General features: G+C 37.2%; 74 protein-coding genes and 3 pseudogenes. 57 read left to right on the top strand and 20 right to left on the bottom strand.

The window, feature by feature from the left end:
- The 32 genes and pseudogenes from ACFIJR_RS07380 to alaS form a co-directional block, all read left to right on the top strand.
- Positions 1–65: pseudogene (locus ACFIJR_RS07380) on the top strand (elongation factor Tu); the annotation flags it as partial.
- A gap of 61 nt (positions 66–126) precedes the next feature.
- Entirely contained in the window at positions 127–435 is a 309-nt protein-coding gene (rpsJ, locus tag ACFIJR_RS07375) for a 30S ribosomal protein S10 (RefSeq protein WP_005773267.1), read from the top strand.
- A 27-nt stretch (positions 436–462) separates the two neighbouring features.
- Positions 463–1,200 carry a 50S ribosomal protein L3 gene (gene rplC, locus ACFIJR_RS07370; RefSeq protein WP_015856587.1) on the top strand — a complete coding sequence of 246 codons (738 nt, stop codon included), beginning with the start codon at positions 463–465 and terminating at the stop codon, positions 1,198–1,200.
- Positions 1,201–1,202: 2 nt separating this feature from the next.
- Positions 1,203–1,823, top strand: a complete 621-nt coding sequence (gene rplD / locus ACFIJR_RS07365) for a 50S ribosomal protein L4 (protein ID WP_015856586.1) — start codon at positions 1,203–1,205, stop codon at positions 1,821–1,823.
- The gene (locus ACFIJR_RS07360; protein WP_375653897.1) at positions 1,820–2,113 is read left to right on the top strand and encodes a 50S ribosomal protein L23; all 294 of its coding nucleotides are present in this window, start codon (positions 1,820–1,822) and stop codon (positions 2,111–2,113) included. The genes rplD and ACFIJR_RS07360 overlap by 4 nt, the downstream gene beginning before the upstream one ends.
- 21 nt (positions 2,114–2,134) lie before the next feature.
- On the top strand, positions 2,135–2,968 hold the full coding sequence (gene rplB / locus ACFIJR_RS07355; protein ID WP_273788259.1) for a 50S ribosomal protein L2: 834 nt from the start codon (positions 2,135–2,137) through the stop codon (positions 2,966–2,968).
- A 15-nt stretch (positions 2,969–2,983) separates the two neighbouring features.
- Positions 2,984–3,262 (top strand): 30S ribosomal protein S19, encoded by a 279-nt coding sequence (rpsS, locus tag ACFIJR_RS07350; RefSeq protein WP_004855734.1) that lies wholly within the window; start codon positions 2,984–2,986, stop codon positions 3,260–3,262.
- Positions 3,263–3,264: 2 nt separating this feature from the next.
- Positions 3,265–3,654, top strand: coding sequence for a 50S ribosomal protein L22 (gene rplV / locus ACFIJR_RS07345; protein ID WP_208439680.1), 390 nt, complete (start codon positions 3,265–3,267; stop codon positions 3,652–3,654).
- On the top strand, positions 3,654–4,364 hold the full coding sequence (gene rpsC, locus ACFIJR_RS07340) for a 30S ribosomal protein S3 (protein ID WP_015856582.1): 711 nt from the start codon (positions 3,654–3,656) through the stop codon (positions 4,362–4,364). The genes rplV and rpsC overlap by 1 nt, the downstream gene beginning before the upstream one ends.
- Before the next feature lie 36 nt (positions 4,365–4,400).
- Positions 4,401–4,814 carry a 50S ribosomal protein L16 gene (gene rplP, locus ACFIJR_RS07335; RefSeq protein ID WP_015856581.1) on the top strand — a complete coding sequence of 138 codons (414 nt, stop codon included), beginning with the start codon at positions 4,401–4,403 and terminating at the stop codon, positions 4,812–4,814.
- A gap of 12 nt (positions 4,815–4,826) precedes the next feature.
- Positions 4,827–5,027, top strand: coding sequence for a 50S ribosomal protein L29 (gene rpmC, locus ACFIJR_RS07330; RefSeq protein WP_273788260.1), 201 nt, complete (start codon positions 4,827–4,829; stop codon positions 5,025–5,027).
- Between the two features lie 11 nt (positions 5,028–5,038).
- On the top strand, positions 5,039–5,278 hold the full coding sequence (gene rpsQ / locus ACFIJR_RS07325) for a 30S ribosomal protein S17 (protein ID WP_012231991.1): 240 nt from the start codon (positions 5,039–5,041) through the stop codon (positions 5,276–5,278).
- Positions 5,279–5,422: 144 nt separating this feature from the next.
- Positions 5,423–5,791: a 50S ribosomal protein L14 gene (gene rplN / locus ACFIJR_RS07320; protein WP_004855715.1), complete on the top strand. Its 369-nt coding sequence runs from the start codon at positions 5,423–5,425 to the stop codon at positions 5,789–5,791.
- Positions 5,792–5,803: 12 nt separating this feature from the next.
- Complete coding sequence (gene rplX / locus ACFIJR_RS07315; RefSeq protein WP_015856579.1) at positions 5,804–6,118, top strand: 50S ribosomal protein L24; 315 nt, start codon at positions 5,804–5,806, stop codon at positions 6,116–6,118.
- A complete protein-coding gene (gene rplE / locus ACFIJR_RS07310; protein ID WP_015856578.1) occupies positions 6,111–6,668 on the top strand; it encodes a 50S ribosomal protein L5 in 558 nt (185 codons plus the stop codon). Before rplX ends, rplE begins: the two co-directional genes overlap by 8 nt.
- A 24-nt stretch (positions 6,669–6,692) precedes the next feature.
- Entirely contained in the window at positions 6,693–6,998 is a 306-nt protein-coding gene (gene rpsN / locus ACFIJR_RS07305) for a 30S ribosomal protein S14 (RefSeq protein ID WP_005773283.1), read from the top strand.
- A gap of 14 nt (positions 6,999–7,012) precedes the next feature.
- Positions 7,013–7,411: a 30S ribosomal protein S8 gene (gene rpsH, locus ACFIJR_RS07300; RefSeq protein ID WP_375626998.1), complete on the top strand. Its 399-nt coding sequence runs from the start codon at positions 7,013–7,015 to the stop codon at positions 7,409–7,411.
- A 39-nt stretch (positions 7,412–7,450) separates the two neighbouring features.
- Positions 7,451–7,984 carry a 50S ribosomal protein L6 gene (gene rplF / locus ACFIJR_RS07295; RefSeq protein ID WP_015856576.1) on the top strand — a complete coding sequence of 178 codons (534 nt, stop codon included), beginning with the start codon at positions 7,451–7,453 and terminating at the stop codon, positions 7,982–7,984.
- 12 nt (positions 7,985–7,996) lie between these two features.
- Positions 7,997–8,359 (top strand): 50S ribosomal protein L18, encoded by a 363-nt coding sequence (gene rplR, locus ACFIJR_RS07290; protein WP_015856575.1) that lies wholly within the window; start codon positions 7,997–7,999, stop codon positions 8,357–8,359.
- A 111-nt stretch (positions 8,360–8,470) separates the two neighbouring features.
- Positions 8,471–9,019, top strand: coding sequence for a 30S ribosomal protein S5 (gene rpsE, locus ACFIJR_RS07285; RefSeq protein ID WP_015856574.1), 549 nt, complete (start codon positions 8,471–8,473; stop codon positions 9,017–9,019).
- Positions 9,020–9,050: 31 nt separating this feature from the next.
- A complete protein-coding gene (gene rpmD / locus ACFIJR_RS07280; protein ID WP_015856573.1) occupies positions 9,051–9,257 on the top strand; it encodes a 50S ribosomal protein L30 in 207 nt (68 codons plus the stop codon).
- 20 nt (positions 9,258–9,277) lie between these two features.
- On the top strand, positions 9,278–9,745 hold the full coding sequence (gene rplO / locus ACFIJR_RS07275; protein WP_015856572.1) for a 50S ribosomal protein L15: 468 nt from the start codon (positions 9,278–9,280) through the stop codon (positions 9,743–9,745).
- Between the two features lie 161 nt (positions 9,746–9,906).
- Positions 9,907–11,253 carry a preprotein translocase subunit SecY gene (gene secY, locus ACFIJR_RS07270; RefSeq protein ID WP_375653896.1) on the top strand — a complete coding sequence of 449 codons (1,347 nt, stop codon included), beginning with the start codon at positions 9,907–9,909 and terminating at the stop codon, positions 11,251–11,253.
- The gene (locus ACFIJR_RS07265) at positions 11,250–11,828 is read left to right on the top strand and encodes an adenylate kinase (protein ID WP_015856570.1); all 579 of its coding nucleotides are present in this window, start codon (positions 11,250–11,252) and stop codon (positions 11,826–11,828) included. The genes secY and ACFIJR_RS07265 overlap by 4 nt, the downstream gene beginning before the upstream one ends.
- A gap of 179 nt (positions 11,829–12,007) precedes the next feature.
- Positions 12,008–12,376: a 30S ribosomal protein S13 gene (gene rpsM, locus ACFIJR_RS07260; protein ID WP_026500557.1), complete on the top strand. Its 369-nt coding sequence runs from the start codon at positions 12,008–12,010 to the stop codon at positions 12,374–12,376.
- 114 nt (positions 12,377–12,490) lie between these two features.
- Entirely contained in the window at positions 12,491–12,880 is a 390-nt protein-coding gene (gene rpsK, locus ACFIJR_RS07255; protein ID WP_007347762.1) for a 30S ribosomal protein S11, read from the top strand.
- Positions 12,881–12,974: 94 nt separating this feature from the next.
- Entirely contained in the window at positions 12,975–13,988 is a 1,014-nt protein-coding gene (locus ACFIJR_RS07250) for a DNA-directed RNA polymerase subunit alpha (protein WP_375626041.1), read from the top strand.
- 24 nt (positions 13,989–14,012) lie between these two features.
- Positions 14,013–14,441 carry a 50S ribosomal protein L17 gene (gene rplQ, locus ACFIJR_RS07245; protein WP_273791421.1) on the top strand — a complete coding sequence of 143 codons (429 nt, stop codon included), beginning with the start codon at positions 14,013–14,015 and terminating at the stop codon, positions 14,439–14,441.
- Positions 14,442–14,709: 268 nt separating this feature from the next.
- Positions 14,710–16,104: a DegQ family serine endoprotease gene (locus ACFIJR_RS07240; RefSeq protein ID WP_375648467.1), complete on the top strand. Its 1,395-nt coding sequence runs from the start codon at positions 14,710–14,712 to the stop codon at positions 16,102–16,104.
- Positions 16,105–16,112: 8 nt separating this feature from the next.
- A complete protein-coding gene (locus ACFIJR_RS07235) occupies positions 16,113–17,432 on the top strand; it encodes a replication-associated recombination protein A (RefSeq protein WP_375626988.1) in 1,320 nt (439 codons plus the stop codon).
- Positions 17,433–18,426: 994 nt separating this feature from the next.
- Positions 18,427–19,470 carry a recombinase RecA gene (gene recA, locus ACFIJR_RS07230; protein ID WP_015856564.1) on the top strand — a complete coding sequence of 348 codons (1,044 nt, stop codon included), beginning with the start codon at positions 18,427–18,429 and terminating at the stop codon, positions 19,468–19,470.
- A 209-nt stretch (positions 19,471–19,679) separates the two neighbouring features.
- Positions 19,680–22,346, top strand: a complete 2,667-nt coding sequence (gene alaS / locus ACFIJR_RS07225) for an alanine--tRNA ligase (protein ID WP_375653895.1) — start codon at positions 19,680–19,682, stop codon at positions 22,344–22,346.
- 1,234 nt (positions 22,347–23,580) lie between these two features.
- On the opposite strand, the gene ACFIJR_RS07220 is transcribed toward alaS, so the two are convergent.
- Positions 23,581–25,362 (bottom strand): glucan ABC transporter ATP-binding protein/ permease, encoded by a 1,782-nt coding sequence (locus ACFIJR_RS07220; RefSeq protein WP_375653893.1) that lies wholly within the window; start codon positions 25,360–25,362, stop codon positions 23,581–23,583.
- A 237-nt stretch (positions 25,363–25,599) separates the two neighbouring features.
- Here ACFIJR_RS07220 and ACFIJR_RS07215 point away from each other — a divergent pair, with 237 nt between their 5' ends.
- The 6 genes from ACFIJR_RS07215 to ACFIJR_RS07190 all read left to right on the top strand — a co-directional run bounded on the left by ACFIJR_RS07215 (position 25,600) and on the right by ACFIJR_RS07190 (position 31,928).
- Positions 25,600–26,583 carry an RluA family pseudouridine synthase gene (locus ACFIJR_RS07215; protein ID WP_375626030.1) on the top strand — a complete coding sequence of 328 codons (984 nt, stop codon included), beginning with the start codon at positions 25,600–25,602 and terminating at the stop codon, positions 26,581–26,583.
- A 796-nt stretch (positions 26,584–27,379) separates the two neighbouring features.
- Positions 27,380–28,399: an ATP-binding cassette domain-containing protein gene (locus ACFIJR_RS07210; RefSeq protein ID WP_375626979.1), complete on the top strand. Its 1,020-nt coding sequence runs from the start codon at positions 27,380–27,382 to the stop codon at positions 28,397–28,399.
- Between the two features lie 13 nt (positions 28,400–28,412).
- Positions 28,413–29,198, top strand: a complete 786-nt coding sequence (locus tag ACFIJR_RS07205) for an ABC-2 family transporter protein (RefSeq protein ID WP_375653892.1) — start codon at positions 28,413–28,415, stop codon at positions 29,196–29,198.
- Entirely contained in the window at positions 29,182–29,970 is a 789-nt protein-coding gene (locus ACFIJR_RS07200; RefSeq protein ID WP_375651826.1) for an ABC-2 family transporter protein, read from the top strand. The genes ACFIJR_RS07205 and ACFIJR_RS07200 overlap by 17 nt, the downstream gene beginning before the upstream one ends.
- Before the next feature lie 707 nt (positions 29,971–30,677).
- Positions 30,678–31,037: a hypothetical protein gene (locus ACFIJR_RS07195; protein WP_375626025.1), complete on the top strand. Its 360-nt coding sequence runs from the start codon at positions 30,678–30,680 to the stop codon at positions 31,035–31,037.
- Between the two features lie 525 nt (positions 31,038–31,562).
- The gene (locus ACFIJR_RS07190) at positions 31,563–31,928 is read left to right on the top strand and encodes a response regulator (protein ID WP_375626023.1); all 366 of its coding nucleotides are present in this window, start codon (positions 31,563–31,565) and stop codon (positions 31,926–31,928) included.
- 232 nt (positions 31,929–32,160) lie between these two features.
- On the opposite strand, the gene rpsI is transcribed toward ACFIJR_RS07190, so the two are convergent.
- Both rpsI and rplM read right to left on the bottom strand, forming a co-directional pair.
- Positions 32,161–32,646: a 30S ribosomal protein S9 gene (rpsI, locus tag ACFIJR_RS07185; RefSeq protein WP_015856545.1), complete on the bottom strand. Its 486-nt coding sequence runs from the start codon at positions 32,644–32,646 to the stop codon at positions 32,161–32,163.
- A gap of 2 nt (positions 32,647–32,648) precedes the next feature.
- Positions 32,649–33,113, bottom strand: a complete 465-nt coding sequence (gene rplM, locus ACFIJR_RS07180) for a 50S ribosomal protein L13 (RefSeq protein WP_015856544.1) — start codon at positions 33,111–33,113, stop codon at positions 32,649–32,651.
- 296 nt (positions 33,114–33,409) lie between these two features.
- Between rplM and recJ the strand changes: the two genes are divergently transcribed.
- Positions 33,410–35,194 carry a single-stranded-DNA-specific exonuclease RecJ gene (gene recJ / locus ACFIJR_RS07175; RefSeq protein ID WP_375626021.1) on the top strand — a complete coding sequence of 595 codons (1,785 nt, stop codon included), beginning with the start codon at positions 33,410–33,412 and terminating at the stop codon, positions 35,192–35,194.
- A 17-nt stretch (positions 35,195–35,211) separates the two neighbouring features.
- Here recJ and parE read toward each other — a convergent pair whose 3' ends face one another.
- The 4 genes from parE to ACFIJR_RS07155 all read right to left on the bottom strand — a co-directional run bounded on the left by parE (position 35,212) and on the right by ACFIJR_RS07155 (position 39,697).
- Complete coding sequence (gene parE, locus ACFIJR_RS07170) at positions 35,212–37,278, bottom strand: DNA topoisomerase IV subunit B (protein ID WP_375653890.1); 2,067 nt, start codon at positions 37,276–37,278, stop codon at positions 35,212–35,214.
- An 81-nt stretch (positions 37,279–37,359) separates the two neighbouring features.
- Positions 37,360–38,097, bottom strand: coding sequence for a lipoyl(octanoyl) transferase LipB (gene lipB / locus ACFIJR_RS07165; RefSeq protein ID WP_375626017.1), 738 nt, complete (start codon positions 38,095–38,097; stop codon positions 37,360–37,362).
- A 122-nt stretch (positions 38,098–38,219) separates the two neighbouring features.
- Complete coding sequence (locus tag ACFIJR_RS07160; protein WP_375626015.1) at positions 38,220–39,071, bottom strand: TPM domain-containing protein; 852 nt, start codon at positions 39,069–39,071, stop codon at positions 38,220–38,222.
- Positions 39,071–39,697, bottom strand: coding sequence for a LemA family protein (locus ACFIJR_RS07155; protein WP_015856539.1), 627 nt, complete (start codon positions 39,695–39,697; stop codon positions 39,071–39,073). Before ACFIJR_RS07155 ends, ACFIJR_RS07160 begins: the two co-directional genes overlap by 1 nt.
- Positions 39,698–39,949: 252 nt before the next feature.
- Here ACFIJR_RS07155 and ACFIJR_RS07150 point away from each other — a divergent pair, with 252 nt between their 5' ends.
- The 9 genes and pseudogenes from ACFIJR_RS07150 (at position 39,950) to ACFIJR_RS07110 (ending at position 53,298) form a co-directional block, all read left to right on the top strand.
- Positions 39,950–40,759: a class I SAM-dependent methyltransferase gene (locus ACFIJR_RS07150; RefSeq protein ID WP_375626968.1), complete on the top strand. Its 810-nt coding sequence runs from the start codon at positions 39,950–39,952 to the stop codon at positions 40,757–40,759.
- Between the two features lie 1,330 nt (positions 40,760–42,089).
- Positions 42,090–43,628, top strand: a complete 1,539-nt coding sequence (gene hutH / locus ACFIJR_RS07145; RefSeq protein WP_375653889.1) for a histidine ammonia-lyase — start codon at positions 42,090–42,092, stop codon at positions 43,626–43,628.
- Positions 43,629–44,029: 401 nt separating this feature from the next.
- Entirely contained in the window at positions 44,030–44,305 is a 276-nt protein-coding gene (locus tag ACFIJR_RS07140; protein ID WP_375653888.1) for a hypothetical protein, read from the top strand.
- A 532-nt stretch (positions 44,306–44,837) separates the two neighbouring features.
- Entirely contained in the window at positions 44,838–46,214 is a 1,377-nt protein-coding gene (locus tag ACFIJR_RS07135; RefSeq protein WP_375626962.1) for an amino acid permease, read from the top strand.
- A gap of 805 nt (positions 46,215–47,019) precedes the next feature.
- Positions 47,020–47,145 carry a hypothetical protein gene (locus tag ACFIJR_RS07130; protein ID WP_375649313.1) on the top strand — a complete coding sequence of 42 codons (126 nt, stop codon included), beginning with the start codon at positions 47,020–47,022 and terminating at the stop codon, positions 47,143–47,145.
- Positions 47,146–47,315: 170 nt separating this feature from the next.
- Positions 47,316–47,507 carry a hypothetical protein gene (locus ACFIJR_RS07125; RefSeq protein ID WP_375653886.1) on the top strand — a complete coding sequence of 64 codons (192 nt, stop codon included), beginning with the start codon at positions 47,316–47,318 and terminating at the stop codon, positions 47,505–47,507.
- Between the two features lie 405 nt (positions 47,508–47,912).
- Positions 47,913–48,314 (top strand): annotated as a pseudogene (locus ACFIJR_RS07120) (hypothetical protein).
- Positions 48,315–48,675: 361 nt separating this feature from the next.
- Positions 48,676–49,077, top strand: a complete 402-nt coding sequence (locus ACFIJR_RS07115; protein ID WP_375626003.1) for a hypothetical protein — start codon at positions 48,676–48,678, stop codon at positions 49,075–49,077.
- A gap of 1,467 nt (positions 49,078–50,544) precedes the next feature.
- A complete protein-coding gene (locus ACFIJR_RS07110) occupies positions 50,545–53,298 on the top strand; it encodes an autotransporter outer membrane beta-barrel domain-containing protein (protein WP_375653885.1) in 2,754 nt (917 codons plus the stop codon).
- A gap of 968 nt (positions 53,299–54,266) precedes the next feature.
- Here ACFIJR_RS07110 and ACFIJR_RS07105 read toward each other — a convergent pair.
- From ACFIJR_RS07105 to ACFIJR_RS07085, 5 genes are all read right to left on the bottom strand, one after another.
- Positions 54,267–55,532 (bottom strand): acetyl-CoA carboxylase biotin carboxylase subunit family protein, encoded by a 1,266-nt coding sequence (locus ACFIJR_RS07105; RefSeq protein ID WP_375626953.1) that lies wholly within the window; start codon positions 55,530–55,532, stop codon positions 54,267–54,269.
- A gap of 236 nt (positions 55,533–55,768) precedes the next feature.
- Positions 55,769–56,392, bottom strand: coding sequence for a DMT family transporter (locus tag ACFIJR_RS07100; RefSeq protein WP_375648346.1), 624 nt, complete (start codon positions 56,390–56,392; stop codon positions 55,769–55,771).
- An 80-nt stretch (positions 56,393–56,472) separates the two neighbouring features.
- A complete protein-coding gene (locus ACFIJR_RS07095) occupies positions 56,473–56,943 on the bottom strand; it encodes a hypothetical protein (protein ID WP_375653884.1) in 471 nt (156 codons plus the stop codon).
- 178 nt (positions 56,944–57,121) lie between these two features.
- Positions 57,122–57,679 carry a DUF6421 family protein gene (locus ACFIJR_RS07090; RefSeq protein ID WP_375653882.1) on the bottom strand — a complete coding sequence of 186 codons (558 nt, stop codon included), beginning with the start codon at positions 57,677–57,679 and terminating at the stop codon, positions 57,122–57,124.
- Positions 57,666–58,124, bottom strand: a complete 459-nt coding sequence (locus ACFIJR_RS07085) for a hypothetical protein (protein ID WP_375648340.1) — start codon at positions 58,122–58,124, stop codon at positions 57,666–57,668. The genes ACFIJR_RS07090 and ACFIJR_RS07085 overlap by 14 nt, the downstream gene beginning before the upstream one ends.
- 642 nt (positions 58,125–58,766) lie before the next feature.
- Between ACFIJR_RS07085 and ACFIJR_RS07080 the strand changes: the two genes are divergently transcribed.
- Positions 58,767–59,555, top strand: a complete 789-nt coding sequence (locus ACFIJR_RS07080; protein ID WP_375653881.1) for an ATP12 family chaperone protein — start codon at positions 58,767–58,769, stop codon at positions 59,553–59,555.
- A 34-nt stretch (positions 59,556–59,589) separates the two neighbouring features.
- Here ACFIJR_RS07080 and ACFIJR_RS07075 read toward each other — a convergent pair whose 3' ends face one another.
- The 3 genes from ACFIJR_RS07075 to ACFIJR_RS07065 all read right to left on the bottom strand — a co-directional run bounded on the left by ACFIJR_RS07075 (position 59,590) and on the right by ACFIJR_RS07065 (position 62,098).
- Positions 59,590–60,135 carry a hypothetical protein gene (locus tag ACFIJR_RS07075; RefSeq protein WP_375653880.1) on the bottom strand — a complete coding sequence of 182 codons (546 nt, stop codon included), beginning with the start codon at positions 60,133–60,135 and terminating at the stop codon, positions 59,590–59,592.
- Positions 60,136–60,290: 155 nt separating this feature from the next.
- Positions 60,291–61,700 carry a type I glutamate--ammonia ligase gene (glnA, locus tag ACFIJR_RS07070; RefSeq protein WP_015856529.1) on the bottom strand — a complete coding sequence of 470 codons (1,410 nt, stop codon included), beginning with the start codon at positions 61,698–61,700 and terminating at the stop codon, positions 60,291–60,293.
- 59 nt (positions 61,701–61,759) lie between these two features.
- Positions 61,760–62,098, bottom strand: a complete 339-nt coding sequence (locus ACFIJR_RS07065; RefSeq protein WP_273754282.1) for a P-II family nitrogen regulator — start codon at positions 62,096–62,098, stop codon at positions 61,760–61,762.
- Positions 62,099–63,005: 907 nt separating this feature from the next.
- Between ACFIJR_RS07065 and ACFIJR_RS07060 the strand changes: the two genes are divergently transcribed.
- Positions 63,006–63,140 carry a hypothetical protein gene (locus tag ACFIJR_RS07060; protein ID WP_375651837.1) on the top strand — a complete coding sequence of 45 codons (135 nt, stop codon included), beginning with the start codon at positions 63,006–63,008 and terminating at the stop codon, positions 63,138–63,140.
- 24 nt (positions 63,141–63,164) lie between these two features.
- On the opposite strand, the gene uvrA is transcribed toward ACFIJR_RS07060, so the two are convergent.
- Entirely contained in the window at positions 63,165–66,080 is a 2,916-nt protein-coding gene (gene uvrA, locus ACFIJR_RS07055; RefSeq protein ID WP_375625995.1) for an excinuclease ABC subunit UvrA, read from the bottom strand.
- Between the two features lie 333 nt (positions 66,081–66,413).
- On the opposite strand from uvrA, the gene ssb reads away from it, so the two are divergent.
- The 5 genes and pseudogenes from ssb (at position 66,414) to ACFIJR_RS07030 (ending at position 71,590) form a co-directional block, all read left to right on the top strand.
- On the top strand, positions 66,414–66,920 hold the full coding sequence (gene ssb, locus ACFIJR_RS07050) for a single-stranded DNA-binding protein (RefSeq protein ID WP_375625993.1): 507 nt from the start codon (positions 66,414–66,416) through the stop codon (positions 66,918–66,920).
- 228 nt (positions 66,921–67,148) lie between these two features.
- Positions 67,149–69,932 carry a DNA gyrase subunit A gene (gene gyrA, locus ACFIJR_RS07045; RefSeq protein WP_375625991.1) on the top strand — a complete coding sequence of 928 codons (2,784 nt, stop codon included), beginning with the start codon at positions 67,149–67,151 and terminating at the stop codon, positions 69,930–69,932.
- 24 nt (positions 69,933–69,956) lie between these two features.
- Positions 69,957–70,476: pseudogene (gene coaD, locus ACFIJR_RS07040) on the top strand (pantetheine-phosphate adenylyltransferase).
- On the top strand, positions 70,466–71,059 hold the full coding sequence (locus ACFIJR_RS07035) for a peptidylprolyl isomerase (protein ID WP_375625989.1): 594 nt from the start codon (positions 70,466–70,468) through the stop codon (positions 71,057–71,059). The pseudogene coaD and the gene ACFIJR_RS07035 overlap by 11 nt, the downstream one beginning before the upstream one ends.
- 18 nt (positions 71,060–71,077) lie before the next feature.
- Complete coding sequence (locus ACFIJR_RS07030) at positions 71,078–71,590, top strand: peptidylprolyl isomerase (protein ID WP_273788293.1); 513 nt, start codon at positions 71,078–71,080, stop codon at positions 71,588–71,590.
- Between the two features lie 305 nt (positions 71,591–71,895).
- Here ACFIJR_RS07030 and ACFIJR_RS07025 read toward each other — a convergent pair whose 3' ends face one another.
- Entirely contained in the window at positions 71,896–72,033 is a 138-nt protein-coding gene (locus tag ACFIJR_RS07025) for a hypothetical protein (protein WP_375625988.1), read from the bottom strand.
- A gap of 969 nt (positions 72,034–73,002) precedes the next feature.
- On the opposite strand from ACFIJR_RS07025, the gene tgt reads away from it, so the two are divergent.
- On the top strand, positions 73,003–74,121 hold the full coding sequence (tgt, locus tag ACFIJR_RS07020; protein ID WP_375625986.1) for a tRNA guanosine(34) transglycosylase Tgt: 1,119 nt from the start codon (positions 73,003–73,005) through the stop codon (positions 74,119–74,121).
- Positions 74,122–75,346: 1,225 nt separating this feature from the next.
- A complete protein-coding gene (locus ACFIJR_RS07015; RefSeq protein WP_375626941.1) occupies positions 75,347–76,546 on the top strand; it encodes an MFS transporter in 1,200 nt (399 codons plus the stop codon).
- 42 nt (positions 76,547–76,588) lie between these two features.
- On the opposite strand, the gene ACFIJR_RS07010 is transcribed toward ACFIJR_RS07015, so the two are convergent.
- The 3 genes from ACFIJR_RS07010 to ACFIJR_RS07000 form a co-directional block, all read right to left on the bottom strand.
- Positions 76,589–78,016: an MFS transporter gene (locus tag ACFIJR_RS07010; RefSeq protein ID WP_375626938.1), complete on the bottom strand. Its 1,428-nt coding sequence runs from the start codon at positions 78,014–78,016 to the stop codon at positions 76,589–76,591.
- 119 nt (positions 78,017–78,135) lie between these two features.
- Positions 78,136–79,350 (bottom strand): NADP-dependent isocitrate dehydrogenase, encoded by a 1,215-nt coding sequence (locus ACFIJR_RS07005; RefSeq protein WP_375626936.1) that lies wholly within the window; start codon positions 79,348–79,350, stop codon positions 78,136–78,138.
- A gap of 909 nt (positions 79,351–80,259) precedes the next feature.
- Positions 80,260–81,297, bottom strand: a complete 1,038-nt coding sequence (locus ACFIJR_RS07000; protein ID WP_375653878.1) for a tyrosine-type recombinase/integrase — start codon at positions 81,295–81,297, stop codon at positions 80,260–80,262.
- Positions 81,298–81,369 lie beyond the last annotated feature (72 nt).

The following is an 81,369-nucleotide window of genomic DNA, read 5'->3' as shown; positions in this document are numbered from 1 at the left end:
GTTTTGCTATTCGTGAAGGTGGTCGTACTGTTGGTGCCGGTATCGTCTCTAAGATCATTGAATAAATAATGCTTGTTGAGTGCTTTTATTATTGAAGGCACTTTCTATAACAGGGAAATAAAGAGCATGAACAGTCAAAATATTCGCATTCGCTTAAAAGCGTTTGATCATAGAATTCTTGATACGTCGACGCGTGAGATTGTATCGACTGCTAAACGTACCGGTGCAAATGTCCGTGGTCCCATTCCGCTTCCGACGCGGATTGAGAAGTTTACGGTCAATCGTGGACCGCATATCGATAAGAAGAGTCGTGAGCAGTTTGAGATGCGAACACATAAGCGTCTTCTTGATATTGTTGATCCAACGCCGCAAACAGTGGATGCGCTTATGAAGCTCGATCTTTCTGCTGGTGTGGATGTAGAAATTAAGCTCTGAGGTTTGAGGACAGAAGGAACAGACCCGATGCGTTCAGGTGTAATAGCACAGAAGCTGGGCATGACCCGTATTTATAATGATGCTGGTGAGCATGTGCCGGTGACCGTACTTCGTTTGGAGAATTGTCAAGTCGTTGCTCAGCGTACAGTTGAAAAGAATGGTTATACTGCTGTTCAATTAGGTGTAGGCTTTGCTAAAGTTAAGAACACTTCACAAGCTCTTCGTGGACATTTTGCTAAGGCTTCTGTTGAGCCTAAAGCTAAAATAGCAGAGTTTCGTGTGAGTCCCGACAATCTTCTTGATGTTGGTACTGAGATTACAGTGGAACATTTTGTTCCAGGACAGAGAGTTGATGTGACTGGTACCAGTATTGGTAAGGGGTTTGCTGGTGTTATGAAACGGCATAACTTTGGTGGGCATCGTGCTTCCCATGGTAATTCGATCACACATCGTGCTCATGGTTCTACAGGGCAGTGCCAAGATCCTGGTAAAGTTTTTAAAGGTAAAAAAATGGCTGGCCATATGGGGCAAGTGCGTGTAACAACACAGAATATTGAAGTTATTTCCACGGATAGTGAACGTGGTTTAATTTTAGTGCGTGGTGCTGTTTCTGGTTCTAAAGGTTCTTGGATTTTGGTACGGGATGCTGTGAAGAAGCGTCTTCCTGATAATGCTCCAAAGCCTGCTGGTATTCGCCGTCTTGTGAAGGAGAAAACGGAAATGGTTACTCCGGTGACGGAAACCTCTGAAGTTGAGGGAGCCTAATAATGGATCTTGTAATTAAAACTCTTGATGGTAATGAAGCTGGCAAGTTAAAGGTTTCTGAAGCTATTTTTGATCTTGTTCCACGTGAGGATATTTTGCAACGTGTTGTTCGCTGGCAGCTTGCACGCCGTCAGCAGGGGAGTCATCAATCCCAAGGTCGTTCTGATGTGTCACGAACAGGGGCAAAAATGTTTAAGCAAAAAGGAACTGGGCGTGCTCGACATTCATCTGCCCGTGCACCGCAGTTTAGAGGTGGGGGTAAGGCACATGGACCGGTGGTTCGTAGCCATGCGCATGATCTTCCTAAAAAGATTCGTGCTCTTGGGTTACGTCTTGCTTTATCTGCAAAATTAAAAGCAAAAGACTTAATTATTGTGGATGAGTTGACTGTTAAGGATGCGAAAACGAAAATGCTTGTTTCTCATTTTTCTAAGCTTGGATTTAATAACGCTCTCTTGATTGGTGGTAAAGAGATTGATATTAACTTTTTTCGTGCAGTCTCTAATATCCCTAATATTGATATTTTGCCTATTCAGGGAATTAATGTTTATGATATTTTGCGTCGCAGCAAACTTGTTTTATCAAAGGCAGCTGTTGAGGCTCTTGAGGAGCGTTTTAAATGACAGATCTTCGCCATTATGATATAATTATTAGTCCAGTTATTACTGAAAAGTCGACTATGATTTCTGAATATAATCAAGTTGCTTTTAATGTCGCGCCGAAAGCGACGAAGCCTGAGATTAAGGCTGCTATTGAAGCGCTTTTTAGCGTAAAAGTTAAAGCAGTTAACACGATAGTCCGCAAGGGTAAAGTGAAGCGTTTCAAAGGTATAGTTGGTCGGCAAAGTGATGTCAAAAAAGCGATCGTAACTCTGGCCGGTGGTCAGACTATCGACGTTTCGACAGGTCTTTAAAGAGGCTCGGAGATAGGAATAATGGCACTTAAGCAATTTAATCCAACGACACCTGGGCAGCGTCAGCTTGTTATTGTGGAACGTTCTTGTCTTTATAAGGGAAAGCCTATAAAGATGTTGACTGAAGGTTTGTCTTCAAAGGGTGGACGTAATAATCGCGGTCGTGTTACTGCTCGTTTTCAGGGTGGTGGACATAAACGGAGTTATCGGTTTGTCGACTTTAAGCGTCTTAAACGTGATGTTTCAGCAAAGGTTGAGCGTTTAGAATATGATCCTAACCGTACTGCTTTTATTGCTTTAATTCGCTATGAGGACGGGCAATTGAGTTATATTCTTGCGCCACAGCGTCTTGCGGTTGGTGATTCTGTTATGGCTGGTTTAAATGTGGATGTTAAACCAGGTAATGCTATGCCTCTTGCTAATATGCCTGTAGGTACAATTATTCATAATGTTGAGATGAAGCCAGGAAAAGGGGGGCAGATTGCACGTTCAGCGGGTACTTATGCGCAGTTGGTTGGACGAGATCATGGTATGGCTATTCTTCGTTTAAATTCTGGTGAACAGCGTTTGGTTCCTAGTAGCTGTTTTGCAACTGTTGGTGCTGTTTCAAATCCTGATCATGGGAATATTAATGATGGTAAGGCAGGTCGGTCACGTTGGCGTGGTAAACGTCCACATGTTCGTGGTGTTGCTATGAACCCTGTTGATCATCCGCACGGTGGTGGTGAAGGTCGTACATCGGGGGGGCGCCATCCAGTATCTCCTTGGGGTAAGCCTACGAAAGGTAAGCGTACGCGCTCCAATAAAGCCACTGATAAATTTATTATGCGTACGCGTCATCAACGCAAGAAATGAGAAAGGTAGTCTGAAGTGGTTCGTTCAGTGTGGAAAGGTCCGTTTGTTGACGGCTATCTTCTTGGTAAAGCAGAGAAGGTACGTGCAAGTGGGCGCAATGAAGTTATAAAAATATGGAGTCGTCGCTCTACTATTTTACCGCAATTTGTTGGTTTAACTTTTGGTGTTTACAACGGTAATAAGCATATTCCTGTTTCTGTTTCTGAAGAGATGGTTGGACATAAGTTTGGTGAGTTCGCTCCTACCCGGACTTATTATGGTCATGGTGCCGATAAAAAAGCGAAGAGGAAGTAGGAATGGGAAAAGCTAAAGTTTCGCGCCAGCTTAGAGATAATGAAGCAAGAGCTGTCACGCGGACAATTCGTGTTAGTCCGCAGAAGCTTAATTTAGTTGCTGCAATGATTCGTGGTAAAAGAGTTAATGTAGCACTCGCTGATTTGATGTTTTCACGCAAGCGTATTGCTGCTACTGTGAAAAAAACGCTTGAATCAGCAATTGCAAATGCAGAGAATAACCACGATCTTGATATTGATTCGCTTATTGTGGCGGAAGCTTATGTTGGTAAGTCGATAGTGATGAAGCGCTTTCATGTTCGTGGTCGAGGGCGTGCTAGTAGAATTGAACGTCCATTTTCGCATCTTACTGTTATTGTTCGTGAAGTTACCGAAAAAGTGGAGGCCGCGTAATGGGTCAGAAGATCAATCCAATAGGACTTCGTCTTGGTGTTAATCGGACTTGGGATTCTCGTTGGTATGCTGATAGTGGTGAATATGGGCGCCTTCTTCATGAAGATTTGAAAATTCGTTCATACGTGCTGGAGGAACTTAAACAGGCGGCTATTTCGAAGGTTGTTATTGAGCGTCCTCATAAGAAGTGTCGTATTACGATTCATTCTGCACGTCCTGGTTTGATTATTGGTAAAAAGGGTGCTGATATCGAAAAGCTTCGTCGTAAGCTCTCGGAAATGACGGATGCTGAAACTTCATTAAATATTGTGGAGATTCGTAAACCGGAGATTGATGCTACGATTATTGCGCAATCAATTGCTCAACAGTTAGAGCGTCGTGTTGCTTTTCGTCGTGCAATGAAGCGTGCTGTTCAGTCTGCTATGCGTCTTGGTGCGGAAGGTATTCGTATCAATTGTTCTGGCCGTCTTGGTGGTGCTGAAATTGCTCGTATGGAATGGTATCGTGAAGGTCGTGTTCCACTTCATACCTTGCGTTCTGATGTTGATTACGGTACAGCAGAAGCTAAGACTGCTTATGGTATTTGTGGTATTAAAGTTTGGGTCTTTAAGGGTGAGATTCTTGAGCATGATCCGATGGCTTCAGAACGTCGTGCTACGGAAGTTGATCAATCTGGTTCTTCATCGAATCGTCGCCGTGAAAATGCTTAGTTTTTGAGATTGAACTAAAATTTGGAGTAGAGAACAATGTTGCAGCCAAAGCGCACAAAGTTCCGTAAACAGTTCAAGGGCCGTATTCACGGTGTTGCGAAGGGTGGTACGGATTTGAATTTCGGTGCCTACGGTTTGAAGGCTGTTGAGCCGGAGCGGATTACTGCTCGTCAAATTGAAGCGGCGCGCCGTGCGATTACGCGTTATATGAAGCGTTCTGGTCGTGTGTGGATTCGCATTTTTCCAGATCTTCCGGTTACATCTAAGCCGACTGAAGTTCGTATGGGTAAAGGTAAGGGAAGTGTCGATTATTGGGCTGCACGTGTTGCTCCTGGACGCATCATGTTTGAGCTTGATGGAGTTCCTGAGGATGTTGCACGTGAAGCACTAAGATTGGGTGCTGCAAAGTTGCCTATAAAAACGCGTTTCATCCAGCGTATTGCTGAATAATGAGGTTAAGCGATGAAAGCCACAGAATTACGGGCGCAAACGCTCGACCAAATGAAAGATGAATTGGCTAAGTTAAAGAAAGAGCAATTCAATTTGCGTTTTCAAAAAGCAACAGGTCAATTAGAAAAGACTGCGCGTGTTAGACAGGTTCGTCGTGATATTGCGCGTATTAAAACTTTTCTTCGTCAAAAGGTAAGTGAAAGTAAGGTTTAAGGAAATGAGAGATGCCTAAACGCGTTTTGCAGGGTGTTGTTATTAGCGACAAAAGTGATAAGACTGTTGTTGTCAAAGTTGAGCGCCGTTATTCTCATCCGCTTCTTAAGAAGACTGTTCGGCAGTCTAAAAATTATAAAGCGCATGACGAAAACAACCAATTCAAGATTGGGGATCAAGTTTCTATTCAAGAATCTAGACCAATTTCGAAAGATAAATGTTGGATTGTTGTAAAAGACAATGTAGCGTAATGAGTTAAGTTTATTGTTTTAGAATTTAACAGTGTTTTTATCATTGATAAATTTAAAGGCGATGACTTTATCGTTATTTGGCAGGCAAATCCGAGTGTATAAAAGGTACAATCGGATATATGTGTTAAGAGAAGGTGGCCAGTCATGATTCAGATGCAAACAAACCTCGACGTTGCTGATAATTCTGGTGCTCGTCGTGTCATGTGCATCAAGGTGTTAGGCGGTTCAAAGCGGAAATATGCTTCGGTCGGTGACATTATTGTTGTTTCGGTTAAGGATGCTATTCCTCGTGGCCGTGTTAAAAAAGGTGATGTTATGAAAGCTGTTGTGGTTCGTACTGCTAAGGATATTCGTCGCGCAGATGGTAGTGTCATTCGTTTTGATAGTAATGCTGCGGTTTTAGTGGATAATAAAAAAGAGCCGATCGGTACTCGTATCTTTGGACCTGTTCCCCGCGAATTGCGTGGTAGGAATCATATGAAGATCATCTCGCTCGCTCCTGAAGTTCTGTAAGGAGTAAATGTTATGCAGAAGATTCGAAAAGGTGATAAAGTTGTTGTTTTATCCGGTAAGGATAAAGGATGTAGTGGTGAAGTAATTAAGGTTAGTCCAAAAGAGAATAAGGCTTTTGTTCGTGGGATTAATATGATTAAACGTCATCAACGTCAAACGCAGAAGCAAGAAGCTGGAATTATTTCTAAAGAAGCTCCGATTCATCTGTCTAATTTGGCGATTGCTGATCCTAAAGATGGTAAGCCTACACGTGTAGGCTTTCGTATGAATGCAGATGGTAATAAAGTGCGTTTTGCCAAGCGTTCGGGAGAGTTGATTAATGGCTGAGGAAAGACAAATACCGCGTATGAAAGCGCATTATTTTGAAGTGATTCGTAAAGCGCTTCAAGAGAAGTTTAATTACAGAAATGCGATGCAAATTCCGCGGATTGATAAAATTGTAATAAATATGGGGATAGGTGAAGCAACTGCTGATTCGAAGAAGCCTTCTCTTGCTGCTGAGGATTTAGGGCTAATAACAGGTCAGAAGGCTGTTGTTACACGTGCGCGTAATTCTATTGCGACCTTTAAGGTTCGTGAAGGAATGCCTCTTGGGGCTAAAGTTACATTGCGTAAAGATCGTATGTTTGAGTTTTTAGATCGTCTTGTTACGATTGCTCTTCCACGGGTTCGTGACTTTCGTGGTTTGAATCCAAAGAGTTTTGATGGTCGTGGCAATTTTGCTATGGGTATTAAAGAACACATTGTGTTTCCAGAAATCAACTATGATAAAGTTGATCAAATTTGGGGCATGGATATTATTGTTTGTACGACAGCAAAAACGGATGATGAAGCTCGTGAGTTATTGCGTGCTTTTAATTTTCCTTTTCGTTCGTAACGGCAGACATAGTGAGGTGAAAGTATGGCCAAAGTAAGTGCCGTTGAAAAAAATAAGCGTCGTGAGGTGATGGTAAAGCGTTATGCTGCCCGTCGTGCACGTTTGAAAGCAATAGTTATGGATCAGAAGGTTTCTCTTGAAGAACGTTTTAAAGCTTCTGTTCAGTTGGCAGAGTTGCCACGTAATTCTTCGAAAGTTCGTATTCGTAATCGCTGTGAGGTTTCAGGTCGTCCGCGGGCTTATTATCGTAAATTAAAAATGTCGCGAATTGCGTTGCGTGAGCTTGGCTCTATTGGCCATATTCCTGGTATTGTAAAGTCTAGTTGGTAAGAGGAGATTATTTAATGTCTATGTCAGATCCTCTTGGTGATATGTTAACACGTATTCGTAATGCACTTGGTCGTAAAAAAGGTAAAGTAGTTACTCCAGCTTCGAAGCTTCGTGTGCACGTTCTTGATGTTCTTCAGTCGGAAGGTTATATTCGTGGATATAATCAAATTGATTTGGGTGATGGGAAAGCTGAAATTGAAATCGAATTGAAGTATTTTGAAGGGCTGGCTGCTATTCGTGAGATTTCACGTGTATCAAAGCCAGGTCGTCGTGTGTATGTTTCTGCTAAGTCACTTCCACAGGTGGCAAATGGTCTTGGTATTTCGATTTTATCGACTCCTAAAGGCGTCATGGCAGATCATGAGGCGCGTGAACAGAATGTTGGTGGAGAACTCCTTTGTCGTGTTTTCTAAGTTATGTCAAGAAAACGGAAGAAAAAGTAGGTTAGAACAATGTCTCGTATTGGAAAGAAACCCATTTCAATTCCTTCTGGAGTTACTGCTACTGTTGAAGGTCAGCTGGTTAAGGCAAAAGGTCCAAAAGGTGAGCTGAGCTACGTCGTCAATGATGAAGTCTTAGTCAAGTTTGAGGAAAATATCATATCAGTTATGCCGCGGGATCAGTCAAAAGATGCGCGTTCTAAATGGGGTATGTCGCGCTCAATGATTGAGAACATTTTTTGTGGTGTGAAAGATGGTTTTGAAAAGAGGTTGGAGATTAATGGGGTTGGTTATCGTGCTGCTTTGCAGGGTAAGGATGTCCAACTATCTCTAGGATTTTCCCATGATGTGGTTTATAAAGTTCCATCGGGTGTTACTGTAACTGTTCCTAAGCCGACAGAAATTGTTGTTTCTGGAATTGATAAACAGCAAGTTGGACAAGTTGCAGCGGAGATTCGTGAGTATCGTAGACCTGAGCCTTATAAAGGTAAAGGTGTTAAGCATGCAGATGAACGTATCTTCCGTAAAGAAGGTAAAAAGAAATAAGGATTTTGTATTATGGTTTCATCTAAGGACATTATCCAACGTCGTGCAAGGCGTGTTCGTCGTAGAATTAAAATGGTTTCTCATGATCGTCCTCGGCTTAGTGTTTATCGTTCAAATCAGAACATTTATGCTCAAGTTATCGATGATTTGCGGGGATGTACACTTGTTTCAGCCTCTACTCTTGAAAGTGATTTAAAAAAGTCGTTAAAGAGTGGTGCTGATAAAAAAGCAGCTTTTGCTGTTGGTAAGTTAATTGCTGAGCGTGCGAAGCAAGCGGGTGTTAATGAAGTGGTTTTTGATCGTGGAGCGTATGTGTATCATGGTCGAGTCAAGGCTTTAGCTGAAGCTGCTCGTGAAGGTGGTTTGAATTTCTAAAATTTCTTATTTGTGAGTGAGTAAGGAGAGTTTAGATTATTTCGTTTAAGTTCTTCCAGTTTGATGAGGGACTTTGTTATCGTGCTTCCGGAAAAGAAAAAGGAATGAGGAATGGCACAAAAAGAACGTGGTGAGAGAGAAGAACGCGATAATGAGTTTGTCGATAGGCTAGTTCATATCAATCGTGTTGCTAAAGTTGTAAAGGGTGGTCGGCGTTTTGGTTTTGCTGCTCTTGTTGTCGTTGGAGATCAAAAAGGACGTGTAGGTTTTGGACATGGTAAAGCCCGTGAAGTTCCAGAAGCCGTTCGTAAAGCAACGGAATCTGCAAAACGTGGGATGATTTATGTTCCGCTTCGGTCTGGACGTACATTGCACCATGATCTTGAAGGGCGTCATGGAGCTGGGCGTGTTTTGCTACGTTCGGCTTCTGCTGGTACTGGTATTATTGCTGGGGGACCGATGCGTGCTATTTTTGAAGCTCTTGGTATGCAGGATGTCGTTGCAAAATCATTGGGATCGTCTAATCCTTATAACATGGTTCGTGCAACATTTGATGCATTGAAACATCAAATGCATCCTAGAGATATTGCTGCTCAGCGTGGTATAAAATATTCGACTTTGCAGGCGCGTCGTCGCCATTTAGTTGACCTAGAAGGATAGTTTCTGAGATTATCAGAAAAGGAATTAGAAAATGGTTCAGAAAAAATCTCAGAGTGGTAAAACTATCACGGTTGAGCAAATTGGAAGCCCTATTCGAAACTCACAGATTCAGCGTGCAACCTTAAAGGGGCTTGGACTAAATAAAATGCGTCGTCGGCGCGTTTTAGATGATACACTTTGTGTGCGGGGTATGATTGCTCAGGTTCGGCATCTTGTTCGCGTTATAGATGAAGGTTAAGGGTTGCGGGAGTATTAGATATGAAACTCAATGAACTGCGTGATTGTGAAGGCGCAACAAAAAATCGTAAGCGTGTTGGGCGTGGTATTGGATCCGGTACGGGTAAGACTGGTGGTCGTGGTGTAAAAGGGCAAAAGTCGCGTTCTGGTGTTTCCCTTAATGGTTTTGAAGGTGGGCAAATGCCTATCTATCGTCGTTTGCCAAAACGTGGATTTAGAAATTTCTTTGCTAAAACCTACAATGAAGTTTCACTAGGACGTATTCAGTTGGCAGTTGATGCAGGTAAGTTGAATATTGAAAAGCCTGTTGATATGATTGCTTTGAAAGAAGCTGGTATTATTCGTCGTGAAAAAGATGGGGTTCGTCTTCTTTCTGATGGTGATTTGAAGGCTAAGATTACCTTTCATGTTTCTGGTGCTTCACAAGCTGCTCGTGTTAAGATTGAAAAAGTGGGTGGTCAGGTTATTTTTCCTGATATTGCTCAATAATTTTTTATATGAGTAGAGACCTAAAGAAGAGTTACATCTGTTCTGCGGGATCTTTTGTGGGGAATTTTTTAAGTTCTGCATTTATTTGTGTATGTATATATGAATTTTAGGGTTATACTTCCGTGATTTAAAGAACTGGAGTAGTGAAGTGGAGACGTTTTATGGCATCAGCAGCAGAGCAATTTGCTTCCAATATAAACTTCGGTACCTTTTCTCGTGCAACTGAATTAAAGAAACGCATCTGGTTTACTCTGGCAGCGCTTCTTGTATATCGCTTTGGCACTTACATCTCTCTTCCAGGTATTAATATCGATGCTTTACGGCAAACATTTGAACATCATGCGTCGGGTGTATTAGGACTCTTTAATATGTTTGCTGGGGGTGCCGTTGGGCGTATGGCTATTTTTGCGCTGGGTATCATGCCTTATATATCGGCATCTATTATTGTGCAATTGTTAACATCTATTATTCCTTCTTTGGAAACTCTTAAAAAAGAAGGGGAATTAGGTCGTAAGATTATCAATCAGTATACGCGTTATGTAACAGTAGTATTGGCAATTCTACAAGCTTTTGGTATTGCGATTGCGCTTGAAAGCGGTATAGGGACGGGGCTTCAAATTGTTTTAGAACCAGGTCTTATGTTTCGTATTTCTTCTGTTATTACCCTTGTTGGCGGAACGATGTTTCTCATGTGGCTTGGCGAGCAAATTACGTCACGTGGTGTTGGTAATGGGGTTTCTCTTATCATTTTTACAGGGATTGTAGCCAACTTTCCTTCTACTTTTTCTCAGCTTTTGACAGCTCATAGTCAGGCTGATTTATCAACTTTTCTTTTAATAGGAATCGTTCTTATTGCTGTTTTGGTTATTGGGCTTATTGTTTTTATAGAGCGTGCGCAACGGCGAATTCTTATCCAGTATCCGAAACGTCAGGTTGGGAATCAAATGTTTCAAGGAGATATGTCGCATCTTCCTTTAAAGTTGAATACTGCTGGTGTTATTCCACCTATTTTTGCTTCATCTTTATTATTATTACCTGCCACTATTAATAATTTTTCTGATAAAATGCCACAATGGGTTCAGGCGATTTCTTATGCTCTTGGTCATGGACAGCCACTTTATATGATTGTTTATGCATTTTTAATGGCGTTTTTTTGCTTTTTTTATACAGCTATTGTGTTTAATCCAAGTGATACTGCAGATCAGTTGAAAAAACATTCTGGTTTTATTCCAGGGATTCGTCCAGGTGAGCGTACAGCCGAATATATTGATTACGTTTTGACGCGTATTACTGTTGTGGGCGCTGTTTATATTATCTTGGTTTGTTTGTTACCTGAATTTATGATATCTGCATTGCAGGTTCCTTTTTATCTTGGGGGAACATCCTTGTTGATTGTTGTTACTGTTACGCTTGATACGGTTGCTCAAATTCAGGGGTATCTTGTTGCCCACCAATATGAAGGGTTGATAAAAAAATCAAAACTTCGTGGAGGTAGAAGGAATCGATGAGAGTTATTCTTTTAGGTCCTCCTGGAGCAGGAAAAGGTACGCAAGCAAAAATGTTGACCGAGGAATATAACATTCCTCATTTATCAACAGGGGATATGTTGCGTGAGGTGATTGCCAAAGAAACAGAGATTGGTAAAAAAGCTAAAGCTATTATAAGTTCTGGTGCTTTGGTTCCTGATAATATTGTTAACCAAATCGTATCAGATAGGATTGATGAAACTGATTGTGTAAACGGTTTTGTTTTGGATGGATATCCTCGAACTGTGGGGCAGGCAGAAGCGTTACAGCAGATTTTGCAGTCAAAAAATATGCGGCTTGATGCTGTTATTGAGTTGTGTGTTGATGAAGACGTGTTGATTGAACGTATGAAGAAGCGCGTTGAGGAAACAATAGCGGCTGGTGGACAGGTTCGTTTAGATGACAATCCTGTTGCTTTTGCAAAAAGATTAGTAGAATATCGTGAAAAAACCGCTCCCTTATCAAAATTTTATTCAGAGAGGGGAATGTTGAAGGTCATTGATGGAATGATTGGTATTACTGAAGTGACACGCATGATTAGAGGTTTTCTTTCATAAGATTTTTTTAGAAATAAATGAAAAGAGTTGACTTTTGAGATGAAATCTATCACAAACGAATTTAATTTATTTTAGTGAAATAATAGGATTCGGAAGAATTTTTTTCTGAGTCTATTTTTTTCTGTAAGGTATATCAGGTATTTTATAACAATTTGTCAAAATAACTAAGGAGAGTAGGCGTGGCTCGTATTGCTGGCGTCAATATCCCGACAAATAAGCGTGTAATTATTGCGCTTCAATATATCCACGGGATTGGACCAAAATTTGCTCAAGAAATTATTGAAAGAGTTGGCATTCCCTTGGGGCGTCGTGTGCATGAGCTTTCAGATGCTGAGGTGCTGCAGATTCGTGAGGCGATAGATCAAGGCTATCAAGTTGAAGGTGATCTTCGTCGTGAGGTTGCTATGAATGTTAAGCGTTTGATGGACCTTGGTTGTTATCGAGGATTGCGTCATCGCCGGTCTTTGCCTGTCCGAGGGCAGCGTACACATACAAATGCCCGTACGCGTAAAGGACCAGCTAAGGCAATTGCCGGTAAAAAGAAATAAGAGCCTTTTTGGAAGGTTTTTATATATTCTGTTTCTTGTTTGATTTTTTTGACAAGGAAAAGAAGGTGGAGCTGCTGATGTTACGGCAGTGATGAGATCGTTGAAAGGGAAATTATGGCCAAGGAAGCCACACGTGTTCGTCGTCGCGAACGTAAAAATATTTCATCGGGTGTTGTGCATATTAATTCAACATTTAATAACACAATGATTACTATTACTGATGCTCAGGGTAATGCAATTGCTTGGTCATCTGCGGGGGCCCAAGGGTTTAAAGGTGCGCGTAAATCGACACCTTTTGCTGCTCAAGTTGCTGCGGAGGATTGTGCAAGAAAAGCGCAAGAGCATGGTATGCGTTCTTTGGAAGTTGAAGTTTGTGGACCTGGATCAGGGCGTGAATCTGCTCTACGTGCATTGCAATCTGTTGGTTTTGTCATTACTTCTATTCGTGATGTAACACCAATTCCTCATAATGGATGTCGTCCGCGGAAAAGGCGGCGTGTTTAATTGGGTGTTGTTTTTTGTTGTCGGAGATTTCTCTGATGTTCACATTGGTCGTTACGATTGAATGGTAACGGAACTAAAGAACGGGAATAAAAATATGATCCAGAAAAACTGGCAAGAACTTATTAAACCCAATAAGGTTGAATCATGTGCGCATGATAATCCAAATGTTATAAGTGTGATCGCTGAACCTCTTGAGCGGGGTTTTGGCTTAACGTTAGGAAATGCACTTCGTCGCGTGTTGTTATCTTCGCTTCGTGGTGCTGCTATTACTGCTGTGCAGATTGACGGTGTCTTACATGAATTTTCATCGATTCCAGGTGTGCGTGAGGATGTTACAGATATTATTCTGAATATAAAGGAAATTGCGCTTCGTATGGAAGAAGAAGGTCCTAAACGTGTCGTTGTTTATAAAGAGGGGCCTGGTGTCGTGAAAGCGGGAGATATCAGTACCGTTGGGGATATGCAAATTCTAAATCCAGATCATGTTATTTGTACTCTTGATGAAGATGCTGAAATTCGTATGGAGTTCATTGTCAACACAGGGAAGGGGTATGTTCCATCTGATCGTAATTGTGTTGATGATGCACGTATAGGGCTTATTCCAATTGATAGTCTTTATTCACCAATTCGTAAAGTGTCTTATAAAGTGGAAAATACGCGTGAAGGTCAAGTTTTGGATTATGATAAATTGACCTTAACGATTGAAACGAATGGTGCGGTTAATGGAGAGGATGCTGTTGCTTTTGCAGCACGCATTCTTCAGGATCAATTATCGCTATTTATTAATTTTGAAGAGCCACAGAAGGAGCCTGTTGAAGAGGCTGATTCTGAGCTTTCTTTTAATCCTGCTCTTCTCAAAAAAGTGGATGAATTAGAACTTTCAGTTCGTTCGGCAAATTGTCTTAAGAATGATAATATTGTCTATATTGGTGATCTTATTCAAAAAACAGAATCTGAAATGCTTCGTACACCGAATTTTGGTCGCAAATCGTTGAATGAGATTAAAGAAGTTTTGGCATGTATGGGATTACATCTTGGGATGGAAATTCCTGCGTGGCCGCCTGAAAACATTGATGATCTTGCAAAACGTTATGAAGATCAATATTAAAATTAGAATTTAAGGAGAGGGCTTATGCGCCACAGTAAGTCAGGACGCAAGTTGAATCGTACTGCCAGTCACCGTAAAGCGATGTTTGCAAATATGGCAACTTCGTTGATCGAGCATGAGCAGATTGTGACAACGCTTCCAAAGGCTAAAGAAATTCGTCCTATTGTTGAAAAACTCGTTACTCTTGGTAAGCGTGGTGGTTTGCATGCGCGTCGGCAAGCAATTGCAGCACTTCGTGATGCAGGAAAGGTTGCAAAATTATTTGATACGCTTGCGCCACGTTATGCATCACGCAACGGTGGATATTTACGTATTATGAAAGCGGGGTTTCGTACCGGTGATAATGCGCCTATGGCTGTTATAGAATTTGTTGATCGTGATGTTGAAGCGAAGGGTGCTGGGGATCGTGCTCGCATGGAGGCTTCTGAGAATGAAAAGGGGACATCTTCGTAGAGTTTTTTAATTCTGTTAGATTTTTTAAGGCCGCCTTGTCTTAGGCGGTTTTTTTGTGAGCATTTTTAAGTTTGTTTTAATTGAGAAATAGGTGCAGAGAGAAAATTATAGGACATTGAATTATCTTATTTTTATAATATTTATTGTTCAAATAGGTTGTTTTTATTCTCTATTATGAAATATTAATAGAGATCCTTAATTTGCGGGGATGAGTTTTTTAATTCTATTAATCTTCAACAGAATGTACTGGTTTTATAAGGAGTGGATTATGAGATATTCTTTTTGGGTGCGGATTTTTTTTGCAATTATGATGCAGATATCATTTGATCATGTATATGCTCATGTGCCTCAAACACAAACAGAAATCACTCTTTCATTTGCTCCTTTAGTTAAAAAGACAGTTCCATCTGTTGTAAATATTTATGCAGCTCGACAAATTAGAGCACGATCACCTTTTGAAGGCGATCCATTTTTTGAGCAATTTTTTGGTCGTTTTCAAAATAACTTTCCTGTTCGTAAGCAATCGTCATTAGGATCAGGGGTGATTGTTGATGCACGTGGTTTGATTGTTACAAATTACCACGTCATTAAAGATGCAAGCGAAATTAAAGTGGCTTTTTCTGATGGGCGGGAGTTTGAGAGTAAGATCGTGCTCAAAGATGAAGCAACTGATATTGCAATTCTTGAAGTTGAGGAAAAAGATGCTCAATTCCCTGTTCTTTCTTTGGGAAATTCTGATGCTGTTGAAGTTGGTGATCTTGTTCTTGCTATTGGTAATCCTTTTGGTGTTGGTCAAACAGTTACAAGTGGTATTGTTTCAGCGCAAGCGCGTACACGTGTTGGGATTTCTGATTTTGACTTTTTTATTCAAACAGACGCTGCCATTAATCCAGGGAATTCTGGTGGCGCTTTAATTGATATGAAAGGTCAATTAATCGGAATTAATACGGCTATTTATTCGCGTTCTGGTGGTTCTGTAGGGATTGGTTTTGCTATTCCAGTTAATCTTGTAAAAGTGATGCTTGATACTGTTAAACGCGGTGGAAAATATTTTGTGCCGCCTTATATAGGGGCTTCTTTTCAAAATGTTACACCTGATATTGCTGGTGGTTTAGGTTTAGAACGTCCCTATGGTGCTCTGATTATTGAAGTTATCAAAGATAGTCCTGCTGAAAAAGCTGGATTGAAAGTAGGTGATGTTATTTTGAGTGTGCAAGGGGTACGCGTTGATACTCCAGATAGTCTTGGGTATCGTTTGATGACAGCTGACGTTGAGCATAGTCTTGCTTTGGAATATTTACGAAATGGAAAAACTTTAAAAACACAAATAACAGTTTCATCGATATCAGAAACTGCATTTTTAAAATCTGAAAAAATCACGGGTGACAGTCCTCTTGCTGGTGCTGAAGTGTTAGATTTAACACCGCAAAATAGTCGACGTTTTCATCTTCCTATATCTGCAAAAGGGGTTGTGATTACCAACCTTGATGACATGAGCAATGCAGCTGGAATTTTTCAGTCAGGAGATATTCTACGTGTTGTAAATGGTCATAAAATTCAAACAGTTCATCAGTTGAAAAAGGTTCTTATGCAAGCTCGTTCGCGTACTTGGCAATTGGAATATGAACGTGATGGTATGTATATTCGCCAATTTATTCGTTGAGGTTTTTTTTGAAGAAAGATTTTTTTACTTCGTCGTTTGATTTTCAAGTTAATAAAAATCAGCCACTTGCAGAAAGAATGCGCCCTTGTTCTCTCAATGATGTTGTGGGACAAAAGCATTTGATTGGAGAGGATGGTTTGCTTTCACGTATGGTGGCAACTGGCTCAATTGGATCGATGATTTTTTGGGGGCCTCCAGGGACGGGAAAAACAACCGTTGCACGTTTGTTAGCACTTGAAACGAACTTCGCATTTGAACAGATTTCTGCTATTTTTACAGGAGTTTCTGAACTTAAAAAGATTTTTGAAGTTGCGCAGAGGCGTTTTATATCTGGAGATAAAACAGTTCTCTTTGTTGATGAAATTCATCGGTTTAATCGTGCACAGCAGGATAGTTTTCTTTCTGTGATGGAAGACGGTACTGTGGTACTTATAGGTGCAACAACCGAAAATCCTTCTTTTGAACTTAATGCTGCTCTTCTTTCGCGTGCACGTGTTGTAACATTTCTTTCACATGATCATGAAAGTTTGGACATGCTTTTGAGGCGTGCTGAAGAAGTGGAGGGAAAAACTCTTCCCTTGGATAATGATGCCAGAGACGTTTTGATAGAGATGTCTGATGGTGATGCGCGGGTAGCGTTAACATTGGCAGAGGAAGTTTGGTCTATTGCACCATTGGGAGAGATTCTTGATGTTGTTGCTTTGCAAAAAGTTATTCAGCGTCGTGTGCCCATTTATGATAAAGGACGAGATGGGCATTATAATCTCATTTCAGCGTTGCATAAATCCGTTCGTGGATCTGATCCTGATGCTGCGCTTTATTATTTGGCACGTATGTTGGATGCTGGTGAAGATCCTCTCTATATTGGGCGAAGATTGGTTCGTATGGCTGTTGAAGATGTTGGTTTGGCGGATCCTCAAGCTCTTGTCATTTGTAATGCAGCAAAAGATGCCTATGATTATTTAGGATCACCAGAAGGAGAATTGGCTTTGGCGCAAGCATGTCTTTATGTTGCAACTGCGCCAAAGTCAAATGCAACATATCTCGCGTATAAAGCAGCACTGCGTTGTGCGCGCAAAAATGGCTCTTTATCACCTCCTAAGCATATTCTTAATGCTCCTACGAAATTTATGAAGGAGGAAGGGTTTGGAAATGGTTATTGTTATGACCATGATGAACCAGACGCTTTTTCAGGACAAGAATATTTTCCCGAAAAACTTGGGCGTCAGAGTTATTATAAGCCAGTTGAGCGTGGTTTTGAGCGTGAAATTGTAAAACGTCTTGAGTGGTGGAAACAATTGCGCAAAAAACGTAAAGATCAAAAATAAAATTTGAGTAGAAACACATGTTTTATTGATCTTGGATTTATTTTTTATCTCTTATGTTATTGTATGAGCAATTTAGCTTATATTTTAAATATTTATTGCATTGCTCGTAGAGATTTTTTTGATATCTTCAAAAGTGCATATTCTTTTATCAAATTTAAATGTGTTATTCAACTTTTAAGCTGCTTTATTTTTGTGGTTTTTATTAAATAATATAATTGATTTATAACGATAACTCACTGTTTTGTAAGTTGAATGAAAGTCCTAAATACCGTGAATTTTACTCATTCCAAGCCTGGTATTTGTTGAAGCAATCAAATCATTCGCTTGTGTGTTATAAGCAGGATTAGCGTGTGATAAAAACTGTACAAGAAAGAACTAAAAATTCTTCTTATGAAGCGTCTTAAGTGCCGAGAGTTGTCGCAACATTGGGAGATGATAAATAGTGTGATGGTGCCGACTTTCTCATTCTTTAGTGTAAAGATGGTGGCTCCCAAAGGGCTTTACAGTATACCGCATTCATGGGTGTTGTCACGAAGTGAGGTTTGGGGGTGTTGAGAGATGTTTCTTAAATCAAGTGCATGAATATGCAACACAATGGCGTTTTGTTCTTTGATGCGATAGGGGATGAGGTTGATTGATAATGCGTTTTTGTGTGATCAATAGCAGGAGAATTCTTAGTCTCTTAAGTACTTAATCAAAGGGATAAGCAGAAGGGCAGTAGAACATTGTGTTTAAATTTAAATTGTTCCTTTTCTAGAGGGATATAAATATGCTAACTACGCTCTCATGGGGATATTATTTTATTGGAGTTTATTTTGTGTGATAAGATAAGCAATGCCAATTCTTTATTGTGATGGTCATGAATGTTATGGGCATAATGTGGGGATAGGAATGGAAATAGTCTGTGAAAATCTAAACTCAAGCCTTTAGTTAAATTAAAAGTACAGTGTACACTTAAGTTTTAGGTTATTATGAATCGGTCAAGGATATAATCGTGGATAAAACAAAAGCTCTCGATGCTGCTCTCTCACAAATTGAACGTTCTTTTGGTAAAGGCTCGATTATGCGTCTTGGGCAAAAAGAGCAGGTTGTTGAAATTGAAACAGTTCCAACAGGGTCGTTATCCTTAGATATTGCTTTGGGGATTGGTGGATTACCGAAGGGGCGTATTGTTGAGATTTATGGACCAGAAAGTTCTGGGAAAACAACATTGGCTCTACATGCTATTGCTGAGGCACAGAAAGGGGGTGGGATTTGTGCTTTTATTGATGCAGAGCATGCACTTGATCCTATTTATGCGCGTAAGCTTGGTGTTGATTTAGAAAATTTGTTCATTTCTCAGCCAGATACTGGTGAACAGGCATTGGAAATTACAGAAACGTTGGTTCGTTCTGGTGCAGTTGATGTGCTTGTTGTGGATTCTGTCGCGGCTTTAACACCGCGAGCAGAAATTGACGGTGAAATGGGTGATGCTTTGCCCGGATTGCAAGCTCGGTTAATGAGTAAAGCTTTGCGAAAATTAACAGCAGCAATTTTTCGCTCTAACTGTATGGTTGTCTTTATTAATCAAATTCGCATGAAAATTGGTGTAATGTTTGGTTCTCCCGAAACGACAACGGGTGGAAACGCTTTAAAGTTTTATGCTTCTGTTCGTTTAGATATTCGTCGCATTGGATCCATTAAAGATAGGGATGCAATCGTTGGTAATCAGACGCGTGTTAAAGTGGTGAAGAATAAACTGGCACCCCCATTCAAACAAGTTGAGTTTGATATTATTTATGGTGAAGGTATTTCCAAAGTAGGTGAATTGATTGATTTGGGTGTCAAGGTTGGTATTGTGGAAAAATCTGGTGCTTGGTTTTCTTATAATTCTCAGCGTTTAGGACAGGGGCGTGAAAATGCAAAGCAGTTTTTACGTGAACATGCGGAAATAGCTACAGAGATTGAATCAGCTTTGCGTCAAAATGCTGGTTTGATTGCGATTGAATTGTTAGAAAATGCAGGGTCAGAAAATATAGAAAGTGATGAAACCATTTGATGGAGCGTTTTTTTCGTCTATAATTTTTTTCCTTTAAGATTTTTCTGTTTTTTTGTTTGAGTTTTTAAATATACAGTCATTTTTTTCTCAATTTTTTAAAACAAATATTCCATTCTTTGATTAAATTGACTCCATGCGTGGCGAAGAGGATATTTAATGAGGGGGGATTTTTCTTTTATGGTTTTGTGCTGTATTAAGCAGGTGTCAGTATGAATAGTGTTAATAATATTCGGTCAATATTTTTGGATTATTTTCATCGTAATGGGCATAAAGTTCTTTCTTCTAGTCCGCTTGTTCCGCGAAATGATCCTACACTTATGTTTACAAATGCAGGGATGGTGCAGTTTAAAAATGTTTTTACTGGACTTGAACAACCTCCTTATAAGCAGGCAACAACGGCACAAAAATGTGTTCGTGCGGGTGGAAAGCATAATGATCTTGATAATGTTGGTTATACGGCGCGCCATCATACATTTTTTGAAATGCTGGGTAATTTTTCTTTCGGTGATTATTTCAAAGAAGAAGCCATTTTTTTATCATGGAATCTTTTAACAAAGGAATTTTGCCTGCCAAAAGATAAATTGTTGGTGACAGTTTACCAGAGTGATGATGTTGCTGCTGAACTGTGGCGTAAAATTTCAGGTCTTCCAGATGAAAAAATTGTCCGTATTGCGACGGCTGATAATTTTTGGTCGATGGGAGAAACAGGCCCTTGTGGGCCTTGTTCGGAGATTTTTTATGATCATGGTGATAAAATCTGGGGCGGTCCTCCTGGAAGTATGGAAGAAGATGGCGATCGCTTTATTGAGATTTGGAATCTTGTTTTTATGCAATATGAGCAGATTTCCAAGGAGGAACGTGTTGACTTGCCTCATCCTTCTATTGATACCGGTATGGGATTAGAGCGTATTGCTGCTGTTTTGCAGGGTGTTCATGATAATTATGATATTGATCTTTTTCGTGCATTAATTGCTGCATCAGAAGAAATTACAGGGATTGAGGCAAAGGGTGATTTTATTGCCAGCCATCGTGTCATTGCTGATCATCTTCGTTCATCTGCATTTTTGATTGCTGATGGTGTGCTTCCTTCTAATGAAGGAAGAGGATATGTTTTACGTCGTATTATGCGTCGTGCTATGCGTCATGCGCATCTTCTTGGTGCTAAAGAGCCATTGATGTGGCGACTTTTGCCTGCTTTAATTCGCGAAATGGGACAAGCCTATCCTGAATTGGTGCGTGCTCAATCTTTGATTTCAGAAACTTTAAGGTTAGAAGAAATACGTTTTCGTAAAACGCTTGAACGAGGACTTGGTTTGTTAAATGAAGCAAGTACCGATCTTAAAGAAGGAGATCATTTAAATGGTGAAGTTGCTTTCAAGCTTTATGATACCTATGGTTTTCCGCTTGATTTAACGCAGGATGTTTTGCGGCGTCGTGGAATATCTGTTGATGTTGATACCTTTAATAAAGCGATGGAACGTCAAAAAGAGGAAGCGCGTGCCAATTGGTCTGGTTCTGGGGAAGCTGTAACAGAAAAGATCTGGTTTTCTGTTCGTGATCAAGTGGGGGCCACAGAGTTTTTAGGTTATGAAACTGAGACAGCGAAAGGTATTCTTACAGCTCTTGTGTGTGATGGTAAAATTGTTGATCATATTTCTTCAGGTCAGAAAGCTATGCTTGTTGTTAATCAGACACCTTTTTATGGTGAATCTGGTGGGCAAATTGGTGATAGCGGTATCATTTCTGGTGAAAATTTTATTTTTGAGGTGCATGATACCCAAAGAAAGGGTGATGGTCTTTTTATTCATATTGGGGAGGTGAAATCTGGTCAGGCATCGAGATCTGATTGTGTCGAATTAACGGTTGATATTGTTCGTCGTAAGAAAATTCGCGCGAATCATTCTGCTACTCATTTGTTACACGAAGCTTTACGACAAGTTTTGGGATCTCATGTTACACAAAAGGGCTCTCTTGTATCGCCAGATCGGTTGCGTTTTGATTTTTCTCATCCAAAATCCGTTTCACCAGAAGAGTTGAAAAAAATAGAAGATTTAGCAAATGAGATTATTTTGCAAAATAGTAGAGTGATAACGCGCCTCATGGCTGTAGATGATGCCATTTCTGAAGGTGCAATGGCATTATTTGGTGAAAAATATGGTGATGAAGTTCGCGTTGTTTCTATGGGGGAGCCATTTGAACAGGGAAGATTAAAAAAGCGTTGGTCAATAGAGCTTTGTGGAGGTACACATGTGGAGCGAACAGGTGATATCGGTTTGATTCATATTGTTTCTGAAAGTTCTGTAGCTGCTGGAGTGCGGCGTATTGAAGCTTTAACAGGCAAAGAAGCACGTCTTTATCTTAGCCGCCAAGATGAACGTATTCATGAAATTGCTGATCTTTTAAAAACTTCTTCTGCTGGTGTGGAAGAACGGGTGCGGATTTTGCTTGATGATCGTCGTAAACTTGAAAAAGAATTGAATGATGTACGCAAGAAAATGATGTTGAGTGGTGGAATAACAGAAAGGAGCCAAGGTGATATTACTATCATCAATGGGTTTTCTTTTACCGGACGCGTTGTTAAAAATATTTTACCACGGGATCTTAAGGCGCTCGTCGATTCTGAGAAAAAACAAATCGGATCTGGAGTGGTTGCGTTTATTAGTGTCTCGGAGGATGGAAAAGGGAGTGCTGTTGTCGGTGTTACGAATGATTTAACTCATAGATTGAATGCTGTTGATCTCGTTCGTATTCTTTCAGCTATGCTTGGTGGTAAAGGTGGAGGTGGCCGTCCTGATATGGCGCAGGCTGGTGGTCCTGATGGGAACAAAGCTGATGAGGCATTTGCGGCACTAAAAGATTTTCTGGAAAAAAATTAAAGAATGAAATCATTCTGCATAGGTGTTTTTTTACATTTTTATATTGGGTTGGCATCTAAGTATCACGAATATCTGTCTGGTGTGTTTCTGAAATCAAGATACAGCGTAATTGGGGAAAAATACATTTGTAAAGATAAAAGCAGTGTTTGTCTTTATGATTACTTTTTCATTTGGCATTATAGCCTCCAAGCGTTTCAGAAGTCACCGTTTTAAGATAAGATAGATTATGCAGCACTTCATGCTTTGCTGTGTATTCTTTTACTAGGAAGACTAGTTATGGCATTGCTCTTATAGATTGTTTTGAAGAAACCTCTCTTTTTATGAAAGGAATAACACAAGATTTATTGCATACGATTATCCTTATAAAGTTATAAGCTGTCATTATTCTATTAGTTTTCAAATAACTAAAATCCCTTTCCTTATAAAAGAGCTATTGTATTGTTTTCATTTTGCTTTTTATTTACAAGAAAACAATTTTTCGGTTTATCATTAAAAGGTTTTAAAAAGAATATTCTCCTATCTTTATAAATTTTTATTTCAAGTTATAAATTAATGAATTATCTATATAAATCAAATGAATGTTACATAAATTTAAAGATTTAGATTAATGTCTAATTTATTATCATATAATTGCCTTAATACATTGAGTTATAATGATAATTTATCGTTTTATATTTTGAATAAGAGCTACGAATATTCGTAGAATTTTATCATTTAAAATTCTACGTATGTTAAATTAATCAAAATCACTCACGAATGTCGTTGTAAAATGGGCTTAGGAGCATTGAGAAATGTTTCTTAAAAAAGCCATATGAATGTGCAAAACAATGACGTTCTGTTCTTTATGAGAGGACTATAAAGAACAAGATAAACAAAAGTGCAAAGCAATACAATAATATTCATTATTAAAAAGATATTGCTTTAGTTCCTTTTGAAATTCGTAAAGCTGAGTTGAAAGAAGAGGGTAAAACTGGAAATTGTTTTTACCTTTATATCTTTATATTTTCCCTAAATGAGAATGTATACTCGTCAATATGCACAGATATAGGAAAATATTTTTGTTCCAATCTAGTAAAATTACAATAGCAGAGAAAATACTAAACTGTTTTAATATTTGTTTTAAATACCTAAGATGGATTGTGGCATTTTTAGAAATCTTTTTACTTGTATCATATAAGCACTCTTATTATATTGAGGAGGATTTTTTGCATAAGATCTATGAAGAGTATCGTTTTTATGAAGCTATGGCTTCATGTAAGGGGATAACATTTTCTCCTTCTCTTTCTGGTTGTTTGATTGTTAAACCACTTGCCTTTAAAAAATTAGAGAAACGTCCTCCTTTATCGATCAATTCTTGAAAGTTTCCTTTTTCCATTAAGTAACCATGTTCCAGAAAGAGTATCACATCAGCATTGCGTACTGTTGAGAGGCGATGTGCTATAATAAAAGTAGTGCGGTTATGGCGTATTGAATCCAGAGCATCTTTGACACGTGCTTCTGTTTCAACATCAAGAGCGCTTGTTGCTTCATCTAGAATGAGAATAGGGGCATTTTTTAAAACAGCGCGTGCAATTGCTAGTCGCTGTTTTTCTCCACCTGATAATTGAGATCCTCGTTCGCCCACCATTGTGTTATAACAATCAGCTTTTTTTAGAATAAAATCGTGAGCTTCTGCTATTTTTGCTGCTTCATAAAGTTCTTCATTTGTTGCGCTCGCTTTTCCTATTGAAATATTGTCATAAATAGTGCGGTTGAAAAGACCTGAGTCTTGAAATACTGTTGCTAGAGACTTGCGTAAAGATTCGCGATTGATCGAGCATATATTTATTCCATCAATGGAGATATGCCCAATGGTAGGGTCGTATACGCGCTGCAACAGATTGATCAATGTTGTCTTCCCAGCCCCTGTTGGTCCTACAATCGCAACAGTTTGTCCTGCTTTAACCTCAAAGGAAATATCAAAAACGCCTTGAGAAGAATTTGGAAATTTATAGGTCACGTGATGAAATTGGATGGCGCCTTTAACATTTTGGAGGGAAGGAAGATTTTGTGGTTCGTTGGTATGAAAGGTTGAGTCTTCCATTTCAAAAAATTCTTGCAGTTTTGCTTGTGAGGATATTGCACAATTAATGAAATTGCTCATTTGGTCTAGACGACTAATCATGAGTTGTGCAAATCCAACAAAAGCAACGATTTCACCTACTCGTAATTGACCTTTTGCAACAAAAAAAGCTCCAAGGAGAAGAACACAAACGATTGAAATTGTTGAAGCCATTCGATTTAAGCCACTGGCAAGCGCCCACCAATTAAGAACAGGATTTTGTGCTTTAAGCAGAGCATTTGTATGTTGATGCAGTATAGAAGTTTCTTCTTTTATTCGGTTATAACTTTGTACAATGGAAACATTAGAGATTGAATCACTGACATGTTTAAAAAGGTTGTGGTGGTAGCATTCTACAGCGGCTTGTCCGTCTTTTGTTTTTCGCATCACTAAACGTGCAATTAATACGTAGATGATGGCAAGCACAACCAAGACTATTGAAAGACGCCAATTCATATTAAACGCTATGGGGATGAGAACCAATAAAGCGACAAGCGTTGAGAGGTGTTGGCGCATAAAATCAAGCCATATGGTTGACATGGAATCTATTGCGCGCAAAAGTGTATGGAGTGCGTTGGAAGTTCCGCGTTGTTGATGCCAAATTAAAGGCATGGCAATGATACGTTCGAAAGATTCCGTTAAAACCGTTAAGCGGCGTCTATGGGCTAAGCGGTCAGCACCGCGAGCAACAAGGACATAAGCAATAATATGTGAAAGTCCAAAACAAACCCAAAGGGTAAGAGTAGGAATGATAGCTGATTTTTCTGAAATAGAATCAATAACGCGTCCGAATAAAATAGGTTCTGCAATAGTGATAATAGCTAACATAACATTAGCGGTACAGATTAAAAGGGATGCATTTTTTTCTCTATTTAGGTAAGTGAGAACACGTGCATAGGTTTTGAATAAGGACACGGTTAATTATCTCCATTCGCTATTAAGCGTAAAGGTTGTTGATTTTTACTACGCTTAGTTTTTAGCTAATAAAATTTGGACGTTAAGAAAAGGCAATTTTGGATACTAACTGTAATATGGTGTGATAAAGCCAACTAAAATATCAATTTTTGTGTTTATAAAGGCGCAAAAATAGATCAATAAAATTATCAGGTAAAAAATATTGGGCAGAGAAAATTATCAGGTAAGGGAATTTTCATGGCAGGCGTAGAAATAAAAAAAGTTGAGGCAGATGAAAATGGAATGCGCTTGGACCGCTGGTTTAAAGTGCATTACCCTGGGCTTGGTTTTGGAGCTTTGCAAAAATTGTTGCGTTCTGGTCAGATACGGGTTGATGGTGGACGTGTTAAAGCTGATACGCGTCTTTGTATGGGGCAAGCTGTTCGTATTCCACCTCTCCCTATTAATGACAAGGAAAATCTTTCAATAACGGATAAAACACTTCGTGGGCAGGATGATGAAACCGTTTTGAAAAAAATGCTGCTTTATGAAGATCCAAAGGTATTTGTTTTTAATAAACCAGCTGGGTTGGCTGTACAAGGAGGCTCTGGTTTAACACGTCATATGGATAGTATGCTTGAGGTATGGCGCAATAAAAAAGGTGAAAAGCCGCGTTTGGTTCATCGTCTTGATCGTGAGACGTCGGGGGTGCTTATTGTTGCGCGATCAAGGGGAGCTGCTCAGTTCTTAACAGCTGCTTTTAGAGCGCGAGAAACAAAAAAGACTTATTGGGCGTTGGTTCGGGGCGTGCCTAAAAAAAAGCAGGACAAAATTTCAACGTGGATGGTTAAGGAAATGACTGCACAAGGTGACAAAATGCGTGTTTGTGAACATGGGGAGCCAGATTCGCATCATGCGGTTTCCTACTATCGCGTTTTAGACACGCGAGGGCGGGCTCTTTCGTGGCTTGAAATGGAACCCTATACAGGGAGAACACATCAGCTTCGTGTGCATGCTGCCCATGTGGATCATCCTATCATTGGCGATACAAAGTATTTTTTTTCTGATAGTAATTGGACATTACCAGGAGGAATTCAAAACCGTCTTCATCTTCATGCACGTCGTATTCGTATTCCTCATCCTTCAGGAGGAATATTGGATATTGTTGCACCTTTACCGCCTCATATGGTCCAAAGTTTTAATCTTTTGTCTTTTAATGAGAGTGATGCTGAAACAGAGTAAAGAAACTTCATTTGTTCTTTTTGATTGATACAAATTTTGTCTATAAATTTTATAAGATGAATAGGGCATCATTTGAAGAAAATTTTTGATAAGTAAATTGCTATGAGAAAATTGTGTTTTTGAGTGATGAAATTTTCGAATATCATAAGTTTTCTTTCTACAGCTCTTTATCCATATAGATTGTATTGTTATTTTTGGATATGGTGTGTTATTTAATAATCTGAGCTGGTGAAGCTGCTCCTTTGAATTATCTATAGAGGTCATATATTGGGGAGGCGTGTCTGTTGAGGGAGATGAGTTAGATAAAATCTGAAAGATATTTACTAAAATAGTGAAGGCGATTTTAATTTTTTCATGGGAGATAATTGAGGCATTTTATAGTAATGCTGAGGAAAAGTAGCCTCTCAAAAAATTCCTGTTGTCAAGGAAGTTTGTTCTGTTATCAAAGTGATTTGATAGGCTTATAGTATAGATTTATGCTTTGTATCTTTGCTTATACAATGAAGGTTTATGAGAAAAGTTCTCCTTTCAATGAGCAATTATTTTTCTACTTACTTAGTTTATTCAAAAGATTATCTTTCATAAAAGAAGAAATAAGTTTTTAGTATCTTAATGCTTCATTGAAGTGAACTCATCACATTGAAAAATATCTATACAAAAAATTGGAGATAAAACGTCAGGTGCGTTTTATTGCTCTAGGGAGGGCTTGAACACTTTTGTTTTTTCTAGTGAACAAAAACAGATAGTTATTATGGGAACATTTAAAGGGGAGATAAGTTGAAATTAGGAGTGACGGATGGGATCATTATTGATTGACGTTAATAACGTCTCAAAAATATATCGCAACATTGACAGAGGAATTGGTTTTAAAAACAAGGTGGTTTCTCTCTTCAAGCCGGTTTATACAAATCATCATGTGTTAAAAGATATGAGTTTCACTCTCTTTTTAGGGCAATCATTAGCAATTCTTGGCCCTAACGGAGCGGGTAAATCAACACTGATTAAAATACTTTCTGGTATACAACATGCTGATGAGGGATGTATTAAAGTCCTTGGTGTTGATCCTTATAAAGCGAAGAAAGATCTATTCAAGTCTTTGGGTGTGGTCTTTGGTCACAAGAATTGTTTGTGGTGGGATTTACCTTTACGCTACAGTCTGGATATGGTTCAACCATTATATGGTCTTGAACGCGCTTCTTTTACTCGTGATCTTAAAGAGATCACTGAGTTGCTGGGTCTTGAGCATATTATGGATAAGCCAGTGCGGATGCTTAGTCTGGGTGAGAGAGTGAAAAGTGAATTGGCATTTAATCTCTCCTTTAGACCTAAACTGTTGTTTCTCGATGAGCCAAGTATTGGTCTTGATATTACATCTAAGCATGAAATCAGGGAGCTTCTTAAAAAACTGAAAAGGGAGCGCGGCACTGGGTATATCATCACGAGTCATGATATGGGAGATATTGATGGATACGTCGATGATATTATTCTCTTGCATAAGGGAAAGAAACAGTTTCATGGCAATCTTCAGGCGCTTAAAAATGTCATTCCTTCTTTGGTGAGAATGACACTTTTTTGTGAACACTTGGCTGCACCTTCAACTGTTGTAGAAAAAATTGATGAGATTGCGTTGAAATTATCTACTCCTTTAAAGGATAAGCACTTTAACACTGAAGAATGCTCGCTGGAGATTTCGCTGCCTCGTGAGGATTTTGCGCATTTTGTACGCGAAATTACAACCGAATTGAACTGTACGTTCTCTGTATCCACTCCCTCGCTTGAAGAGATGCTCCGTGTTAAATTTAAAGAATTTATCTAACCACTGCTTTGGCATGTTTCTTTTTGCCAAGAATGGATTACTCACTGTTCTAAGTGATAGAGCAATGTTTTTTACCGATATTATCATTGGGACACTTTCGCCATTTGTTATTCAACTTCTATTATGGAATGCACTTTTCTCTGATATGGGCAACACCATAAATGGCTTTAGCTTTCATGATATGATGTATTATTATGCTTTTGCTTTAGTCCTAGGACGCTTAAATAATGGTTATAATGTGATTAAGTTTTTCTCTCATCATGTTAAAGAAGGTCAATTAGAAGTATATCTTACAAAGCCCTTCAGTTATATGACACAAATGCTTTTTACTTTTTTAGGGGAGAGTGTATTATATAGCATCCCGTTATTGGCTCTTTTTGTTGTTAAGCTTGTTTCATCCTATGAAAACATTCTGGGATTGGTCATCGCTTTTCTATTCTTTTTTCTCATTGTTATTCTATCACAATTGCTTTGTTTTTTAATCTCTTTTGGAATTGCCTTATTAAGCTTTTGGGTGATTGAGTATAATATATTACTCTCTTTCAGTATTCTTAGTTCAGCGCTTCTTGGGGGTGTTCTTTTACCACCATCTTTTTGGCCGGTGTGGCTTATTCCGCTTATGCAATTTAATCCTTATCGTTTCGTGATCTCAGCTCCTGCCGAGTTTTTTGCGACGCAAAATTTAGCGTTGTTTCAGCAGTTTATTTTCGGAAGTTTTACTTATATTTTGTGTTTTTTATTCTTAATTTATATTGCTTGGAATAAAGGGATGAAAGCATATAATGGAGCGGGTGGTTGAGATGAAAATAATCCTTCATTTTATCAGTTTGAATATCCGCCGACAGATTGTTTATGGTAAGAATTTGGCTGGGGAGTTTATTCTTTCTCTATGCTATTATTTTATTCAATTCATATTTATTGATAGAATATCTTCTTTTTCAGGAAAGATCGGTAACTATAGCAGAGATGAAATCCATTTTATCTTTGTTGTCTTTGTTTTACTTGGAATATTTTTGAATATTTTTACTAATTCTATTGAAACGTTTTTTGAAAAAGTAGCGGATGGTAAAATTGAACCATACTTGATAAAGCCCGTTTCAATTTGGTTGTTGATGTTGTTTGGTTGGTGTAAACCTCTTAATCTGATCAAGCTCTTTGTTCTTTATGTTAGTGCCTATTTATTTGTATCATTACCGAATATATCCGATCTTAAGCTAAGATGGATCTCTTTTATTGTTGCAATATTTTGTGTTTTTATCGTCAATATTTGTTTTTTCATGATGTTTAATTTTGTAACATTTATTATTAGCCGTAAGATGCCTGTCGAATATTTTCATGAAATGATTTACGAGCTGTCATTTGTACCAATAGGCATTTATCCTTTAAGCATCGTAAAATGGCTTTTGTTTATGCTTCCTATGGCTTTTTCTGCTTCTTTGCCCGTTTCACTGTTATTTGGTAAAGGCGAATGGAATATTGGATATCTTCTGTTGAGCGCTTTTCTTTTTATTGCCATGACTTTCATGAGTTATAAGAAAACAATGCGTAAATTTAATGGATTAGGGGGATGATATAAAAGTCAGAAAGTTATAATCGTGGAAGACAATGAACTTTATTAAAATTATTCCGCGTTCTTGTAGAAACGAGTGGCTGTGAAATCGTTGAAATGTGTAATGTCCTTATGGCATTAGATTTGGCGCGTTCACCAAAAGTTATCTCTTATTGTATCTGATTTAGCTTTTTCAATCAAAGAGCTAAGCTGGAGTTTACGCTATTTTTTTTACTGGGACAGCTATTTCTTCTCAATTTATAATAATGCAAAATAATTTTATCAGAATATTTCAATAAAGTATTTTTTTGTTTTTTGTAAATTTTAAAAATATTTATCTTACTGTACTATACAAAAAAATAAAAACAATATGTGTAACTAAAAAACAACACATTAATATTTTTATAATGTAATAACATAGTAATATTTATGATAATAAAGCTAAAATTATAATAAAAACAATAAAATAATTCTAATTTAATACATTTTAGCATTAAATTGTATAATATAAAAACACAAATAAAACAATTGACAAACTTAAGATAAATATGTAACGGATATAATATAATATAAAAATAGCAATTAAAATAAAATTATTAATTAAAGTTTTGTATTATATTTTTATTATAAGAAGATAAATATACGTTATCGATAGATGATGTAATGTTTTATATTTAGAGGGGGGTAAAGAAAAATTTATTTTATTAAACATTGTAATAGGTGGTTATGATGAAAATATTTAAGCATTGTATAGTATGTGTGGTTGCAGTCGCTATTTTCTTTTCACAGGTTTTAGGAGCCAATGCCGATTCTTTAAATGGTAGATTTCAAAATGCTGGTTTCATTTCTGTAATGACACAGGAAAATAGAGTTATTAAAGCTGTTGATATGATTATTAGCCAATTTGGAGGACAAGGGGCTGAGAAAAATGTCCAAAAAGTCGCGGGTTTAATGGGGATGGAGGCAGCGATTTTTGGTTTAATCGCATATCTTGTATATTTCTTTACTAGAAAGCCACCGAGTCCTAGCAGAGAGACAGGTGGAAGAACATTCGATGCTTTTGCTCATAGTGCATGGGCTTTGAATTAAAAGATATTGTACTTGATTAACTTTGAATTATTCTTTTGTTGAATATTTCATATAACTAAACCGTGATATTTAATCATGGTTTAGTTATATTTTACTCTTAATGATGTTGATTAGTTTATCCTTAAGATATTTTTTTGGGTAAGGCAATATATGGCACATTAAATTTAACTAATCAGCTATTTTAAAGGTTACTTAAATTTTTCCCTCTTCAAAATACACATTTGAGCTAAGTTTGTGGTTGATATTTTTTTATGATGCGAATGTATTAATTGAGATATCCATGAACTTTGCATATCAACTCAAAAAATACAGGGGATCACAATCTTACGACTATTTGTGGGTTTCATTCTTATGAAATGAAAAAGCATAGTGATGAGTATTATAAATGTTTGCGTAAAAAGCTTTTATTGGAAGCTTCTAGTCTCTTTGTGGTTTACAATTCATTTTATCATTTTATCTTAAGCAAAGAGAATGTGGATTCATTTCTATTTCTCTATTTTATCTGAGAAGGGTGGAGTTATACGAATGTCAAAAAAAGTCATGATCGTGGAAGATAATGAGCTTAATATGAAGTTATTCCGTGATCTTGTAGAAGCGAGTGGTTATGAAACCGTTGAAACGCGTAATGGTCTTATGGCATTAGATTTGGCGCGTTCATCAATGCCATCTCTTATCCTTGTGGATATCCAGTTGCCAGAGGTCTCTGGAATAGATGTTATTAAACAATTAAAAGGAGATGAAGAACTAAGATCGATTCCCGTTGTTGCTGTAACAGCCTTTGCTATGAAAGGGGATGAAGAGCGAATTCGTGCCAGTGGATGTGAAGAATATATGTCAAAGCCTATTTCTGTCCCTCATTTTATCACAATGGTAAAGCATTTCTTGGACTAAATTTTGTTAAGTGATGATAGAAAAAGACATTGAAAAGCTTATGAGATAACTAAAGTTATATTACAGATATTTTTTGATCTACTTTTTTAGTTCTTGTTTAAGGAGAATCTGTTGTTTTGCATTCTTGTTTTCTTCTAACAGATATAAATTTGTCTCTACGAAAGGTCTGTTTTAGCAGTTAAAAAAAGCCCCGTTTTTGTCCGAGGCTTTATGCATTGTACAAAAAATGAAATTAACGCTTTGAGAATTGGAAAGAACGACGTGCTTTTGCTTTACCGTATTTTTTACGTTCAACAACACGACTATCACGGGTAAGAAAACCACCTTTTTTCAAGATTGAGCGAAGTTCTGGTTCGTAATACGTTAAAGCTTTGGAAATGCCATGGCGCACTGCACCGGCTTGTCCGGAAAGACCACCACCTGCAACGGTTGCAATAATATCAAACTGGGTATCCCTGTTTGTTGCAACAATTGGTTGACGAAGAATCATTCTAAGAACAGGACGAGCAAAATATTTGTCAAATTCCTTATTATTGATCGTGATTTTTCCAGAACCTGGTTTAATCCATACGCGTGCAACAGCGTCTTTACGCTTTCCTGTTGCATAAGCACGTCCTTGTGAATCAAGCTTTTGCACGTGGACAGGAACAACATTTTCATGTGTTTCTGTAATACTTGTTACTATGCTAAGCTCAGAAAGAGAATTAATTTCAGCCATAATCAAGCAATCCTTTTGTTTTTGCGGTTTAAAGCACCAACGTCAAGAGATTCAGGCTGTTGTGCTTCATGTGGATGTTGGCTTCCAGCGTAAACACGTAGATTCTTCAATTGACGGCGACCAAGGGGACCACGAGGAATCATGCGCTCTACCGCTTTTTCAATAACGCGTTCGGGAAAACGCCCCTCAAGAAGTTGACGTGCTGTACGTTGTTTGATTCCACCAATATAGCCGGTATGCCAATAATATTTTTTATCCGTATATTTTTTGCCAGTGAGAGCTATTTTATCTGCATTAATGACAATAACGTTGTCACCATCATCAACATGTGGAGTAAATGTAGCTTTATGTTTGCCACGTAAGCGGTTAGCAACAAATGTGGCAAGACGACCTAAAACAAGGTTTTCTGCGTCAATAATAACCCATTTTTTCACCACTTCAGTTGGCTTTTGTGAAAAAGTTGCCATAGAAGTATCCTTTATTAGAACCCTTTTAATATAAGGGAATTTTTACTGTTTTGCGTTGAAAATTGTTACCATAGCGAAATATTTAACGCATACACCTTACTCTGATATAATGTCTTTTGATTGACGTCAAGAGAAAATAAAAACTTTATAAAACAACATGTTATGATAAAGGTATTATAATACCTCATTAAAAGAAGTTTGTGGACAATTTAAACTTAAAATGAATGTTGCAAAAGACTATTTTATCTTTAACGTATGATTGTATTTTATCGTTCTCCATTATAAAATGAGCAATAATGCAGTGGTCTCGTTACTTTCTCAATGTTGAATCTTCTGCTTGTGGTCAAGCTTGGTTAGATGCCCTTGATGTCAAAGGGATAAATAATGCGCGTGCTATTTCTCAAAAATTTGGTTTTCCAGATCAGTTAGCTCGAGTACTTTCAGCAAGAGATGTGGATGAAGCTGAGGCTGTTGCTTTTATTAATCCAACATTACGTACGCTTATGCCTGATCCAGAAAGTTTTAGGGATATGCAATGCGCTGCAGAGCGCATTGTTAAGGCTCTTCTCAATCAAGAACAGGTTGCTGTTTTTGGTGATTATGATGTTGATGGTGCTTGTTCTTCGGCACTCATAGCGCGTTTTTTTCGTTATTTTGGTATTGAAGTCAAAATTTATATTCCTGATCGTATTGTTGAAGGCTATGGTCCGAATGAACAAGCAATGAGGATGCTTGTGCAAGAAGGTGCTCGGTTAATTATCACTGTTGATTGTGGCGCAAACAGTCCAGATGCGGTAAAAGCAGCGAGGCTTGCTGGTGCTGATGTTGTGATTTTAGATCATCATCAAATGTCAGAGATTCATCAAGAAGCCGTTGCTCTTGTCAATCCTAATCGCCCTGATGATTTTTCTAAACAGGGGCATTTATGTGCAGCGGGCGTTGTTTTTGTTACGTTAGCTTGGGTTCATCATTTACTGCGGAAAAAACAATTCCAAGGGCAGCTGCCTGATCTTTTAAGTCTGCTTGATCTTGTTGCATTGGCAACCATATGTGATGTCGTCCCATTACAGGGGGTTAATCGTGCTTTTGTGATAAAAGGGCTTCAAGTTGCTCGTTCTATGCATAATCCAGGAATAACAGCTTTAACAAAGGTTGCACGAATAGGGGAGCCGCTTAATAGTTTTCATTTAGGTTTTTTGTTAGGCCCTAGAATTAATGCAGGAGGGCGCATTGGTGATCAAGCTTTGGGAGCACGTTTGCTTAGCTGTGAGAATAAAGATGAAGCGGACAGAATAGCAGAACAATTAGATCAGCTTAATCAAGAACGCCAAGAAATGGAGAACATTCAATTAGCACAAGCGGAATCTTACATTGCTTCTCTTTATCAAGATCAAGAAATACCCTTGTCACTTGTAATTTCTCATAAAGAATGGCATCCGGGAATTATTGGTATTCTTGCTTCCCGTCTCAAAGAGCGTTTTTTTTGTCCTGTTTTTGCTATTGCTTTGAAAGAAGATGGAAATGGCGTAGGGTCGGGACGCTCAATTAATGGTATAGATTTAGGGGCACTCGTTCGTGAAGCTGTTACATTAAATTTATTAGAAAAGGGAGGGGGACATAGTATGGCCGCAGGAATTACAATTCAATCAACAAAAATTGAAATCTTTCGAAAATGGTTAGAAGAAAAAGTTTCTTTAAGGGTTTCTGAGTTGCATGCTAAAAAGTCTCTTAGTATAGATGGTTCTCTTTCTGCTTCTGGTGTTAATGAAGCACTGTTTGAGTTGCTTGAAAAAGCAGGGCCATTTGGGACAGGGAATGCAACACCTGTCTTTGTTCTTCCCTCTCATCGATTGGTGAATCTATCTGAAGTTGGTAAAGGACATCTTCGCCTCATTGTATCTAATGTTGAAGGAAAAAAACTGCAAGGAATAGCTTTTCGTGCTGTAGGGACATCTCTTGGTGATTTTCTTTTTGAAAATATTGGTGAAATGATTCATTTAGCTGGTCATCTTAGTTTGAATTATTGGAATGGAACGACCAATCCGCAACTGCGTGTGATTGACGCAGCCGCAGTGGTTTGAAAGGGATATTTTTTACATTAGATGTCTAGATTAGAAGCAAAAGTAGAATTTTCTTGTATGAAACGAAATCGTGCTTCTGGTTTTGTTCCCATGAGACTTTCTACAGTCTTTTTCGTTTCTTGCATTTCCACGGCATCAATAGAAACACGAAGCAATGTACGTTTTTGAGGATGCATAGTCGTTTCTTTAAGTTGTTCCGCGCGCATTTCACCCAGCCCTTTAAAACGCCCGATTTCGATTTTAGCTTTTCCAGTAAATTCAGTTTTGAGTAATTCATCCTTGTGAATGTCGTCACGAGCATAAGCAACTTTTCCTCCTTGCGATATTCTATAAAGGGGAGGGACGGCGAGATATAAATGTCCCTGATGAATAAGGTCAGGCATTTCTTGAAAGAAGAAGGTAATGAGCAGTGACGCAATATGAGCACCATCAACATCAGCATCTGTCATGATGATAATACGTTCATATCTGAGATCTTTTTCACGATACTTGGAGCGTGTTCCACATCCAAGAGCAAGGATAAGATCGCTAATTGTTTGGCTTGAGTTCATTTTTTCATGTGCAGCACTGGCGACATTTAAGATTTTACCACGAAGAGGTAAAATTGCTTGGTTTGCTCTATTTCTTGCTTGTTTAGCAGATCCTCCTGCAGAATCCCCTTCAACAATGAATAGTTCAGCACCTACAGCATGGTTCTGGCTACAATCTGCAAGTTTACCGGGCAGACGTAATTTACGGACAGCAGTTTTTCGACTTATTTCTCTATCTTGGCGTCGTTTAACACGTTCTTCAGCACGTTCAATAACCCAATCGAGAAGTTTTGTTGCTTCTTGCGGGGAATTTGCTAACCAATGATCAAAAGGATCGCGGATTGCATTCTCAACGATACGCTGTGCTTCAATGGTCGCTAATCGATCTTTTGTTTGTCCAACAAATTCAGGGTTACTGATAAAGACTGAAAGTATTGCGGCTGTTGAAATCATAATATCGTCAGACGTAATAATTGTTGCGCGCTTGTTTCCTATTAACTCAGCGTAGGATTTCAATCCACGCAAAAGAGCTTGACGTAATCCTATTTCATGTGTTCCACCTTCTCCTGTAGGAATCGTATTGCAGTAAGATTGCACACAAGAATCACCACCATGCCACGCGATAGCCCATTCAACGGAGCCATGGCCATTATTTTGTTGTGTTTTGCCAGAAAAAATTTCTGATGTTACTCGATATTCATCTTTTAGTGACGAGAGTAAATAGTCTTTAAGCCCATTGGGGAAATGAAAAACAGCTTTTTCAGGAATATTTTCTGCGCCTTCAAGTATGACGGGATCACAAGTCCAGCGAATTTTTACGCCACCAAAAAGATAAGCTTTGGAGCATGCCATCTTATAGATTTTTTCTGGATCAAAAGCTGCGTTTTCACCAAAAATTTCACGATCAGGATGAAAACGAACGCGCGTACCACGACGATTATAAACATCTCCCAGATCTTCCAATCCAGATTGAGGAATGCCGCGTGAGAAACGTTGGCGGTAAAGTTTTCGTTCTCGTGCAACTTCAACTTCCATATCATCAGAAAGAGCATTGACAACAGAAATCCCTACCCCATGAAGTCCACCTGCAGTTTGATAAGCCTTTCCATCAAATTTTCCCCCTGAGTGGAGTTGTGTCATAATAACTTCAAGAGTAGATTTCTCAGGCATTTGAGGATGATTTTCGACAGGAATACCACGTCCATTATCTGTAACGGTTATATAACCGTTCCTATCTAATGAGACCTCAATAAAATCTGCATAACCCGCAACAGCTTCATCCATCGCGTTATCAATAATTTCGGCAAATAAATGATGAAGCGCTTTACTGTCTGTTCCACCAATATACATTCCAGGGCGTAAACGTACGGGCTCTAAACCCTCAAGCACTCGAATAGAGAGGGCATTATAGTCATCTTCTTGCGTATCTTTTGCGCTTTTTTTTGAAATCATCGCTTTTGATTTCATTGGAGACTGCAGAGTGTTTTCTTTTGTATTTACCCGAGATGGGGCTTTATTTAAAACACTAAAAAGATCCTTTTTGTTATCGCTCATAGCGTTTAACTATCTACCTCATAAAATAAAATATTTATTAAAACGATTTTATGCCTGTTTTTTATTTAAAAATCAATGCACTTAGGAAACATCAATTGTTGGACCGAAAATTTGTTCAAAGGCGTGTTTGAGAGCAATATCAATATCATGCATTGTTACAGGGTAACCTAGATCCAGAAAGCTTGTTACACCGTGGTTTTTAATTCCACAAGGAACAATTCCTGAATAATGGGCTAAATTAGGATTAACATTGATAGAAACTCCATGAAAACTTATCCATTTGCGCACTCGAATGCCAATAGCTGCAATTTTATCTTCGGAAGAAAGATCATTTTGTTTTGATGGGCAATGAGACTGTTTAACCCAGACACCAACTCGATCTTCTCTGCGTTCGCCTTTAATATTAAAGTTTGCAAGCATCTGTATGATCCATTCTTCTAATGCACTAATAAAAGCACGAATGTCTTGTTTTCGGCGTTTAAGATCAAGCATGATATAAGCAATACGCTGCCCTGGACCGTGATATGTGAATTCGCCTCCACGTCCTGCTTCATAAACAGGGAATAAATTAGGCGCCAAAAGATCTTTTTTATTTGCACTCGTCCCTGCTGTATAAAGGGAAGGGTGCTCAAGAAGCCAAACCTGTTCATGCGCGGTTTTTGCAAGAATTTTTTCTACACGTTCTTGCATATAACGCAGAGCTTCAGGATACTCAACTAGATGATTACTTATCTTCCATTCAACGGGTGGATTTCCTAGAATTGCATTAAAATGATATGATAAGTTATTACGATCCGTATGTTTTAATTCAAATGTCATTGGTAATATTTATCTTGATGTTTGAGTTTGTATTATAATCAGAAAAATAAAAAAAGAACAGGATTAAGAGATAGTTTATAAGAAGTGCAATGAATTTTATTAAAAAAATCGTTATGCTCGTTTTACCATCTTCCTGTTGCACCGCCACCACCTGATGATCCACCACCACCTCTGAATCCTCCTCCCCCTGAAGGTCCGCCAAAGATTCCACCAGAACCTCTACCGCTCGCATTTAAGTTTAAAAACCAAGGTGTGAAGACAATACCCAGCCAAAGATACTTTCGTGGACCTATTTTTTTACCAAAAATCATAGCAAGAATGGGCAAACAAATGACTATAAAGAGAATGAGAAACGTGATTGTATTTGTAATCATTTCTTCTTTTTCAGCTTGTTTGCGTTGTTCTTCAACAGCTTTAGCTTTTTGATTGATTCGAAAAGAAAAATCAGCATCACTTTGTGTGATCACTTTGATAATTGCGTGAACGGATTCGACAATTCCTTTTTGATAATTTCCTTCACGAAAATTAGGAATCATGAAGCTATTAATAATGACAGAGGAAATGGCATCTGTTAGTTCTCCTTCCAGACCGTAGCCTACCTCAATACGTGCTTTGCGTTCATTTGGTGCAATGACGATTAATATGCCGTTATTGATTTGTTTTTGACCTAATCTCCATGTACGAAAAAGAGAATTGCTGTATGTCTCTATATCATTGCCCGAAAGAGTAGGGAGCGTCACAAGAACGATTTGATCTCCTGTTTTCTCTTCGAGTGTAGCTAGCTTTTCCGTTAAATTTCTTTGTGTTGCATGATCAAGTAAATGAGCCATATCGTTGATATAGCCGGTTAAGGGAGGAAACTTAGTGTGTGCGTAAGTGACATTCCCCAATGCAATGATCAAATATAGAATACTCAAAGGAACCCATAAACGTAGAAAAATACGACGTTGTATAGAGTGTTGAAATATTTTCATTAATTAAAATTAACCTTTGGTGTTTGTTGGCTATCAGTATCGATGGTAAAAGTAGGCATAGGTTTAGCATCACGAAACCATAGCTTTGCCCAAATCATCGTCGGCATTGTTTTGAGAGCAGTATTGTAAGCACGTACTGTTTCAATATAATCGCGGCGCGCAACGGAAATTCGGTTTTCTGTTCCTTCTAATTGTGATTGAAGAGCAAGAAAGTTCTGGTTTGCTTTAAGATCCGGATAGTTTTCGACAACAGCCATAAGCCGCGAAAGGGCACTTGATAAATTTGCTTGATTTTTGAGATATTGCTGCATAACTTCTGGATTATTCAACATATCTGCATTAATGTTGACTTGCGTTGCTTTGGCACGTGCCTCAATTACATTTGTGAAAACGCTTTGTTCATGAGCTGCGTAAGCTTTAACTGTTTCTACAAGATTGGGGATGAGATCTGTACGACGTTGATATTGATTGAGCACTTCACTCCATGCTGCATGTGCTTTTTCTTCATTTGTTGGTATCGTATTAAATCCGCACCCACTTAAAAATGGCACTAACCATGCCAAAAAAATCACGATTGAAAATTGTTTTAATATTTTAAACATTGAAGAAGTTTGTACATTTAACATAAAGATGTCTCCACAGATATTTTATGTATTATATAGGGTTTATCTTCTTGCTGGAAAGTATTTTGAATTTTATCAACAGGCATATTTATCAATAAACTGACACCTCTATGCGTTTTAGGAACGCTTAAGTGACTTGTTGATATTAAAATAATAGCGGTAATATAGAGGTCATCTTATAAAAGATCAATGATATTCATATAAATTATTATTACAGGAAAATATATTATTTTTATAGTATTTTTGTTTCAAAACATGCATATAATAATTGGGAAAGGGGAAAATCCTGTGATAGAAAGTGTTCAACGGCAAAGTGAAAAGTTTGATGGATTGGCTAATGATTATGATCGTTATCGTCCTCGCTACCCCCTAACTTTATTTAAAACCATGCTCCATCCTTTTAAGAACAAAAAGCATTTGTCCATTGTGGATGTGGGGGCTGGGACAGGTATCGCACTAGAGGGAGTTGTTAATTTTTTAGGAAATGAGCACCAATATCATGCTATCGATGTATCGGCAGATATGATTAAGAAGGGGCGAAGAAAATTTCCTACGGTGCAGTGGTATCAGGGGCGTGCCGAAGACCTATTGCCTCAAATTGGTGAGGTCGATCTTGTCATTGCAGCGCAAGCGTTTCAGTGGATGGATCGTCCTAAGTTGCTTTGTTCTGTTTCAGATCAACTTCGAGTCAATGGTGTCATGGCTGTTATTCAAAATAATCGTGATTTCAAGCATAGTGAATTTCTAGAGGCTTATGAGACATTGTTAGAGAAAATGAGTCCGAACTATTCCCGGTATTATCGTAATTTTGATTTTTTACAGGAAATGAGTGATGGCTTTGGGGTAGATCCAGAAAAGATTTTTTTCCATACGCACAATTGGACGATGATGATCCCATCTGAAGCTTTTATTGGAATGAGCCGCTCTTCAACGCAAGCGCAACGTGCTATTGCTTGCTATGGGGAAGAATATTTGCGGCAATTGGTTGCATTGACAAAGAAATATGAAGTGCAAGGTAATTTGGAGCTTTTGTATCGAAGTGAGCTCTATATGTATGCAGGATAATCTGATATCGATGATTGCTTTTGCTCTTTTAGCACATCAGAGTAGGCGGTATTCAGGAGATTAACGTATTATTAAGGTAGATTTTGAGGGGGAGAGTTTTTTCTTCTTCAGCATTCAAATTGACATCTTATTACATATTACATCTTATTTTTATTGTTCACTTTATATGAGAGAGTTTTAAATAGAAAATTTATGAACTAAATTATAGCATCGGAGTGCTTTCTTTACTGTAGTTTAACAACAGATTATTTTATAAAAGGGGAAGAGGTAGATTGAATAGAAATATTTGATAATTCTTTGTTTTTACGCTTATTTCTTATTATTAAATGAGAGTTCTTAAATTTTGACAAAAATAACTGAAAAAATACAAAAATTATCATAATCAGAAATTTGCAGAAAAAGGGTAATGGCTTGGAAGAATCTTTAAAAAAACTAATTCTGAAATTATCTCTAAATTCAGATTCAATATAACAAAAAAGTAAAATATAAATATGTTATATGAAGCATTTCTCTTTTTAAATATATAATATAAAAACAATATGTTAATTAAATTTTTTGATATAAGAAAGCTTCTTTTATTTTTATTTTAAATAACGGGTTAGTTCGAGTCTTGTGTGGTTTTATTGAAGATGTACTTTTCAGGTTTCAATCTGGCGCTTTAAATACAATTTTAGAAGTGGTAAATAAGCTTAATTTCTTCTATGTTGTGATATGTTAAATAAGTTTTTTAATTTTCTATAGAGTTTAATTTTTGCAATCATGATAGATTGTGACAGCTATCTGTCTAAGATTTTTATAAGTTTAGTAGGAATAGCTTAATGATATATCCATATGATAAATTCATTGAGTCCTTCGTCTTTACGCTTCATACACAAGAACAAGTCTGCACCATCACACAGTTTATCATTTCCCAATGTTGCGACAGCCCTTGAGACGGTTCATAAGAGGGGTTTTAGTTCTTTTTTGTACAGTTTTATCCATACGCCAATCTCGCTTATGACGTTCAAGCGAATGGTTTTGATTAATTCAACATACACAGATTTAGAATGGGAGAATCTTAAGATGTTCGGATCTCTTATCAAATTCAATATAAATAATGCTAGATTATGATTATAAATTAATGCGTTATCTATTTTTGAAATCCATGACCTTGGTTGTGCTTGTCAATATTTCATTTATCGTCAACTATTCTACTTTTGGATAATGACTCCATCGTAAGGAATACCTTTAAGAAAGTATTCTCGTTTTAAAGAGTCGTTATAGTTTTTTTGTTTTATAGAAGGATCAATAATGCTAAACATTACGCTTTGATTAAAAAAGAAAGTAAATTATGACTATTATACTAAAACCAAGCGAGGTGACGCTTAGTGAACTTGAGGCTATTTATTTTAATGGTGAAGTGAGTAAACTTCATAATGATACGCATTTAGCTATCGAGAAAGGGGCTCAGCGCATTGCTGAAATTGCTGCTGGAAGTGAGCCTGTGTACGGTATTAATACTGGTTTTGGGAAGTTGGCTTCCATTAAAATTGATGCGGACGATGTCGCTGTTTTACAGAGAAATCTTATTTTGTCCCATTGTTGTGGGGTAGGAGAGCCTTTAGCTGAAAATATTGTGCGTTTGATAATGAGCTTAAAGCTTATCTCTTTAGGAAGAGGAGCTTCAGGAGTTCGTCTAGAATTGGTAAATTTGCTGGAAAATATGCTTGCAAAGGGCGTCATTCCTGTCATCCCTGAAAAAGGGTCTGTTGGTGCTTCAGGTGATCTAGCTCCACTTGCTCACATGGCGGCTGTTATGATGGGAGAAGGAGAAGCATTTTTTCAAAATATTCGTATGAGTGGAGCGGTTGCATTAGAGAAAGCGGGATTGTCCCCTATTATTTTAGAGGCAAAGGAAGGTCTAGCTCTTATTAATGGGACTCAAACATCAACAGCCCTTGCACTTGCCGGTCTTTTTCGAGCTTATCGGGCATTGTGTGGTGGATTGCTGGCAGGAGCTTTGACGACAGATGCCATTATGGGATCAACGGCGCCATTTCATCCTGATATCCATATTTTACGAGGACATTATGGGCAAATTGCCGTATCGAAAACATTAGAAAAGCTTGTAGAGGATTCAGAAATTCGTGCAGCACATTTACGGGGTGATGAGCGTGTACAAGATCCTTATTGTATACGTTGTCAGCCACAGGTCATGGGGGCATGTTTTGATATTTTGCTGGCAGCAGCAAAAACACTGATTATTGAAGCAAATGCTGTTACAGATAATCCATTGATTTTAAGGAATGGTGAAGTTGTATCAGGTGGGAATTTTCATGCTGAACCTGTAGCGTTTGCTGCTGATCAGATTGCTCTTGCTTTATGTGAAATAGGATCTATTTCTCAACGGCGTATTGCTCTTATGGTTGATCCAGCAGTTTCTTATGGACTTCCAGCTTTTTTAGCGCATAATGCGGGTCTTAATTCAGGTTTTATGATTGCTGAAGTAACAGCAGCAGCTTTAATGTCTGAAAATAAGCAAATGGCTTATCCTGCTTCCGTTGATTCAACACCAACTTCAGCCAATCAAGAAGATCATGTTTCAATGGCTTGCCATGGAGCTCGTCGGTTATTGCTAATGAGCGAAAATCTTTTTACACTTATTGGCATTGAAACGCTTGTTGCAGCACAAGGAATTGAATATCGTGCACCTTTAAAAACAAGTACTTTTTTGCAATCTGTTATGGAATGTTTACGCAAAAATGTTGCTTCTCTTAAGGAAGATCGCTATATGGCTCCAGATCTTCATCAAGCACATATACTTGTGCGTGAAGGGCACTTATTATCTGTTTTACCAGAAACAATTTTTCCTTCATTAAGTTTTCAATAATATTTATTTTAGGGACAATGATGAAGGGCGGATATTGAATTTTGAAACTTCCTCATATGAAAATATAGAAGATCAATACTATATTTAAATTATTTAATAAATTATGTATTTATTACTGTACATATATGTTGTTTGTAGCCAAATAAATATTTTGTTATTTTATAGTGATCTGGATTTATCATCATAATTTTATAAAAACTATAAATTTAAAATACATATACTTTCTGATTTCTATCAAATTTTTTAATATAAGTTAAATAATATCCACAAATTATATATTGTAATATTATATTTTATGTATTGTATTAAGTAAAAAAATTATTGTATATTATTCTTATTTTTTAATAATTTATGAATTTTATAGTTCATTTTTGATATTTTAAATAAAAAAGGAGAAAGAAATGGTTAAAAGTGCTAGATTATGTGTTTTAACAACAGTTCTTTTTTTCTCTCAAATTCTCGAGATTCATGCAAATTTTAGGAGAGGTGGCTTTCCAGAGGAAGTTTTCATTATGATAGTGGACCAAGAGAAAGAGCCTCTTATTTCAGCGAAAAACAAAAGTTTTATTGCTATCTCAGGGCAAACTTCTATAGGTAAGGAGAATGCTATCATCGGACCAACAGTCAAAGATGCTATTTTAACCGTATATTTTTTTCATTGGAAAGCTTGTAGTTAAGGCAGTTGGAGTCCTTAAAAGATGGGCTGTAGATACCCTTTCTCATACTTTTGAAAATTGGCGAGATTCGTATTATCATTGATTGAGCTGTTCAATTGGTGTAAAAGGTTTGTTTTCTGGACCCAAAGAGAGTTTACTTAAAGTAACAAAAAATTAATTGTACGCATAGTTAATGCGTTTGTTATGAATTTTTAGGCTTTTATTTCAGTGCACTGAAATAAAAGCCTAAAAGTTTAGATTACATTAAGGTTAATTTTCTCTGTAAAAAACTAGAGAATACGAAATGAATTAAATGACAATTACAAAAAAATTCATTATCACTTTATTTGAATAAAATAATACGAAATTGCAGGCTGTAAAAGCTAGATAGTTCGCAATAAAAGTATTTTTTCATTGTTTAGAGCAAAGTGTTGGACTGGCTGGTCTTCAATGTTTTTTGAAATATATTTGTGAAAGAAACATGAGGCTTTATTTCTCATAGAGCTATTATCGTGGTGTGGATTGTCAGCATTTCAATAAAGTAAGGAAAGAAATGGCAATAAATGAACTGAAAAGAGGGATGAGTAAGCGCCAAGTTATTTTTTTAGCTCTTGGCTCTGCTATTGGAACAGGTCTTTTTTATGGGTCTGCACAGGCAATTAAGCTTGCGGGTCCCAGTGTTTTGATTGCCTATTGTATTGCTGGTTTAGCTATTTTTATGGTTATGCGGGCTCTAGGAGAGATGATACTTCATAATCCATTACCTGGTTCTTTTGCTCGTTATGCGGCAAATTACATATCACCATTAGCAGGTTTTTTAACGGGATGGACATATGTATTTGAGATGATTCTTGTTGGTTTGGCTGATATTACAGCTTTTGCGACTTATATGGGGTTTTGGTATCCTGATGTTGCTCCTTGGGTATGGGCACTGAGTATTACATTAATCATTACAGGTATTAATTTAGCTGCTGTAGAAGTCTATGGTGAACTAGAGTTTTGGCTATCTTCTATTAAAGTTATCGCTATCATTGCAATGATTATTTTAGGAATAGCAATTATTTTTTTTGGGTGGGGTGAAGGTGCAGATTTTTCTACCGTTACTGTTCATAATTTATGGAAAAATGGTGGTATTTTTCCCAATGGTTGGTTTGGTTTTTTAGCTTGCTTTAGTGTTGTTGTTTTTGCTTTTGGTGGTATAGAAATCATTGGGATGGCAGTCATGGAAGTTCAAAACCCTCATCAAACAATTTCAAAGGCAATTAATTCTACTCCAGTTCGTATTTTGCTTTTTTATGTCATGACGTTAGCGATTTTAATGTCACTTTATCCTTGGAATGAGATTGGTCTTATGGACAGCCCTTTTGTATCCATTTTTGAAAATCTTGGGATTTCATATGCGGCAAATATCTTAAATATTGTTGTTGTTACAGCGGCTATTTCTGCAATGAATAGTGGAATGTATGGTGCTTGTCGCATGATACATGGTTTATCGCAGGAAGGTTATGCTTTAAAGAAGTTTCAATATTTATCAAAAAATGGTATACCGATTTTTGTTATTTTGATGATTTTCGGTATTTTTCTTCTTGGTGCTGTCCTTAATTATTTTTACCATGAAAAGCTTTTTTTTCTTATTGCTGCAATGGCAACATTTGCGACAGTTTTTGTTTGGATGATGATTCTACTTTCACAATTTTTTATGCGAATTAAGATGCCTAAAGAAGCACAGAATGGTTTAAAATTTCCAATTCCATTTTGGCCAATAGGATCGATTTTTTCTATTTTATTTATGGTTTTTATTTTTATTCTCTTATGGTATTTTGATGAGACACGGCCAATTTTAATTATAGGTTTTAGTTGGATTGTTTGGCTTGTTATTTGTTTCTATGCACTTAAACTTTATAATTTTAAGCAAAAGAAACAGCAATAAAATGTGAATAGAGATAAAACTCAAAACAAATAACTGATGTCATCAGGAGAACAGTTGTTTGATTGTTATACTCTAAAGATTAGAACAATTGAGATTGAAAAAAATCTGCTCGTTATTATTTTGCTTTGGAAGTTTTTGTGAGCCATTGCTTATGCTAACGGCCAAATCATATAAATATTGGGCATTTTTTTATGGTGAGCTTTGAAATCAATATAAGTCTTTCATGTTAAAATGCTTAACAATGCAAATAGATTTTAATAGAGACAAGATTATAGGCAGATATCTTTTTCTAAACGTATTAATGGAGTTCTGTTTTACAAGGTAAGTTATTGTTTTTATTATTTTATAAGCTCTTTAAAAAATTTGTTGTTTAAATTTTGTTGTTTAAGAAACTACTATTGCTTTTAGAAGCGAAGATAAAGTTCTAGATGTATTCTCTCGAAAAGAAGGGTTGGAGTCTTCTGTATCCTTTAAAAGGATATTTGAGTTGTTATGGGGTAAAGGGGAGAAGTTTTTTATTGTCTATTATTTTTTCTCAAAGAGGATTGGCGTTGGTAGAAAATAGTGAATAATCAAAGTCATTGTATCATTGCGTTTGCAAAAACTTCAATAAAGAGCAGTAAGGTATCACAATAAAATTTCATAGAAGAGTAAATTAAAGAGAACAATGAACGTGTGACAGTTTTACGATTCTTGTTGTTATTGCGAGCAAAAGAGCAAGGATCTAACTTATTTTTTATAATATTGATACGGGATAATTTTTATCACAAGTGGAGAAGGACAAAATGCACTCCGCAACTGTATTGTGGGTCATAGTAATCATAGTTCAAGTACACAGGAAGAGCACACAGGCTTTGGCTTTCAGATTGAAAAGAGCAGCAGCGGTGCTTCTGTTGTGGGTGCGAGTGCGAAAGACACTGGCGATCAATAGGAAAATAGCTCCGTTCAATCCTATTTCAAAGCGCAGAGAGGTGCAGATTATTGCTGATCATGATGTAAACATGTAAGCCGACAAATGTTTCAGCAGAGTGTGATGTCAACGTTGATGCTGGAAATAATATCACGCTTTCGGAAAACTATGATATCTCTAAGATACAAGAAATGCCTGAAAAGTCCTTTGTTGGTGTGACAGGATCTGTCAATGTGGGCATTCTTGGTACCATAAAAGATGTAAGGGGCGCAGCCAAACGTTTTGATTATAGAGATGTAAAACACAAAATCGATAATAGTTTGATTGGCGGGCTAAATGGCAATATAGTCGCGATTGTTCGTGCACGTAGCCCCCCAAAGTAAAGGATTGCGTGACTTTAAAAAGCGAGATATCCACAATATAGCAAAGAAACAATATCTATCTTTTGGGAACAGCTTATAAGGCTCTATCGATAGAAAATCTATTATATGTCGTAAATGATGGCGAAAAAGATCATGTTTACCTACAAAACCATTTACTTAACCCCATTGGTATAGGATTTGGTCACAATCCACCTACTTTTTATAAGGTATCCTTGGAGTTTCCCTATATATTATTTCCACCAGCAATTCCCATGCGAAAGGAGAGGAGAGCGGTAGGCGCCTATGATCCTAGAATTTTTATAGTCATGCGCCTTATACGTGTGCAATGCACTATGGAACGCTTCATATTATGCTAATTTATTCGATTTTAGATAATTTAGGTTTAGGTTATTTATGGAGAAAAAAATGCAACAAATCTTAAAATTATTAAGTGGTCTCATTCTGTCAAATATCGCTGGATATAACATCGACAAGCCCCACTAGGAGTTTTGAGTGCTTGGGAGAAACCTAGAGCAGACTTTACTGAGGTAAGAAAAGCACTGTTAGAATGTGGCATGCCAGCTCCTTATGATATCTTTCCAGAAAATAAAAAGTTAAGCATCAATGCAGTGGCTTCCATTGATGTTTGCATGATCCAAGCAAAATTCCACTACAAATGGGGAGGACTATATTGGTGTTATACTTAATAAAGATGAAAACCTCTCCATTTGTCGTCCTAGTGCTGTTATCCCGCAACGAAGTGTCAAGAAGCGTTTGAACAGCTCGTTTTGTAAAAAATATAAAACCGCTCCTGAATATCAGTCTTAATTTTTGCTGATGATGATCAACAATCCCTATCTTCATGTTTTTCATGCCTGTGCACTGGGGTGTCCTTAAGTCACCATTTCAATGCTATTTATTTATGGGTACTACAACTGTAGGCGCAATAATATAAAAATATCTATTTTTGTTGTAATCAAAATATTGATAATAATTATAAGCATGCCGTTGATAGAATATGATTTTAGTAATAATTTTACCGTATTTTTGATATAAAAATAATGTTATAATCTTCGGGAAGATAAAAATAATAAAGGTTGATAATGTCCATCATTGTTTTGAAAATAAAAAATAGCATGTAAAATAATTTATAGATTGTTTCGTGCCAAAATTACTCAAGGATAGGAAAATGAAGCATATTTTAAAATTATTAAGCGGGATAACCTTATTTGTTATGGCTGGATGTTACGAAGAACAGCCTTCTCGAACAGCTGTAGATGCATGGGAAAAGCCCGGCGCAGATCAGCTTGAGATCAAAAAAGCTCTGTTGGAATGCGGAGTGCAGCATTTGGATGGTCGGCTTGATACAGAAACAAGTATGGATGAGAAATTCAATGCTGAGGAGGCAGAGAATGCATGTATGATCCAAGCAGGTTTCCGAGATAAATTGGGAAGGGTGAAGTGGTGTGAGAAATATGAAAATCTTCCAATTTGTCAGCCTGATGCAGTTATTCCTCAGCGAAGTGTAGAGAGGCGTTTGAATAGTCCTCATTGTAAAGAGCATAAAGAACAACCTGAATGTCAACCTTAGGTATTGATGTTTCTGTAATCAATAATCCTCATATTCTTTTTCTCGCATGGGGGGCGGGGTTTCTTTTTTTTAATGTACTAGCCATCTTGTATGCGAGAAAATACTAACAAGTTTTTCAGCCTTTCTATCGTAAATATTGAAGGGGGGAAATGAAAAATATTGAAATTATTGAGTGTTATAATTTTATTAAGCTCTGCTGGATGTGTTAGCAAATCTCCTCCAATCGATCTTGGCATTATGAGAAAAGCCCAATGTCAATGAATCTACGATCTCACAAGCACTGTTCAAATGTGGCAGGCAGCCAATCTACGCTTTTCCTGAAAATATGGATTCGTGTGCAAGTGAGTTTGCAGCAATTTATGAATGCATGACTAAAGCAGGTTATCGATACAAACCACAAGATTCAAAGAGAATCTACTTTTATCAGTATCGCGAAGTGATTCATTTTTAGCAAATTTAATGGTAGTAAGGTATCAGCAGGTTATAGATAATGATATTTTTGGTGTACCAATTAGACGAAAAAGATGTTACGTCTTGATGAATGATAAAAAACGCTAGTAAATAAAAAAAGCTTTGCACAAGTGATCATCAACAGTAGAATACTCATTTTAAATCAATAATTGAATGAAAATATTAAACGGGAGAAGAGAAAAATACAGCTCTTTTGTCTCCAATATAGTTATATTCATCAGCTACGAGATTAGCAATAGTGTTGTTGTCAGATGATGATAGTGGAGGATAGTGAGTTGTTGTTTAGAGAAATTTATTCAATATAAAGAATGTCAAATAATAGCTTTGCTAAAATATCTGCTTTAATGATAATAAACAGATAGCTTTCATAAAACTGATTTTGATGAAATTTTATTTTGGTGTTTTTTAATTTTAAGATGGTGAGTGTTTTACTGTATTTTAGATTTTATCAAAAGATCTAAAGTATTATGCAAGTAATTTTGATATAAAGATCTTTTCATTTTATGATAATTTTTTTGTTAGATACTAGCATTTTTAATACAGAAATTGTGTACATTAGGTTATAAATTAGTGTGCGATTTTTTGTTTTTTTATTGTAGTTAAAGAAATGATGCTGTTATAGCTTTCATATAATGTATCTCATTATATCGTATTTTTATTAAAACGGTTCGATTGTTTAAATCTTAAAAATTGTTATCATTTTGTTGCATTTTTATTTTTCGGTGGTGAGATAAATTGAATATTATATCTCTTCGAAATTCACATTTTTCGCGTTTTTTGAGATGCACTCTTTAAAGAGATTGTCATCATAAATGGTGTTTTTAAACTTTTTGTTCTTTCTTTACATAAAATACAAAACATATTATGAGTATGCTATAATTTATCATAAAAAACAAAAAATATCAATTTGTTTTATTCTTATTGTGTTTAATTCGTGGTTTGTTTTTTTTGCCAGCATTTTTTGTTTTGTTGAAAAAAAGAGAGTTTTGAAAAACAATGATAACCAAGGTATCTAAAAATCACTTGTATTCGTGTGTTTTTACAGCAGCTATTTTTTCTTTTTTATTAAATATAAATATTGAGGCGCATTCTCATTCATATACATCACTGTCATGTGACGAAAACAAATTGCCTTATAAATGCAGTGATGGTGTAAAGCATACAATTAGTGATAAAGTATATAAGTTCACGGTACCTGTTAAAGAAAAGAATGGGGAGGGTAGTTCTCTCATATTGCCTGCTGCTATAGTAGTGCAGGAGCCAAATACAGTTATTCAGGCAATGCGTGTAGAGGTTGAAGCTACTGCGGGTATAGAAGATATTTATGGTGTTTCTGTATCACAAGGGGGAAGAATTGTTTTGAGTGATTCAGCTTTTAAAAATGTGTCAATAGGTCTTAAAGCTGATAGTGGAATGATTGAGGTTAATCGTGGAACAATTGAGGCTTCTCAGTTTGCGGCTTATGCAGAGAAGCGAGGAGCATCTGTTACGTTAACGAATACAAAAATTAAAGTGGAAGGTTTGGGTATCGGTCAAGAGAGTGCTCTTTTCGTTAGGGCTGATGCGGGTATTCAGATGAAAAGTGGTTTTATTGATGTGAATGATGCTGCTGCGCTTTATGTGGGGAGAGGGGGGAGTGCGACTTTAGATGGTGTTACCATTACTTCAAAATATCAAAAAACAGAAGACAATGAAAATACAAGTGAAAAGATTGCACATACAGTTTTCAATGTAAAACATCAGGGCTCTGTTTATTTAAAAAATACTAATATTATTTCTACGGATGTTCATGTTTTAACAGTTGGACAAGATTCTAACACACCATCCAATAATGGAAGGGAAGGAAATATTTTAATTTCGCGGGTTAATATTGAAGATTCAATAATTAAAGCAATAGGTAATAAACATGGTATGTATTTTGAGATGGATGGGGGGAATGATGCGTATGAACAGGGACTTGTCTTTTTGAAAAGGACGATTTTTGAGGTTCCAGATGGGACAGCTATTCACAGTAATAATAGTCGTAGTTATATTGCAGTAACAGAAGGTACAAAAATTTTTGGTGACTTATTATTAACAGCTGAAAAGGGAGGGACTGTAGCGATTTTGGCTGATTCTTCTTCATTGATAGGAGGGACTCGTGTTGCCGATGATTCTATTGCTGAGCTTTATTTGATAAGGGGATCAAAATGGTTTTTGACAAAAAGAAGAGAGATAGCTTCGCAAGCTGCAAACCGCACAAGTTCATTTATTTCATTTGTGAAAGTTTCTGATAGTTTTATTGCTTTTGAAACTCCAATTTTTCAGGATTATCAGACACTTTATATTGGGGAGGGAGAGAAAGAAGTTTATAGTGCGCAAGATAGGGCAGATATTTATCTCAATACACATTTCAGTAGTGATGGTTTGCTCGATAATAAAAAGACTGATCGGCTTTTGATACATGGTGATGTTTCTGGAAAAACGACAGTTTATGTGCAATTTGTCACAGGAAACCAAGGTGAGATAGCAACCGGTGAAAATGTTCATAGTATTTCACTTATTCAGGTTTCTGGAAAAGCGGCAGAAGATTCTTTTCAGTTAGATCGTGCTTATATTGCATTAGAAGGGTTGCCTTACCGATATTATCTTCATGCTTATGGTCCAGATTCTACTCTTGGAAATGCACAAATTTCTCAAAGATTGGTTGATGGAAATGGAGATTTTTGGGATTTTCGCCTTGAAAGTAAGTATATTCAGCCTTCTTTGGGAGTGTCTGTTATCCCTCATTCTGAGTTAAAGGTCAGAGAGGTTGTTCCACAAGTTCCAACCTATCTTTTGTTACCGAATGCTTTGTTTCATATTGGACTCATGGATATCAGTAATCAACAAAAGGAATTGCAAGTTACGCAGTCTATTCCTCGAAAATTATTAAAAGTTGAAGGGAATTTTGCTTTATCTGTCCACGGTTATGGTGGGAGTTATCGTTATGTCTCAGATCTTTCTAAACTTAAATATGGGTACGATGGTAACGTTGATTATAACGCTATAAAAACAAACATTTTGCTCAAAACAATAGAGAGCGCATATAGTACAACATCTTTTGGGATTATGGGAACCTATGGAAAGCTTTCCTTACAACCTCGTAACGTGGAACAAAGCCAAAAGAGTACGTTTAATAAATGGTCATTTACGACATACGGTAGTGTGAAACACAACACTGGTTTTTATATAGATGGTCTTTTATCTTATGGTTTGTTTAAAGGGGATGTGCTTACCCATGCTTGGGGTAAGACGGCGACATTAAAAGCAAATCCTTTGAACGTTTCGTTTTCTGCTGGTAAAGTGTTTATGACAGGATATAAAGATCTTATTTTTGATCCGCAACTTCAGCTTATTTATCAATATCTTCAATTTGATAAGTTTCGTGATATTGATGGATTTGATGTTGAGATGAAAAAAATAGGTCAATGGTTTGTGCGTATTGGTGGACGTTTAAGTAAAACATTTACAGCATTTGAAAAGGATCGGATCACTTCTTTTTATGGTAATATTCATCTTGCTCGTTGTTTTGATAAAGAACAATTTGTTCATTTTAAAGATGCTTTCCAGTTGGGTTCTTTTGGCTCTTCCTTAGAAGTTGGTTTGGGTGTCAATTCACAGTTTTCTTCTAAAGTTACACTCCACAGTGATGTTAGCTATCAGCATAGGTTAACCAAGGCTGGTTTTTCTGGAGTTCATTTTTCTGGTGGTTTGCGCTATCATTTTTAATAAATCTTTTTAAAAATAATAAATGTGATTTTTAAAGTTTTGTTTTATTTCCTTGATTTAAACCATTGATAGTGCAGCAATTTTAATTGCTTCTTTTAATAATGGCATCATGTGTTTTAATAAGTATGAAAGGATCACGTTGATTTATTTTTTTATCTGGTTGATAGGGGGGCTTAAATGTTTCAAAAAAATTGATAATGAGACTGTAAATCTATTTGTGTTATTTTGGCTATAGATATTTTGGATGTATTCGTCATCAGCTTTTTAAAATAGTAGCCTTATTATCCTATTATGCTGTAAAGTATTGTCGTTTGAAGTTGCTGATATCAATCATGAAAGGCAGGGAGGTGTGTTGACTGTTGATTTAAGAGCTTTTGCTGTTAAGCAAAGGAGGGCATATGTCAAATATAAAGCGCTATTGTTTCGTGGATAATACGCATTTTTATGCTTTTAAATTTTGTAAAAAGCGTTTTTGAAGCTGTTCGTATCGATAGCATTATTGTAGGTGGATCATGAGAAAAGTGGTAAAGCTTGAACACTTTTACCATCAAATTCAACATCTTCAGTTCTTATAATGATAAATGCTTTAAAAAATTGTTCTAATGGCTGTATTGAATATGTGAAGAAGATCATGTCTTATTTGTGAAATAGATATGAAATATAACTTTTAAATCAGAGTGGGGGCTGTAAGATCTTTTTTTCTTCTTTGAGACGTGGGGAGAAGAGGTTGGTCGTATCGAAAAAGTCGTTTAGAAGTTTTTATTATTGTTTCAAATACAGAAACATTGAAGAGCTTTTATTAAAATGGGGTGTAAAAGTAGATCATATTTCCCTCAATTTCTGTTTTTTGAAATATGCATCTTTAATGGAAAGATATTTGCGAAGTTTTAGGCATTCGCATTGTGACTTCATTTGTATCGATAAGATTTATATCAAAGTTGAGGGTCAGTAGAAATATCTTTATCGGACTATTGATAAACGTGGTGTTTCCATATGATGCTTAAGGTGTCATCAAGCCATTTATGGTAATTGCGTGCTTCTTCGTTTGAGTTATGAACAGAGAAAATAAAACCAGGATATCCACCAAATGCTGGTGGAGGTGGTGAAGTATGATTGGTTTCAAAGAAAATGATAGTTCTGGCGGTTTGAGGATGCTGCGCAACCTTATCTAGACCAAAAAATCCAGAAAACCGTCCATGACCACGAAGAGGAATAATGTAATTTGCAGCCACTTTTTCAGCTGGGAGTATATCGGGAAGGTTTGGGTTTGGTTCAGCTAAAGCGGCATTCATACATAGTTTTGCAAATGAAATCCCTGTACCTTTCTCAACAATAAAATGGGAGACACCTGATCCACCTATACGAGCGCCGATCTCAATTATATAAGGTAAATTATTAGCATCTAGACGTAGCTCTACATGGGCAGCGCCCATATTTATGCCAAGAGCTTTAACTCCAGAGCATGCAGCCTCACATAAAGCAATAATTAAAGGATCATCTATATCGCAGCGTTGACGATAAATTGTTTCTTCAAACCATGGTCCCTCAGGCTGTCCCTTGTCTCCAACGGTCAGAACATGTACACCTGCTGTATCAACAAAGCATTCTACGACAAACTCTTTTCCTGGCAAATACTGTTCTATAACTAAACCTACAGGTTTATTTTTATCATTAAAACGTGCCATGTCTTTATGCTGAACATTCCATACGGCTTTAATGAGATCAGGAAGTTCGGCGGAATTTTTAGCTAACATTACGCCTGCACTTGCCCATCCAGAGACGGGTTTAATAACGAGTGGATAATCCAAGGCTTGTATTTGTGATAGGTCTTCTGGATTATCTATATAAAAGAATCTTGGTGTTCTTAAGCCTGCTTTAGCAAAAGCTTGACGCATGAGATATTTATTTCTGGTTAATGCTGCTACTTCTGGTTCAATACTTGGAGTATTGATTTTTTTTGCAGCCAAAGCTGTCCATAGGATGGCTTCTTCGCGAAGGGTCATAACCCCAGAAATATTGCGTTCTTTTGCTCCCGTTGCAAAAGTGTCTAGAGCTGCCTCTGGGTTATCAAAAACAGGAAGTTGCCAAGTTGAAGTTACTGCTGCAGGGTGTTGAGAGGGAACGCTTTCAGCGGTATCATAGATCATTACTAATTCGATATTAGCTGCTTGTGCTGCTTCAAATATAAATGGTAATTTTGCATTGCGCTGGCAAACTAACGCGAGTTTTTTCATTTTGTTTCCTCATTAAATTTGGAGTTTTGAGAATGGCGTTTATGTTGCCATGTAGATACCTTTGATGCATCTATAAATAAGAGTGTCATCCCTATAACAACTACAATCATAGCAATTATTTTGATCATATTGAGAGAAGGGCTCGAGCCGATTATCCATTCACATGCAATCACTGCAAAAGGGGATAATACGCCGATAGTGTTGGCGTATAATACGCCTCCTTCGGCTAAAACTTTTTAGTATAATACGTAAACTGGTGCCGAGCAAACAGTTCCTAAAATCAATATTTTAAATATATCTTCTAACTTAAGATATAAGAGTGGGGCAGGATCAAAAATAAATAATGGCATAAATGATGCTGCAGAAATTGTCGTGATCCAAGCCAATGAGGTGAGCAAAGGTAAATTTTTAAGATAACGTTTAGACAATAAGCCATAAGCAGAGTAAGAAAGTGCTGCTGTTAAAGCAAGAGCTGTTCCTATTAGGCTGTAATATCCACCCTCTGCACTGTTTATATTAAATGCTATAGCCGCTACACTGACAATGATCATACCGATAAGTTTTAACCATGAGAACGTAAGGCTATTCGTCAGTGCACCCAATATGTAGGTAATACCTGGAATAGTAGCGAGCACCATGGTTAAATCACTGGCTTTGAGTGATTTTAATGCGCCAAAACTGCATACAAAATACAGCGAAAATCCTAACACTGAGAGAATTAAAAAAGAAGGTATCATGGAAAGCAATGGTAGGGATCTGAAAACAGCTTTCTCACGAAATATTGCAATCAGCCATAAGGTGGCAGCGGTGGCAAACAACCTAAGTCCAACCGCATGCATGACGGGTATATTGCTAACCAAATTCTTAGATAATAACCAACTTATGGAAAACAATGCTAGAATGGCAAAAGTAAATAATAGTAACCGTCCTTTTATAAAACTCAATGATTTAATCCTCTAATCACTCGCTGTGCATAATATGATGTTGAAAAATTAAATCGTGACTGTGAAGTTTGCGGCTTTCCAAGATTATTTTGGATATAATCTTTAGCTCCTGCCAAATAAGCGTCATCATCTAATGCTTCAAGTGCTTCTATATCTGCTATCATCAATATTATTACTTTTTCAAGACGCTCCAAATCAAATTGAAGATAACCTTGATTTGTTTCAATCAATGCTTTGTTCCGCATCAATATTTCAAAAAGCAAGATCCCTGTACCAGCATCGAATGTCATATGCTGATCAGAACCTTTTGGATAACGGAATATGCGTTCTAATAGGATAAATTCAGTTATTTCTTTCCAAAATTTTGGCTGATTTTGTAGCATAATACGCACTGTAATTAAATCAACTTTAGTTTCTTCTAGAAGATCTGTAAACCAATTTAATTTTATATACAGATTTTTATCCAATGGCCGCGGTCCGGTATGATGTGCATAGTCATGATAATAGCCCTACAAACAGCGAGCATCGTAAATGTCTTCTTTAGATAAGTTACGACTATGCAATTGACCGAACAGGAATTTACTATCTCGACCGAGTAAACGTTCAGCTTCCACAATTGTTTTCTTGTTGTAAATATCAAAGAATTTACTGAAAAAAAAACAAAGCAAATGCTTGCTTATCAATTTTTTGAGCAGCCGCTACAGATTCTGGGAATAGAACAATGCAATTGCCTTCTAAAAAACCTCTTGATGCTATTCCCATTTTTATACATTGAAATGGTGATACATAATTATTTGTATATTTTGAGGCGTCAGCAAGATAGGCCGTTTCATGACGATATCCTGTAACTAATTCAAACCGGAATCCTTCTGGATCAGGTCCATTTGTTGCACGCATTGGAGCCAAGAAAAACAAGGGAGCATCTGGTAATGGGGCTTTGAAAGCAGCCAAAGTGTTATCAAATTTAGGAGGGGTCGTTAAACCGCTGATTATCCACTGATGAAGATCATCAGAAATGGTCGCTAAAAGTTTTGGAGATAATCCGTCAAGAATATTGGCATGGTGGTTCAGCAGAGTGATCAATTCATTGATCATATTATTATCTGCTGAAGTTGGTTCCTTAATGCTCCCATCTCGTTCTTGGCGCATACGGAATTTGTCAACCAAGTTAACAATGGAAAGAAGCGCTTCAGATTTTTTCATGATTAGTTGACTTTAGTGAGTGGAGCAAAAAGGCCATTGGCACTTGTCCAAAATTTTCGACAATACTCAGCCTATAGCGATTTGCCGCAACCGATGTTGTGATACAAGCATCGGCTTTTTCAGCCTTACAAAGAACGGCTGCATCAGCATTGCTGTTGGCAAATACTTTGTCATATTGATGAGCTACCAAAGATTGCGGGGCAGAATGAGTCGCTACGGTTTTAATTTTATCAGCGTTATTGCGTTTAGCTAAAACCATAGAGTGAGTAGGCATGATAAAGCTGTCAAATAATTGCATATCACCTAAACGGGTAAATATGAGTGTATGCAAATCAGGGTAAGCAGCACAGCTTAAGAGATATCCATCCTTTTTCTGAGCAAGTTCATTAAATGCTTCTTCAAGAGTTGTGTATAAGATAATACGGGATCTCGAGTCAGTGGACAAAATATTTTGATTGTGATTGTCAAGCCACTATTGTGCTGCAGCTGTGCAGTTAGTATCTGCAGGGATAAGTGTATAGATAAAAGTATTATTTTCAGATTGCATGATCTCTATTCTTTATAATTATATGCCTAAATTTAAACTAGTGCAATATGTAGAGTATATCAAGCACAATGCGTTAAGTAATTTAGTGCTTTATAAAATAATGTATATGTGAGAGCAAATTTACGATATAATTTGGTCTTTTCATTATTCTATCATTTTTTGGATGATGAACTTTTTGGCTTTAATATTTTGCAAAAAGTATTTTTGAAGCTGTCCGTGTCGATAACATTATTGTAGGTGGATAATAAGAAAAATGATAAAACGTGATCACCTTTATTATCATATTCAATGTATTAAACTTTTTAATTAAGATGATACTTTAAAAAATTATTCTATATTCATGACTGTATTGAATATATGAAAAGATATTATCATTGTCTTGTTTGTAAAAGAAACATGAAATATAACTCTTTAATCAGATTGGGATTGGCAAGATCTTTTTTCTTCTTTGAGGCATAGGAAGGTCGGATTAATCTTATTAAAGTGTATAAAACTTGGATAAAACAGTCGCTTTCTTGAAAAGATCAGAGGTAAACAAATATGCGTGAGATTTTGGATCATTTTGATATGCCATTGAATAAGAATAAAACAAGTTCTGTTCAAAAGATTCAAAATCTTTCATGCCAATCACACCCAAAACGGTTTTATAAGCAAGTGAAGATTGCTTGTGGGGAGGTCGGCTTTACGATTTTGTTGGACGAACGTCCCGTTAAAACGCCCGCAAGGCGTCATTTTCATGTGCCAACAGAAGTGTTTGCTGAATATGTTGCTCAGGAATTTGAGAACCAAAAGCACGTTGTTGATCCTGCAAAAATGCCGATGACGCGTTTGGTTAATACTGTTATTGATGGTATCGCTGATGATATGCAGGTTGTTTTTGAAGATTTATTGCGTTTCGTTGCGTGTGATATGATCTTTTATCGTGCACAGACACCTAAAGAGTTGGTGCAAAAACAATCTGAGCAATGGGATCCTTTATTAGACTGGGCAGAAAAAAAACTGGGTGCAAGGTTTTATTTGACAGAAGGGCTGATGCATGTGGAACAATCACCAGAAGCACTTCAAGCTGTGAGTCATTATTTACGTAGCGTTGAGTCTCCTTATATGCTTGCCGCACTTCATATGATGACAACCTTAACGGGATCTGCTCTCATTGCTCTTGCTGTTGCTGCGGGAAATATTGATGCTGATCATGCTTGGTCTATTGCCCATTTAGATGAAGATTGGATGATGGAACAATGGGGAATAGATAAAGAAACAATGGTACGCCGTGCTCATAAAAAAGTTGAATTTAAGGCTGCTGCTACAATTGTTACAACTTGTTTATAGGGGTAAATCTTTTATTTACGTGCGTTCTTTTCACTCAGAGTATTTTTGTGACTTTTTGGGGATTGATTTTTACTTTTTCAAGTCCAGGAAATAGTTCATTGGTTATGTTTAAGAGCGTTTCGTCATTCCTACGGATAAAATACCATTGGTTATCGTGAAGTAGGGCAATAATTTCAGTTTGAATAGAGCATTTTTTTCCAGCATTTGTTGTGGTTACAAGCTCCACGGGTATAACAAAATAAGGGGTGCCATTATCAAGTGTACCTTCACGTTTTTGTTTTTGGTCAATGTTGATCGTTTCAATCTTGTAACTTTCTGCCAACCGTTCTATTTGGCTTTTCATGATTTGTCGAAATTGTGATTGACTAAGATTTTTTTTAGCGGTTAAGCGGTTGATGATTTGGGGAGGAATAGCATTTAAGATGACATTTGCATCGGCATTTTTAAGTGCTTTACTATAAGCGGATGCCGCTTTTTCAAGAGCTATGAGTTTTTGATTGGTTATTGTATGTGCTTGAGTTGTTGATGTGATAGAGACAATGCATAAAAGAAAGGGAACGAGAAAACAAATTCGCGGCATTAGAAACCTTGTTAATTCATTTGAAGAGATTGAACACATTATAAAGGAAAAGCGGATGAGCAAAAAGCCTCTTGCGCTTTTGCATGAGAAGAATATCCACAAAAATGGAGGCTTTTGCCTCCATTTTAAAAATCAGAAGAATGCGTATTGATTGTTTAAACAGAATAGTACATATCAAATTCAACAGGATGAGGTGTTGTTTCGTAGCGCAAGACTTCTTGCATCTTTACTTGAATGAAGGAATTAATCTGATCATCATCAAAAACGTCGCCAGCTTTAAGAAAGCCACGATCTTTGTCAAGTGCTTCAAGCGCTTCACGCAGACTTCCTGAAACAGTAGGGATTTCTTTGAGTTCTTTTAAGGGAAGATCATAAAGATCTTTATCCATAGCATGTCCGGGATGAATTTTGTTTTTGATGCCATCAAGACCAGCCATTAAAAGGGCTGCAAATGCCAAATAGGGATTTGCTGTTGGATCTGGAAAACGAACTTCTACGCGTTTTGAATTTGGTGAGGAGCTCATTGGAATACGGCAAGATGCAGAACGATTACGTGCTGAATAGGCAAGAAGAACAGGAGCTTCATAACCAGGAACCAAACGTTTATAGGAGTTTGTGGATGGGTTTGTAAAAGCATTGATTGCTTTTGCGTGCTTAATAACACCACCGATAAAAAATAAACAGGTTTCTGATAGACCGGCATATTCATTTCCTGCAAAAATGGGTTTGCCATCTTTCCAAATGGAGATGTGGACATGCATTCCAGAGCCGTTATCACCAAAAACTGGTTTTGGCATGAAGGTTGCTGTTTTCCCATAACTGTTTGCTATTTGATGTACAACATATTTAAAAATTTGCATCTTGTCAGCTTCGCGAACGAGTGTATCAAAACGAATACCCAATTCATGTTGGCCTGCTGCTACTTCGTGATGGTGTTTTTCGACCTGTACGCCCATATCCTTGAGTGCTGTGAGCATTTCAGAACGCATATCTTGGCAGGAATCAATCGGCGGAACAGGAAGGTATCCTCCCTTTATTCGTGGGCGATGCCCTAGATTGCCTGTTTCATATTCCGTGTCATCATTGGAGGGAAGTTCACTTGAATCGAGTTTAAACCCTGTGTTGTAAGGATCCGTTTTATAGCGCACATCATCAAAGATAAAAAACTCTGCTTCTGGACCTACATTAATTGTATCTCCAATGCCTAAAGATTTCATATAAACCTCAGCCCTTTTGGCGATAGAACGAGGATCTCTACGATAAAATTCACCAGAGACAGGATCAAGTACATTACAAAATATAACCAAAGTGGATTGAGCAAAAAAAGGATCAATATGTGCTGTTTCTGGATCTGGCATTAAAACCATGTCAGATTCATTAATTGTTTTCCAACCAGCAATTGAAGAACCATCAAACATGACACCATCACTAAAAGTATCCTCGCTGATCTCTGCGATATCCATTGTAATGTGATGCAATTTTCCTCGTGGATCAGTAAAACGTAAATCAACAAAACGGATTTCATTGTCTGTAATCTGTTTGATAATATCTGATGCGGTTGTCATATTCAATTTCCTTAATATGGCGTTGAGGTGGATAAAAAAGTGAATTTTCTCATTATTTATTAAAGGGCATCGATACCAGTTTCGTCGGTGCCTATACGAATGGCATCATCAATGGAAAAGACAAATATCTTTCCATCTCCTATATGTTTGGTTTGAGCTGCTTTACGTATTGCATCAACAGTTTGTTCCAGTTTTTCATCGGACACAACAATTTCAATCTTTACTTTAGGTAGAAAGTCAACAACATATTTCGTGCCACGATAAAGTTCTGTATGCTCCCTTTGATGGCCAAAACCTTTCGCTTCTGTTACTGTAATACCATGTAACCCAATTTTTTGAAGCGCTTCTTTCACTTCATCAAGTTTGAAAGGTTTTATAATGGCTTCAATTTTTTTCATGCTGAAATTATCTCCAACGTTATTTTGTCTTTTTAGACTGCATCACATTATATTGACAACTGTAAGATGTCCAACAGATACTTTGTGCACAAAAAGTCGAAAATAATGACACTCTATGCTCTTTTAGGAGAGTTTCTTTTGTAGAATAAAGTCAAATACTGTTTTTTGGGAAGAAATCTTACAATTTTTGTACAAGAATTAAAATAATATAATAAAAGAGTTTTGTTTTTTTTTGTTAGATAATACGTTGACTTATAAGGATAATTAGACGTTTTCTATACGGAATGAGAAACTCTAATAGCGTAAGATTTTCTCATTTTAGATCTTTTTATCGTCAATCAATCAAAACGATACCTTTGTATATCATGAATAGTAAGAGTGTGTGGATAAAAACATTTGAAAAAATAACATGCTTTTTATGAAAGCTTTCGATAACTAAAGGTTTTGCAATATTAGGGAGTAGGGGGAGACAAATATTGGAAAAGAGTGTGATGATGCCGATCATGCTCCTTCATAAACGTAAAGATGGTTGTGTACAATAGTGGATTTATCATTATAGCATTAGGTACCGTTGTGAAATGGGCTTGAGAGCGTTGAGAAATATTTCTTTAAAACAGATGTGTGATTTGGCAACGCAAATATATTTTGTTTGGGGCGTTTTGTCTCTTCGTGAGGAATGTGATTCCATTAAGGAACGCGATAAACAAAAGCGTGAAGCAATGGGCAATCTTCATTATAAGATACTGCTGCGGATACCTTTGAAAATCGTAAAGATAAATTAAAAGAAGATGTAAAGATAGGAACTTATTTATATCCTAAAACTTCGTATTCTTTCCAAATTGGGCTGTTTGGTCGTTTCAGATATAAACAAAACAGAGAATAAATACGCAATTATGCGTGCGTTCCTATGGGCAATACGAAAATTGAAACAGCTTATAAAGCGCTAAATTGTTTCAGCCTTTGCTTTAAACATGTTGCACCACTGGAATTAGGTGTTGGTGTTTACAAGGTAACAATAGAAGTACAGGCTTTGTTCGTATGATTTATTTTACAATGGAAACCGTTTTTAAGAATTGGAATTATAGAGAGAGGGGCGCAGTAAAACATCTTTTAGAAATTTTCCTGTGTAGGAAGCGGGGACCTTAATGATGTCTTCAGGGCGTCCAATTGCAACGATTTCGCCACCACGATCTCCACCTTCGGGTCCTAAATCAATAATCCAGTCGGCTGTCTTTATAACATCGAGGTTATGTTCAATGACTATAACTGTGTTGCCTTGCTCGACTAGTTCATGCAGCACTTCAAGAAGTTTGGAAATATCGTGAAAATGTAAACCTGTTGTCGGTTCATCCAAAATATAGAGTGTACGTCCCGTTGTTTTACGTGAAAGTTCTTTCGCAAGTTTCACACGTTGTGCTTCCCCACCAGAAAGTGTGGTTGCTTGCTGTCCTACTTTTATGTAACCTAATCCTACTTTAATGAGAGTTTCCATTTTATTATGAATAGCGGGAATAGCTTGGAAAAATTCCTCTGCTTTTTCAATTGTCATATCCAAAATATCGGCTATAGACTGTCCTTTGAATTTTATTTCTAGTGTTTCTCGATTATAGCGTTTTCCTTTACAGACATCGCAAGTAACATAGACATCAGGTAAAAAGTGCATTTCAATTTTTATGACTCCATCACCTTGACATGCTTCGCAACGTCCTCCTTTAACATTAAATGAAAAACGACCAGCTTTGTAACCACGGGCTTTTGATTCTGGAAGATCGGCAAACCACTCACGAATCGGTGTAAAAGCGCCTGTATAGGTTGCGGGATTAGAGCGTGGGGTGCGTCCAATGGGGGACTGGTTGATATCAATGACTTTATCAAGAAATTCTAATCCTTCAATTTTGTCATAGCTGGCAGGGCTGTGATGAGAGCCCATGATATGATGTGATGCTGCTTTGAAAAGTGTTTCAATAAGAAATGTTGATTTTCCTCCTCCAGAAACACCGGTTACACATGTAAAGGTTCCAAGAGGAATATTCGCATTGATATTTTTGAGGTTATTTCCTTTGGCACCGATGACTTTAAGTGTTTTCATTTTTGATATTTTACGTCGTTTGGCAGGTATTTTAACAGCCATTTTTCCTGAAAGGTATTGTCCTGTGAGAGAGGCTGAATTTTCTATAATTTCCTGTGGTGTCCCTTGCGCTATGATTTCTCCGCCATGAACGCCCGCGGCAGGGCCCATATCGACAACATGATCTGCTGTGAGAATAGCGTCTTCATCATGTTCAACGACAATAACTGTATTGCCAAGATTGCGTAAATGGCGCAGCATTTCCAAAAGGCGTTCATTATCGCGTTGGTGTAAACCGATAGATGGTTCATCTAAAATATAAAGAACGCCTGTAAGACCAGAACCAATTTGGGATGCTAACCGAATGCGTTGACTTTCTCCACCTGAAAGCGTTCCTGAAGTTCGAGACAAGGTAAGATATTCCAATCCTACATGATTTAAAAAAGCTAAACGTTCGCGAATTTCTTTTAAAATACGTATAGCGATATTACGTTGTTTTTCTGTGAGATATTGATGAATATTGGCAAACCAATCATCTGCCTTTAGAATAGAAAGATCTGATATTTGCCCAATATGCATTCCGTGGATTTTTACAGCAAGTGCCTCTGGTTTTAAACGATAACCATGACAAGCTGGGCAAGGCGAAGAAGACATATAACGTTCGATTTCTTCTCGAGACCAAGCAGAATCGGTTTCTTTCCAGCGTCTCTCCATATTGGGGATAATTCCTTCAAAAGGTTGGGTTGTTTTATGCGAACCAGAATTATTTTTATAGATAAAAGAGATTTCATCTTTTTTTGTACCGTAGAGAATTGCCTGTTGTGCTTCATTAGAGAGTTCACACCATTGATCTGTGAGTTTGAAACCGTAAGCTTTTCCTAATGCTTCTAAGGTTTGTCTGTAATAAAGTGAATCCGATTTAGCCCAAGGAGCAATGGCTCCATTCTTTAGGGTAAGATTTTTATTTGGCACAATTTTTAGTGGATCCATTGCCTTTTTTATACCTAATCCATCGCAGAGAGGGCAGGCCCCGAAAGGATTATTGAACGAAAAAAGGCGTGGTTCAATTTCAGGAATAGAAAAACCAGATATAGGGCAAGAAAACTTTTCTGAAAAAATGAGCCGTTTGTGTGTATCATTTTTTGATTTATGAGCAGATTCCTTTGTCGTTTCTTTTTGTGCCAAGGGCTGGTCTGCCATTTCAGCTATGGCAAGTCCATTTGCTAATTGTAAACAGGTTTCTATACTATCAGCCAAGCGAGAGGTGATATCTTTTTGTACAACAATGCGGTCTACCACGACATCGATGTCGTGTTTATATTTTTTATCAAGAGGTGGAATATCGGCGATTTCATAGAATTTTCCATCAACTTTAGCGCGTTGAAATCCTCTTTTTAAAAGTTCTGTTAGCTCTTTTTTATATTCGCCCTTTCGTCCTCGCACCAAGGGTGCCATAATAAAAATTCTTGTTCCTTCTGGTAAGGATATAATTTGATCCACCATTTGGCTTACTGTTTGGCTTTCAATAGGAAGTCCTGTCGCAGGAGAATGAGGAATACCAATACGTGCAAAGAGAAGACGCATGTAGTCGTGGATTTCAGTAACGGTACCTACCGTTGAACGAGGGTTGCGACTGGTTGTCTTTTGTTCAATGGAGATAGCTGGAGATAGACCGTCTATGCGGTCGACATCGGGTTTTTGCATGACTTCCAAAAATTGGCGTGCATAGGCTGAAAGGCTTTCGACATAGCGGCGTTGTCCTTCAGCGTAAATTGTATCAAAAGCTAAGGATGATTTTCCTGATCCAGAAAGTCCTGTTATAACAATGAGTTTGTCACGAGGCAGATCGAGATCAATATTTTTAAGGTTATGCTCACGTGCACCGCGAATGGAGATATATTTTTGATAAGTCATATTTTACCCTTGGCATATGTGACAAAAACTGAGCATCTAAAATGGAATAAAACTGTTTTTTTAGAATTACAATGTGTTTAACTGCTTTAATGCTAAAAGAAGGTATAAGTTTTATGAAAAGAGGAATACAAATGAGTAGCTTTTTATTCTCTCGTGGTGGAATAAACTATGCGTCTTTATCATCTTTTGTTATAATTACACGGATACAATATTGGGAAAGGATAGCAATATCCATATTGAAGGTCAATTGCAGACATGTAAATTGAAGGTCAAGATGGTTATAACTATTATAAAACAGAGTATTTTACGAATTAAAATTTTGGAGTTTATGCGATGGCTGGTAGCCTTAATAAAGTTATTTTGATTGGTAACCTTGGTGCGGATCCTGAAATCCGCCGTTTGAATTCTGGTGATCAAGTGGCAAATTTGCGTATTGCTACTTCAGAAAGTTGGCGTGATCGGAATACAAATGAGCGAAAAGAACGCACTGAGTGGCATAGTATTGTTATTTTTAATGAAAACCTTGTCAAAGTTGCAGAGCAATATTTAAAAAAAGGCAGCAAAATTTACATTGAGGGGCAGTTACAGACACGAAAATGGCAAGATCAAAATGGAAATGACCGTTATACAACAGAGGTTGTTTTGCAAAAGTACCGTGGTGAATTACAAATGCTTGATGGGCGGGGAACCGCGGGCGGGGAGCAAGGAGCAAGTCAAGGGGGGAGTTATAGTGGTGGCTTTGCCGATAGTAACTCAAATCAGAGAAATACGTTTGGTCAAAATAATAATCAATTGGGAGAAAGTTTTTCACACAAATTAGATGATGACGTACCTTTTTAAGAGTCTTTAATTGCAGTATCATGATTACTTTATGATTTGTTTGTTTCAGATTTTTGAAGTTTAGCGAAGTGGAAATTGTTGATTATTATTGGTAATTTTAATATAAATTAATAACATATTGAAAAATATTGTTAAATTTCTTTTTTGTCATGGGGGAGAAATTAGCATTTTGGTGTATTTTTCGATATAAATAAAGTGAAATGATTCTTTTTTGAAAGTTTTAAAATTGTGACCGATCTTACTCCACTTCCGGAACGTGATGTGCTAACCGGTATTGAACCAATCAGTATTATTGATGAAATGCAACGCTCCTATCTCGATTATGCGATGAGCGTGATTGTTTCACGTGCACTCCCTGATGTTCGTGATGGTCTTAAGCCTGTTCATCGACGTATCCTTCATGCTATGAATGAGATGGGGCTTTCTTTCAATAAGTCATATCGTAAATCTGCTGGTGTTGTTGGTGAGGTTATGGGGAAATTCCATCCCCATGGTGATGCTTCAATTTATGATGCTTTAGTGCGTATGGCGCAGGACTTTTCTTTAAGAAATCCATTGATTGATGGTCAGGGAAATTTTGGTTCCGTTGATGGTGATCCACCCGCGGCTATGCGCTATACTGAGTGTCGTTTAGAAAAAGTTTCAGAAGAACTTTTAGCTGATATAGATAAAGATACTGTTGATTTTCAGGATAATTACGATGGGCGTGAGCGTGAGCCGGTTGTCTTACCAGCGCGTTTTCCCAATCTTTTGGTTAATGGGTCAGGGGGGATTGCTGTGGGAATGGCAACCAATATTCCTCCCCATAATCTTGGTGAAGTCGTTGATGGTTGTATCGCTTTGATTGATAATCCCGATATCACACTCGATAAAATAATTGAAATTATTCCTGGTCCGGATTTTCCTACAGGGGGCATTATCCTCGGACATTCTGGTGTTCGTGCAGCTTATGAAACAGGACGTGGCTCAATCATTATGCGTGCTAAAGTTGAGATCGAAGAAATTCGCAATGGTCGACAAGCAATTATTGTGAATGAGATCCCTTATCAAGTTAATAAGGCAACGATGATTGAGAAAATGGCCGAATTGGTGCGCGATAAACGCATTGAGGGAATCTCTGATTTGCGTGACGAATCTGATCGTGATGGATATCGGGTTGTTATTGAGCTGAAGAAAGATGTCGTTGCGGAAGTTGTTTTAAACCAATTATATCGGTATACGCCGCTACAAACTTCCTTTGGTTGTAATATGGTTGCTTTGAATGGGGGAAAACCCGAACAGATGACGTTGCTTGATATGCTTCGTGCATTTGTTTCTTTTCGGGAAGAAGTTGTCAGTCGGCGAACAAAATATCTTTTGCGTAAAGCGCGTGAGCGAGCACATGTTTTGGTTGGTCTTGCCCTTGCTGTTGCCAATATTGATGAAATTATCGCACTTATTCGCAAAGCTCCTGATCCGCAGACAGCACGTGCACAGTTAATGGAGCGACGCTGGCCAGCAATGGATGTCGCACCTTTGATTAAACTTATTGATGATCCTCGTCATATTATTCATGAGGATGGTACTTATAATCTCTCTGAAGAACAGGCGCGTGCTATTTTAGAATTGCGTTTGCAACGATTGACAGCCCTTGGGCGTGATGAAATCGCTGATGAATTGAATAAAATTGGCGTGGATATCGCTGACTATCTTGATATCTTGGCATCACGCATACGCATTATGTGTATTGTTAAGGATGAGTTGAGCGCTCTTCGTGAGGAATTTGCAACGCCGCGACGTACCGTATTTGGTTTTGGTAGCGCTGAGATGGAGAGTGAAGATCTGATTGCACCAGAGGATATGGTGGTAACGGTGAGCCATAGTGGCTATATTAAACGTGTGCCTCTTAATACCTATCGTGCACAGCGACGTGGTGGTAAGGGGCGTTCTGGTATGTCCACGAAGGATGAGGATTTTGTAACGCGATTGTTTGTTGCCAATACGCATACACCGGTTCTTTTCTTTTCATCACGTGGAATTGTTTATAAGGAAAAAGTTTGGCGACTGCCGCTGGGGACACCCCAATCGCGTGGGCGGGCTTTGATCAATATGCTTCCTTTACAACCAGGTGAGCGTATTACAACGATTATGCCTTTGCCTGAAGATGAAGCGAGCTGGAGTGCATTGGATGTTATGTTTGCGACAACACGTGGAACTGTGCGTCGTAATAAATTATCAGATTTCGTTCAAGTTAATCGTAATGGTAAAATTGCAATGAAACTTGATGAAGAAGATGAAATTCTTTCTGTTGAAACCTGTACAGAACATGATGATGTTGTTCTAACAACAGCCAATGGACAATGTATCCGTTTTCCAGTTGTTGATGTTCGTGTCTTTGCTGGGCGTAATTCTGTGGGAGTTCGTGGTATCAATTTAGCTAAAGGCGATAAAGTCATTTCGATGACAATTTTAGAGCATGTCGAGGCGACGTCCATTGAGCGTTCTGCTTATATTAAACGTGTAATGAATGAACGGCGTGCTTCTGGTGCAGATGCTGATGTTGAAGATATTGTAACTCTTGATGAGGAAGATGGGGGTGCTGAAACAGAGTTAACAGATGAACGTTATGCAGAACTTCATGCACGTGAACAAATGCTTTTGACGGTGAGTGAGTTTGGTTATGGTAAACGCTCTTCATCCTATGAGTTCCGGATTTCCGGACGTGGCGGAAAAGGGATTCGTGCAACAGATCCATCTAAAACAGCTGAAATTGGTAAATTAGTAGCGGCTTTTCCGGTGAAGGCGCAAGATCAAATTATGTTGGTATCAGATGGGGGACAGCTTATTCGTGTTCCTGTTGAGGGAATTCGTACTGCTGGGCGCTCAACTAAGGGAGTCACAATTTTTAATACAGCCAAAGGTGAAAGGGTCGTATCGGTTGAACGTATTTCTGAACCTGAAGATGATACGAGTTCATTAGATGATGAAGGTGAGAAGCATTCTGATACAGTTGATATGAGCGAAGAAAAATAATTTTCAAGAGGATGAAGTAAAATCATGAAAATTGCTCTTTATGCAGGTTCTTTTGATCCTCTTACAAATGGTCATCTTGATGTTTTGAAAGGATGTTTTGTGTTAGCTGATAAGGTGGTCGTCGCTATAGGGATACAGGCTGACAAAAAAACACTCTTTAGCTTCGAAGAGCGTGTTGATTTCATTACGCAGGTAGGGAAAGATTTGTTTGGCGCGGATTCTAACCGATTGCAGGTTCTTTCATTTAGCAACCTTCTAATTGAGAAGGCGCGTGAAGTTGGTGCTTCATTTCTCATTCGTGGATTGCGTGATGGTACTGATCTTGATTATGAAATGCAAATGGCAGGGATGAATGGCGTTATGGCTCCTGAATTGCAAACTGTTTTTTTGCCGGCAAGCGTTTCTGGGCGTGCGATAACTTCTACATTGGTACGCCAAATTGCCTCCATGGGAGGTGATGTGACACCATTTGTACCGCCCAATATTGCACGAGCTTTGAGCTCGAAATTCCAATCTTTTAGGGGAGAATAATTGTGTCTCGTAGAATTTTTGCTGTTTTGATATGTGTGTTTTGTTTTTTTTCATTGTCCGCTGTCGCCGGTAATTCTAGCCCAGCAAGTGATGCAAGCCTTCTTGTTTTATCTCTCAAAGATGGTGATGTCATTATTCGTCTGCGTCCTGATTTGGCGCCAAAACATGTTGCGCAAATTAAAAGATTAACAGAGGAGGGGGCCTATAATAATGTTGTATTTCATCGTGTTATTCCTAATTTCATGGCACAAACTGGTGATGTAAAGTTTGGAAAAAAAGGCAGTAGAGATTTTGATTTGAAACGCGTTGGTATGGGTGGCTCAAATTATCCCAATATACCGGCAGAGTTTTCAAAGCAGCCGTTTAAGCGTGGTACTGTTGGGATGGCACGGTCACAAGATCCGGATTCCGCGAATTCTCAATTCTTCATTTGTTTTGATGATGCTGCTTTTTTAAATGGTCAGTATACGGTTGTTGGAGAGGTTATAAAGGGGATGGATATTGTTGATAAAATAAAAAAAGGTACGACAAGTAATAATGGATCTGTAAAAAATCCTGATGTTATTAATGCTGCTACTTTACAAGTTGAGAAATGAATCAAAGGAGCTTTCCATATGGCTGAGAATAAAAATCCAGAGAATACTTTAATTCTTGAAACAACAAAGGGCAGAGTTGTTATTGAGCTTTTGGCTGATTTAGCGCCAAAACATGTTGCACGTATTAAAGAATTGGTACGTGAAGGTGCTTATGATAATGTTATTTTCCATCGCGTTATTGATGGTTTTATGGCGCAAACTGGCGATGTCCAATTTGGAAAGAAGGATAGTGAAAAATTCAATTTATCCCGTGCGGGTATGGGGGGGGCAGAAAAACCAAATTTAACAGCAGAGTTTTCAAATCTTTCTCATAAGCGTGGTACAGTTTCTATGGCACGTAGTCAGAATCCAAATTCTGCTAATTCTCAGTTTTTTATTTGTTTTGCAGATGCTCCGTGGCTTGATCGTCAATATTCCATATGGGGACAGGTTGTTGAAGGTATGGAAAATGTTGATAAAATTAAACGTGGTGAACCTGTTGCAGATCCAGATTCAATTACCAAAGCCGTTATTGCTGCGGATGCAAAATAGTATAAATTATGCTGATTTCAATTGTCAGTTTCTAAGAAAAAATACTCTTTTCTGATCAATAAAGGCACACAAAACTCTTTTGTAGTATCACACTTACCTTTTATAATTTCGAGCTAAGAATTGTCCATATATTTCCTTCAATCGGATCTTCTTGAAGAATATAACGCAAAGGATTTGTACAAACACTTGTCAGAATAGGAAAACGCAAAGTCTGTTGTGTTATGGTTGTTGTTTGGAAAAGTATTTTATAAAAAATTCGGCATTTCTCTTCAATTCATTGTTGGTCTATTAATGGTTTTATGATGTTACTTTTCTGAGAGAGCGTGTGCTTTTGTTGCTGCTTGTAAATCAACATCCAATCCTAATGCAGCAGCACACATATTAATACGGATAAGAGCCTTACTAGCTGCTCCAGTTTTCCTAGCAAGGTGGAAAACCAGCATTTATGTATATCTCATTGGTGTCATCTTTAAAACAAGAAGACAGTTTAATCTTAGAAGAATGTGAAGGCGCAGAGGTGAAACAAATGGCTAGTCTTGCCATATTCTTTTTAATTCAGCTTTACTTTTTTAAAAAGTATCTAAAGCGATATCATTTAAATAATGAAGGTTATGCATAGCCTTACGTTTTTATTTTTCTCGTTTTTTAATAGAGGAACGCTCCAAACGGAATATACTTAATGTTGCACATTTACGTGTTTTTTTAAGAAGCATTTCTCAGTATATATCAACATTCACTTCCACGATGACATTCATGGCATGTATAGTTTTAAAGCTTGTGAAGGAGCAAACGGGTACCATCATACGCTTTTTCAGCCTCTAATGTTACGATAGAGCTTTTGGTATTTGAGAATCTTTACAAAAAGCATTTTTAGTTTTTTTAAGTGTTTTTACACGTTAATTTCTTTTGTGAATTATCTCAAGTGCCAAGAGCTATCTCAATATTGTAAGGGGATAAATGATTATGCTCATTTGCGCTTTTATTAAGCGTGGGGATTGCCGTGCTCAGCAGATGAAAAATTTTTATCTGTAAAAGTAAAGAATATTGTAAGCTGTACAATGCGTTCAGAATTTTCTTCTATGCGTACAAAGTTATTGCTTATGGAAGTATGTGAAGATGAGATTATTGTGATAATAATTTTTCAGTTCTATTAAGGCTTTAGTGCATTAATCGTAGGTATTTTGAGGTATGATATTATAAGGATTTTGCTATTTTTTTGGAGCTAGATTATCACTTTTATTATGGTGATTTCTTAACAAGAAATGTTCTTTTATCTCGTTTAATTTTTTATGCTGGTTACAATATTGAGCGAATCAAAAATTAATTCATAAAGCTTATGACAATGCTCGTAAGGGGATATCTTTTTTCTTTCTATAGAGATATGCATTGATGGAATCAAAAAGACGAGAGTTATGATAAAGACATTTCATTATAGAAAAATTGCTCAAGATGGGTATGCACGTCGAGGCGAAATTATAACGGGGCGAGGATGTGTTCGTACACCCGCATTTATGCCTGTTGGGACGGCAGGAACCGTTAAGGCTATGTATATGGATCAAATACGTGATCTTGGTGCAGATATCATTTTGGGGAATACTTATCATTTAATGTTACGTCCAGGAGCTGAACGTGTTGCGCGTTTGGGAGGATTACATGAATTTTCACGCTGGAGCGGACCTATTTTAACCGATTCTGGTGGCTTTCAGGTTATGTCATTGGCGGGAATCCGTAAAATTACTGAACAAGGTGTGATTTTTCGCTCTTACATTAATGGAGCTTACTATGAAATGAGTCCAGAGCGTTCTATCGAAATTCAAGAACTTCTTGGTGCGGATATCCAGATGCAGTTGGATCAATGTATTGCATTACCTGCAACTGAAAAAGAAATGGAAGAAGCTATGGAACTTTCATTGCGGTGGGCGCAGCGTTGTAAAACAGCTTTTGGAGATCAGCCAGATAAAGCATTGTTTGGGATTGTTCAAGGTGGTGATAATATGAAACTGCGTGAACGTTCTGCTCAAGCATTAAAAGAAATGGATTTAAAAGGTTACGCTATTGGAGGGCTTGCTGTTGGTGAGCCGCAGAGTGTTATGACAGCAGTATTGGATACTACTTGTCCGATTTTACCAGAGGATAAACCACGCTATCTTATGGGAGTAGGGACACCTGATGATATTTTACAAAGTGTTGCTCGTGGTGTTGATATGTTTGATTGTGTTATGCCGACGCGTGCAGGACGTCATGGTTTAGCTTTTACCCGCTTTGGTAGAATTAATTTGCGTAATGCGCGTTATGCAGAAGATCCACATCCTCTTGATCCGCAGTCACTTTGTCCAGCAGCACATGATTATAGTTGTGCTTATTTGCATCATTTGATCAAATCTGGTGAATCTCTTGGGGGTATGTTGTTGAGTTGGAATAATCTTTTTTATTATCAACAACTGATGCAGGGAATTCGTGATGCCATTGAAGAAGGCTGTTATGCTGATTTTTGCGCTGAAACGCGTGCTCTATGGGCACAAGGACGCTAAAATATTAATCGTAATATAACGCTTCATTTTTTTATTGAATTTATTCTTGTACTTACAAATTTAGCTAAAAATATGAAATTAGAAACACCTTCAAAAATTATAAAATTGCACTATCCTAAGATATAGAAGTGCGGTTTTATAGGGCATATATTCTTTTTCTAATTACTATATAAAACAGAAACTGTTACTCCGGTACGCGCTACCTGATCCGGAGAAAAACAGTTTATTTCTGTTTCTGATGACTGTTTAAAGCAACAATGTTAATGAGGCGTTAGCGAACTCTTAAAGAAGTATGAAAATTGTATTTTTATGAGCTAATTTGTGTTTTTTATTACTAAAGGTAAAGAATGGGTTATATACAACCGAATAGATAAATCTTTAGAAAATTAAAATAAAACTAAAATAAGATTACAACATTTTAAATATTATAATTATATATTTTAAGTTTTTATTATTTTTATATCTTAATAATAAGTATTATTTATAAGATAATTATATATTTTAAGTCATAAAAAATTTAAATATTAATCACGATAATTAGCACATTTATAAAATATCGATAAATATATTGAGATAAAAATTATTATATTTGTTTTCTGCTCTGTTTATATAATTTAAATTAAAATATTTACATGAATATTTTAATTTATAGATAGTGAGTTAGATACCTGAGGGGATTCCTCTGTTAGATGAGAGGGGGATAAAGATTCCTAAAAGAGGATATTTAATAAATCTAGAAACCAAGCACTATTATCATGGGAATTTTAAAAGACTCTATAATAATTTATAAGAATGGCGTAAAGTTGAAATTATAGCTTATCAATTTGGAGGATCTGCATTTAGATAACAAAAATAATGCAACAATAATTTTGGGAGAAGTTTTATCTTTGTATCAAGATAATGATGAGATGTGGTTCACTTGTTTGAAGTGCATTATTCGACAAATTTTAGAATTATTTATAGGGTATAGTATATCGTTGTCAAATAAAGGTTTCACTGTAAAATTGGAACTGCTGAAAAGAGGAGACAAAGTTTATTATCTGGCAGATCTGAGAAAAATAGGTGAATACGTCTATAACCTTGAGGGTTTCAAAGGTTTTTCATTAAAGAATCTTACCTGAAACTTCATTGGGGACTATTGGGTATGCGTATAACAATGTTTTGAATTTTTGTTTGTGTGTATTACAGATATCTACAGTTAAAACTCCTATCCAGAAGTGATGATATGAGGGATTCTTATAAACAAAAGGTTCTTGCATTGGAAATTGATTCGAGAATACGGCGTTTAATAATTTTAGCCCTTGCCGTGGGGAGTTTTGCTATTGGTACTGCAGAGTTTGTTGCAATGGGGCTACTGCCAGAGATGGCACGAAGTTCATATGTTGATATTCCTACCGCTGGTCAATATATTTCTGCTTATGCATTAGGAGTTGTAATTGGATCACCTCTTTTAGCTGTGGCAACAGCTCATGTATCACGCAAAACTGTTTTGATAGGATTGATGCTTTTTTATGCTTTAGCAAATATCGCTAGTGCCTTTGTTTCTGATTTTAGCATATTAGTAGTATTACGCTTTCTCAGTGGACTTCCCCATGGAATCTATTTTGGACTTGCGGCTATGGTTGCCTCTTCAATGGTAGAAATGAAAGAACGTTCTAAAGCTGTTGGATATGTTATGCTTGGCTTAACAATTGCAACCGTTTTGGGAGCACCCAGTGCTACTTGGATTGGTCAACTTATTGGTTGGCAGATTGCTTTTGTCCTTGTGGGTATGATTGCTTTATTATGTTGTTTGCTTATTTGGAATTTTTTGCCTTGTGATTTAAGTTTTCCAAAAACGAATCCTTTGCACGAAATGGGTGCATTAAAGCAAAAGCAGGTATGGCTTCTTTTGTTAATGGTTTCGGTGGGAGCGTCAGGATTATTTTCTGTTTTCACTTATATCAAGTCAACATTAATGCATATTTCTGGTGTTTCACTTGAGTGGGTACCATTTATCATGCCGTTAGTTGGATTGGGAATGGTGGTAGGAAATCTCTTGGGGCCTAAATTAGCTGTTAAAATTGGTATTTCGCCGATGATATTTTTTTCTATGCTTTGGAGCGTATTTGTTTTTTTTCTTTTTTTCTTTTTGTCCTATGCTCCGTTAACAGCGGCAATAGGATGCTTTTTTGCTGGGACTTCTTTTGCTTCTATGCCTTCTATACAAACAAAAATTATGGATGTTGCACTACAGGGACAGATTTTGGCAGGAGCATTAATGCAGTCTGCTTTTAATATTGCTAATGCTCTTGGTGCAGAATCTGGAGCATTAGTTTTAAAATTGGGCTATAGTTATGAATATACAGCTATTTTAGGAAGTGTTCTAACTTTGTGTGGACTAGTGATTTTTTGCGTCTCATGGTATATGGAAAAGCATGCTTAATACTTTTGATTTTTTTAATGAAGAAGGTATTTTTATGTTTATTTAATTATTGGAATGTCCTGTTGGACTTTTTAATATGCAGTAAGAAATGCGCAGCGCTAATGGAATAGCAAAACAAAATAAAAAACCAATGAGCACTATAAGAAGAGTTTTTGCTGCTAAGATCATTCCTATTGTTCCTCCAGGATTAAAGAGACCGGAAAGATTGGTGATAACTCCGGCTAGAGTTGCACTCAATGCAGCTGAAAATAGTTGTACGGAGGTAAGGGATTCACTGGCACGTAGAGCATCTTCATCATTTGTACATTGTAAGATCCGTGTGAGCAAATGTGGCCATGCTATGCCCGCACTGATTCCAATAGAAAATAGTGCTAAGCAAATAGTAAAAATATATTCAAGTGTGGAAACTTCTGTTGGGATGAGCCATAAAAGAATCGCTATACCTAACAGTTTAAATAGGGGCGAGTATATAATGATGTTGCGAATTTTTTTTGTGGAGACAGCAGCACTTGAGAGGGCTCCACACGTCCACCCTAGGCTCATAAGTGCTGCTATATAACCGGCTATAAGGGGAGCTTGTCCATGAAGTTCTTGAAGAAAAAGTGGTAAATAAAGTTCTATACTGTACACGACTGTTGTCATCACGAGTATTAATGCGTAAACGGGAAAAATTTCAGAAGAGAAAGAAAAGGATTTGCGCGGCAACATAGGATGAAAGCTATATGATTCGATTTTTGCTAGAACAAAGAGAAGACTAAGTCCGATAACTAATCCGCAAATTTTTGCCATTGTTGTGTCCATAGCTCCTCCAACAGAAATGATAAAAATCAATAAGGTGAGTATGAAAAGCTGAAGAAGAGGGAGGGGGGATGTTGGAACATAGTTTTCATTCTTTTTAGGTAAAATTTTACAGGCTATGAGTAAGAAGAATATAGCTAATGCGCCAATGATCCAAAAGGATGCTCTCCATAGGCCATAATATACAGAAATTCCTCCTATCGCTGGACCTAATAAGGTTGATATTCCCCACATTCCAGAGATAACACTTAATGCATGTGACCATAAAGAGGGGCTGAAAATAATACGTACCATGGAATAGGATAGAGATAACAAAGAACCACTTCCCAATCCTTGAATAAAGCGTCCTATTAAAAATAATGACATAGATGAAGAAATGCTGCACAGGAAAGTGCCTAAGGTAAATATAAGTCCAGAGATAACATAAGCGTTGCGAGGACCTAATTTTCCTAATATTTTTGTTGCAAGTGAAGTACCAAGGAGTGAAGCTGTAATAAAGACAGTTGCCACCCAAGAATAATATATCTCATTGCCAATATGATTCATAAGGGAGGGTAAAATAGTAATAACAATATAAACGTTGGTTGCGTGTAATACAACACCACCTGTAAACGTTAAAAAGCAAAGACCGTTTTTACCTAATAAAAGCGCAGACCAACTTTGTTTTTTCACTGTTTTTTTGCTATTTAATAAAAGTTTATCCTCTTTTTACTTATAAGGTACTTCTTTGAATTTGCCAAGAGAAATTCAAAGCTCTGTTTAGAGCTTTGAATTTTAATTTAAGTAATAACTTAATTGCCCATTGCTTTTTTGAGATTCTCATCAATTTTCTCGAGGAAACCTGTCGTAGAAAGCCATTTTTGTTTAGGACCAATCAAAAGTGCGAGATCTTTAGTCATAAAACCCTCTTCGACGGTTTTAATACAAACTTCTTCCAATGTCGTGGAAAAGTTTTTTAATTTCTCATTGTTATCTAGTTTAGCACGGTGTGCCAGCCCACGCGTCCATGCGAAAATAGATGCAATAGAATTTGTTGATGTTTCTTCACCTCTTTGATGCTGACGGTAATGGCGTGTTACGGTGCCGTGTGCTGCCTCTGCTTCAACAATTTTACCATCTGGTGTCATAAGAACAGAAGTCATGAGACCAAGAGAACCAAAGCCTTGGGCAACAATATCAGATTGAACATCACCATCATAGTTTTTACATGCCCATACATAGCCCCCTGACCACTTTAATGCAGAAGCAACCATATCATCAATAAGACGGTGTTCGTAATATAATTTACGGTTTTCAAATTCAGTTTTAAATTCCGTATCAAATATTTCTTGAAAGATATCTTTAAAACGACCATCGTAAGTTTTTAGAATGGTATTTTTTGTTGAAAGATAAACTGGAACATTCCTTTGTAGTCCATAATTAAAGGATGCGCGGGCAAAATCACGAATTGACTCATCAAGGTTATACATAGCCATAGCAACCCCTGCGCTTGGGGCATCAAAAACATCATGTTCAATAACTTGATTGTCGTCACCTACAAATTTAATACTTAATTTCCCTTTTCCTGGAAATTTAAAATCTGTTGCCTTGTATTGATCAGCAAAAGCGTGACGTCCGATGATAATTGGCTTTGTCCAGTTAGGAACAATGCGAGGGACGTTTTTACAGATAATGGGTTCGCGAAAAATGACTCCTCCTAAAATATTGCGGATTGTGCCATTAGGTGATTTCCACATTTTTTTTAGGTTAAATTCTTTAACGCGTGCCTCATCAGGTGTGATGGTTGCACATTTTATACCAACCCCATATTTTTTGATAGCATTGGCAGAATCGATTGTTACCTGATCATTGGTTGCATCACGATTTTCGACGGAAAGATCATAATATTTGAGATCAATGTCGAGATAGGGATGGATTAATTTATCTTTGATATATTTCCAGATGATACGGGTCATCTCATCCCCATCAAGTTCAACAACGGGGTTTTCTACTTTGATCTTTACCATTAGAAGTCCTTTTTTTATAGAAGTCCTTTTTTTTAAGCGATACTACTTTATAGCACTTTCAAGTTTATAATGAAAAGTAAAAACAAGGGAAAAAAGCATTCAAATATGAGCTTTTAGAATATATTATCAATAGAGTGTAAAGTTTTTTTGGAGGGTTTAATTTTTGAAAAGAAGTGATGTGTTTACAAATCTATAATTATTCTATGATTGATGAAGAATCTGTTTACTAGATAAGGTAGTTAGATCACTGGGGGCAGGGATTATGCATTTTTATTTATCAGAGATTCCATTTAATAAGTTGATCGTATTCTAAATTATAGTTTCTTGATTTGTTGTGTTAGGTGAATAAGAATCTATTTTTATATCGTATTTCAATTCTAAGATTACGGTCTGTTTGTTTATAGAAAAATTTAATGTGATACAAAGGCACTGTAATTAGAAATGCTTCATACAAAATGCGTTTTGGGGTAAATTTCAGTTTTGAAGGTTGGAAGAAACGTATAAATGATGTGGCTGGTTTTAATTTAAAAATTAACGGCATACGCAAGAATATGGTTTATAAACTTACCGTATCATGAGCTAGAACCCTCTAGTTTTTATATTTTATCGATTTTTATTGTTATCAACTGTGCGCAGTAAAGCACTACTATCGAAATGCAACAAAGAAATTAATCATCTAATGATTCTCGTATCTTTTTTACGAAGAGATCCCTTTAAAAATCTTATTCCTCGTTTTTATTTATACATTCCTCATTTTTAAAAATACAAATAAAATGAATGTATTAAACATATAAAAAAGGATTATGGTACGCCCAAGGGGCGGGTATAGAGTAAATAAAATCAAAGAATTATATAGAATATAAGGGAATTAATGAATTTTGATTCTATTACGTTTTTTTGTCTCTGCCCCTAACTTTTTTGGAGCTTTTTTATAGCTTCAAGAGCTAGTCTTTTACGATCTGCACTCTTTGTATAAAGGGATGCCATCTGATCTTCTGTCCAGCCAAAAATTGCTTTGAGTTGTGATACTGTTGCACCAGAGTTAGCTGCGCGTGTTGCTGCTAATTTTCTTAATCCATGCGCCGATTTTTTAATTCCAGCCGCATTACAAGCGTCTCTAAATCCATTCCCAAAGCTTTCTTTGGTGAATTTTTGATTCACTTTACTACAGATAAATGTTTCTTCTCCAATAGGACCAGTTTCAAGCGTTTTAGCTAATTCCGGTAAAATGGGAAGAAAAACATCTGTTTGGAATTTACTTTTCTCTGTTTTGAGATGAATAATATTATCTTTGACATCTTTCCAGCCAATGCGTACCGCATCACCACGACGCAAGCCCGTATACAAAAGGACATCAATCCAAACGCGTTCATGGGTACCATGGGACCATCTTTGATAATATTTCTCAACATCTTCTTCTGTCCAAACAGGAAATCCCTCTTTGTTTTTGAGGGGGGGTCTTTTTATTCCTAAAGCTGGATTATTTTCCAAAAGACCTTGATCAATCGCCCAATTAAAAAGTCCATTAAGGGCTTTCAGAAAATTTCTAGCCATTGCTGGTGTTTCTTTACGCCGTTCAACACCGGCTATGATATGTTTCTTTTCAATTGCTTGGTATGGAATGTTTCCTATGGTATCACATACCTTCATAAGGATGAGTTCTTTTTGTTTTTGGGTGACTTTAGAAAGGCTATGCCAATTGGAGCTGTTAAAGTATTGTTTAAGTAGCCATGCAAATGACCCTTCAACAAGTTTACCAGTTTTTGATTTAGGAAGTATAAGCCCTTGTAACTCGGCAAGTGCGCTTTTGTAGTTATCAACAAACTCTTGCGTTCCATAGGTGCCGCGTATTCTAATACGTGGTCCATGACCAATACGTACATACCATATAATTTTACCATGACGTGTGACTTCTTTGACAAGATGAGGAGGACGTGGTTTTGGCATGGTATTTTACATCTTAGAGAGTGCGGTTTCGTAATATTCATTCTTTGACAAATCTAAAAGTTTGTCTGGGTG

This window comes from Bartonella sp. OD88NMGDW (assembly GCF_042193775.1).
GTDB lineage: Bacteria > Pseudomonadota > Alphaproteobacteria > Rhizobiales > Rhizobiaceae > Bartonella > Bartonella grahamii.
This window is presented reverse-complemented; position numbering and strand designations above follow the sequence as displayed.

Coding starts and splice junctions, on each gene's coding strand:
- rplB (WP_273788259.1), top strand. CDS start 2,135: ATGGCACTTAAGCAATTTAATCCAACGACACCTGGGCAGCGTCAGCTT.
- rpsE (WP_015856574.1), top strand. CDS start 8,471: ATGGCACAAAAAGAACGTGGTGAGAGAGAAGAACGCGATAATGAGTTT.
- rplP (WP_015856581.1), top strand. CDS start 4,401: ATGTTGCAGCCAAAGCGCACAAAGTTCCGTAAACAGTTCAAGGGCCGT.
- rpsI (WP_015856545.1), bottom strand. CDS start 32,646: ATGGCTGAAATTAATTCTCTTTCTGAGCTTAGCATAGTAACAAGTATT.
- rpsQ (WP_012231991.1), top strand. CDS start 5,039: ATGCCTAAACGCGTTTTGCAGGGTGTTGTTATTAGCGACAAAAGTGAT.
- rplQ (WP_273791421.1), top strand. CDS start 14,013: ATGCGCCACAGTAAGTCAGGACGCAAGTTGAATCGTACTGCCAGTCAC.
- rplN (WP_004855715.1), top strand. CDS start 5,423: ATGATTCAGATGCAAACAAACCTCGACGTTGCTGATAATTCTGGTGCT.
- rpmD (WP_015856573.1), top strand. CDS start 9,051: ATGGTTCAGAAAAAATCTCAGAGTGGTAAAACTATCACGGTTGAGCAA.
- ACFIJR_RS07005 (WP_375626936.1), bottom strand. CDS start 79,350: ATGGTAAAGATCAAAGTAGAAAACCCCGTTGTTGAACTTGATGGGGAT.
- ACFIJR_RS07080 (WP_375653881.1), top strand. CDS start 58,767: ATGCGTGAGATTTTGGATCATTTTGATATGCCATTGAATAAGAATAAA.
- ACFIJR_RS07135 (WP_375626962.1), top strand. CDS start 44,838: ATGGCAATAAATGAACTGAAAAGAGGGATGAGTAAGCGCCAAGTTATT.
- hutH (WP_375653889.1), top strand. CDS start 42,090: ATGACTATTATACTAAAACCAAGCGAGGTGACGCTTAGTGAACTTGAG.
- ACFIJR_RS07090 (WP_375653882.1), bottom strand. CDS start 57,679: ATGAAAAAATCTGAAGCGCTTCTTTCCATTGTTAACTTGGTTGACAAA.
- secY (WP_375653896.1), top strand. CDS start 9,907: ATGGCATCAGCAGCAGAGCAATTTGCTTCCAATATAAACTTCGGTACC.
- ACFIJR_RS07215 (WP_375626030.1), top strand. CDS start 25,600: ATGGCAGGCGTAGAAATAAAAAAAGTTGAGGCAGATGAAAATGGAATG.
- parE (WP_375653890.1), bottom strand. CDS start 37,278: ATGAGCGATAACAAAAAGGATCTTTTTAGTGTTTTAAATAAAGCCCCA.
- recJ (WP_375626021.1), top strand. CDS start 33,410: ATGCAGTGGTCTCGTTACTTTCTCAATGTTGAATCTTCTGCTTGTGGT.
- ACFIJR_RS07205 (WP_375653892.1), top strand. CDS start 28,413: ATGTTTCTTTTTGCCAAGAATGGATTACTCACTGTTCTAAGTGATAGA.
- ACFIJR_RS07155 (WP_015856539.1), bottom strand. CDS start 39,697: ATGTTAAATGTACAAACTTCTTCAATGTTTAAAATATTAAAACAATTT.
- rplF (WP_015856576.1), top strand. CDS start 7,451: ATGTCTCGTATTGGAAAGAAACCCATTTCAATTCCTTCTGGAGTTACT.
- ACFIJR_RS07160 (WP_375626015.1), bottom strand. CDS start 39,071: ATGAAAATATTTCAACACTCTATACAACGTCGTATTTTTCTACGTTTA.
- rplE (WP_015856578.1), top strand. CDS start 6,111: ATGGCTGAGGAAAGACAAATACCGCGTATGAAAGCGCATTATTTTGAA.
- ACFIJR_RS07030 (WP_273788293.1), top strand. CDS start 71,078: ATGGCTGAGAATAAAAATCCAGAGAATACTTTAATTCTTGAAACAACA.
- lipB (WP_375626017.1), bottom strand. CDS start 38,097: ATGACATTTGAATTAAAACATACGGATCGTAATAACTTATCATATCAT.
- ACFIJR_RS07140 (WP_375653888.1), top strand. CDS start 44,030: ATGGTTAAAAGTGCTAGATTATGTGTTTTAACAACAGTTCTTTTTTTC.
- ACFIJR_RS07195 (WP_375626025.1), top strand. CDS start 30,678: ATGAAAATATTTAAGCATTGTATAGTATGTGTGGTTGCAGTCGCTATT.
- ACFIJR_RS07265 (WP_015856570.1), top strand. CDS start 11,250: ATGAGAGTTATTCTTTTAGGTCCTCCTGGAGCAGGAAAAGGTACGCAA.
- rplR (WP_015856575.1), top strand. CDS start 7,997: ATGGTTTCATCTAAGGACATTATCCAACGTCGTGCAAGGCGTGTTCGT.
- ACFIJR_RS07360 (WP_375653897.1), top strand. CDS start 1,820: ATGACAGATCTTCGCCATTATGATATAATTATTAGTCCAGTTATTACT.
- ACFIJR_RS07060 (WP_375651837.1), top strand. CDS start 63,006: ATGGGCAATACGAAAATTGAAACAGCTTATAAAGCGCTAAATTGTTTC.
- ACFIJR_RS07000 (WP_375653878.1), bottom strand. CDS start 81,297: ATGCCAAAACCACGTCCTCCTCATCTTGTCAAAGAAGTCACACGTCAT.
- alaS (WP_375653895.1), top strand. CDS start 19,680: ATGAATAGTGTTAATAATATTCGGTCAATATTTTTGGATTATTTTCAT.
- rplM (WP_015856544.1), bottom strand. CDS start 33,113: ATGGCAACTTTTTCACAAAAGCCAACTGAAGTGGTGAAAAAATGGGTT.
- rpsJ (WP_005773267.1), top strand. CDS start 127: ATGAACAGTCAAAATATTCGCATTCGCTTAAAAGCGTTTGATCATAGA.
- rpsN (WP_005773283.1), top strand. CDS start 6,693: ATGGCCAAAGTAAGTGCCGTTGAAAAAAATAAGCGTCGTGAGGTGATG.
- ACFIJR_RS07250 (WP_375626041.1), top strand. CDS start 12,975: ATGATCCAGAAAAACTGGCAAGAACTTATTAAACCCAATAAGGTTGAA.
- tgt (WP_375625986.1), top strand. CDS start 73,003: ATGATAAAGACATTTCATTATAGAAAAATTGCTCAAGATGGGTATGCA.
- ACFIJR_RS07190 (WP_375626023.1), top strand. CDS start 31,563: ATGTCAAAAAAAGTCATGATCGTGGAAGATAATGAGCTTAATATGAAG.
- rpsH (WP_375626998.1), top strand. CDS start 7,013: ATGTCTATGTCAGATCCTCTTGGTGATATGTTAACACGTATTCGTAAT.
- ACFIJR_RS07125 (WP_375653886.1), top strand. CDS start 47,316: ATGCCTGAAAAGTCCTTTGTTGGTGTGACAGGATCTGTCAATGTGGGC.
- ssb (WP_375625993.1), top strand. CDS start 66,414: ATGGCTGGTAGCCTTAATAAAGTTATTTTGATTGGTAACCTTGGTGCG.
- rplD (WP_015856586.1), top strand. CDS start 1,203: ATGGATCTTGTAATTAAAACTCTTGATGGTAATGAAGCTGGCAAGTTA.
- glnA (WP_015856529.1), bottom strand. CDS start 61,700: ATGACAACCGCATCAGATATTATCAAACAGATTACAGACAATGAAATC.
- ACFIJR_RS07150 (WP_375626968.1), top strand. CDS start 39,950: ATGCATATAATAATTGGGAAAGGGGAAAATCCTGTGATAGAAAGTGTT.
- ACFIJR_RS07210 (WP_375626979.1), top strand. CDS start 27,380: ATGGGATCATTATTGATTGACGTTAATAACGTCTCAAAAATATATCGC.
- rplV (WP_208439680.1), top strand. CDS start 3,265: ATGGGAAAAGCTAAAGTTTCGCGCCAGCTTAGAGATAATGAAGCAAGA.
- ACFIJR_RS07110 (WP_375653885.1), top strand. CDS start 50,545: ATGATAACCAAGGTATCTAAAAATCACTTGTATTCGTGTGTTTTTACA.
- ACFIJR_RS07105 (WP_375626953.1), bottom strand. CDS start 55,532: ATGAAAAAACTCGCGTTAGTTTGCCAGCGCAATGCAAAATTACCATTT.
- rplO (WP_015856572.1), top strand. CDS start 9,278: ATGAAACTCAATGAACTGCGTGATTGTGAAGGCGCAACAAAAAATCGT.
- rpmC (WP_273788260.1), top strand. CDS start 4,827: ATGAAAGCCACAGAATTACGGGCGCAAACGCTCGACCAAATGAAAGAT.
- ACFIJR_RS07240 (WP_375648467.1), top strand. CDS start 14,710: ATGAGATATTCTTTTTGGGTGCGGATTTTTTTTGCAATTATGATGCAG.
- uvrA (WP_375625995.1), bottom strand. CDS start 66,080: ATGACTTATCAAAAATATATCTCCATTCGCGGTGCACGTGAGCATAAC.
- rplC (WP_015856587.1), top strand. CDS start 463: ATGCGTTCAGGTGTAATAGCACAGAAGCTGGGCATGACCCGTATTTAT.
- ACFIJR_RS07065 (WP_273754282.1), bottom strand. CDS start 62,098: ATGAAAAAAATTGAAGCCATTATAAAACCTTTCAAACTTGATGAAGTG.
- ACFIJR_RS07015 (WP_375626941.1), top strand. CDS start 75,347: ATGAGGGATTCTTATAAACAAAAGGTTCTTGCATTGGAAATTGATTCG.
- ACFIJR_RS07075 (WP_375653880.1), bottom strand. CDS start 60,135: ATGCCGCGAATTTGTTTTCTCGTTCCCTTTCTTTTATGCATTGTCTCT.
- ACFIJR_RS07025 (WP_375625988.1), bottom strand. CDS start 72,033: ATGCTGGTTTTCCACCTTGCTAGGAAAACTGGAGCAGCTAGTAAGGCT.
- ACFIJR_RS07200 (WP_375651826.1), top strand. CDS start 29,182: ATGGAGCGGGTGGTTGAGATGAAAATAATCCTTCATTTTATCAGTTTG.
- ACFIJR_RS07115 (WP_375626003.1), top strand. CDS start 48,676: ATGAAGCATATTTTAAAATTATTAAGCGGGATAACCTTATTTGTTATG.
- rpsK (WP_007347762.1), top strand. CDS start 12,491: ATGGCCAAGGAAGCCACACGTGTTCGTCGTCGCGAACGTAAAAATATT.
- rpsC (WP_015856582.1), top strand. CDS start 3,654: ATGGGTCAGAAGATCAATCCAATAGGACTTCGTCTTGGTGTTAATCGG.
- rplX (WP_015856579.1), top strand. CDS start 5,804: ATGCAGAAGATTCGAAAAGGTGATAAAGTTGTTGTTTTATCCGGTAAG.